Here is a 115,343-nt window from a genome sequence, read left to right on the forward strand (position 1 = left end):
GTAGTAGCGGTAGAGATACAAGAGGTATGATTAGATTACATCAGTTCGGTAAAGTTGAGCTAGTATCCATTACTACCCCTGAAGAATCAACAAATGAGCATGAATATATAACTAATGCATCAGAGACTATTTTACAAAAACTGAATCTTCCTTATCGTGTTATGTTACTTTGCACCGGAGATATGGGATTTGCGGCAAAAAAAACCTATGATATAGAAGTATGGCTTCCGGGACAAAAGCAATATCGCGAAATTGCTAGCTGTTCTAATTGTGGAGATTTTCAAGCACGTAGAATGAAAGCAAGATATAAAGAATTCGGCAGTAACGAAACTACCTTAGTTCATACTTTAAATGCTTCAGGATTACCTATCGGAAGAACTATGGTTGCAATACTTGAAAATTATCAGAATGAAGATGGATCAATAACTATACCGGATGTCTTGATAAATTACATGGGAGGATTACAAAAAATCATTGCCTATAGTGAATAATTGTTTATTAAATATAAAATATAAAGTTTCTAGTTGTTGTTAAATTGGCTTTGTTGCATGGTTCTTATGTCATTCCCGCGAAAGCGGGAATGACATCGAGTAGAGACCTACGGCTGCTCGCAATGACGCCTCTAGCATCCACGCAGGCAAAGTTCATTAGTATATACTCCTGTGAAATGAAGAGTTATTATACGAAGTTCAACTTGGAAAAGAGCAAGGAGCCTGTAAGCCGAGGGGCGGAGCGTATACTTAATACGTGAGCATCCGAGGACTTACAAAGACGACGTAGCCAATTTTTCAAGTTGAACGAGTATACAAAACGATAATTTAAATTCAGGTTATTTGTGTTTAATGGTTTACGAAAATTTGACAAAGATATATATAATTATAATGCTCCTAATTTTATACCTATAGCATGTCATTATAATGAAAATACTTTACTTACCAAAGACGGTAAATTACTACAAATTATCAAAATACACGGCATTACCTCAGAGAAAATAAGCGATAACATACAAAATTTACGTGAAATGGTTAGAGTTTCTATAAAAAAGAATATAACCGATTATGATTTTGCTTTTTGGCTACATACAATACGAGAAAAACAAAACTTAGACGATTCAACTCCTTACAAAAAATTATTACCGGCAAATATTCATACCTTATGGCAAAGAAAAAACCATTGGAATGATAAATTCGTTAATACTTTATATATATCTATAGTACATGATTCTGCTAAAGTTAACATCACAAATTTTAACTCTTTAATAAATTCTTTATCTAATAAATTAATTACTGATTTTGAAAATAACTACTTAGATTCAGCTTTTCAAAAATTAGACAATATCACTAATAATATTTTAAATGATTTAAACGAATTCAGTGCTGAAAAACTCGGTATAATATTTGAAAATGATAATGTTTTTTCTAATCCTTTATTTTTATATAATCGCATAGCTAACCTTAATAATAATGATTGTTTGGTACCTATAATAGATTTATCCGATGCAATAGGTAGAAGTATTTATACAATTAGCAGCGATAAAATGGTAGTTACGGATCATGAGAAAAATAATAAATTCGTTTCTTTACTATCTATAAAAGAATATCATGAAACTCCTTCTAATACACTGGATAAATTTTTACAGTTACCGATTGAATTAATAATAACTGAAATATTTTACTTTGTTAGCAAAAAACAAGTAATATCCAAATTGCGTGGTCAAGATTATATTCTAAAAATTACTAACGACTCAACTTTACTTAATCACAAAGGGATTAATAAGCTTGATGCAGCTAATTTAGATTTTCAATTTTGTAATCAGCAAATTTCAATTGCCGTTATAGAAGAAGATGAAAATAAACTAGATGCAGCCGTAGCTAAAGCATCAACCGAACTTTTTAAACTTGGTATTATTCATGTAAAAGAAGATATTAATATTGAGCAAATATTTTGGTCGCAATTACCTGCTAACTTTGCCTTTATACGTAGAATGTCGCCATTATCCGTAGAGCATATTGCTTCTCTTACCGCTCTTCATAATACTACACTCGGTAATCAATATAATCCTTGGGGTAAGGCTATAACTTTACTGCGAACCGAGAAAGGTACTCCATATTTCATGAATTTTCACGATAAAACGAATAAAGGTAATACTTGCATCTTTGGTACGGGGAAAACCGGCAAAACCGTATTATTGAACTTTTTAATATCAGAATCGACTAAATACGATCCAACAATAATTTATATCTCTAATAATAATGATTCTAAAATTTTTATCGAGGCAATAGAAGGCAAATGGTTAGAACCGGACAAACAAATTATCAATCCATTTTTAGTAGATGATACAGAAAAATCACAAGCATTCATTTTAGAATTTTTAAAATTAATCAGTGGTCATTATATTTCACCTCTTAGCGAAATAGAGATATCCTTTCTAGAGAAATTAAAAAATAAAATTTTATCAATTGAAAAAGAAAAACGTATTTTTTCCGATATTTTAAAATTAGAAGATTTTAAGGAGGAAGGAGGAATACAAATACTTGATAAACTTAAAGTTTTTACCGAAGAACAATTATATTCCGGATTATTTGACGGATCGTCTCTTAACATTGAAGAAGGGAAAGTTATAGGGTTTAATTTATATAAACTTTCTGATGAGCCGTTTTCTAAACAATTTTACCCGACGGAGAGAAAATTTTTAGAACAATTTAATAATAATTTAAAGAAACACCAAAGTATTAGTGCAGCAGTAATTTATGCTTTTACTTATCATTTAAGTCTAGTTGGCACAAAACCTAAAATATTTGCTGCCGATAATTTTGATAAACTTTACAGACCTGAGATTTATTATGATAATGTAAATTTAATCTATAATAATTTGTCTCAAAATAACGGTATTTTCGTCAGTAATTTCAATTTTATTTATCTTAAGTCATATCCAAAATATACTATAAAACCTTGGCTTGATTTAATTAATACTAAAATTATTCTACCGTCTGACGTTAAAATAGAAGATTTAGATAAAATTTTAGGTTTAAGCAAGCCAGAAATACGAAAATTATCACAGCTAATACTTTCTGCAAGAATGTTCTTAATTAGTAAGGATAATGAATCGATAGCTTCTGAATTAAGTATTGCCGCTTTAATAGGAGTTGTCCGTATTTTATCAAGCAGACAGGAGGAAATGGATATTTATAAAAAAATACTTGAACAACACCAAGGTCCTCCGGATAATTGGGTTAATTACCTATATAATGAGTTAAATACGGACTAATATTTCACTCTGTCATCCCGTGATTTATTATGGGATCCAAAAAAAATTAAAAAGGACTGGATCCCGCTACAAGCTCGTGGGATGACAATAATTTATTATGAACTATAAAAACAACGAGCATAAAGAATACTCAAAGTGTTAAAAAAATATTTACTATTTTTCTTATTTTCATTTTTCTCATTTAATGTATATGCATCTATTTGGGATGATATAGTCACTTGTCTTAGCGATCCATGTAATTGCGGTCAAAGTGAGAGAACGGAAATTTGGAATAAGGATGGAGGCATCAATGCAAAGCCAAGAGGACCTTTTAAACCAGGCACATTATGTCCTCCTTGGAATAAAAGCGACGGTCGTAATAATGATACTTGTTTATTAAAATTTGATTATCCAGGTATATTTATCGGTTTTTTACTCAATAGATGTGCAGAAGAAGCCCCTGATAGTAGTTACTTTACTCCAAAAATTCGTATTAGAGTTCAAAGCTGTAATGCCATAGCTTGTTGGCACCAAAACTCTACTTTAAATTGGGATGGAGAATGTGTATTATGGCCTACAGGTTACGGTATACCTCTAACTAGAGTCTGTGCTAGAGTTGCCGTACCGGATATGCCTCCACCTCCCGGGATAAATGCCCCACCTTCCCCTGCAGATCCAGGTTATACCGATGGAGTACATCTCAATAAAGTCGGTTATACAGAAACTGATAATAAGATAATCGGTATAGACGGAAAAATAATTACTTTAAAACCTCCTAAACTTTGTGCTTATAGCGATCCTGGACTTGTTAACCTTGTTTCAGATTCCGGTGCACATCTTGATCCGATGGACTGGAATCCTAATCGTCAACCTCTTCATCATACTAACGAACTTAGCCCTATTGCAAAAGTATTAAAATTTTTAGTTGAAACGATAAAAGGAGTCAGTTTACCAAGTTTATTAGGGCAGCTTCTTGGTATGATAGATCAAAATTCAGAATTTATAAAAGTACTTCAATCAGCACTTAATGCAATAGGAGAGATTTTTAATTTTTTTCCTGCTTTAATAATAAAAATTATTGAAGCACTTGGGTCATTAAACGGTTCTGTAGATAGCTATTCTTTTGGTTGTGTACAATTACCTTTAGGGCCTTTTCCACCACCATATTGTCCAAATTTAGATTATATTAGCACTAGTGCGAGTGCTCATAATGTATGTAGCATAAAAGATGCAAGCGGCCAGTTTGACCAATCTTCTACTAATCCGGCTTGTGTAGTGCCATCTAATATTAATGTTAAAAACAATATTGTTAATAATACCATACGTGTTAGCTTTAGCAATCTTGTTCCGCTTTGCACGAGTTCTCGCTCTGACCTCAAAACTTGTGTAGAACCACGTAATATAGATTTTTCTTCAGCAAAAATTACTCATACTAATACGGCTTTTAAAGATTTAATTAAATCGTGTAAGAATACTTCAGGCAACACTCCATGTATTAATACAGAAATTTCTACGCCATGTAGTGTTACGGCTAACGGTTGTAATGAGGGATTTAGAATAGTATATTCGCAGAAAATTGGAAATGTAGAAACACCCAGCGATTACTACATAAGCGATATACCGGACTGTCCAAGTTCTAATTCAACTACCTGTCAAAAAGTGTGGGGAGTTAATATCGGCGAATTTAAGGATGTAAGCGTAAAATTTCCTGAGGTACAAAAGCAAGATACAACTAGCTTAATGCCTATAAAGACAGATATCATCTTAAAAGACAACAACGGTAAAGATAGAAAGCTTTATGTCTCTATTAGTAATACCGAAGACGATAAGCAAAATCCTAATAATATTTGCTTATTTGAGTCCGGTAATTTAATAGATTGTGTACCGCGAGTAAATCATTCTTACAGCTTAGCTGCTTATGAATGTGCAAAGCAATATGCCGGAATTACCTGTACTAATAATAGCAATCCCAACGATGCTTATTATAAACCGCAATTCATTGCGTCAGTACAAGTAAGAGAAGGCGACAATATCATAGATGAAACAAGCACTCTTGTAACGCCGTTAGCATACGCCGGACCTCCACCTCCCAACCCCACTGACACAGAAAGCATAGTAATGCTTGCCGGTTATAAGTATAGTTCTTCCGTTGCATTTATACCTAAAGATCCAAAGGAAGATAAATATATTGCTATGCCGTTTTCAGGAGAGAATGTTCTAAATCAGTTGACTATTCACGGTAAATATAAAGACGATAAAGCACCTTATGATAGTAATGGAAATCCTGACTCAAGTGCGGTATATTTAAAATATTTAGAATATATAAATGGTAAATATATCCAAGGTGGAACGCATGCCTGCTTGATGCCGAAAAATTTCCAACATTGTAACCCTATGCTGCGTCCTACTTTACCTGATGGATCACCTATGCCCGGTTACAATCATGACTCAACAAATTGTGTACTTGCTAAACTCAACAACAACGATACTATAAATTGTAAAGATTTTAAAAATAAATATAACGTTAAATATCCAAATCTTGGCTTATGTAAAAAAGATATAGATCTAACGCGCTGTACTCTAGAAGAAACAGTGTCAGGTCCAGGAAGAGGTATTACAATTTATACTTGCAATATAAATAAGATTCCGAGTAAATGCTATACCAATAACGATAAGGCTAATACTCCAATATGTGTTTTAAGTAGGGATTATACAGATAGAATCGAGCCGAAACCTAACATAGGACCAATATTAGTACCGGTAGATCCTTCAAAATATTATACAGTGACATATACAAAAGGAGATAACAATACTCCTCCTGAGCCGACATATAACGCTGAGACTGAGGATGTAAGAGATAAAACTTGGCAAGAGCTAAATCTTTGTGCTCCTATATTAGTACCTACTTGTGCTAAAATTCCTAGCACAGAGAAAGCTCCTTCCGGTAACAATCACGGTAATGCAGAATGGCCTGAAAGCGATATAGGAGAACTTGCAAAAGGAAAATGCCCGACGAATTGGATACCTATTGATCCTAATAAACCTTTAGAACGCCATTGTTTATCATATTTTGATAGAAAGGTTGTCGAGTTTGAACCTTTAGGCCACAATGTCGGCTGTAGAAAATTTAAAGGATTCCCCATAAAAGTTGGTTATAACGACTTTCCATCAGACCAATTACTTGAGACCCCTTATAATCCGGTAACTAAAATAGGTGACTATATCTTCAACAAAAAACCGGTACCACATGGGAGCATTATGGCATTTCCAAAGGATGGAGCACGTATAGCTGCAGCAAATAAACCGGACAATACAATATTGCATACTGTAGAATTCAAAGTAACTTTAGATGCAATAATGGACGATATTGAGTATTTTGAAGTAAAAGATTTATGGTATGATGATTGCACATTAATATATGTCAACGGCACAAAGTTACTTAGCTTCCCTACTAACATTGATTCTCTAGATGAGAAAAGGTACTGTAACAATGGAAATGACCAAGGTCAAGCATTACAAGCTAAAAATTTACCGATTGATATAAAGCGTTATTTAAAACAAGGAGAAAATACTATAAGATTCCAGCTAAGAGTTATGTTTGATGGAGGACTATATTTCCACATGCAATATAAAATGAAGAGATAAATAAATGAGTTGGATTATTTTTTATACGGTAATCGCTGCTTTACTGATTCTCGATTTGGGAATAATACACAAAAAAAATACCATAATGAGCTTTAAAGAAAGCGTACTTTTTAGTCTTTTCTATCTTGTAATAGCTTGTTTATTCGGTATCTATGTTTACTATAATACGGGGGCAGATCATGCTCGTGAATATTATACTTGCTTTCTCATTGAGAAAGCTATGTCACTTGATAATATTTTTGTTATCTCTATTATTTTCCAATTTTTTAAAATTCCCTGGCAATATCAACATCGTGTTTTATTTTTCGGTATAATAGGCGTAATAATATTCAGAGCTGTAATGATTTACGGCGGTATTATTCTTATAAATAAATTTGCCTGGTTATTATATATTTTTGCCGTAATACTTATTGCTACAGGTATAAAAACTTTCTATGTATCACATAAAACTTTTGATATACAGAATTCTTATATTTACAAGTCAATAATAAAAAATCTAAATATTACCCCTAACCTTGAAGGGGATAAATTTGTTGTTAAACGTAATAACAAACTATATTGCACCCCCCTTTTTATATCTCTAGTACTGATAGAAGCAATAGATTTAGTCTTTGCTATAGATAGTATACCGGCAATATTCGCAATTACTAATGATGTTTATATAATTTATACTTCAAATATTTTTGCTATTTTAGGGCTTAGAGCGTTATTCTTTTGTTTAGCAGAAATTGTAGAACGTTTCAGTTATATAAAATATTCTTTGGCTTTAATTTTAATATTTATCAGCTTTAAAATATTTATTCATCATTATATAGCGATTCCGGAATATGTTGCGTTCACTGTAACTATTACTTTATTACTATTTGGTATAATTGCTTCCATAATTAGGAAAAATATGATTGACCATTAATAAAGGGGGTATATAATATTTATTTTTTAAGCAATTATAATGACTAAATTACTAAAATTATTTTTTATTACTATCATCATTTTTAATAACATTGCTTTCGCAAAAGAAACAGGGTTCTATATAGGAGTAGAAGGCGGAATAATTGAACCGGTCGTTAGTAAATTCCGACATAAACACTCAAATACCGAAATAATTTTAAAAAAATCAAGTATGTATAGTGGAAAAATAGGCTATATAATATATCCACAGATAGCTATTGAATTCTCAGCAACTTATCAACCTAAATATAGTCTGCATTACGTATTACCTCAGCAAAATTTAAGTAATGGTCTCACTATTCCTAAAACCCCAGGTAATACTACCGTATTATCAGATATATATATGCTAAATCTTATTTATGATTTAGAAAAAATAAAAACTTTCACACCTTTTGTAATACTTGGAGGTGGAATAGCACAAGTAAAAGTTAAGCCTACCTCTTCTAGGTGGAGTGTTATAAATAGCGATTATTTTAAAGTAAGAAAAACTCATAAAAATTGTGTTGCTTGGCAAGCAGGTCTTGGAATTTCACAAGATGTAACTTCAAATTTAAGTATTGATGCAACTGCAAAATTACAAACGGCATATAGAGTAAGAATTAATTATGATACGCTTGATATGAAAACGGGGCAATTCGTGCCAACAAATCCTATCAAAAAAACTATAGCCGTTGGAGAATTTGGCATAGGATTTACTTATAGATTGCCATTTTAATAATTCTGTGAAATATTTATATGAAAGCTACAATGTCATCATCCCGCGGGATGACACGAATAATTCAACTATATAAGGGAAAAATATGTCTCCAAAAGCTACTAACTCTTCTTCTACCCCTAACGGTCATGATAAGATGGCAAAAAAAACACATTCCGCACAATCCGTTGTTAACGGTGCGGTTTCAGATCATAACACTTATGATGAAATACCGTATGAAAGCTACCCATATGCTCTTACAAATCCTTATCACTTAAGTACACTTGCAACTCTTTTCGGTGTAAATGCTCCTGAAGTCGAGAATGCAAAAATATTAGAGCTTGGTTGTGCAGCAGGCGGTAATTTAATACCACATGCAGTTCTTTATCCAAAAGCTTATTTTGTTGGGGTTGATTTGTCTAAGGTACAAATTGACGAAGCAAATAAAAATGTTAAAGCACTAGGATTAAAAAATATAGAGTTCCATCATTGTTCGATAACTGATATTAACGATTCTTTCGGTAAGTTTGATTATATAATTTGCCATGGCGTAATTTCTTGGGTACCAAAAACCGTTAGAGATAAAATTTTTGAAGTTTGTAATAAAAATCTTAGTCCAAACGGAATAGCATATATTAGCTATAATACCCTCCCTGGCTGGAATATGGTCCGTACTATTAGAGATATGATGATGTATCATTCTAGCTCATTTGCAAATGTACGGGATAGAATAGCTCAATCTAGATTGTTACTAGAATTTGTTAAGGATAGCTTAGAAAACTCTAAAACTCCTTATGCAGAAGCATTAAAAACCGAAGCAGGGCTACTTGCTAAACAAACCGATCATTATTTACGTCATGATCATTTAGAAGAAGAAAATGCTCAATTCTACTTCCATGAATTTATGAATGAAGCAAGAAAGCACAATTTACAATATTTAGCCGATTGTAATCTTTCGACTATGTATCTCGGTAATATGCCGCCGAAAGTAGTAGAGCAGTTAAAAGCGGTAAACGATATAGTTAGAACCGAACAATATATGGATTTCATTACGAATCGTCGTTTTAGAACCACTTTACTATGTCATAGTGATGTGAAAATTAATAGAAATATTAACAATGATGATATAACGAAATTTAATATAATCTTTAATATAGTGCCTGAAAAACCACTCAAAGAAGTAGATCTTAATAATGCTTCCGAAAATTTAAAATTCTTCTTAAACGGCAATCAAGACTCTAACTTAACAACTAGTTCGCCTTATATGAAAGCTATTTTATACACTTTCAGCGAAAATCTAAATAATCCGTTAAGCTTTGAGAAAATAACCACTGAAGCTAATAAAAAGCTACATAATACTAAATTAAATGAAATCAAAGCTGAGCTTTTAAATAATGCAATGAAGCTAGTACTACAAGGTTATATTAGTATTACAAATCAGAAGCATCGAAATAACCCTGAGCTTGATAAGCCTAAAACAACAAAAATGGTGATACATCAAGCAACCCATACACCTTCTATGTGGGTTACAAATTTAAAACATGAACCGATCGTCGTTAATTTCTTTGAGAAGTTTGCACTTAGATATATGGATGGTAAACATGATAAAAAAGCAATCATTGAGGCTGTACTTGGTCATGTAGAAAAAGGCGAGCTAACTTTAAGTAAAGAAGGTCAAAAAGTAGAAAACAAGGAAGAAATACGCAAAGAACTAGAAAGCTTATTTATTCCGATGATCAAGAAATTTTCTTCTAATGCTTTGTTGGTGTAGCTAATTTGCACTCTGTCATACCGTGGTCTTGCCACGGTATCCATGATACTAAACAAAAATTATTTATTGATTCTCCTACGCCAATGGCGTATAATTATTATGAGTAAAAAACTGATTTCAGTTGTTGAGCTTCCAGAGTTTCAAAAATTCGCTAAGAATAATTTAAATGAAAAAGAATGCTTTGAAATAATACATTACATTGCTGCTAATCCTAACCAAGGTGATATAATAAAAGGCACTGGAGGTATAAGAAGAAAGTTACGATTTACTTTAAGTAGTAATAATAAAGGTAAAAGTGGCAGTATAAGAATAATTTATTTTTACTACAATGAAAATATGCCGGTATTTTTAATAACCGGTTTTATAAAAAGTAAGATGGAAAATATTAATCATAATAGTTGTAATGAATTAAAAAAACTAACTGAAGAATTGGAAAATTATATGTCGGACGAGGCAAAAATAAATAATAAAAATACTAATCAAACCGACAAAAGTATATTAATTGGAATGCAAGAGGCTGTTTTATACACTAAAGGAAAATTAAAAGCAAATAAACATGATATAAAATTATCTAATATAGACGTGCATGAAGCAAGAGATAAATTAAAATTAACACAACAACAATTTGCTACAACATTTGGAGTGAGTGTTGCAACTTTAAGAAACTGGGAACAAGGCAGAAGATTACCTACCGGAGCTGCAAAATTACTTCTTAAGATTATTGAGAAAGAACCTAATGTTGTAAAACGAGTTTTACGAGGATAAAATAGAGATAAGACACAACCTATATAAACACCATGCCTATATTTTTTTATTTATTTGCAACATTAATAACTATCAGTAGCGTATGCGTTGTCTTAAGCAAAAATTCCGTATATTCGGTATTATGGTTAATTTTTGCATTTATCAACGGTGCAGGGCTTATGATTTTGCTTGGAGCAGAATTTTTAGCTATGATGCTGATAGTGATTTATGTTGGAGCTGTAGCAGTATTATTCTTATTTGTGATAATGATGCTAGATATGCATTTTAATAAGACAATAACGCAGCTAACAGCAAATCTAGCTTTAAGTATTTTTATAGCTTTGATTATGTTTGCCGATTTAGTAATAATTATTTTACTTGGTACTAAAAATATTAATTTCAACTCCAATGTATCGTTTACCATAACAAATAATATCTCAAATACTAAAGCAATAGGAGGCGTACTCTACACAGACTTTATGCTACCGTTTCAAATGGCGGGCCTTATATTATTTGTCGCTATGATTGCATGTATTACGTTAACACTAAAGAAGCGTGAGGGAGTAAAACGTCAAGATATATCAAAACAACTACGTCACAATAAAGAAAATACCGTATTAATGACAAAGCCTATTCTAAATAAAGGTGTTGAGAATATTAAATATGAATGAATATATTTCGCTTAATCATTATTTAATCTTAAGCAGCTTAGTTTTTACTATCGGAATGTTTGGATTATTTATGCATCGCAAAAATATTATCAATATATTAATGTCTATTGAGTTAATGCTGCTTGCAGTTAACATAAATTTTGTTGCATTTTCCTTATATATGCAAGAATTATCGGGACAAATTTTTAGTATTATAATCTTAACCGTAGCAGCTGCCGAAACCTCAATCGGGCTTGCAATATTACTAATATATTTCCGTAATAAAGGCTCCATTGAAATTACTGACATTAATCAGATGTGGGGATAATGATGTATCAAAATATTTGCATAATGATCATCATGTTACCGCTTGCATCTAGCATAATAAACGGGTTATTCGTAAGGGTAATAGACAAAAAATTAGCGCAAGTAATTGCAACCGGCTTTTTATCTTTATCTGCCTTATTCTCATTAATAATATTTTGCGATGCAGGCTTAGACGGGAATATAATCCATATTAAATTATTACCATGGATTGAGGTTGGAAATTTTAAAGTAAATTGGTCGATTTATATCGATCAGCTAACTAGCATAATGTTTATAGCCGTAACATGGGTGTCAAGCATCGTGCATATCTACTCGCTTGGCTATATGGCCGAAGATAAGGGGATTATACGCTTCTTGTCTTTTCTTTCTTTATTCACTTTTTTTATGTTAATGCTAGTATCTAGCGATAATTTCTTACAGTTATTTTTCGGTTGGGAGGGCGTCGGCGTTTGCTCATATTTACTAATAGGTTTTTGGTATTCAAAAGAATCAGCCAATAAAGCAGCGATTAAAGCTTTTATAATAAATAGAGCCAGCGATTTTGCTTTTATCTTAGGCGTAATGACGATTATTGTTTATTGTGGCTCAGCAAATTACAAAGATGTATTGTCATCTGCAGAATTATTATCTAATATAAAAATATTTTTACATTTTTCCATTCTAGACATTATTTGTTTATTATTATTCATCGGTTGTATGGGTAAATCTGCACAGATCGGTTTACATGTATGGCTTCCTGATGCGATGGAAGGACCGACTCCGGTATCTGCACTTATTCATGCAGCAACCATGGTAACGGCAGGAGTATTCTTAGTAGCACGCTGCTCGTATTTATTTGAATATAGCCCTTTAATTCTACAATTTATTACGATTATCGGCGGTGTTACTTGTCTTTTTGCTGCAAGCATTGCTATTATGCACAGCAATATCAAGAAGATTATTGCTTACTCAACTTGCAGTCAGCTTGGTTATATGTTCATGGCGTGCGGAGTATCTGCCTATAATAGCGGAATATTTCACTTAGTAACTCATGCCTTTTTTAAGGCCTTATTATTCTTATCAGCCGGCAGCGTAATACATGCCGTTCACGAGCAGGATATTTTTAAAATGGGTGATTTAAGAAATAAAATGCCGGTAACTTATGGCAACTTCTTAATCGGCTCACTTGCACTAATAGGGATTTATCCTTTGGCAGGATTTTACTCTAAAGACTCGATTTTAGAAGCGGCTTATAGTAGCGGCTCGTTTATGTTTATTTTTGGAATAGCAGCAGCAATACTTACCGCTATTTATTCAATGAAGATTATTATGTTGGTATTTCATGGCAAAACTAAGCTAGAAAAAGATGTTTTTGAGCATGCTCACGAACCGGCTAAAGTAATGAATAATCCACTTATATTACTTGTCGCCGGGAGCTTTTTTAGCGGTATGATCGGCTATTATTTACTTGCTATGGACAAACCAAACGGTTATTTCCATGCAAGCCTATTTAATTTACATATTTATAAATTACTAATTAGCCACCCGCCTTTATATATTAAGCTACTACCTATGGCAGTCGGTATAGTGGGAATTGTTACTGGGATTTACTTATATAAGTCAAGTACTGTTATGTCATTCCCGCAAAAGCGGAAATCCAGTAAAAATATTAAAAACGCCTGGATCCTGCGGTCAAGCCGCGGGATGACACCCCTTGTATTAATTTCCAACATATTACGCAATAAATATTACTTCGATGAAATATATAATTGCTTAATTGTGAAACCTATTAACTGTTTAGCTTCTTTATTTTATCTTGGCGATCAGCAAATAATCGATCGTTTTGGACCAAACGGTTTTTCACGAGTCGTTAATTGCTTTAGCGTTCTTACCGGCAAAATACAAACAGGATATGTTTTTAATTATGCTTTGTATATAGTATCATTTATTGTTGTAACAATTAGTTATTTTGTTTGGAAAAACATAATGTACTGATGTTATTTGCGTTAAAAACTAAAACCGTCATTGCGAGCGAACGTAAAGAGCGTGGCAATCTCATGAAATAATAACAAATTCCTGAGATTGCTTTGTCAATTACTTCGTAATTTGCTTCGCCATGACGGAAAAAAACTCATAAAATCTTAAAGAATGTTAGAATTACCTATTATATCTATCAGTATTTTTCTGCCGCTAATAAGCGTGCTATATATTTTGCTGTTTATTAGTCAAAGTAAAAAAGCAGATAAACCGATATATGTAATGTATGTTGCAGTGCTTAGTTCTGTTTTAACATTCATCTCAACTATCTATATTTTAATAGAGTTTGACTCCTCAAACCCCGCTTATCAATTTGTTGAACGCTACGCTTGGCTTGATAAGATCGGGCTTGAATTCCATGTAGGCGTTGACGGTATATCAATATTTTTTGTGGTTCTAACTTCTTTTCTTACTCTTATTTGTATAATTGGAAGCTTATTTACCGTTAAAAAATATATTAAAGAATATTTGGTATGTTTTTTATTAATGGAATCTTTTTGTATAGGGGCATTTACCTCGGTAAATTTACTATTATTTTATCTGTTTTTTGAAGCAATATTAGTGCCGATGTATATTACTATCGGCGTATGGGGTGGCAAGAATAGAATATATGCGGCTCTTAAATTCTTCTTATACACGTTCTTTGGTTCTGTATTTTTCCTACTTTCATTAATTTATATTTATAGCAAAATGCATAGCTTTGATTTAACCTATATCTTTCAGCTTACCGATAATATTCCATTATTTGCTCAGCAAATTTTATGGTGGGCTATCTTTATTGCTTTTGCCGTTAAAATCCCTATTATTCCTTTTCATACTTGGCTACCCGATGCACACGTACAAGCTCCAACCAGCGGCTCGGTTATTCTTGCCGGTATTTTGCTAAAACTCGGCGGTTACGGTTTTTTAAGAGTATTACTACCTCTATGTCCGAGTGTATCACAAGAATTTGCAATTTACGTAATTTACCTTAGCGTTATTGCTATAATATATGCATCACTCGTTGCGCTTGCTCAAAAAGATATGAAGAAGATGATAGCATATTCATCTATTGCACATATGGGATATGTTACGATAGGTATTTTTAGCTTTACTAAAGCCGGAGTTAGCGGAGCAATATTTCAGATGCTTAGCCACGGTGTGATTTCTTCATGTCTATTCTTAATAGTCGGTACTTTGTACGAAAGATTACATACAAAAGAAATAGCTAAATATGGTGGTGTAGCAAGTAAAATGCCGGTGCTTGCCGCATTTTTTATGATTGCAATGCTCGGCTCTGTCGGGTTACCCGGAACTAGTGGATTTATTGGAGAATTTTTAAGCCTGCTTGGGATTTATAAGGTGAATGTAGTAGCAACCTTTATAGCAGCTCTCGGCATAATCTTCGGGGCGGTTTATATGCTGAAATTATACAAAGAAGTAATGCTCGGTGAAATTACCAATAAAGAAATTATGCATTTCAGAGATTTATATAAATACGAAATAATCTCAATAGCTCCTTTAATATTATTAATTATTTACTTTGGTCTAATGCCGAGTTCTATTTTAAATGTATTTAGCTTATCGGTGGAAAATTTGCTGGTAAAATTTTAATTGCTTACAAAAAATATAAATGCTACTCTAATTATAGAACTTAAAAGTGAGATTTATATGAAGAATAGCAAAAGAAGCTAAAAAAATAAACCATGAATTAAACAACGCAACTAAAAAACTAGGTCAAGAAGCTAATAAGGTAACAGGCATAGATATAAGTCATGTGGTAAATCCTGATGCATCAGATCATAAAGAAGCTTGAAGAGATGCTCGTGAGAAACTTGGAATTGGTCATAATAATCAACAAGATAATACAGAATTAACGGACCACACCAGAAGAGCATCATGAAAATTAAATTTATTAAAAAGCAACAGATGTCATACCGTGGCTTGACCACGATATCTAGTAAAATTATTAGTATTTTGAATTGCTTTTATATGGATACCGTGGTCAAGCTACGGTATGACAAGGACATGCTATCACTTCATCAATTACAATTTAAAAACTTATTTGATCTAAATATTACTTTTCTTCCTTCTTCTATAACATATATAAAAGGAGCTAACGGTTGTGGGAAAAGCTCGTTGCTACGAATGATAGCAGGAATTATGCAACCGAGTAGCGGTAATATCTACTATAGAAACTGTAATATTAACAATATCGCTAAACTTTACTGCACTTATATCGGTCATAATTTAGGTCTAAAATCAGAAATGACTGTTTTTGAGAATCTAAAATTTTGGTCAGAAATTTATAATTCCGCTGCAACCCTATATGCTGCTATTCATTACTTCAAATTACACGACTTATTAGATAAAAAATGCTATAGTTTGTCTAGCGGAATGCAGAAAATCGTAGCCATAGCAAGGCTTATTGCTTGCCAATCTGACTTATGGCTACTTGATGAAGTTGAAACTAACTTAAGCGAAGAAAATAGGGCTTTACTCAATAATCTAATTGTCATGAAAGCAAATAGCGGCGGTATTGTTCTTCTATCCTCTCATCTAGAAAGCTCTATAAAATCTGCACAGATATTACGGCTTGATTAATTATTATTGTTTTGCGTATTTTTATAAATCTCCCAATGTACAATAAAAAATATAAGGCTAACTATAATCCAAATTGAACAATTAATTATTGTACTTGCATGTGTTTTAGTAACTTTATATATTATTCTTATAACTAATTCTCTTGTCTTCTAGCTCTTTTGGAGGCTTTTAATTGTTCATATAAATCCTTATCATATGATTTTAGCTTTAAATATTGCTCATTAGTACTATATATTTTATGAGTTCCTCTTATTCCAGTAGGAATATAGTTTTTTAGTTTTTATAATTAAGAGAATAAAAGTCAAAAAAAGAAAAGCAATAATTAAATTACAAAGGTTTATGAAATCTCGAATGCAAGGTTCGAATTTTCATGATATATTTTTTTAATTTAACTTTTTTGAAATGAACCTATTAACAGAATCACAATAGCATAATATACGTATATATTCCGAATAAATGAAGAGTAATTAAACGAGTATATTACCTATACTCGTAATCTTTGTGTAGTTTACTAGCGAGTGCCTGTTCCCATCTATCGCCATTTTGCAGTAATCTTTCCTTATCGTAAATAAGTGCGGTATGAGTTAGACTTGCAAACTCAAAATTAGGACCTTCAACTATTGCATCTACAGGGCAAGCTTCCTGACATAATCCGCAATAAATGCATTTTGTCATATCTATATCATAACGAGTAGTACGCCTGCTGCCGTCTTCTCGTTCGTCCGCTTCAATTACTATCGCTTGTGCCGGACAAATCGCCTCACAGAGTTTGCACGCAATGCAGCGTTCTTCACCGTTTTCATAGCGACGCAGGGCATGTTCACCCTTAAATCTTGGACTAATAGGGCTTTTTTCATAAGGATAATTTATGGTAACTTTGGGCTTAAAGAAATACTTTAAAGTCAAAGCCATCCCCCTTACTATCTCATATAGAAAAAACGATTTTAAATAGTTTATCATAAAAATTATATATTAAAGATCGATGTATTTCTGCGGGGCATCACCCGCATGGATACCGAGTTGTCATTGCGAGCAGCCGTAGGCTGCGTGGCAATCTCATCAAATATCCTGAGATTGCTTCGTCAATTACTTCGTAATTTCCTCGCAATGACGGGTAAACCGATCAGGCAACAATGACAATAACACCTAAATACTCGGTAAATTATCTGTATAAACAAGCACACTTGATACTAACACTACCCAAAATAAAGTTAGAGGTAAAAATACTTTCCAGCCAAGTCGCATTAATTGATCATAGCGATATCTTGGTAAGGTCGCTCTAATCCATAAAAAACAAAACAATAAGAATCCGACCTTAAATACAAACCAACAGAACCCCGGAATACAATCTAACCACGATATATTAAAGGGCGGCAAGTAACCTCCTAAAAAGAAAGTCGTAGTCATTGCACTAACTAATATCATATTAGCATATTCACCTAGAAAAAATAAAGCAAATCCCATAGAGGAATATTCAACATTATAGCCAGCAACTAACTCCGATTCTGCTTCAGGTAAATCAAAAGGTAATCTATTTGTTTCGGCAAGCACCGAGATAAAAAACACGACACCCATAGGTAGTAGCATTAAATCAATCCACCACGGCATTGTTCTTTGTGCTTCAATGATCTCACTTAAATTGAGAGTACCGGTAGTAAGTAGCACGGTAATAATAACCAACCCCATCGACACTTCATAAGAAATCATTTGGGCAGAGGAACGTATAGCTCCTAAAAAAGCATATTTTGAGTTACTAGCCCAGCCAGCAATAATAATGCCGTAAACACTTAAAGAAGAAATAGCAAGAATATATAAAACACCTACATTAATATCTGCCAGAACTACGCCCTTTGCAAAGGGTATAACTGCCCAGCCGATTAAACTTAATATAAAAGTTATCATCGGTGCTAAAATAAATAATATTTTATCGGAATTGGTTGGAATGATCGGCTCTTTGAATAAGAGCTTAACCGCATCGGCAATAGGCTGAAGTAATCCAAACGGACCGACAACGTTAGGTCCTCGTCGAAGCTGCATTAATCCAATAACACGACGCTCTGCATATGTTAAATACGCAACGCACAATATTAAAGGGATAGTAATTGCAACTACCTTTAGAGCGATGATAATTAACGGAAAAATATATTCAAAAAAGAGTTCTAGCATGGTTGTACTCTTATTATATCATTCCCGCAAAAGTGAGAATCCAGAAAATAATTTACAAAAAAAGAGCTGGATTCCCGCTTTTGCAGGAATGACATACGGGGTGAGAATAGCATATTTTTCATCATGCCACCTCCTCGTCTCTTGCTTCCTTAGCCTCAACGCACTTAGCCATAGTGACCGAATTTTTACTAATCACGTCAGTCATATAATAATTAATAGGTTCTGCAGTTATAGGCTCTTTTGATAACTTATCTTTAGAGCTAAACTTACTAAATTTATTTTCTATAATTCTATCAATACTAGCAAATACCTTATATTCTTTAGCAAGTCTTACTCTTACTTCTTGCAAATTATCCATTCCGATATCTATTTTTAGATAACCGGCAAGCTCTTTAATAATTTCTATATCTTCTTTAGCTACCCCTACAGGCGATACTGCTTTTTCTGCTATTTGCGGTCTACCTTCTAAATTTACGTAAATTCCGCTCTGCTCGGTATAAGCAGCCGCAGGTAAAATTACATCAGCACTGCTAGCACCTGCGTCCCCGTGATGTCCTTGATATATTATAAAAGTCGATTTCAGCTTATCAAATGGTATGGCGTCCGTTCCAAGTAAATAAGCGAGTTCCAACTCTTCGAGCTTAATAGGAGTATTAAAACCAATATCAAGACCGCCAACTATAGAAGCGTGATTATGCAATATATTAAAACCTTTCCAATCATCACGCATAATATTATATTCAGTCACTATCTTATGAATAAGCGACAATATAGCATATCCGTCATCTCTTGCATATACACCGTCACCTACTATAATCATCAGATATTTTGCTGCTTTTAAGGCTTTCGTAAACTCATGAGTACCAATGGCTAGCTCCTCAATAATCTTAATATCACTTCCTAAATCCTGAATTTTATAGGTTTGGTTATGCCCCCCACCTATTCTTGCTACTTTTAGTGAGTCGGCACGTACTCGCATACCTATTCTACTATTTAATACTGGAGCTATTTGCCTTGGATTTGCTCCGATTAGCAAACATAAATCAGCCTTTTCTATCCCTGCAATAGTAGTATTAAATAAATAATTGCCTCGCTGCATGGTATCTAGTTTATAGTCAAACTGATTAACGCTGTAATTATTAGAGCCAAGCTTTTGCAATAATGTTTTTAACATAAACATTGCTTCGACAGAAGAGAGAGAACCAGCAATAGCAGCAATCTTTTCTGGTTTTACGGATTTTATTTTATCCGCTACTGTCTTTAAAGCTTCACTCCAGCTAGCTTCTACTAACTTACCGTTTTTTCTGATATAAGGACGATCCAAGCGCTGATATTTTAAACCGTCATAACTAAAACGATTCTTATCCGAAAGCCACTCTTCATTTATTTCTTCATTAACACGAGGTAATATCCTCATTACCTCATCGCCTCTACTATCAATACGAATATTAGAGCCTTCGGCATCATGCACTCCAATGCTAGCGGTATGTTTTAGCTCCCATTTACGAGCTTTAAAAGCATAAGGCTTAGAGTTCAAAGCACCGACGGGACAAATATCGATCATATTACCGGAAATTTCGGAATCTAAAGTTTGCTCTAAATATGAAGTTACTTCAATGTGTTCTCCACGGTGAATAGCTCCTATTTCCTCTATTCCCGCTATATCGCTCGCAAATCTAATACATCTTGTGCATTGTATGCATCTAGTCATCGCTGTTTTAATCAACGGTCCCATATATTTATCTTTAATAGATCTCTTATTTTCGTGGAATCTATTAGTACCTTTGCCGTATCTGAAAGCCTGATCCTGTAAATTACACTCTCCGCCCTGATCACAAATAGGACAATCTAAAGGATGGTTAATCAGTAAAAACTCCATCACCCCTTCACGTGCTTTTTTTACCATCGGCGTATCGGTATGAATAACCATACCGTTACTTACCGGCATAGCACAAGAAGCTATAGGCTTTGGTGATTTTTCCATTTCAACCAAGCACATACGGCAATTACCAGCAATTTTTAGACGCTCATGATAACAAAAATGAGGGATTTCTTTTCCTGCTTGTGTACAGGCTTGATAAACGGTGCTACCTTCTGATACTTCTATTTCAGAACCGTCTACGTTCAGCTTTATCATTTTTATTTTATCCAATAAGTCATAGGGTTTGGGTATGCTTTGTCTTCTATCATATATTTAAAACCGATGGCAACACGAAGTATATACCAAACAGCGAGTATAACGTATAGTACTACTCCAATCATGATAAACGTAAATATAAAACATACAATCCACCCAAGAACCCCAAGGCAAAAAGTACGAAATAAAAACACGTAATGACTAATTGCAAAGTTATCGCCTTTATCTTTGTTAAGATATGCAAAAAATACCCCGATTAACGGCAATATCGGAGCTACGATCCCGCATAAATATAATATATATACCACTATTAAATTTTTCTTACCGCTCTCGGTATATTCTTTAAGATGCTTGTCCATATTTTTACCTCTTTATGTCGTTCCCATGTGGCGTTGTTGCATGGCTATCTGAGTTGTCATTGCGAGCAGCCGTAGGCTGCGTGGCAATCTCATAAAATAATAACAAACTCCCAAGATTACGTACGTACAATTGCTACGCAATTTCCTCGCAATGACGATACCAGCAAACTACCCCTTCAAACTCTCTACCACAAAATGCATAATACTGCCGTGCTTTATATAATTTATCTCATTATCCGTAAATATTTGCAATATTAAATCGATTGTTCTTATTGCACCGGTTTGTTTTTTTATCACGCATTTAACAGGATGATAAGAGCTTATATTCTCGCTTAAGCCTGTAATGTCAATAGTTTCTGAACCGTCTAACTTTAAATCTAATCTTGTATTATTGCCGGTAAAAGTTAGCGGTAAAATACCCATACCTACTAAATTTGAGCGATGTATTCGCTCAAAGCTCTCGGCAATCACTGCCTTTACACCAAGCAACCCAGGTCCTTTTGCTGCCCAGTCTCTAGATGAGCCGCTGCCATATTCTTTACCTGCAAAAATCACTACCGATACATCATGAGCTTTGTAGTCCATAGCTGCATCGTAGATAGTTTGCTGCGTGCCGTTTAACTGGTTTATGGTAAACCCGCCTTCTACACCTTTACACATCTCATTTTTTATACGAATATTAGCAAATGTGCCACGCATCATTACTTCATGATTTCCTCTACGTGATCCGTAAGAGTTGAAATCTAGAGGCTCTATATGATGGTCCGTTAAATATTTAGCAGCAGGGCTGGTTTTACTAATACTACCTGCCGGCGAAATATGATCGGTAGTAATAGAATCACCGAGAATTGCTAGAATTTTTGCAGATTTTATATCTTGTATATTATTCTTGCTGCCTATATCCTTAAAATAAGGCGGATTATTAATATAGGTACTATTCTTATTCCAGTTATAAGTAGAACTATTAGTAACCTGTAAATCTTTCCACTCTTTCGTTCCGCTAAATATATCAGAATATTTTGCTATAAACATAGAGGAATTAATTGAATTTGCAATAACTTCATCTATCTCTTCTTTGCTTGGCCAAAGATCTTTTAAATAAATATTTTCTCCTATGGGCATATTTGTTAGATCTATATTAAGAGTGCCGCTAAGTGCATATGCTACGACTAAAATAGGCGAGCCGAGATAGCTTGCTTTAGTCAGCGGATTAATGCGTCCTTCAAAATTCCTATTACCAGATAAAACAGAAGCAACAACTAGCCCGTTTTTGTTAATAGTTTCCTCTATTTCTGGATTTAGAGGTCCGGAATTACCGATGCAAGTAGTGCAGCCGTAACCTACTAGATTAAACCCTAATTCATCTAAATATTTATCAAGACCACTAAGCTTCAAATATTCCGTTACGACTTTTGAACCAGGAGCAAGAGAAGTTTTAACCCAAGGTTTTACCTTTAACCCGTGTTCTAGTGCTTTTTTAGCAAGAAGTGCTGCACCAATCATAACCGAAGGATTAGAAGTATTAGTACAGCTAGTAATTGCTGCAATTACCACATCGCCGTTACCAATTTCGTAATTCTGATTTGCTACGGCATATTTTTTATCAATGTCTTTATTGTCTAAAGCAAAATTCGGTAATTCATATTTAAAATTACTTGCTACATCATTTAAGTTTACTCGATCTTGCGGACGTTTTGGACCGGCAAGTGAACTATGTACCATAGATAAATCTAGCTCTAAAACCTCAGTATATTCTACCGCATGTTCAAAATCATACCAAAGATTCTGCTCGGTTGCGTATTGCTCTACTAATCTGATTTGCGTTTTTTCTCTACCTGTTAGCTCTAGATATTTTATAGTTTCTTGATCAATCGGGAAAAAGCCGCAAGTAGCACCGTATTCAGGCGACATATTAGAAATAGTAGCACGATCGGCAATCATTAGGTTTTTAAGACCCTCACCGAAAAACTCGACAAATTTACCTACTACTTTCTTTTTCCGCAACATCTCGGTAACGGTTAAAACTAAATCGGTTGCGGTAGCTATACCTGTTAATTTTCCTGTTAGTTTTACCCCAATTACCTCCGGCAGAATCATAGTAAGAGGTTGACCTAGCATGGCAGCTTCTGCCTCTATTCCGCCGACTCCCCAACCAAGCACCGATAAACCGTTTACCATAGTTGTATGGCTATCCGTTCCAACTAAACTATCAGGATAAAGGGTGCCGTCTTTATGCCACACGACTTTTGCTAAATATTCTAAATTTACCTGATGACAAATACCCGTACCCGGCGGCACTACTTTAAAATTATTAAATGCTTGCTGCCCCCATTTAAGAAATGCATAACGCTCTATATTACGTTTCATTTCCATTTGAACATTTTTATTGAATGAATCCTTAGCTGCATAAGAATCAACGCTTACGGAATGGTCTATTACCAAATCAACAGGAATAAGCGGGTTAATTTTTAACGGATCACCTACTATTTTCTTCATCGCATCACGCATAGCCGCCAAATCTACAATAGCAGGCACACCGGTAAAGTCCTGCATCAAAACTCTTGCCGGCATAAAATCTATTTCCGCATCAGATTTTTTAGTTTTTAGCCATTCTTTAAATACAAGTAAGCTTTGCTTTGAACCATTAGAACGTAATACATTCTCAAATAATACTCTTAAACTATATGGAAGCTTTTTTAAGGGAAGATCTATATCGCTTGCAGCTTTATTTATATCGTAAATTTTGTATGAAGTATTATCGACTGATAACTCTTGTATATATTCTGAATTATGTACTTTTGACATTTGTTTCTCACTTGATTATGTGGAATAAACATCGTCATTGCGAGCAGCCGTAGAACTGCGTGGCAATCTCAGGAAGTTTGACAAGATTGCCGCGTCGCTTCTCGCTCCTCGCAATGACGGAAAAAAGCCTTGAAATGACATTAAAATAACCTTATCCCAAAACGTAGATTTTTCAAACAAATTAATGTTGATCTGATAAAGTTTTTTGAAGATCGAGAAGCTTAGTTGCTATTTCCGCTTCACTTAAATTCGTAACGTTAATAGCCGTTTCCGTAGCTATATTAATATAATTTGCCATTACTTCGGTTACACCGCCGGAAATAAGATAAGTGTTTTCGGATTTATGCATATCATCTATATAAACCTGCACTAAACCGGCTTTTAAACTAACAATCATCGGAACGTGACTCGGCAGCACTCCAAACATACCCTCCTCACCCGACATTGTTACCATTTTAGCTTGCTTTTCCAATGCAATACTTAAAGGAGTAATTATTTTGACTAGAATTGTTGCGTTCATAGAATAATATAGTAAAATTACTACGTCATTCCCGCCTACGCGGGAATGACATCAACGTCACTTCAACGTCTGCGCCTTCTCTATAGCCTCGTCTATAGTTCCGACCATATAAAAAGCAGCTTCCGGTAAATCATCGTATTTACCCTCTACAAGTCCTTTAAAGCCTGCGATAGTATCGGCTAGATTAACAAATTTGCCTGCAGCTCCGGTAAATACTTCAGCGACATGGAAAGGCTGCGATAAGAAACGCTGTATTTTTCTAGCACGTGCCACGGTTAGTTTATCTTCTTCGGATAGCTCATCCATACCTAAAATAGTGATAATATCCTGCAACGATTTATAAGTTTGTAAAACCTGCTGCACTTGTCTTGCTACACTATAATGTTCTTCACCGACAATCATCGGATCAAGTATCTGCGAATTACTATCTAACGGATCAACTGCCGGATAAATCCCAAACTCAGCTATCTGACGGCTAAGTACCGTTGTAGCATCTAAATGTGCAAAAGAAGTAGCAGGAGCAGGATCAGTTAAATCATCCGCCGGTACATATATAGCCTGCACGGAAGTTATTGAGCCGTACTTAGTAGAGGTGATACGCTCTTGTAGCTCGCCCATATCGGTTGCAAGAGTAGGCTGATACCCTACCGCTGACGGAATCCTACCGAGTAACGCCGATACTTCAGAACCTGCTTGAGTAAAACGGAAAATATTATCTACAAAAAACAAAACATCTTGCCCTTCATTCATATCTCTAAAACTCTCTGCAATGGTCAGACCGCTTAACGCAACTCTTGCCCTTGCTCCCGGCGGCTCGTTCATTTGTCCATAAACTAAAGCTACTTTTGACTTTTCAGGCTCTGCAAGGCTAATAACACCCGAGTCAATCATTTCATGGTAAAGATCATTACCTTCTCTAGTTCTCTCACCAACTCCTGCAAATACCGTATAACCGCCGTGTGCTTTAGCTACGTTATTAATAAGCTCCATTATAAGCACAGTTTTACCGACTCCTGCACCACCGAATAGTCCTATTTTACCGCCTTTAGTATAAGGAGCAAGTAAATCAATAACTTTAATACCGGTTACTAATATATTACGCTCGGTTGACTGATTGGTAAAATCAGGAGCAGGCTTATATATAGAAGAAATATTTGAGCTTTTAATGTCTCCTTTACCGTCAATCGGCTCACCTACAACATTCATAATACGCCCAAGCGTCTCAGTACCTACAGGAATACGAATAGGACTGCCTGTATCTATTACTTCTACGCCCCGCACTAACCCTTCCATAGAATCCATAGCAATACAACGCACTGTATCATCACCTATATGTTGTGCTACTTCCAGGACTATCCTTTGTTTATCGTTATAGCACTCTAGAGCATTTAAAATTTCCGGTAACTCACCGTTATTCGTAAATTTTACATCCACCACCGCTGAAATAATCTGAGTAATTTTTCCAATATTTTTTGTCATGATTTTTTCTTTTGTTAAAAAATATAATACAAATAAAATGAAGAACAGATAGACGCAGTTTAATGTGGAAAAGAGCAAGGCGTTTCATATTTTTTGACAGCGTATATACTAAGTACGTGAGGATCCAAAAATATGAAACAACAACGCCAATTTTTCAAATTAAACGAGTATATCTAAACCGCTTCTGAACCGGCTATAATCTCTATTAATTCCGTAGTAATAATAGCCTGTCTTGATCTATTTAGCTTTAAAACTAACTTGCTTATTAAATCATTAGCATTATTTGTTGCATTTTCCATAGCGGTCATTCTAGCTCCCTCCTCACTTGCTCTACTTTGTAGTAAAGCATAATTTATTTGGGAATTCACATATAAATTAATTAGATTAGAAATGAGACTTTCTCCCTCATATTCATAATTATAGTCAATTGATTTGGACTCGCCTACTATGTCACTCGTCGCTCTCCTATTATTTATAGGCTTCACTCCTCGTTCCTTGTATCCGAATCCGACTAAATTAACTATAGGATTATCTATCATAGAATCATCCTGATATTTTGCTACTGGTAAAATCTGTTGTCTAGTCATAATTTGAGTCATTGCGTTCTTAAATTTATTAAAATATATAACACAATTACTAACTTCTAGATTTTCTACTGCCGACATAATTTTTTGTTTTACTTGTAGCATCAGATTTTCATCATGAATTTTGGGTAACTCAAAATAACTATCAATATAATTTACATATTGCCTTTTTAGTGCTTCGTAACCTTTTTTTCCAATAATGATAAGTTTTATTTGTTCGCCTTTATTTTCTAACTCTTTAATATCATTCTTAACTTGCTTAATTATACTGTAATTAAACGTTCCGCATAAACCACGCTGTGATGTCATAACTATCAATAAATTTGCTTTATTCGGCACGGTATTAAAAAATTTCTGCTCTTCTATAGATAACTCATACATATCAATTGATAATATAGCAGACATCATTTTACTAACAGCCTCAATATAAAAATTTGAATTGGCTATTTGACTCTTTATTTTTGCCATTTTAGAAGCTGATACTAGTTGCATTGCTTTAGTAATCTTTTGTGTAGATTTAACGCTTTTAATTCTAGTTCTTAACTGCTTTAAATTTGACATATTTATTTAGTATTTTTATGTCATTGCGAGGAACGAAGCTTTGTTGCAATCTCGTCAAATATCCTGAGATTGCCACGCTCCTTTCAGTCACTCGCAATGACGATTTAGTATTCACACAAAAACAACATCATCTTATTTAACAAATTCCTTAACGAAGTTTTCTAAAAATGCTTTCAGTTTCTGCTCGGTTTCTTCGGTTATACGTTGCTCGTTTTTTATTGATTCCAAAATATCTTTTTTATTTAACCTTATCTCCGTAAGCATTTTATCTTCAAATTCTTTTACTTTCTGAAGCGGGACATCATTTAAATATTTCTTAGTTCCGACATAAATACTTACTATTTGTTCTTCTACCGGAAAAGGATGATATTGAGCTTGTTTTAATATCTCAACTAATCTTTTACCGTGATCGATTTGTGCTTTAGTGGCAGGGTCTAAATCTGATCCAAATTGCGAGAAAGACTCAAGCTCTCTAAATTGAGCAAGCTCTAGCTTTACCGAACCTGCTACCTGCTTCATAGCCTTTATTTGTGCTGCAGAACCAACACGGCTTACCGAAATACCGACATTAACGGCAGGTCTTACGCCTTTATAAAATAGCTCACTTTCTAAGAAAATTTGACCGTCGGTAATCGAAATAACATTTGTTGGGATATATGCGGATACGTCACCTGCCTGCGTTTCGATTATAGGAAGAGCAGTAAGTGAACCGCTGCCTTTTTCCTCTGACATTTTAGCAGCACGCTCAAGCAACCTTGAATGCAGGTAGAACACATCGCCGGGATAGGCTTCTCGCCCGGGAGGTCTTCTAAGTAATAATGAGATTTGTCTATATGCAACGGCATGCTTACTTAAATCATCATAAATAATAAGTGCGTGCATACCGTTATCACGAAAATATTCGCCCATACTACAGGCAGAATAAGGGGCAATGAATTGAAGAGCTGCAGCTTCCGAAGCAGTAGCCGAAACAATGAGTGTATAGTCCATGGCTCCGGCATCTTCTAGTTTTTTTACTATTTGTGCAACACTTGATCTTTTCTGCCCAATAGCTACATAAATACAATAAATTTTATCACTTTCATTAGTAAATGAATGAGCTTGTTTTTGATTAATAATAGTATCAACGGCTATAGCCGTTTTTCCAGTTTGCCTATCACCGATTATTAACTCTCTTTGTCCTCTACCTATTGGGATTAACGAATCTATAGCCTTTATTCCGGTTTGTACGGGTTCACTCACGCTCGTTCTTTCTATTATCCCCGGAGCCTTCATCTCGATATGTCTGTACTCTTTACTTGCAATATCACCTTTGCCGTCAATAGGATTACCTAGAGCATCAACAACACGACCAAGCAAAGCTTTTCCTACCGGTACTTCTAAAACTGCTTTAGTTCTTTTGACATTATCACCTTGCTGTACTTGGTTATCATCCCCTATAATTACAGCACCGACACTATCGTTTTCCAAGTTTAAAACAAGGCCCTTAACACCGGATTTAAATTCTACTACTTCACCGGATTTTACATTAGCAAGACCGTAAATTTGGGCTATACCGTCACCGACGGTTATTACCTGCCCTACTTCCTCAAGCTCACTTAAGCAATTAATATTAGCTATTTCCTTTTGTAATATTTCAGCTACTTCAATAGGCTTTAGTTTCATGTGGTTTATGTCTCCTAATTTTCTTGTCATTGCGAACGAGCATTGCCCGTGTGGATACCGAGTCGTCATTACGAGCAGCCGTAGGCCTCGTGGCAATCTTATAAAATATCCTGAGATTGCTTTGTCAATTACTTCGTAATTTCCTCGCAATGACTATATAAATATCTATACAGCAATATTAACTGTCTTTAAAGCTTTCTTTATTTTCTCTAAACTACCTTTTATTGAGTAATCTTGCAACATACTATCATATTTAATTACAATACCACCAATAATAGTATTATCTATATCAAATAATATTTCTGTTTTTTGATTTAATTCTTTTTCTATACGAGATTTAATCCACTCCTGCTCTTTAGGTTGTAATTTATTTGCAGAAATAACCTGAACTATCTTTATGTTTTTACTTTCATATAGTAAAGTATTATAAGCATCTACTATATTAGATAAAATAGCAGTACGAGAATTTTTTACCAATAACAATAAAAAATTTTGTACTATTGTGCTAATTTTGATATTTTTTGCTAATGAATTGACTGCGTTAATTTTGTCGTTCTTATTTACTATAGGAGAAAATAGGAACTCTCTAATATCAAAATTATCGGTAATTATACGGTTTATAGAAGTAATTTCTTCAAAGATCTTATCTTGTATATTATCAACCATAGCGTTATTAAATAACGCTACTGCATAATTCTCGATTAAATTACCTTTCTTCATTTTCTTAATTTATATCTCCGAAGTAAAATGAAACGTATATACGAAGATCAACTTCAACAAGAGCAAGGAGTCTATAAGGCGAGGAGCGGAGCATATACTTAATACGTGAGCACCACAGCTCTTATAAGACGACGTAGCCAATTTTTGAAGTTCATCGAGTATTATATATGTATTGCCCTATCATAAGCAGAGAATACTGATTCATGCATCATTTCCGATAAAGTCGGATGCGGGAAGATAGTGTTAATTAAATCCAACTCCGTTCCTTCTAAATTTTTTGAAACCACATATCCTTGTATTAATTCCGTAACTTCCGAGCCTATCATATGAGCTCCAAGCAACTCACCCGTCTTAGCATCAAATATAGTTTTAATTAAGCCATCGCTATCACCGCTTACTAAAGCCTTACCGTTAGCTATAAAAGGAAATCTGCCTATTTTAAGTTCATAACCTAAGGTTGTTGCTGCTTCTTCAGTCAAACCGACGCTTGCTATTTGCGGCGAAGAATAAGTGCAACCAGGAATATTATGTTTATTAATAGTATGCGGTTTTAAGCCCGCTATGCTTTCCGCTGCAATAATACCTTCATGGCTTGCTTTATGAGCTAAACAAGGCACTCCTGCCACATCGCCTATAGCATAAATTCCTGATGCCGCAGTTTGCATTAACCCGTTAGTAGTTATATAGCCGTTTTCTACTTTAATTTTTGTTTTCTCAAGACCTAAATTTTCCGTATTAGCTGTAATACCTACTGCCATAAGTAAAATTTCAGCTTGTAATTTTTGTGTTTTATCTGCTAACTCTAACTCAACTTCTATCTTATCTTTTGATTTTGTTTGCTTAATTAACTTAGCATTTGTAATAATTTTTATACCTTTCTTCTCAAAGTTCTTATGAGCGATTCCGCTAATTTCCATATCTTCAGCAGGCAATATTCTATTATGTGCCTCAATTACGGTAACATCCACACCAATACTATTATAAAACGAAGCGAATTCTATACCGATTGCACCTGAGCCGACAATAATCATAGATTTCGGCACATGCTGCGGTATCATAGCTTCTTTAGAAGTCCAAATTTGTTTACCGTCAGGCTTAAAGCCTTTTAAAACCCTAGATCTTGCGCCGGTAGCTATAATAATATTTCCTGCTTTTACTGTAGGTTTATCATTTATATTTATTACCTTATTTCCTGCAAGACTTGCTACTCCGTCTATCACGGTCACTTTGTTTTTTTTCAGTAGTAACTTAACACCGCCTGCAAGCTTATTTGAAATCTCTCTTGAGCGTTCGACTATTTTCTTAATGTTGATTTCAGCACCTTTAGCATCAATTCCATAATCTTTAGCATGTTTTATATATTCAAAAACCTCAGCAGATTTAAGCAGGGATTTAGTCGGTATACACCCCCAATTAAGACATACCCCACCCAAATGCTCTTTTTCTATTAATACAACTTTTTTCTTTAATTGTGCTGCTCTAATTGCTGCAACATATCCACCTGGACCACCGCCTATAACGGCTACATCATATTGTTCCATTTTATTTTTATTTTGTTAGTTTGTTTGTTATGAACATTAACGTCATTGCGAGGAGATGCACAGCATCGACGCAGCAATCTCAGGAATCATACACTATCTCCTGAGACTGCTACGCTCCTTTCAGTCGCTTGCAATGACGAAAATGGAAATGACACTAGAGTATACTACTCTTCAGCATCCATCTATTCTTTTCATGCACCTTAATTCGTCCAATAATCATATCTGCTGTACCCTCATCGCCCTCTGCTTGTGCTACTTTGAGTCCCTTATATAATGTATCTCTAATAATATCTTGATCTTTTGTTAGACTTTTAAGCATTTCATTTGCCGTTGCGTTTAGATTTGCCTCATCTATAGATGCAAGTTTTATTAAATCTGATAATGCGGGAACTTTAGCATTTAAACTTCTTATTCTTTCAGCAAGCTCATCTAAGCTTTCAGCTAAATCTTCATACTGCCCCTCAAATAATAAATGTAGACTTCTAAACTCTGCTCCTTCTACATTCTAATGATAATTTTGTGTTTTAAAATATAAAGCATAGCTATCTGCTAAAATTTGTTCTAAAGCTTTTACTACTTGCATAATACCCTTAAATTTCTATGAACTTTTTGACTTTATAACATTTCTTTAGATACTTCAAGTGATATTGAAATTTATATAATTTCACCTAATTGCAATGATTATATATTAATTATTAATTTTTGTTAATAATTTCTTGACTATCAAATAAGTACTGCTGATTATGCCCTTCAATTTTAAAAATCCACAGGAATAGCAAAATGATACATCAATTAACTTCATTTTTAACCACTGTGGCAAGAATTACTACAACAGCAAGAGCAACAATTGGAGATCAAGAATATAATATGCTTCAAATAGGATATAACGGAGAAAATTATTATATAGATCCTACTACAAAAAATTTAATTGTATCGAATTGTCCTAAAAACAATATGGCAGCGATGGAGTATAGCAAAGGAATTGAATTATTAAATAACGATATCATGAACCTAATATTTAGAGGGTTTTTCAAAATAAAGAAAGCGTTAACTAACTATAGACGAGGCTATTATTACTGCAGTTAATGATAATGGAGACGATATACGAGATTATATATTAAAAAAAAACAAGGTGATAATACTTTTATGTATGAGGAAGCATTGATGAAAATATGTCAAGAAAATTTTCGTTATTATTTTGATCCACAAAATTATACTAAAATTTAAAACCCTACTATTGAGTATATACTTAATACTGCAGCAACTAATAACCCTATTACTATAGGTTATAGTAAAGGATGCAAAATATTTGAGGTACTTAAAGGAAATAATTTGAATGGAATTTCTTCAGAAATAAAGGATTTAATATCTAATCCGATATCTAGCACTACTCAAGGTACTAACACAATAGAAAACTTATTAGAACTCATAACAAAAGACTTATCTGAAATAGCAACTAATCCGATTAATAACACAATAACAAGCTCTACTGCCGAAATTTCTGAATCAATCTTTTCCGATAACACCGAAAGTTAGACTGAAACGGGAATAAATTTAATTAATAACACCGTAGCAAACCTTACTAATACTGCTTTCAATACAACTTACAACTCTCAAGAAAATATGTTTGATGAGAGTGATAACGATAATTCATTGGTTGCTCAATATATAAGCATTGGCACAGCTGTAGTTGCCTCCATAGCTGTTATAATAGGTGTAGGGGTAACTTGGTATGTTAGAAATAAAAACGCAACAAACGCTAAATTAAAACAATATATTGATGAAATTGAAGCTGAAAAACTTGCTGCTGAAATGAATGAAGATGTTACTACTGAAAATAACACTCTACTTGATAATGATCATGCTGTGGTAGATATGACCGGAGTCTCCTATGAAGAAGAAGGTACTTTAGTATAGATAACCTAGAGTATTGCTTTTTAATCAACAACCAATAGCAAATTCACTGTTGGTTGTTCCTCGAAAATAAAAATTGAGATTTATTTCAATTCTTGATTTATCAATTCTTTTAGCTTTTCTTTCGCTGCTTCTTTAGAACGTTGCCCTGCATAAGAATCATAATTTTTATTATCTTCAATGAAATGTACAAAGAAAACTGTTCTGTCATTTTTTTGTAGCCAACCTATAAACCATCCGATTTTACGATCCTTTAACTTTACAGTTCTATCTTGGCTAAGTTTATTACCACTGCCTGTTTTACCGTAACGCTTCCAACAATCTACAAAATCTTCAATAAACAAAATATTTTTAGTCATTTCTTGGGCTTGAACACTTACAGGCAATTTATTCTCTGCTAGTTTCTGAAGAAAAGCTAATTGTTCTTACGGTGAAATTTCTAAAGAACTAGAAAGCCATGCATTAGTTAAACCGTTATTCTTTCCTTTATCTCCTCCTGAAATATCACGATTACCATAATCACATTATGTTACATAATCACGAAATTTTTCCATACCTAATTCTTTAGTAATAATCTGAGAATACCAAACACAGCTATTCTTCATCCAATCTTTAGGTGTTTGGGATTGTTTCCAAACTTCAAGATAGTCAGCATATCCTTCTTTAACAGGTAATTTTGGATGAGTTTCATCAATTAAAAACCCATCATCATAACCCATTAAACTTATAGCAATTTTAAATGTTGAGCATGGAACATAACGAGACTCACAATTACCTTCTTGTTTTATAATTTTCATTAACTAAAAAACAATCCGCTTGAATTATAAAAGTTATAGTAAGTGATATTAGGGCAGTGAGATATAAAATAATTTTTTTCATAGGTTAAAATAAAAATAGGTGGTTTTGTTGCATGACATAGAGAACAGGGAATGACATCGGCTTAAACTAATTATACAGTTTAGTAAATTTCCTGCGATTGATCTTCCTTACTCGGTACATAATCAAAAATATCATTATTATCTTGATTATCAATCATATCTTCATTCTCAAGCATCTGAACATTATTTACTTTAAATGCTTCTATAACAGTACCGCTTGGTGTAATTTTACCAGTTGCGCTATCTACGGCGATTAGCTTAATTGAATCTGGAACTTTGAAAGGCAGCGATGGCTTATCCTTATAAGCATTACTCATAAAATCAATAAAAATCGGTAATACTACGTTTGAGCCTGTTGCTCTTTTTCCAAGCTCTTTCGGTGTATCATAACCCACATAACTGCCGACTACTATTTTGGGTGTAAAACCTACAAACCATGTATCTTTACTATCGTTACTAGTACCGGTTTTTCCGCCGATAATTTTCCCTAACTTCTTCGCAGCATAACCGGTACCTCTATCTATTGCTCCGGTTAAAAACGAAGTAATTTGATAATCACTAGCTTCATCCGTAACTCTATAGATATATTCTTTCGGTATTTCTAATATTGCGGTATCTAAATTACTATCCGAAACATTACAAGCAAGACATTCTCTATCATCTCGTCTATAAATAATTTTACCGTTACGATCTTTAATTAATTCTACAAAATGAGGCTCAACTTTTTTACCGCCGTTAGCAATAATTGCATAAGCATTAGTCATTCTGCTAAGTGTGGTTTCAATTGAACCAAGTACCATAGAGTAAACTTTTTTTGGTTCATTATTAATACCGAAACGCTTAATTATATCAACGATTTTTGTAAGTCCTACGGCAGTTGCAACTCTTACGGTTATAAGATTACGAGATTTTTCAAGACCAGTACGCATAGTGATTTCACCTAAAAACTTACCCTCATAATTTTTAGGACGCCAACTAGGCATCCCTGGACCTTGCGAAATCTCAATAGGTCCATCATTAAAAATCTGATTCGGCTTAACACCGTTTTCAAGAGCTGCTAAATAAACAAAGGTTTTACTCAAAGAACCGGGTTGACGCAGTGCTTGAGTTACTCTATCAAATTTACTTGTGGAAAAATCATAACCGCCGACGCTTGCAAGTACCTGTCCGGTATTTGGGTTCATAACCATAATAGCACCGTTTACTTCAGGAATCTGACGAAGAGCATACCCCTCTTTTATAGCCTCAACCACTATCACATCACCTTTTTTAAGCAATGTCTTAACTGATTTAAAATTACTTCTTGCCCATTTCATTTCAGCAATAGGCATCTTAGATTTGCTGCCGTCTATAAGTCCAATCTCTACATGATTATCGGCTACATCTAGAACTACAGCTAATTTATACTCTAAAAGCGATGGAGGAGTCGGTAGTTTTTTTAGCTCTCCTTGCCAATTATCAAGAGAAATATTAGCTATAGGCTTTCTAAAACCACGCCTTCTATCAAACTCCCTTAGACCTTTTCTTAGAGAGTTTTCAGCTAATTGCTGCATCTTTGCATCTAAAGAAGTAATGATAGTAAGACCTCCGGTATAAAATTCTTCCTTACTATTTAACATCCTAATTACTTCTTCTCTGACCTGTGCAGCATAATAATCTGCCGTAACAGTTTCTTCCTTAGCTCGTTTACGTAAAACTATCGGGCTATCCATAGCTTCTTTCGCAGCGTCTCTTGTTATATAACCATCTTCAAACATACGTGCTATTACGTAATCACGACGAGCTTTTACTCTAGCATAGTTTCTCTCAGGATTAAGTTCGGAAGGGGCTTTAGGCAGTGCCGCAATAAAAGCTGATTCTGCAATAGTAAGTTCCTCTACGGATTTATTAAAATAATTTTGTGCAGCTACCGCAACACCGTATGCACCACGACCAAAAAATGTTTGATTAAGATATAATTCTAAAATTTGATCCTTAGTAAATACTCTTGAAATCATATAAGAAAGAATCGCTTCTTTAATCTTACGTTCAAGAGAAACTTCGTTAGTTAGCAGAAAATTTTTAACCACTTGCTGAGTAATGGTAGACGCTCCTTCCATACGCCTATGATGTAAATAATTAGATATGTTTAAAAATGCCGCTCTAACTATTCCAAACAAATCAAAGCCGGGATGGTTATAGAAATTCTTATCCTCAGCTGCAATAAAACTTTCTATTAGCGAACTCGGTACGCTATTAATCGGTACAAATACACGACGTTCAAAAGCGTACTCCTCCATTAATTTGCCGTCACGGGAATAAATACGCGTTACCGACGGCGGATAATAACGTGCAAGCTGTGAGTAATCAGGCAAATCACGTGAATAGTGGTATATTATATAAGCAGTAATCCCGCAACCTACTAAAATAAGGAAGACAAAAATTTTTAAACAAAAAAGAAGAGATTTATACATGACTTATAATATTGCGCCGGTTAAACTATTAAGTGAAGCCTTAGTAATTTTTACATCAATGATTTTACCAAGTAAAGATTTATTAGGGTTTTGGATATATACGGACTGCATGTATGGAGTTTTACCTATTATCTGGTCGTCGAATTTACCATTGCGATCAAATAGAACTTTCATAGTACTACCAACACAACTTGTATTAAAAGCTAGTTGCTGAGCCATGAGTTCTTGTTGTAATATAGTTAATCTCTCTGATTTTATATGTTCAGGTATTTGGTCGGTTCTAGTTGCACCAGGTGTGCCGGGACGTGGGCTATATTTAAACGAATAACACTGACCGTATTTTACTCTACGGACCAAATCTAATGTATCCTCAAAATCTTCATCTGTTTCACCGGGAAACCCGACAATAAAATCAGAGGATAAAACTATATCAGGCCTTGCTTCTCTTAAGCGATTAATTATATCAAAATAATATTCCCGATCATGTTTGCGGTTCATGGCTTTTAATATTTTATTTGAACCTGACTGCACCGGTAGATGTAGAAACGGCATTAATTTAGGTTCGGTGCCGTACAGCTTTATTAGATCATTATTCATATCTATCGGGTGTGAGGTGGTATAACGTAATCTCTCTAAATTGGGAATTTGTGCTAGATGTTTGAGTAAATCGGCTAGACTAAATATTTTATCTGCAGGACCTTTACCGTGATATGCATTGACATTTTGTCCAAGTAACATAATTTCTTTAGCACCGCTACTAACTACTTTTAGTGCTTCTCTGTAAACCTGCTCTACATTTCTTGAAAATTCAGCACCTCTAGTATAAGGTACTACGCAGAAAGTACAAAATTTATCGCACCCTTCCTGTACCGATATAAAGGCACTTGTTCCTTGCGGATATAATTGCTCAGGTAGCTGATCAAATTTTGCTTCTTCAACAAAATCAAGATCGATTAAGTGCTTTTCGTGTCTAACGACTTTTGAGATTAATTCCGGTAGGTTATAATAAGATTGCGGACCGACAACAATATCAACATAAGGAGTTCTTGTAAAAATCTCCTCCCCTTCCGCCTGTGCAACACAACCGGCTACAACTATTATTGCAGAACTTAAACCTTGTTTTGTTCTGGTATCTTGTAGTTTCTTAATACGACCGAGTTCAGAATAAGTTTTCTCAGCTGCTTTCTCTCTGATATGACAAGTATTTAGAATAATAACATCTGCTTCTTCAATATTTTCAGTAGGTTCATAGCCAAAGGGATAAAGCAAATCCTGCATCTTAACGGAATCATAAACATTCATCTGACATCCGTAGGTCTTAATATAAAGCTTCTTACTCATAATTTTATATATATATATCTTTAAACTAAAAGCCTAGTATACGAAGATCAAATTCAAAAAGAGCGAGGAGTTCACAAGGCAAGATGAGCTGCGTATAACGTAATACGCGAGAACCGAAGCTCTTGTAGAACGACTCAGCCAATTTTTGCAGTTCATCGAATATACTAAAGTTTTATATTATACTATATTTATATCAATCTTTAAACTAAAACCTTGATGGGCATTGCTCAATAACTATAGATATCTTTAAAAGCCCCGTCATTGCGAGGAAAAACTGCAAGTTTTGACGAAGCAATCCAGTTAAAAATGCTAATATTTAGATTTTTATTATTTTTGCTAGATTGCTACGCTCCTTGCAGTCGCTCGCAATGACGACTCGGTATCCACGCAGATAATGCTGAGTTAGGAATGAAACTCAATCCTTACGGATTAATTCTTGCTGTGCAGATTCTTGCGGTGATTTCTTTTAATTTTTCTATTCTTTCAATAAGACAAAGCAGCTGTTCTTTAGTAATTTTATAGTTTTTATCATATCTTGCATCAACATAAGCTTTTTCAAGAAACTCAAAACACTTTTTTTGTTCTTCGGTTAATTGAAGAAATACACTCCATAATTCATTGTCATAATTTCCTGCCATGCTACCTAGTTCTTGTAAATTATGTAATTTAGGTTTGTAGTTTGAGGAAACTAATAAAATAGTACTGTAAAGACTTTCCGTAGCTTGATGAAGGGCAAAGGCTGATAAAAAGCATACTACAAATCGCTTAAATAAGTAGTTGCCCCTTTTAAAAAACCTTTACCTCTACCAATCGCTCCAAGATAAATCTTTAGCCTCGCTAAGTATAAATTCACCGCTATCATATAAAAGAATACCTTCTTTTTTTATATCGGTATAAAAATAACGTCCTTTTTCTAACTGCCTACTTATTTCCTCTATTGACTCTAGAATTATCGATATTCTTGAATCATACGGAATAATTTGCTTAGGGTTTATTATTCCTGTGTTTTCTAATCTTATATATTTATATTATCTTTTAATCTTAAAGCAGTGTATCCTTTATATTTACCTTTTTTCAGAATTATCAAAATATCAGTATCGCTATGATAGCCGTAAGGTAGATCATGTACCCAATCGCCTCTAGCAAAAGAGCCGTACAAGATAATCATAGCGATTTTTCCTGTGCAATATCTAAAATCTGCTGCACTATAAAATTAAGCCTTGCTCTAATTTTAAGAGAACGTTCGGGTAAGGTGGTTTTCATTTAAATATCTATACTTTATATTTTTCTGCTTTTAGCTTTTTTATTTCTTCTATTGTAAGCTTAGTATATCGTGCTATTTTCTCTATAGGTTCATTCTCTATTAGCATTTCTTTTGCAGTTTCAATTTTCTCTTTTTCTATGCCCTTCTCCATCCCGGCATTAAACTTTTCTTCAAACTTGTCTATTTCTTGTTATATAGCCATTTCAGCTCTAAAATAATCATCATGCTCTTGTTCTGTCCATTTATATTGCTCTAAACTTGCATATGCCGATAACACAATTTCATTTTTAATCTCTTTTGGCGGTTCTTGTTCTTGCGAAGCATATTTTAATAAATGCAACCATTCATCGGTATCATCTTTAAGATCATTTTTTTAAACTTCCCTAGTTCAATAAATACATAAGTTAATGAAAACAAATATTATTTATGGATATTGCTTTCTTTTATATGATGATAGCTAATATACGGCAATTCATCAGACAAAGCTTTTGCTCCTATGATAGAAATTATTACTACCGGCAATAAATCCTTATGTTTCATACCCTTCTTAATTTGACTAACGTAGGTATAACAACCGTAAAGCTGCGTTCTATTAAGATAATCTTTCTCCATTTTACGCTGCATCTCGATTATATACCATCTACCGGTTTCATCTTTAACTTTTATATCGAACAAACTTCTTTGCCCTTCAAGAAATACAGGTAACTGTTCAGTAGTTATATAGCTTAAATCTATGATTCTATCTCCTTGCGATAACCTAAGAAGAGAGTTCAATAAATTTATTAATTTTACTTTATCGCTAAATAGTTTTTTAAATGCGACATCATTTGTACCGTCTAAATATCTTTGGATAAATAATTATATCTTTGGTAAGTTTTTATACATAGCAAATTAACTTCAGGCAGTAAATTACTTTTACAATTTATTATCGGTACTAGGCTTCTTGCATCACCTATCTTATAAAGAGGAACTTGAAGGAAACACGGAACACAGCACTACAGCGTACATAAAAGTACGTGAGGATGCGAGTACCGGATTGACGTACAAATTACCTTTAGAAGGAGGTTATGCAAGAAGCCTATTAATACCTATCATTATCATCATACACTCCCCAAATTACTTTCTTGGAAATCCAACCTGTGTAATCCTTACATGTAATTTGGCAGAATTGTTCTTTACATTTTTTTAAACTACAACGAACTTTTGGCATTAATTTTGCTATAACTCGGCTTTTATGGTCTGCGGATTTGGTAAGTTCTATTTCCTTATCAGAAGTAATAACTACTGATCTTTTACCTGATAAAACGCTTGAATGTATCCAACCGCCTTCGCCGTTAATGTCACGTACTTGTCGCCATTGCTTGTACTCTGCAGTTATTTCTACCGGTTCGCCTTTTTTAACAAAAACCCATTCTACGGCAGATTTAGTAGTTGGTCCGCTCCTTGCATTTACTTCATTAGATTTTATTGAAACAAATCTCGGAATAGGCAATTTTTTATTATCGGCATTAATTGTTGTTGATAATATTACAATAATTAAAGTAATAAGAATTTTAATCATTATCTTCCGCTTCAGATAAAGCATCCTCTTTTTTTGCTATTATATAATTACCAAGCCTAAATTGTACTTTTATTCTATTAATTTCCTGCTCACTAATACCTATATTTTTTAGGACTGTTCCACCTATTTGTAATCCAGTCTCATAACTTTCTGGAATAATAGTTGTGGCACCTAAATCATAAAACTCTCTAGCATTTTTTAAATTTTTTAACTTAACGACAACCGGTATATCCTGATAATTACCACTAATTGTTTTAAGCGATTTCTTGATAGTTACTTGATTATTCATAGTAAGTATTATAGCGAATGCTCTTTCCGTACCTAATGCCTTTAGAGTATCGGCTTGCGATACATCACCTTTAAAAACCGGCAAACCGTTTGATAGCTCTTCTTTTACTCTATCATCATCTAAATCAAGTATTACGTAACTTATACCTTCCGCTTCCAAAACTCTTGCTACCATTTTACCGGTATTACCGAGTCCGGCAATAATAATATGGTTTGTTAAATCTCTTGCCCCAAGCTCAATCATTTGAGTCGGAGTTTTACCAAGTCCTTTATCAACTTTCTCAGCAATCTTTTGCCCTAAAGCTGCGAGTAATGGAGTAAGTGCCATAGTAAAAGTAACTACGAGTAATAATATATCGGCAGTACTTTCTTCTAATACTCCACTATCTTTACCTAAACTGAATAATATAAAACCAAACTCTCCACCTTGCGATAATAATAAGCCTGAATAAAAAGCAACTCCTTTATTAAAACCGAATAAAATACAAAAAGCCGTTATGATTAAGGTTTTTATACCTATTAAAGCAATAGATAAAGTAAGAATATGAGATATTTTTTCATACATTTCTAGGGCATCGATATTCATACCCACGGTCATGAAAAACAATCCTAAAAATAAACTTTTGAAAGGATAAATACTTTCCTCTGCCTGCAATCTAAATTCAGTTTCTGCAACTAATACTCCGGCAACAAATGCTCCTAGAGCTAAAGATAAACCAAATGTTTCGGTAGCCCAAGCAGCAGAAAGTACTATTAACAAAGTCATCGAAATAGGTAACTCGCTTGCATTATTACTTTCTGATGAAATGAATGAAAATACAGGACGAAGAAAAACACGACCGACAATAAATATTGTAAGTAAGGCCGTTACGGCTTTTAAGAGTGCAATACCAAGAGCCGCTGCAAGCGAGGCTTTATTGTTACCGGCAAGTAACGGAACTATCACAAGCAATGGCACTACGGCCAAATCTTGTAGTAACAGAATAGCTAAAGAAACTCTTCCTATTTGCGTTGATTGACTACGATTTTCCTCAATCACCTGCATAACAAGTGCTGTAGATGAAAGGGCCAGACCACCGCCGGTAATAATAGCCGCACTACTATTGCCGTCTATAAGCACCATTGCACCGGCAATTACTATAGCGGTTGTTAAAACTTGCAAACTACCGAGACCAAATACATATCGTCTCATAGCTTTTAATCGCTCGAAGGATAACTCAAGTCCTATCGCAAATAATAGAAATACTACACCAAGTTCACCTAGTAACTTAGTTTGGTCATATGTTACGATTTTTAAACCGTGATCACCTATTGCAGCTCCGGCAATTAAGTAACCAAGTACCGGACTTAATCTAAGACGCTTAAGTATAGCCACGATAAAAACCGCAGTACCGAGTAAAATTATAACGTTAATAAGAATATGATCGTTCATCTTTTCCAAATTTCTTCTAACTTAAAATGCTCCCGTACTTCAGGATAAAAAATATTAATTAAAATAGTACCTGCATCTATTAGTACCCATTCTGATTTACCAAGCCCCTCAATATTACTATTTATACCAGCATTATTTTTTAATTCTAAAGCTACATATTCAGCAATTGCTCCAACATTTTTAGTCGAACGACCGCTAGCAAATATAATATAATCGGCTAATTTATGTTTTCCTGTTAAATCAATTACCTCAATATCTTCTGCTTTTTTCTCACTTAAACATTCTAAGATAAATAATTTTAATTCTTCAGTTTCTTTTTTCATAATAATTAATAGAATGACATAATAATATTAATTATTATATGCATAAGAGTCGATTTTATCAATGAATGTTTAAAATTCTATAATAAAAATTCATATAAAGCTTTACTTTAAGCAAAAAAACTTTAATTAATACTTAAATTAATATTGATAAAATAATGGCAATATCTGTAGAAGAGTTAGAAAAAATACTTAAAGAATCATTTCCGAACAGTACAATGAAAATTACTGATTTAGTAGGAGATCAAGACCATTATGCCTTAGAAATATCAGATGTTCAATTTAATGGACTTTCTTTAATTAATCAACATAAATTAGTAAAAAACGTCCTGTCTGAAATATTAAATAAAAAACTACATGCAATTACCATAAAAACTATCGCAGTTCCCGAAAAATAATTACAAATATTAATATGATAATCCTTGTATAAATTCAACTTATTATTTAATTTTATGCAAACAGCTGATTATATAGTAATCCGCTATTCGGTGTGTAATTAAGAATAAGGATTTTAAAATCCTTATTCTTAATTGATGCGGGTTTTTAGAAGTTTACTTTAAATCTTAGCGTACCGGACTGGGCATGGTATTTTTTAGCTAAGTTCAGACTGTAATGCACTCCGTGCTCCATTCTACCCTTCTTAATTACTGCACCTGCCCCTAAATCATATAGCATTTTAGTAGGTTTAGGTGCCAGTACCGGTAGAGGCTCATTAAGACCGTTAAGATCTGCAACGATTGCCGGTGTTTTACCTTTGAAATCGTAATTAATAAAGGCATGAATTTGCGGTCTAATTATGAATTCATCCTTATAGTAGGTTGTCTTAATTTCACCGCCGAGTATACCTTCAACCTTGTTATATTGACGTTTCTGAATAGTTAGGTTTTGGAAAGAAGTACCGTATTCCTGATAACCGGAATCTTTAATCTTAGTAAGCCTGATTCCTGCCATCGGTGCAAATGAAGTTTCTTTCCATAGATAATTATAACCCCCAACTACTTGACCGCTATAAGAAGTTGAATTATATTTACCGTGTGCTGTTTCATAACCGCCTATAATATTACGTAGTTCATTAGTTTTAATATCACTTCGTGCATAGGTGGTTACACCTTCTATAAATAGGTTATTTATAAAGCTATATAAACCGTATATAGAGCCCATATTAGTTCCGACCTTAGTAGTATTGCCGGCTTTAACATTTTACGTAACTTCGTATCGACTCTAATAAGCAGCACCCAGAACTATATTATCGTTTATAACGGTATCAATCCCGATTGAGCCACCGGTAGATTTAGCTTTATAAAGTCCGTTAAAGGCTTTTTGTACTGCCTTACCGTAATATAGGCTAGCCCATACCCCGTAAATGGAATTATTAGCTTTACTTTCATCAAGTTCACAATCACCGCCTCCGACAGCTACACCTCTCTTACGTGATGTAGCATCTTCTGCTGTAGGATTCGTAGCATTGTTATTTTCATCTTCAAGAGCCTTAATTCTCTCCCTTACTTTTTGATTACCGATACTAGTATTATCTTGTGCAGCATTAAAGCCGTCATTCGCTTTAGCACGACTTATTCCGCTACCTGAGCTTCCACCGCTACTTGTACCTGCAGAATTATCTCGGCTACTACCTATAGCAGACATATCGCTACCGGAACTACTTCCCATGCCGTTACTATTATTAGCGGGAGAAACACCTGTTGCTTTAGGATGATAGCTATTACCGTATGGACTACTTCCGCTGTTGGTTACACCGCCTTTAGTTGTACCTCCCAAACTAGAACTGCTCCCTTGTGCTGAAGAGTTACCGCTATTAGCAGGAGCAATACCGGTTGCAGCAGGACTATTATAACCTGAGCCACCGGCACCACTCTAACCACTAGAAGCCGTTGATGGACTGTATACATCCGAACCGAAAACTGGACTATTGTAGCTTGAGCCACCTGTTGACGGACTGTTATAACCCGTAGTACCTCCAAAGCTACCGCCTCCTCCAGTTGATAACTGGTTAGCGCCTACGTTTGAGGTTGGAGTCGTTACGACCGAAGCATTCGGACCGTAAGGATTGCCTCCGACATTAGCAGGACCGTTAGGACCAAAACCACCGGTACCAACTGATGGGCTACCGCCGCCTGTACCAATATTACCTCCTGTAGTTCCTCCTGTACCAGGTCCATTAGGACCAAATCCGCCTGTGCCTGTAACCGGAGTAGTCGGAGTATTATATCCTACCGGATTGCTAGGTGTTACGTCGTAGCCGCCCGGAGTGGTAGGCGGAACATATATATTGTTAACTACACTACCGCTAGTTGGTGGCGGCTGTAGAGGGCTAAAACCTCCAACACTCGAACCGACGGAAGGACCCCATTGGGGTAATAAGCGGAGTAGTTATTCTATGTATTTCATTTGAAGGTCTTTGAATTATAGGTAATAGATGTTCAACGACTTCTCATCTTTGCCCTACAAGGGTATTTACTATAACATTACCAACAGGAGTATTTATTAAAATTTTGATGATATTATCTATTGTTACATCTCCTGTTGGTTCTATCGTTAAAAGTACAAAGGAATTACCTGTAATTTGCCATCTGACAAAACCACCTTCATTAGCGGTTACATTAAACGGTAAGCTTACAGCATTACCAACTATGATATTACCTCCTGCCGTGGTGATGATAGGATAAGCACTACCTTGCCCAATAGCAAACGGATTATTTTGTGCAGTTAAAAATACTTTAATTGAAGAAACATTTGATAAATCAAAGGTACTACCGCTTGCGAGTACTATATTACCGCTATTAGCGTTGCCTGTTTGCCCTGCATTTATAGTATCATAGAAGACATTTATAATAAGCTCACCGGTAGGAGTAGCAGAGCCTGTATAAGTAACTTTATTATTACCAAGATCGAAAGTTATATTACTTCCTGAGATATTGCCCCCGACATTTACGCTAGTATTATCACAGGTAAACATCATTATTGCTTGATCGGCAACTTATAGTATTTGCTCCTAAATCCGATGCAATAATAAAAGCGGTTTTCTTCGGTGCAAAAGTAATAGTATTAGTACCTGTTACCGCTTTTTGTAACCATACATCATCATCGAATTTATGACTACCGCCATTAATCGGTGCTTGTACAAGTGCAGCATTAATGTATTCCGCTGAAGAGTTGCTGCTGCTCCCTTTGAAGTTCTCTGAAACGATTTTTGTTTTGTAATGAAATTTTGTTGTTGCTCTTGGCACTTTAACACCGCCGACCGTGGCTGACGAAATGTCTAAACTTCTACTGTTATAACCGGTAAATACCGCTGATTTACCGGCATCAATAGTTTTAGCATAGGTATCCCCTTTTACCGTGCCTTTATTACTACTGAACTAGTTTAAGGTTTAAATTCTCACCGCCTAAATCATCGGTCAAACCATTATTAGCGTTAAATATTGCCGTACCTTGATTATTAGTCTTGGTTGTTATACTCGAGTAAAAATCTTCGCTATCGATTGTGATTTTACTGTCTACACCGTTGAACTGAACGGTTTTAAGGTGATTTGAGTCTGAACCTACCGAACCACTACCGCTAGCTCCAGTTGTTAAATCATTTGATATTGCAAGAGTATGGATTTTATTACCTGTGGTCGTAATTGATTCATTTATTATACTTGTATTATTAAGGCTTAAAGTTGCAGACTGAGCAGTAGTAAATGAAATCGAGCCTGTTTTCACGGTACCTTGAATTGTAACATCACCCCCGTCTATTTGAACTATATCGACCATTCCTTTAGTACCTATACTACCGGAATAAGTAATAGCAGTAAATTCATCAAAAATCACCGTTTAATGCATCAAGGGCATAAACGGCTGGTCCAGCATTAACCTCACCGATATTAATTTTGGCAATCTTAGCCGAGGTAAGTGATGCATCGGCAAAAACCCCGCCAGCAGCAATATTAAGCACTGCAGTATTACTCATATCAAGTCCATTTGTACCTAACGTAGCATTAGTACCAACAACGCCGACATTACCACTAACATTTATAACAGCAAGGGGATTTGCCTTTGTGCCAAGAGTTTCATTACCCAAATTACCCTGCAAAGTTAACACATTATTATTAGGTATAGTACTAGAAGTACTACTTAAATTGACGCTACCGCCTCCAGCGGCAAAACCATCGACACTATTCATAAAGGTAACTTGTTGATTTTTGCTAGTAGTTAAACCAAATACGGATTTAGTATTATTCAAATTAATATCACTTCCTAGCGTTAAAGCCTTGTTAGATACATCTATCGTAAATGCCGCGACTGCATTCCCTGCCCGATATTAATTGTGTTTACCATACCTATACTTGAATCAGTAGCCGTTAAAGTAGTACCGGTAGTATAAACGTTTAATGTTCCTGTGTTCCCGTTTTTGATTTGGCTGTTAAGTAAATAACCTGCAGGATTTGCTCCCGAAAACTCTAAAACACCGCCATTGGTAAAATCCACGTTACCGCTTTTTGTAAGCGAGTCTTGTAAATTCGCCACAGCATTGTTACCAAGTGTTAAAGAAGTAGCGGATACACTTTTTTGCAAGATAACCGTTTTATTACCCGCTGCATTAACAGTAATTGCTCCAATATTATTTATGACTCCGGTAACGTTACCGCCTCCTAAAAATACTAAATTACTGTTAGTTGCTGCACTACTTGTCACTGCTGCTAAAGTACCGGTATCATTAACGTTAACCGTACCTGCAGACCCTTTAAAATCAGTCTGTCCTGTAATAACTGTTGTGTTAATAGTTCCGGCCCCGCCAAAAGTTGCATTACCGGTAATATTGCCTGTATATGTTCCTGTTCCGACAGTAACATTACCCGTAGTATTTGTTGTAAGTTGGCCTGCTCCGACCGCAGCATTACTGGTAAAACCACCCGCAGCTGTAGCTACCACACCTGCATTATTTATGGTAAGAGTAGTTGCACTAGATGCTCCGACTATCATAACATTCCCTGCTCCGTTAAGATTCAAAGCCGCAATACCTGTTACAGGTCCAAGCGTACCTACTCCTAAAACATTAACAATGCCGTTAACACCTCCGCTACTTGTTACTGCCGCTAAATTACCGCCCGCAGCAAGGTTTATTGTACCGGCATTATTGCCTTGAACATTTAATATATTAACCGGATTTGTAGCTCCTACATTACCGATAACCGTACTATTACCGACAAAATTTAATATATTCACACCTCCTCCTAATTTATTATCTATATTACCACCGGTAGCCCCACCAACATTCTTACCATCAGCGATTGTTACTTGTGCGGCCATACCGTTAAAATCTATATCAGAAATTACATCTTGCTGAAATCGTACTAACGAGTTCTGCGTAAATTGTACTAATCCTCCCGCGCCGGTATCCAATCCACACCATACGGCGTGTCTACTCCTATATTAATAGGCTGATACTGGTTCCCTATCTGAATAGTTTGGGCAAAGATGGTTCCTGTAATTGTAGCTGGAGTGTGATTTAGAGGAGCTCCTATCCCATCGGTTAAAAATTTGTTAAGCCTTATTGTCCCTCCTGTTCCATTACCGCTACCTGCATTAAGTGCAATTTCTCGGCTACCGGAAGCCACGTGTACTCTTAATTGACCATCTACATCATTTGCTGGAACTAGGTTGAAGCTAACCACAAATTCTGCAGCATTTGGCGATTCATTACTTACGTCATAAGTAGCATTTTGGCCGCCGAACTTGATACTATGTCTATAGGTTGTATATCCATAACTTCATTAACGTAAAGACCTGCGGCTGGTGAAGTATCAGTAGCAAAATTAAGTAGCTTATTATTTGCAATATTAAAAGTTTTTGCCTTAATCCAACTTGGATGTTTAAATTAAAAGTCAGTGTCAATCTGTAATGTAAGATCTGCCTGGCCTTGAACAGAAGTTACTATACTACCTGGACCTGAGATAAAGGCGATTCTATTATCACCAGTAGGAGGAAAAAGTGATGTAACCTGAAAAATCAAAGTACTAGCTAAATCGTTAAAATTAAAGCTGTTAAAATAGTAAGTATTCCCTGGTGCTTCTCCTGGTCCTGGAGCAAAAGGAGGAACCACTGCAAGTGCTTGTGCATTTGTAACTGGCGTACCTGTTAAAGTGATGTTTATAGAGTTAGGGACATCTACAACACGCCCGACATTTTCTTTAGTAAGATCAACAGGTATAACCGGTCCAAAATATGTTATTTGGCACAGTCATTGTTGCATTATTAAAGGTATCTAAATATATAGCAGGAATTGCTGGCACATCTGCAGTAAAATTATTTACTTCGCCAAGGGTTACAAATGAACCTGGTACATATGCTCCTCCGCCAAAAGCACTACCATCAGCTACTGAGCCACCCCCTACTGTTACGATTCGGTTAGCAATACCAAGGGCACTAACTAGTGCTAGCAAGCATCAATGCCGCAATTGATGTAAACATGCTTTTTTTATTAAATTTTTTATCGTTGACTTGACATAATATCTCCTAAATTTGGGCTTAATTTTTCTAACTTATGATTTTGTTATATAAATAACATATTACTTTTAATTAAAAAACATTAATTAATACTAAAAATATCTATAAAAAATACTTATAAATAAGGTATTTTCTATATAGAAAAGTAACTTATGGTTACTTTTTCTTGTTTAAAATAAATTAAACTTTATGTACTCTTTATAGAAATGCGGTAAATCGTATATAAAACTTAAGAAATACAAGGGTAAAACCTACCTATTTTAGCTTCTTAGTGAAAACCGCAAAACTTTATTAATTTTTGTACCTCTTATGTCATTCCTGCGAAAGCAGGAATCCAGTAATCTTTAATGTCATCCCGCAACTTGATTGCGGGATCTCAGGACACAGTCTGTTATACAAGATCGGGGTCAAGTCACAGTATAACAGCAAAAAAGACTGGATTCCCGCTTCCACGGGTATGAACATAAGGGCCATACAACAAAGCCGCAGGACTAATACAATGACGCTTAGAACCTAACAAAACCACTTTTTCTAGGTAAAATCTATAAATTTTTATATAAACAAATTGATTTGCTACGAATAATAGAGTATATAGTATAGACATAATTAATTATCGGGGCGTAGCGCAGCCTGGTAGCGCATCTGGTTTGGGACCAGAGGGTCGGGAGTTCGAATCTCTCCGCCCCGACCATAAAAACATAAATTATAATGTCAAAAGACGACCTCATTCAGTTTACAGGTACAGTACTTGAACTTTTACCTAATGCTACTTTCAGAGTAAAACTTGAGAATGATCATGTAATTATTGCTCATACTTCCGGTAAGATGCGTAAAAATCGTATCAGAATATTACTAGGAGATAAAGTTATGGTAGAAATGACTCCTTATGATTTAACTAAGGGGCGTGTGATTCATCGTCACTAGTCTTTATAAGTATGAAGCAGAACAGAAAAAACCTACCGATTATATTAGCATCAAGCTCTCCTGCAAGAATTGAGTTACTAAACAGAATCAAAATTATCCCTTCACAAATTATTCCGGCAGATATAGACAAAACACCTAATTTGCGTGAATTACCCGCTCCCTTAGCCATAAGACTTGCTTACGAAAAAGCTATAAAAATTGCATCTCAAATAGAGGAATCAGCTATAATTATAGCTGCCGATACCGTAGCGGCAGTAGGTAGAAGAATATTGCCGAAAGCTACTACTTATGAAGAAGTCAAGAATTGTATTAAGATGTTATCCGGGCGTCGTCATCGTGTCTATACCGGTTTATGTATTATCAAAAAAGAGAATGATCAGCTTACAGTTAGACAAAAAATAGTTCAGACTATTGTTAAGTTCAAAAAATTAAGTGATGAAGAGATTAATTTTTATTGTTCTTTGGATGAGGGAATAGATAAAGCCGGCGGATGTAAAATTTCCGGTTATGCAGAAGCTTTTATCTCATTTATTTCCGGCTCATATTCAAATGTTATGGGATTACCTTTATTTGAAACAGTAAATGCTCTAACTTCTTTAGGTTTTAGATGTTCAAGTATCATGCCTGCAAAAATGAATTATTGTCATTCCGCGACTTGATCGCGGAATCTAGTTAAAAATACTAAAATTATTAATATAATAATTTGTTTTTCTAGACCCCGTGGTCAAGCCACGGGGTGGCATTAAATGTTTTTGGATTCCTGCGATCCACGCACATAAATTACCTAGCTACTTAATTCCCAGGCTCATCCAAATGACTTCTCTCATAATTTTCATGACGCTCTTGAGCTTCAATACATAATGCAGCAATAGGTCGTGCTTCTAATCTTTTTATACCTATTGGGTCGCCTGTTTCTTCACAGTAACCATATTCTCCATTTTTAATACGTGATAATGCTTCTTCTATTTTACTCATTAATTTACAATATCTATTTCTACTACGAAGCTCAAAAGCTCTTTCTGTTTCATGAGTAGCACAATCGTTAAGATCGGATTCTTTTAAATTTGTTTCCTTTAAATGATTTAAAGTCTCTTAAGATTCCTTTAATAAATCCTCTTTCCATCTTAAAAGTTTTTGTCTAAAATATTCTAGGTGATTAGGACACATATATTCTTCATCTTGAGAAGGTTTATATCCCATAGGTAATTTAGGTGTTTCTAGCATATTAATATCTCAATATTAACTTTAATATATTATGTTTATAAGGTTTTTAAAAGTGTTTCTAGCATATTAATATCTCAATATTAACTTTAATATATTATGTTTATAAGGTTTTTAAAAGTGTTTCTAGCATATTAATATCTCAATATTAACTTTAATATATTATGTTTATAAGATTTTTAAAATAATATATAACTTAAAATTAATGCAAGAAGATTATGAATATTAATATATTTTATTTTTTAATTGGATATGCGGTAGTATATACAGCTTCTAAATGCTTTATACTTGTTTTAGTATAGTTTTGTGTAGTAGATAGACTTTTATGACCTAATAGTTCTTGAAGAGAGCGTAAATCTGCACCATGCTCAAGCAAATGTGAAGCAAAACTATGTCTAAATGAATGAGCAGTTAAATGCTGCGGTAAACCATAAAAATGCTTTAATTTAATTAATTCACGATTAAATACCGGTGGTTGTAATTTCTTACCCTGTTTTCCTCTAAATATGGGTTCATTATCACCTAACTTATACGGCAATATTTCTAAATATTGGGTAATTAAATTTTTAGCAATCGGTAACCACGGAATTATTCTTTCTTTACTACCTTTACCTATTATTCTTATAAATTCTAGATTTTGTAGATGAAGTTTCGTAATTGATAATGCTTCCGATATACGTAGACCTGAAGCATATATAAGGACAAGTAGGGCTTTATTTCTAAGTTCTACCCACTTAACATTCCCGTATTCTTCAATATGTTCAAGTGATATTACTACATCATCTTCCGATAAAGCTTTTGGTAACAATTTAGTCTTTTTAGGAGATTTTATAGAAAAAATTATATGACTATTTAATTGTGTTGTTTTCTCTAAAAACCTATAAAAATTTTTTACTGCAGATAAACCACGTGAAATTGAAGAAGCGGTAAAATTATCACAGTTACGTTTTGCAAGCCAACTTCGGATTAATCTGATATCTGCGGTTTTAATATGATTTATCGTTACAAGCTCTGAATTATAATAATTCATAAACTCAAGAAAATGCTTAAGGTCATTATTATAAGAAATTACTGTATGATTAGAGTAATTTCTTTGCAAAACGAGGTATTTTTGCCACTTATTTATTAATGTTTGAATTGATGTATCTAACATTTATAAAAACTTAACTATTTTTAATATTATTCTTAATGCTAACAATTATTGACTCATAATTTTATAAATGTGAGCATGAATTGAGGGTTTATGTTTACATATACGTAACCTATAAAACACAAAAAATTTTTTAGGATAATGAATAATGTGAAATAATACACAATTTTTAGATTTAATGAAATCCTATATGAATCCAGAATTTTATATGAGTTCTATGAAAAATATCCCTAGTGTAGATCTTGCATCTATCACAAATACAATGCAAAGAGCTATGAATATTCTTTTAATAACTAACCAAATTGCTACAGAAAGCATGCAATCTTTGCTTAAGAAAAATTCCGAAATTATACAAAATAATGTTAATACTATTTTGAATACTACTAAAGAAGCAGCAACTTCTAAAGATTTCAAACAAGCTAGTGAATGTCATCAAAAATGTTTAAAATCTATTTATATCTTTTAGCTACTAGATTCCTGCTTTCGCAAGAATGACATAGTGGGAATCTCCTCTCAGTTGCTCGCCTTTCTGTTTAACCAATTTTGTAAATAAGATTCTGCTAGCTCCTGATCTTCTATAATAATTACATTTTCAGCATTACGTTTATCGGCAGCAGCCGTGAAATTAAACGAACCGGTTATTACTTTCTTTTTATCAATAATTATAACTTTATTATGAGCGATTCCCGGTACTTTATCTATATCTACATCAATTTTTGCTCGTTGTAATTCATGTAATTTAGAAAATTTTTGCTTTAAATTACTACGATCAAGCAATATTCTAACCTTTACTCCTCGCGCTTGTGCATTAATAAGTGCAGTAGTAATTAACGCATCGCTCATACCGTATGCCTGCATATAAATAGATTCTTCAGCTTTATCTATCTGATTGGCTATAAACTTAGTACAACCGGCAGGCGGAGTAAAACATGTACTAACTTTACTTCTTGAAAGCTCTGAAATATTGTAATGCTTTATTTGCAGAGCAGATAAAGCTAATGATTTTTGACTTATTAGATTAGTAAAATAATCCGGATTCTGTCCATAAAGACCTAAAGCAATTCCCAAAATAAAGGCAATAGATATTTCTATAAATTTATTATTTTTTCTCTTCATGACTTATCTCTTCATGACTTATTTATATTTTAGGCATTACATAGATCGGCTTTTCCGTCATTGCGAGGAAAATTACAAAGTAATTGACGAAGCAAAATCTCATGAGATTGCCATGCAGCCTATGGCTGCTCGCAATGACGATTTAGTATCCCCACAAACAACACCTACTTCCTTACGTAACTCTGGAGCTTCTTCAATAACCTCTAGATTCTGATAATCTAAAGAATCTACTAGCTTATTATCATTATTTTTTATAAGCCAATTAAGCCAATAATTCCACCATGAGCCTTTATATTCCGTAGCTTTCATAAGCCACTCATGACTACTTAAACTTAAGTCGTCATTAAACCGATAATTATATTTAGCACTAGCGGGAGGATTAACTACAATTGCTACATGCCCTGAACCCGTGAGACAAAAAATCTTATGTCCGTTTAATAATTTTACTCCATCATATATTGAACGCCATGGAGCTATATGATCTTCTTTTGCGGCTACGAAAAAAGAGTTACAATTAACTTTTCCAAGATCTATTTTTGTTCAGAGTACCTCTAAATTATTAGACTCTTTTAGCAAGTTATTGCAATATGTATTTTGTAAATATTCCTCATACATTTTTGCCAGCAAATTAGTAGAATCCGCATTCCAATATAGCAAATCAAAAGGCATCGGTTTTTTACCGAGTAAGTAATTATTGACAAAAAACGTCCAAATTAAATCATTAGCCCTACGTGAGGATCAAAAAATATGAAACAACGACGCCAATTTTTCAAATTAAACGAGTATACCTTATATCTTTAAACTATTCCACATACTATTAACCTTGTCGATAACTTCCTGACTCATTTCTATTTTTTTACCCCATTTTCTATTTGTCTCAGGGTATATTTTATCGGTTGCATCTATTCCCATTTTACTACCAAGGCCTGACTCAGGAGATGCAAAATCCAAATAATCTATCGGGGAATTATCTATAAAGCTCGTATCACGCCTTGGGTCGCTTCTTGTTGCTATTGCCCAAATTACTTCTTGCCAATTACGAACATCAATATCATCATCTACAACTATAATAAACTTACTATACATAAAGTGCCGTAAGTAAGACCAAATCCCAAGCATTATTCTTTTAGCATGACCGGGATAGGATTTTTTAATCGATACTACCGCAACTCTATATGAACAACCTTCAGGTGGAAGCCAAAAATCGACTATTTCCGGAAATTGTTGCTGTAATATAGGAATAAAAATTTCATTTAATGCTTCACCTAAGATTGATGGCTCATCAGGCGGTTCTCCTGTATAGGTGCTTAAATATACTGGATTTTTCTTCATCGTTATTGCGGTAACCGTAAATACAGGAAATTCCTCAACATCATTATAATATCCGGTGTGATCCCCAAAAGGACCTTCAGGCAAATACTCCTCTAAACTTACATAGCCTTCCAGAACTATTTCACTATGTGCAGGTACTTTGAGGTCAATAGTTTTGCATTGTACCAACTCTACTTTTTTATTACCGAGTAAACCAGCAAAATTATACTCCGAGATATTCTCAGGTATCGGCATAACTGCTGCCAAAGTTACCGCTGGATTTGCCCCGATAACGATAGCAGTAGGAAAAGGTTCTTTTTTTGCTTCTTTCCAACGTTTATGATGCTCTGCTCCCCCCCGTAACTTTAACCAACGCATCAATAGCTTATTTTCTGAAATAACCTGCATTCTATATATGCCAAGGTTGTAATTATCGATTTTATCTTTTGTTGGACCTTTAGTAAATACTATACCCCAAGTAATTAAAGGCGCAATATCATCCGGCCAACATCTTTGGATCGGCAATATATTAATATTCGGTTTGTCAATGACGATTTCATGACAAGCTGCTTTTGATACGGTTTTAGGAGACATAGCAAATATACGCTTAGCAAGCGGTAACATTGACAATGTTTCTTTAAAAGATGCGGGTGGTTGCGGCTGTTTAAGGAATGCTAGTAAAACGCCAAGTTCTCTTAATTCTTTGGGTGACTTAAGTTTAAGCCCCATACAAATACGATTTATACTAGCATAAAGATTAGTTAGAACAGGTATGTCGGACTTAATGCCGTCGACTTTTATAACATTTTCAAAAAGTAATGCAGGTCCGCCTTGTGCTAATACTCTTCTACTAATTTCAGTAATTTCTAAGTCAGTTTTAACCTCAAGAGCAATACGCTTTAACTCACCGTTTTTTTCTAAAAATTTTAAAAACTCCGATAAATCTTTAAAGCTCATAGTTTTTTTTTGTTTATAATGTGCGGCTTATTTTATCGTCATTGCGAGCAGCCATAGGCTGCGTGGCAATCTCATTAAATATCCTGAGATTGCTTCGTCAATTACTTCGTAATTTCCTCGCAATGACGATACGGTATGACCTGATGGATTTCGCTACTTACTAAAATTAGCTTTTACCTGCATATCATTCTGAATAATTGTGTAGTTAATTAGCTGGTCAATTACAGAATTTTTAATATTATATATTATATTTTTTTCTGAATTGACATGAATATTTTTAGCTGTTAATTCATCGATACTGCTAGATTTAATATGTGCAAAATATACTTCATCACCTACTTGAAATACAGGCGTATTACTTCCTATTGTAGTATTAAAAATTGATAATAATATTTCAGGAGTTAGTGTTAGATCATTTTCCATTTCGGATCTAATATAGCTTTTTTTGCTTATTTTTATTCCGGTAGCTTTAAGCTCTTTTATGTTCTCTTGATCTGAATTATATTCCTTTGCTAAATCCTTGATAATTTTTAAGTTTATATCTGCAATATTCCGCTTTATCCAAGCTTTATTTACCTGCTCTTTAATAGCATCAAATTCAGGTATTTTTGCCGGCCGAATAGATTTTAATTCTACCAATATAAGATAGCTTTTATCCTCTGTTTCTATAGGATAAGATAATTCACCTTCCGAAAGCTCAAAAATACTATCGGCACTTTCAGCAATTATTTTATCTTCAATAAGCTCTGCATAACTGATATAGTTAACGTTTTGTATCGGTAGCTTATATTTTTCGGCAATTTCAACTAAGCTAGAACCGGCTGCCGTCTCATCTTCCAGCTTTTTAGCAAACTCCATATTAAGTATGTCGATTTTTTGAGCCTTTAATAAATCATGTAATTGTTTTTGTACCGCTTCAAAACTTTGATCACCGAATTCATCTTTATTTTCATTATAAAATTCTAACAACTCATCTTGAGTAACTGAGACTTTTAAATCCTTAATATTAGCTTTAATATAAGAAAAGCTGCGTTTCTCAGGTACCTCAAACGCGGTTTTATTATCTTGGTAAAAATCCTTTAATTGCTGACCGGTAGGAGTAGGGATTTGTAAATCTTTCGGTTTATTTTGTAAATCTATTTGTATTAATTCTACTTCTCTTTTTTCAGCCATATAATCTACTATATTGTCAGTCATAGCTTTAGGAACATAGAAACTTTCTATAAAAGTACCAACAAAAATATTTTTTAGAGCTTTTTCTTTGAAGTTTAATAAATATTTTTCTTCATCCATATAAGAATTTCTAAAATAAGTTTTAAAAATTTTTATATTGAAAACACCTTGCTCATTTTTAAAAACCGGTGATTCTTTAACTAAAATTTTAACTGTATCATCACTTAGATCTAAGTCATAATAACTCACTAAATAACCTAAGACATTATCGTAAACAAGCCTTTTTAGGATTCGGTTATCAATATTTAACTGTGCTATTTCTTCATCCGTTAAACTTGTTCCCGTTTGCTTACTTATAGCATTAATTTCTAAAGATTTTGCTCTCAAAAAATCTTCCTGGGAGATATTTTTCACATGAGAAAAAGTAACAATATCGCCGCTTCTTCTTCCATTTAATACATCTTTAATACCAAAGCCGACAAAAGCAAAAGCTATCATTGCGAATAAAACCCGCATTATAAAACTATCGGCAGTTTTTCTAATATTATCTAACATAATTTTTTATTTAAGTTTTTATCTTCATTGCAAGGAAATTACGAAGTAAGTGACGAAGCAATCTCAGGATATTTGACGAGATTACCACGTTGCTTCGCTCCTCGCAATGACGCTTCTCAAAACTACATTATAAAGCAAAAAAGCCTATATAGTCAAACTATATAGGCTTTTTTTATGATTATAGAACGGTTAATTAAAAATTAACACGAACTTTTACACTACCTTGCTGAGCGAAATACTTACTTCCGATATTGGTATCGTAGTTAATCCCGTATTCCATCATTTTATGCTTAGCAGTAACACCGACACCGACATCAAAACTTGTTTTGCTTTGCTTAAAGCTGTTGGTTGGAAGAGGAGCAGTCATACCTTGTAATCTTGCATCAATCGCCGAAACTTTATTCTTGAATGCATAATCGACCATTGCGTAAAGCTCAGGTGTTAGCACTATTTCATTGACATTGATATTACTTGATACTTTAGCACCGAGTAAACCGTCGAAAGTATTATAGTTCTTGCCTTTAACGGTAAGATTTTGGTAAGTAGTACCGGTTTCCTTATAGCCCTTATCTTTGATAGTCGAATATCTAAGCCCAGCTAACGGTGTTAAGTTAATGTTCTCAGGCATCATATAGGTATAACCAGCCATTAACTGACCTGTATAGCTTTCGGATTTATACTTACCGTTTGCAGTTTGATAACCGACATTCTCTAGTGTCGTTGCAATAACACGTCTTGATTTGCTTCTTATCTTATTATCTGAGTAAGATGCTATAGCTTCAACGAAGAGATTTTCATAAGGTACACTATATAAACCGTATAAAGAATAGATGTTGCTCTCTACCTTATTCTTATCGCCCGTTTTATTATTTTTTAGCTTAATGTCAGTATCGGCTCTTGTATATGCAAGTCCGAGTGCTAGATCATCGCTAACGAAGCCGTCAAAACCTATAGTGCCACCAGTTGTATCAGACTTATAACCACTTATACTGTTACACATCTTCTGCGTTGCATTACCGACAAACGAGCTTATCCACGCACCAAACTTAGCATCCATATCTTCATCACCAGAAGAAACAGGACCTTTATTCCCTGCTTGTACTTTATCCATTCTAGCATTTAGAGCAGTTATATTACTTGATATATTACTCGCTACAACTTGATTATTAACGGCAGCTATAGTGTCGCTAGGTTTTACAACATCTTGCATGAGATGAGTTGTAGCATCTGCTTCCTGTAGCGGTGTCATTAGACCAAAGTTATTGAAAGCTTGACGTGCATCTGAACCATTGGGAGCATCCGCCATTAACTCAAGCGATTTCTTTATATTTGCAGCATTTGGGATATTTGCAAGCGGTCCACCCGGTGCAAAATCTTCATCTATAACATCTGCAGCTATATCCTCTGCAAATAACGTTAAAGTCGATGCATCAAAAGTAAAGTCAACAAAACGGTTGTCATTATTAATAGTTATTTTAACATTCTCTTTAGGAGTAGGCTTTAAACCACCTGCTGTTTCTGCAGATATTACCGTATATTTTGTATCTGGGCTTATATTATTCATGTCGAAATTAGTAGCAGTAACAACAAGTGCTAAAGTTGAAACCCCTGATAAATCAAGAGTACTACCTGATTTAATTAAGATATTACCACCTGACTTAGCTGCTCCGTCAAAAGTAGTATTTAAGGTTAGCGTATCGGTAAAGCTACCGGTGCCAGTATATGTTACTTGATTTGCACCTAAAGTAAGTGTAGTACCGCTACCTGTTATATTACTATTAAAGGCTAGGCTATTGCCGAAATTAATAGTAGCACTGTTAGCTACAAAGCTGGTAGCCGTTACATTTTTAGCAAAACTAGTGATAGAACCTTTGGCTAAAGTAACCGCACCTGTATTAGTGAATGTATGGGCAAAACTTGTAGTACCGCCAAGTGTCGCCGTACCTTTTGCGTTAACACTGCTTGCAAAACTTGTAGCACCTGCCGTTGTGATATCACCAACCGAATTAGCCGCAGTTCCTACAACACCGCTAACACTACCGCCATTCATGAAGTTTAGCTTCAGAGCCTGACCACCGGTTTTATTTATGCTGCCTGTTAAGTTAAAGTGTGCAGGTAATGTTAAAGTATTTGTGCCTGTACCTTGGATTTCGCCGATTTTAACGTTACCGCCTTTGGCAATAGTTACATTTCCTGCACCTACTTTTAACATAGCAATCCCGTTTACTCTATTAAGATTACTTGCACCTAAAACTATTAACGTACCGTTATTAGTACCACCGGTATTTTGGACTGTTCCCGCAACATTTACATTGTTATTTAATGTTACCGTACCGTTTTTTGCATTAAAATCTAAGGAACCGCCAATATTACCGGTTTGAGTTAATTGAACAGCATCATTAAATAAAACTACATTTGCCGTAGTAGCTCCAAGTTCTAATTGACCTGTAATATTAAGCTCTATATTTGTTGTATTAAAAGTGGTACCTGCCGCGCCACAATCTCCCGCTCCTTTGAAAACTATAGTTTGTAACTTATGAGCTCCACCAAACGTCTTGCCTCCAGCTATCGTTAATTTTTTTCCTGCAGTTACAGAATTTAATATTACTATACCCTCATCGTCATTATCAGGGTCTATATTCGCACCTAGTGTGATCGTACGGTCGTTTCCTGAACTATTTTGTAATATTAATTGAGCATCCGCATGTGCAAATTGAATATTTCCTGCCGGTATATTTAAATTACCATTATTTGCATCAATCGTATAAGTAGCATCGTTTATTTGTATAGCACCAGCATTAAATGCTGTACTACTAGTAAAATCTGCATTATTGTTAATAAGCACGTTCTGTATACCTTCTAAATTTACATCGTCAGTTATTGTAACGGCATTATAAATAAGTAAAGTGTTAAATTTATTACCGCCTCCATCACCGATATTTCTAGCGGTACCTGCTACATTACTCCCAATATTCAGGCCATTAACCCCACCATTAAAGACTACCGTACCTTCATCAGCACCGGGAGCTACTAAATCAGCTGCTAATAATATATTATTTACTCCGACTCCGGTTAAGTTAGAAAGTACTAAAGCAGAATCTAGAGCTCTAAAATGAATATCTTGAGCATTTAATATAGTAACATCACCAGCACTTGCATCAATTGCAAAAAGATTACCGGCTCCAATATTGATTTCTGCAACTGTTCCTATAGTTAAATGATATGCCGTAAGTAACTTTGTATTAACATTTAATATAGCATTATTGCCGTTTGCTATAGCTCCTTTAAAATAATAAGGGATTGCGTTACCACCACCATCAAGAGGTCCGTTAAACTCTAAAGTACTCCTGGCTCCAAAATCTATATTATTCGCATCTAGACTTCCTCCAGCTTGTAATGTTATACCTGCTCCTACATTCACTGTTGCTAATGCATTTGTATTACCTATATTGCCAGTTACTGTACTATTACCGGTAAACGTTACTATACCATTATTTGCATTACCGGTATTATCTATCGCTCCGGTCACCACTACAGGATTCGTAAATGTCACTGCTGACGCATTATCCGTTAAGTTTATTGTATTCGATTTTACCACTCCGCCTTGTACTTGTAGCAAACCTGCTCCTACATTCACTGTTGCTAATGCATTTGTATTACCTATATTCCCAGTTACTGTACTATTACCGGTAAACGTTACTATACCATTATTTGCATTACCGGTATTATCTATCGCTCCGGTTACCACTACAGGATTCGTAAATGTCACTGCTGACGCATTATCCGTTAAGTTTATTGTATTCGATTTTACCACTCCGCCTTGTACTTGTAGCAAACCTGCTCCTACATTCACTGTTGCTAATGCATTTGTATTACCTATATTCCCAGTTACTGTACTATTACCGGTAAACGTCGCTATACCATTATTTGCATTACCGGTATTATCTATCGCTCCGGTTACCACTACAGGATTCGTAAATGTCACTGCTGACGCATTATCCGTTAAGTTTATTGTATTCGATTTTACCACTCCGCCTTGTACTTGTAGCAAACCTGCTCCTACATTCACTGTTGCTAATGCATTTGTATTACCTATATTGCCAGTTACTGTACTATCACCGGTAAACGTTACTATACCATTATTTGCATTACCGGTATTATCTATCGCTCCGGTCACCACTACAGGATTCGTAAATGTCACTGCTGACGCATTATCCGTTAAGTTTATTGTATTCGATTTTACCACTCCGCCTTGTACTTGTAGCAAACCTGCTCCTACATTCACTGTTGCTAATGCATTTGTATTACCTATATTCCCAGTTACTGTACTATTACCGGTAAACGTTACTATACCATTATTTGCATTACCGGTATTATCTATCGCTCCGGTTACCACTACAGGATTCGTAAATGTCACTGCTGACGCATTATCCGTTAAGTTTATTGTATTCGATTTTACCACTCCGCCTTGTACTTGTAGCAAACCAGTTATTGCGTTTAATGAATTTGTATTACCTATATTCCCGGTTACTTGACTTAATGCACCATTTAAATTTAAGACACCTACATTATCAACGCCTGTGGTGTTATCAATCGCACCTGTTAATACTGCATTTGCATTTGTAAGGGTTAATACCGACGCAGCATTCGTTAATTTAGTTGTAGTAGCTTTAATAACCGCTCCCTCTAACGTGGCTATACCTGCTCCTACATTCACTGTTGCTAATGCATTTGTATTACCTATATTGCCAGTTACTGTACTATCACCGGTAAACGTTACTATACCATTATTTGCATTACCGGTATTATCTATCGCTCCGGTTACCACTACAGGATTCGTAAATGTCACTGCTGACGCAGCATCTGTTAACTTAGTCGTAGTAGCTTTAATAACCGCTCCCCCTAACGTGGCTTTACCTGCTCCTACACTTATCGTGGCTAATGAATTTGTATTACCTATATTCCCGGTTACTTGACTTAATGCACCATTTAAATTTAAGACACCTACATTATCAACGCCTGTGGTGTTATCAATCGCACCTGTTAATACTGCATTTGCATTTGTAAGGGTTAATACCGACGCAGCATTCGTTAATTTAGTCGTAGTAGCTTTAATAACCGCTCCCTCTAACGTGGCTATACCTGCTCCTACATTCACTGTTGCTAATGCATTTGTATTACCTATATTGCCAGTTACTGTACTATTACCGGTAAACGTTACTATACCATTATTTGCATTACCGGTATTATCTATCGCTCCGGTCACCACTACAGGATTCGTAAATGTCACTGCTGACGCATTATCCGTTAAGTTTATTGTATTCGATTTTACCACTCCGCCTTGTACTTGTAGCAAACCTGCTCCTACATTCACTGTTGCTAATGCATTTGTATTACCTATATTCCCAGTTACTGTACTATTACCGGTAAACGTCGCTATACCATTATTTGCATTACCGGTATTATCTATCGCTCCGGTTACCACTACAGGATTCGTAAATGTCACTGCTGACGCATTATCCGTTAAGTTTATTGTATTCGATTTTACCACTCCGCCTTGTACTTGTAGCAAACCTGCTCCTACATTCACTATTGCTAATGCATTTGTATTACCTATATTGCCAGTTACTGTACTATTACCGGTAAACGTCGCTATACCATTATTTGCATTACCGGTATTATCTATCGCTCCGGTTACCACTACAGGATTCGTAAATGTCACTGCTGACGCATTATCCGTTAAGTTTATTGTATTCGATTTTACCACTCCGCCTTGTACTTGTAGCAAACCTGCTCCTACATTCACTGTTGCTAATGCATTTGTATTACCTATATTCCCAGTTACTTGACTTAATGCACCATTTAAATTTAAGACACCTACATTATCAACGCCTGTGGTGTTATCAATCGCACCTGTTAATACTGCATTTGCATTTGTAAGGGTTAATACCGATGCAGCATTCGTTAATTTAGTCGTAGTAGCTTTAATAACCGCTCCCCCTAACGTGGCTTTACCTGCTCCTACATTCACTGTTGCTAATGCATTTGTATTACCTATTGTTCCGTTAATGGCAGCATCTGTCTTGACAGTTATTATACCTCCTCCATTTATATTTCCTGCAAGTGTTATCTTTGCCGGGGCTGCAGATTGTATAATTAGTGCAGCATTCGCTCCCCCTAAAGCTATATTTCCTAAACCTGTATAATTATCGGCAGGAGAATCAAAACCATGATTTGCAGCAACAGCATTATTACCGTTTAAAGTTAAGCTTTTGCCGGCATTAATAGTAACAGGCAACAAGTTACCTCTCGTTATAATCGAACCAACGACGGTATTTTGAGCAATATTTAGACCTACGGGAGTAGTACCCGCAACATTTATAGCCGTAATAATACGATCGGCTGCATCTGCAGTGATAGTATAATCACCACCGTAAGTAAATGCCCAATTGTTTTGAGGACTGCCAGCAGGAGTACCATTAGCTACCCCTCCAGCCGTTATCTCATTCCAATTATTATTGCCAACATTATCACTAAATGCTGCATTATTATTAGTAGCAATAACACCTGCAGCAACACCGAGTGCCCCGCTACTACTCAGCATTATCGCTGCGGTTGAGGTGGTGAATAAAGCGGCTTTAAGACCTTGTTGTATTGCTTTTTGAAATAATTTTGGAGAAATATTCGCCATATATGTAAACCTTAATAAAAATTAAATCACTTAAAAAGTGTTATAACGCAACTTTTTTAGTATGTCTATTATAATTAATAACATAGATGATATTTTTATGTATAGATTATATGTCATTCCGTAGCGACGCTGGCCTTGTTGCATGGCTCTTATGTCATTCCTGCAAAAGCAGAAATCCAGCATAAAGCGAGCTTTAAATTTCAAAAATTTGCTGTATCTATAATTTTTTCTTGGATTCCTGCTTTCGCAGGAATGACATAAGAGCCATGCAACAACGCCTACGGCTGCGTAGCGCATGACGAAAAAATACCCTACCTCTCAGGCAATAATATCTCTCTTTTACCTGTATGATTCGGTGGTGAGACTATTCCCTCTTTCTCCATCTTCTCAACTAAGTTGGCAGCTTTGTTATAGCCAATTCTAAGCGACCTTTGGATATAGCTAATGGAAGATTTGCGTTCGTCACGCACTATCTGCACAGCTTTTTTGTAAAGCACTTCATCAGAGGTGCCGTCACCGATATCAATGCTACTATCGTCTTCTTCAGGTTGCTCGGTAACGGCAGAAATATATTCAGGCGTACCGCTCTCTTTCAAATATTCCGTAATTTGCTCAATTTCGGCTTCATTAACAAACGGTCCGTGTACCCTACTTATCTTGGAAGTACTCCCCATAAATAACATATCACCCATACCGAGTAACTGCTCGGAGCCTTGCTCTCCTAAAATCGTTCGGCTATCGATTTTAGAGGTAACTTTAAAACTAATACGACTTGGAAAATTGGCTTTAATGACACCAGTAATAACGTCTACAGAAGGTCTTTGCGTTGCCATAATAATATGGATGCCTGCCGCTCTTGCCATCTGAGCAAGCCTTTGAATCAGCATTTCAATATCCTTACCGGCAACTAGCATTAAATCAGCCATCTCATCAACAATAACCACTATGTAAGGCAGTTTTTCCATGTTCATTGTAACGGTTTCGTAAATAGGCTTACCTGTTTCAGGGTCAAAACCAGTTTGAATCGAACGCTCAATTACCCTATTCTCTTTAACCGCTTCTAAGATTTTTGCATTATAACCTGCGATATTCTTAACACCGATATTGCTCATCATTCTATAACGGTTTTCCATTTCCTTAACTGCCCATTTAAGAGCAACTACCGCTTTAGAAGGCTCGGTTACCACAGGAGTTAGCAAATGCGGTATTCCATCATAAGCCGATAATTCAAGCATTTTCGGATCAATCATGATAAAGCGACATTCTTCGGGAGTATAGCGGTATAAGAGCGACACAATCATCACATTAATACCGACGGATTTACCTGAGCCGGTGGTTCCTGCTACTAATAAATGAGGCATTTTAGCAAGATCGGCAATCAGCGGCTTACCTGCTAAATCTTTACCCAAGACTAACGGCAATAAAGTTGATTTGTCTTGGTATTCTGGGGTCTCTATAAGTTCTTTTAGGCAAAAGAATTCACGCTGCTTATTAGGAAGCTCAATACCAAGTACATTTTTGCCGGGTATGACTGCTATCCTTGTTGATAAAGCAGATAGTGAGCGTGCTATATCGTCAGATAATCCTACTACCCTTGATGTTTTCGTACCTGCTGCCGGCTCAAATTCATATTGAGTTACCACCGGTCCTTGATTGATATTAATTATCTGCCCTTTAACTCCAAAATCATTCAGCACGGTTAATAACTCTTCAGCCTTTTGTTTAAGCTCTGAGGACGAAGCTCCTTTTACATGATGTTTTTCAGGATCACGTAATAACGAAATAGGCGGCAATTCTGCTATTTCGCTTTGAGATATTTTAGGGCTAACAGGTTTGCTAAAGAATTTTATAGGATTTGCAGGTACGGATCGCGCTTCTTCAGGAAATTTTACTTTTTCACTTACAGGCTTTTGGTAAGAAGAAGTTATATTTATCTTATCATTGTTTTTAGCAGGGAATAATCTTATCGACGGCAATCGTGAAAATACATTATGTAAAAAAGATTGTATCCGATAGATTAAAAATTTCCCTAGCTTAATAATAAAATTACTTAAAGAAGTAAATTTAATTTCAAATAAAACAACTAATATAATAAAGGTAAAAAATATTAATAATAAGTATAGTTGATTTGTAAATCGCTCAAAAAAATTAGAAGCTATTATTCCGATAGCTCCACCTGCATTTGCCGGTATGAATTCTAGCTTAATCTTAGATAATAATGTGCTACTGCTAACGAGAGCAAGCAACATTACAAACATACGGATAAATGAGCCGCGATATCTTCCATACCAACAATTTCTCCCCCAAACAAAGCAAGCAAGCGGTATGATAAAAGCAGCCAACCCAAAAAATTGATATAAACAATCCGATAAATAAGAGCCAAAAATTCCTACTAAATTACTATGGTACTCTGTTGTGACCGAGTTAAACGACGGATCGTCTATATTATATGACGTGAGAACAGTAACAATCCCAAGCCCGATTATCCCTAAGATAACGACTTGTACCTTATTGTTTGAAAGAATTTTATTTATGTAATATAGCATAGTTTTAAATATTAAGCTAAATTATGAGTTTTATATCTTTTTCTATAATACTCTATAGGCTTTTCAATAAAGAAATAATTATTACTGTTATAAAAGTAACCAACGTATTAAGAAATGTCCCATTATCAGCCCAATATGAAATAGCAGGTAATATATTATACAAGACAATTAAATGACAACAATATATTGGGTAGAGAGTAAAGCAATTAATTTGTCTAACTTATTATCTTTGGTTAAGTCAAATATTTTTCCTAAAGATAGAGCAAATAAACAATAAAAAAGTAATTTTTTTAGTTGAGGCTCTATTGGGATAAACGGAAAAGTAATAATTATTAATATAATATATAAATAGAGTAATTGACTAAGCCAAGACTTTTTTTCGTTTATTTCTTGATTAGTATAAATATAAAATGCTTGACTACCAATTAAGAAAACTGCAAGTTCAGAAGGAAAGAATCTATAAGACCAAGAATCTCCTATAAATCCATTAAACTGAAGAATAATTCTAGTAATTAAAGATATACAAATTATGGATAAAATATAGATATTTTTCTTTTTTAGAATCCAAGGTGCCATTAAATAAAAAGAAATTTCTAGCCCAATTGACCAACCAGGAGGTATCAACAAAAATTGATAAAGAGGAGGCGTGGAGTCAATAAAGTATTTTGTAAAATGTACTGTATTATTATTAATTCCAATAAACATTGTTACATCTTGCAACAACATTGTTAGGTTTGCAAAAATTAAAAAAACCAGCCGGAAATGGAAGATTACACAATTGCTTAAAAAAGAAAATTTTTGCTGCAAGAAGCAAGTAACTAAAATACAAAAGATATAAGTAGGATAAAGCCTTAAATATCTACGTTTCCAAAATTTTATTTTGCTTGTATAATTGCTCTGAATCATAGCCATATAAAAGCCGGAAATTATGAAAAAAGATTGTACTGCAATTGTTGTACCTATAAATTTAAGCAATGGATGAGAAGTTGAATGTGCAGCCACAACAGAAAGAGCAAATAATAACCTCACTACACCCATTATGTTAAATAATAATTATATTAGCAATTATATAATATCCAAAACCTACATCAAGTAACATAGCAGCACTTCTCACAAGAATAGCATAAGTTATTTACATTAAAAGAACCATTTTGTATTATGAAAATATATTTTTTTGAGGGAAAGGTAACCAAAATTCATGACCATAAAAATCCACACGGGAAAAGATTTCATAAAGATGCGGGCAGCAGGAAAATTAGCTGCAGAGACGCTCGATTTTATTACTGATCACGTAAAACCGAATGTCACTACTAATAGTTTAAATGGCCTTTGTCATAATTTTATTACTTCTCATAATGCCGTTCCTGCACCGTTAAATTACAAAGGCTTTCCGAAATCGATTTGTACTTCTATAAATCATGTGGTTTGTCACGGCATTCCCAACGATAAACCGTTAAAAAACGGTGATATAGTAAATATTGATGTTACGGTAATTTTAGACGGTTGGTACGGTGATACTAGCCGTATGTATTATGTCGGTGACGTAGCAATTAAGCCAAAGCGTCTTATTCAAGTAACTTATGATGCAATGATGAAAGGGATTGAAGTAGTTAGACCCGGTGCTAAACTCGGTGATATCGGACATGCTATTCAAAGCTATGCCGAGAAACATAATTATTCTGTGGTTAGAGATTATACGGGTCACGGTATCGGAAGAGTTTTTCATGACGAACCGTCAATATTAAATTACGGTCGCAGCGGCACGGGTCTAACGTTAGAAGAAGGGATGTTTTTCACCGTTGAACCTATGATAAATGCCGGTAATTATGACACTATATTAAGTAAACTAGATGGATGGACAGTTACTACACGTGATAAATCATTATCGGCTCAATTTGAGCATACTATAGGCGTGACTAAAGACGGTTTTGAAATATTTACGTTATCACCTAAAAAACTTGATTATCCTCCATACTAAACTGTAGGGTAAAAATTGATTTTGTTGTATGGCTATCTATGTCATTCCCGCGGGACATTGTTGCGTGGATCAAAAAACGTACTCAGTGTCATCCCGTGGCTTGACCACGGGATCCAAAAAGCATTTAAAAAGACTAGATCCCGCGATCAAGTTAGCTAGGATGACATTAAAGATTACTGGATTCCCGCTTTTAGCTAGGAATGACATCAGCAACATTTTACTTATTTATAATTTGAATAAACATAAAAAATGTTAGAAAATAATTTGTTAGAATTTAGTAATGATGAAATAATAGATACGCCTCATTATATAGGTCACCGTAAAAGAGTAAAAGAACGCTTCGTTGCCGCTGGAGCAGAACATTTTTCTGATTACGAATTACTTGAAGTAATGTTATTTTCGGCTATCCCTCGTAAAGACATAAAACCTCTTGCTAAAAAATTACTTGATCATTTTGATATTACGGATTTAATTAACCTTGATAAGGAAAGGCTACTTAGTATTAAAGGCACCAATGAAAATTTATATATCAATTTTGCTCTACGTGAACTGATAAATTAGAGTATTGAAACAAAAAATAATAAATAAAAATATTAATGCTTCTTGGAGTTCTTGGATTGATTATTTAAAAGTTAATATGGGCAATATGCGACTCGAGCAATTTCGTATATTATTTTTGAATAAGAAAAATATTTTAATTGCTGATGAGGTTTTAAGTCAAGGAACTATAGACCAAGCTGCGGTATATCCACGTGAGATAATTAAACGAGCTTTATTTAACGAAGCAAGCAGCCTTATACTTGTGCATCATCATCCAAGCGGTAGCCCTGAACCTTCAAAAGCCAACATTCATATGACAAATAAGATAGTAGAGACATGCCAAACCGTAAATATTATAGTTTTAAATCTAATATGTTCCTATGAATATAAATAGCTACAGCACATTATTTATTTTTTCTTTTATATCCACCGTTATATTAACATATATATTAACTAAATATCTTCCTACTATCGGTTTAGTTGATATACCAAGTAACCGTCGTTCTCATGATAAGATAACACCGCGCGGCGGCGGTCTTGCTATTGTAGTTGTTGTAATGATTGCTTTGAGCGGGTTTGAATATATAACGAGCAATAACTTTGTTAATTCAATAAAAATATTACCGTTATTATTGGCAATTGCTTCGATTTCCTTTTTAGATGACTTAAAAGCCGTACCTATTCTAATTCGTTTAATAGTCCACTTAATTTGTGCAGCTTTTGCTATTTTTCTTTTTTCGCAGCTAAACTCTGTACATATACTAATATATTCTATTTTAGTTATAGCTTTAAGCGGTTTTATTAATATATATAATTTTATGGACGGTATAGACGGTATGAGTTGTGTGGAATCTATCCATCTATCTAGCACTATGCTTATATTATGTTTTTTACAATTTCCGACTATTAATAATCCATATTTTATAGCTAGTGTAAATGTTATTATTCTTGGTGGTTCTTGTGGTTTTTTAATATTTAATTGGCATCCGGCAAAAATATTTTTAGGAGACGTGGGAAGTATTAGTCTTGGATTCTTAACGGGTCTTTGTTTGCTCCTGCTGGCTCTTACAAGCACTAATTTATTTATAGCTTGTGCTATTGCTAGCTTATATTACATCACTGATGCAGTGCTAACCATATTAATTCGGCTACTCAATAAAGAAAAAATTTGGCAGCCTCATTTAAAACATTTTTTTCAAAAAGCAGTACAAAAAGGTAAATCTCATAAACAAGTAGTATCGATTATAGCAGTTTGTAATATATTTTTAATGATCATATCGGTTACATCTTTACATTTTCCCGTAATATCTATAATGCTTGCTTTAGCAGTCATAACTTTAACAGTGCAGAGTTTATTAAAATGAAGCTAATTAAAGAGGATATCGATAAAATAGTTAGACGTATATTTGCTAAACAACATCCATTGCTGCCTGAAATCATGATTAACTGGAATAAAATAGTCGGGTTTAACTTCAGCACTAAAGCATTACCTTTAAAAATCACCACCTATACTTATAAAAAACAAAAGATTAATACGCTGTTTATACAAGCTGAAGATAATGCTACTGCAGCAGAATTACCTTATTATCAAGATATTATTCTAGAACGTATTAAAATTTATTTAGGCTTTGCAGCAATACATCAAATGAACGTAACGTTTTATAAAGGCAAAAAGAGTCTTTAGATTAAGAGTTTGTTGGCATGAATATCAATGCCATCTCTACTATAACTCCGCAAGCTTGTAGGTGTTGTTGCCTGGCTCAGTTTATGTCATTCCCGCAGAAGCGGGAATCTAGTAAAACATCAAAAAACAAGTTTTTTATATGTTTAGTTTACCAAATATGTAACTTCTATATCAATATTGAAGTTATTTTTCTGGATTCCCGCTTCCGCGGGAATGACATCGTACGGGCTAACCATACAACAACTCTGCAGCCGTAGGATCTAGGAAAAATAATAAAAATGCTGTAAATCAGAATTTTTTACTGGATTGCTTCGTCAATTACTTCGTAATTTTCCTCGCAATGACAAAAAAGCTGAATCATGCGATAATACCTTGCAGTCGCTTAGCTCATGACGTCTCAGTATCCACGTAGGCAATACCAAGACATACAAACAAAAAAAGGAGTCTTTATTAAAGACTCCTTTTTCGTGTTAATAGCTTGTAAAAAGATTTAAGACTAATTACATATCAAATCTTAATCCTGCCATTAAGTTATGACCTTTATAACGGGTTCCACCAAATTTAACTTTATCCCCGTCAATAGTTTTGGTGGTATTTTTTGTTTTACCGTAATCTCTCCAGCTATAAACTAGTTCAGCTTTTACACCTTGTGCAACTTCAAATGAAGTTCCTAAAGATAATTGATAAGCAAAGTTAGTTTTGTTTTTAGTAGTACCGTTGAAAGTGTCAGTTACACCACCTTTAATATCTTTAGAGTTAATTTTTTCCTTTACAAAAGCAGCACCAACACCTGCACCTGCAAATACTTTAAACATGCTTAAATCGACGAAATCAACATAACCGTTAAGTAATACACTTACAATAGTAGGTTTATTTTTTACTGAGAAAGAATTACCGTCTGGATAAGTTTTTGATTTCTTTAAATGACTACTTGCTACCGTTCCAATTGTTAAATCGGTTCTTAGATTATCCATGATATAGTAACCCGCACCGATCTCACCTGTAAATCCTGTATTAGACTTTATATTATTTAACTTAAAATCTGCTCCTTTAGGTTTTGTTTTGTTAAAAATCACACCGCCGGCATTAAGTTTTAAATACCATTGATTTTCCACAGATGATGACATCGATGAATTAGTAGATGAATCTACAGAAGAATTCATATCGCAATCAGCAAATGAAAGACCAGAAGTTAAAAGTGCTGTGCTTGCAGCTGCTATTAAAAGTAATTTTTTCATATTGTTAAATTTTTCCTTTAAATTTTATTAGTTGTTAGTAAAAACGATATTAGATAATAATTTTACAATTTTTACCTAAATTCGATAAAAAATAGCTTTAAGTGACATTTCTGAGTTGTTGTCTAATATCACTCCGTGGCTTAACCACCAGAATCCAGTCTTTTTTTTTGTATTTCTAGATACCGTGGTTAAGCCACGGTATGATATTAGGTTATTACCTAAAACTATTAATATATTCTTGTTAATTATATATCAAATCTTATACCGGCTGTTAAGTTATGGCTTTGATAATGCATACCACCGGTTGGTACACTTGTTCCTTGGTAAATTACATTCTTACTTTTTGTTCTACCATCATCTATCCAGCTATAAGCTAGTTCTACTTTAATACCGTCGGCAATTTGTGCAGAAGTACCTAAAGTTAGCTTGTAAGAAATATTAGTTCTGTTTTTAGTGTTAGATGAAAGACCGGTTATCCCATTATATGTAATTTTTTCTTTAACTAATGCAGGACCAACACCGGCACCAGCAAAAACATCGAACATATCAAAATTAGTTAAATCTACATAACTGTTAATAAGTAAACGTGTAATAGTAGGTTTATGGCTTGCTGAAACATTAGTACGGGTAAAAGGTGCATTAGTCGCAGCTCCGGATTTCTTTAACTTACCACCGATTATAGTACCTAAAGTTAAATCGGCTCTAAAGTTTTCGGAAATATAATAACCGATACCTAAAGCAACTGGAACAGTTGTATTAGATTTTAATTTAACACCGGTTGCCTTATCTTTTTCTTCATTAAACATTGCTGCACCGGTATCTATTCTTAAATACCACTCATAACCCATGCCCTCAGCAAATGATAGGCTAGAAGACAAAATTGTTGCACTTGTAGCAGCTATTAAAAGTAACTTTTTCATGATTAGCACCTCAAATTAAATAATTAAACATTATCTTAATGGTATATATAACATATTATATTTTTTAGTTCTATATTTAATCGGCAATTAGATTCATATAATAAAGCTTTTATTAAGTTTTGTGACAAAATAAACACATATAGTTAATTCATGTTATTTTACAGAACCTATGTATTTATTAAACTTATCTTTCTCATCTTTAAATTTATCGGCATCAGGCAAAGCAGTTTTTTTTTTGGTAATATTTTTCCATCCTTTATTTTCTATAAAATCTTTTGCACGTTCTACCCATTCTATTAACCCCGGTGATTCAGGTTTAATAGCACCTATAGGACAATCAGGAACACAAACGCCGCAATCTATACATTCATCGGGGTTAATGACTAACATAAAATCATCTTCCCTTTCACCTTCATAAAAACAATCTACAGGACATACTTCAACACAATCGGTATATTTACATTTTACGCATTCATCGGTTACAACATAAGTCATTTTATTATCTGTTTTTGATTTTGTCGATTAATATAGCAGTTCTTAAAAGTAATACTAATAGAAAATATAATATAAAACTAATAAACATGATAATTAAAGGCTTTAGCATTGAAGAGTGAATAGTTGGACTCCCTAGCCTTAAAACACTAGCAGGCTGATGCAGACTATACCAAATATTTACCGAGAATTTTACTATCGGTATGTTAATCAGTCCGATAAGAGCAATAATAGAAGAAGGATTTTGTGCCTTTCTTATATTATCCGCACTATTCACTATAATAATATAGCTTAAATATAATAAAAATAATATGAGCATGGAAGTAAGTCTTGCATCCCAAACCCACCATGTCCCCCATATAGGTTTTCCCCATAAAGAACCTGTTACTAAACTAATCAAAGTAAAAGTAGCCCCAACGTAACTAGAAGCTACGGCTAGCAAATAGCTAATAGTAGTTTTCCATACTAAATAGCTAAAGCTGCATACTGCCATGAAAACATAAACACCAAGAGCCATCCAAGAGGCAGGGACATGAACATACATAATGCGTACAAAATTACCTTGCTGATAATCTACCGGCGAAACTATGAGGGCTAAATAAAGACCTATAATCATCATTACGCAAGTAGATATAGCTAATATAGGTATTATAACCTTTGATAATTTATTAAAATAATAGGGGATTAATAGTTTTAGCATGTTTTCTTACTTCTTTATGTCATTCTGTGGCTAGAAATAACAGTTCTTATCCTCTTAAAAAACTCTTTCATTAATAGCCCCGAATCTTCGGCAAGAATTCCGCTATATATTTCCGGTCTATGAAAACAAGCACTACTGTTAAAATATCGCAAATTACTTTCGACTGCTCCGTGCTTGGAATCAGAAGCCCCATAAAATAAACGTTTTAACCTGCTATGAGCTATAGCTGCCGCACACATAGCACAAGGTTCTAAAGTAACGTAAATATCATAATCATTTAAATTTTTAGAAGATATAAGATTACATGCTTCATTAATAGCAATAATTTCAGCATGATAAAGAGCGTTATTTTTTTCTTCCGTATTGTTATGGGTACTAGCAATAATTTTCTGATTTAACCTATCTACAACTACCGCTCCGACCGGGACTTCATTTTTATCAAAAGCAATCTTTGCTTGTTTTAAAGCTTGCTCCATGAAAAAATTATTAAAATTAGCTTCTTTATCTAACAATATATTCACGGTACTTTACGTGTTCTTCGATTCCAAAAGGATCTTGGTGGATAATTATTTCAGCCTCCGGAAATTCCTGCAATATTTCAAAAGCAATCTCATCGCTAATTTTATGAGCATTATAAAGCGACATATTGCCGTCCATTTCCAGATGGCACTGGATAAAAGCTTTTTGACCGGCATATCTAGTTTTCATTTCGTGCATACCTTTTGCCCCTAAATGGTTATTAACTATCGAGATAATTTTTTGTCTGTCTTGTTCGGGTAATTCATGATCTACTAAATTTTTAAATGCCTTTTTAAATAAAGAATAAGAAGAGTGAAATATATATAACGAAATAACTACACCAAATAATGGGTCAACAAACCAAAAATAATCACTTAAATTTATAGAGATAATTACTATAACATTAGTTAGTAAGTCCGTGAAATAATGAAGCTTATCGGCTTTTACTATTTCCGATCCTGTTTTTTTAATTACATAAGTTTGGTAAAACACTAAAATAATTGTTAAGAATATACATACATACATTACAGTAGTACCGTCGCTAATATTCTCCGGTTTTATTTTTTCAAATAAAGATTTAACCGAAGAAAAGCCTACAAAAAAAGCTGAAGCAAAGAAAAATATCGATTGAGAAAAAATTGTTAAATCCTGCAGTTTTTCATACCCGAATCGATGATGATGATCCGGCGGTTGCAGGGCAAATCTTAAAGCTATTAGATTAATAAAGGAGGAAGTTATATCAAGCATTGAATCAATTAAAGAAGCAAGGATTGATTGCGAATCGGTAACAACCCAAGCATATAATTTTATACTTAAAATAATTAATGCCGTAGTAACCGATAAATAAGATGCCGATTTTATTAACCGATTACGGCTATTAGTATCCATGACAAATCTTTCCAATTTATTTATTTGTAGTTTAACAAAGAAAATATAAAATTCAATTATAATGAGGTTCTGTGAACAAAATTAAAAATAATATTTTAAAATACAAATAATTTAAATTTTGTTTACAGAATCTAGTTTTAGCTTTACAAAATTCTAAAAACCATATACTTATTAATTATATATTAATTTAGAGAGAATTATATGAAACTATTATCTAAAATTATGATTATAGCTCTTGCAACTTCTATGTTACAAGCCTGTAACGGTCCGGGCGGTATGAATAAACAAGGTACAGGAACACTTCTTGGCGGTGCTGGCGGCGCATTACTTGGTTCTCAATTCGGTAAGGGCAAAGGACAGCTTGTTGGAGTAGGTGTAGGTGCATTACTTGGAGCAGTTCTTGGTGGACAAATCGGTACAGGTATGGATGAACAGGATAGAAGACTTGCAGAGCTTACCTCACAGAGAGCTTTAGAAACAGCTCCTAGTGGTAGTAACGTAGAATGGCGTAATCCGGATAACGGCAATTACGGTTACGTAACACCTAATAAAACTTATAGAAATAGCACTGGTCAATATTGCCGTGAGTACACTCAAACAGTTGTAATAGGCGGAAAACAACAAAAAGCATACGGTAATGCATGCCGCCAACCTGACGGACAATGGCAAGTTGTGAATTGATAGACAAAACGTCATTGCGAGGAAAATTACGAAGTAATTGCCGAAGCAATCTCAGGAATTTTATTATTTCATGAGATTGCCACGCAGCTTATGGCTGCTCGCAATGACGTTATAACAAAAGGAGCAACCTATGACTTTCATAATAACAAGTACGGCATTTAAATATAATGATCGCATTCCTGATAAATTTACTTGTAAAGGACAAAATGTTTCACCGCATCTAGAATGGAGTAATGCTCTTTCAGATACTAAATCTTTTGCACTTATAATGGATGATCCGGATGCACCGGTAGAAATAGCACCGCCACACGGTATATGGGATCATTGGGTAATATATAATATTTCTGCTTCTATTACTAAGCTTTCAGAAGGACAAATAGATAGTAGTATTAAACTTTTAAACAATAGCTGGCAAGAAAAAAAATACGGCGGTCCTTGTCCACCTGCCGGCAAACCTCATCGTTATTTTTTTAAACTATATGCCCTAAATGATTATCTTGAGCTTGATGAGAATGCTAGCAAGCCAGATTTAGTATTAGCCCTGCAAAAACATTTACTTGCCGAGGCAGCACTAATCGGCATTTATTCTATTTAATGAATGCTATTTATTGCCCACTGTGTCATCCCGTGGCTTAACCACGGGATCTAGAAAAATAACTTAAAAACATTAATAACTTTAGTATTTATTACTGGATCCCGTGGTCAAGCTACGGGATGACAGAAGTGAACTGACACATGCAAAAACCTATAATCGAGTTTCGTAACGTATCTAAAAAATTCGGTAATAAATTGCCGATAAATAACGTTAGTTTCACTGTCAAAAAAAATAATATCACTACTTTAATCGGACCTAACGGTGCAGGTAAAACTACCATAGTACGCTTAATGCTTGGACTTGAAAAACCTACAAGCGGCGAGATTATAATTGATCCCAAACTAAAAATTGGATATGTACCGCAGAAGTTCGGATTAACCCCTGATTTACCTATTACAGTAAAAAATTTTTTAGAGTTGTTAGCACCGAGTAATTTTAATAACAATATTAAAGAGATTAACTCATTTATTGATTTGGAACATATAAAAGATCAAGAAATTTCTAAGCTCTCAGGAGGGCAGTTTCAAAAGGTAGTTCTTGCATGTTCAATAGTTAATAATCCCGACTTAATTATTTTAGATGAACCGTTACAGTCTTTAGACGTAACAAGCCAACAAGAATTTTATCAGCTTATTAATTTGATTCGTAAAAAGCTCAATATTACGGTTTTTATGATTTCTCATGATTTATTTACCGTAATAAAAAACTCCGATCAAGTGATATGCTTAAACAGTCACATATGTTGCAGCGGAATACCAAATGAAATAACTCCTAACTCTGAATTCTCAAATGCACTTTCTGCTCTAGGCTTCTATACCCACCACCATGACCATAAGCATTAGAATTCTTGCATAACTTATTTGTCTCCAAAAGGATCTCTCCTTATTAGCTATGTTATGCAAGAATTCTATTATACTTGAATTGTATTCCACGCTCACCTAAGCTTGTTCTGTAGCATCACCTATCAACTCTACTTTTAATGCATTGTGATCGGTATTATCGAACTGAGTTAAATCATTTTCATTTGTATTACCTGATTCTTGTTGGCCTGTTATCACATTAAACAATTCTTTCGTAATGAGCCTGGCCTTAGATAAGCTTTTTACCTTATAACTATTTTCAATAAAGAGTTTCTGCTGACTTGGTTCCATTGCAAGTAATTCTTTCACACTAACACCGGCGTCAATCAAACTTTTTATATTATCGTCATTTTCAACAAAGAATTCTTGTTTATTGTTTTCTATATTCGAAATTTGTGCAAAAGTAAAACCTATGTTAAGCAACGATATTTCCTCTTCTGTTAAATCTCGGTTAATTTGCTTACTTATTATAATTTGTTGTAGTAATTTACTATCAGTTTTTAGCTCTTCAATAGTAGAATATTGATTAACCTGGTTATTAGCATTTTTTCCTAAGTTTAATTCTATTGTTGGTACTTCTCTTGTAATAGGATAAACATTTGTTGCATCGCCATATATAAATCTTGCTCCATTGGTTTTGGATGAAGTATAGTGTTTATATCAAGTTTAGGAGTTTGTCCGCCACATCCTACATATAAATTTAATGCTTGTTTTTGTAATGCTTCTCTCAATTTATTTATTATAGGTACAAATAATAATTTATCTTCTTTCCCTAAATGCTCAAATGAATCTAGTACCATACATAGAAGTGGCTTTTTCATTCTTTTTTCCCTCTCCAGCAAGCCAAGCATATGACTGAGCTCTTATATTTCCTTCATCATCCGTAATTATATAAAAACCGGCATTTGCTTTACTCATACCGTCTAAAATACATCTTTCGGAATCATGTCCTATAGATTGGCAAGAATTACTAAATTTACCAAGCATAAAACCTTTCATATCATCGGCAGGTAATTTAGGAAAATTATACTTTTTGCCTGTTACCTCTATATCAAAATTAATATCAGGCATATAATATTCTTTTATAAAGTTCAATGCTTTTTGAAAACTATTATTATCTAGTTTTCCTTTTAAAGAAAAATTAGCTAAATTTTTTGCATGTAATTTATTTTCTTCTGATAATTCTTCTTCGTTGTACTTATAAGATTCTTTAATTACTATTTCAGTTACTTGATTTACTAATTCTTTAAATCATTTTTAGTTATCTGCTGAAAATCATTTAATTTATTTTCTTTAAGAATTTTTTGAAATTTTTCAGTTTTTTCCAGTAAGTGTGCATTACTGAAAATATATAATGAGTCTCTTCCAGATTTATTTAAAATTTGAAAAAATTCTAATGTTTTGGAAGACAATGTTTGTGGTAAATTAAATTGAAAACTCAATTCTATTGTTTCTTTTGTATCATAATTAACAGTTTTTAAGTAACTTTTTATATCTTCTAAATTTCCAAAGTAAGTAGATACTTTTTTAGCCATTTCTAAAGAATTTAAACCGCCATTCTCCGTATATAAGTCAGCGATTTTTGACAATATGGCAATATTCCTTACATAGTCTTTACTAATAAGATTTTTTTAAGGTGTGTATTTGTACTTAAATATTGCTTATGTATTTTTTCAAAAACATCATTAGTATTTAATTGATCAAAATTATTTTCTAATAATTCTTTTAATGTATCACTAGACTTTTTATTAAAACCCTCTTTATATAATATATTTCAGCATCGTCTTGGTTTATTCCAGCTTTTTTTAAAGTCATGGGATTACTTTTAGCATTTTCTTCTAAGGTTGTTATGGCCTTTTCTAAATTAATTTTTTCTTTTGGATCACTAGCTTTCGCTAGTTTTTTGTTTAATTGTTCCAAGCGTTGCTTTGGATCTTGTTTATCTATCCATTCTTCGGTAGTTAATAAATTATAAATTTTTTCAATACTATTAAATGTAACTTTCATTAATTTCTTCTTTTATAATTATTCTACAGAACACCATAAAACATGGTAATAACCACAAAATATGATAATTTTTAGAAAATAGCAAGGATTAGATTAATTTTTCTTAACGAAATCAAGGGATGAGTGTTAAGGATAATTTAGAAATACATCAAATAGCAAATTATATAGAGTAACTTGCTATTTATATTAGATCACACCAAATATTGCTTTAAATATCTACCGGTATGGCTTTCCTCACAGGCAGCGATGTCGGCAGGGGTGCCACATACAACTATCTTACCGCCTTTGTCGCCACCTTCAGGACCGACGTCAATAATATAATCTGCAGTTTTTATAACATCTAAATTATGCTCGATAACTAAAACGGTATTGCCCATATCAACAAGTTTATGTAACACTTTTAACAATTTATTAATATCGTCGATATGTAATCCCGTAGTCGGTTCATCAAGTATATAAAGCGTTTTACCGGTTGAACGTCTTGATAATTCTTTAGCAAGCTTAACGCGTTGTGCTTCACCACCTGAAAGAGTAGTAGCAGACTGACCGATTTTAATATAGCCTAGACCCACTTCATTTAAGGTAATTAATTTTTCATAGATTAACGGTATTTTTTCAAAAAACTGCATCACATCTTCTACAGTCATCATCAAAATATCGGCAATAGATTTACCTTTATATTTTATTTCAAGCGTTTCTCTATTATATCTGTGACCGTTACAAATATCACACTTTACATATACGTCAGGTAGGAAATGCATCTCTATTTTTATTAGCCCATCACCTTGGCATGCTTCACATCTACCACCTTTAACGTTAAACGAAAATCTGCCTACTTTATACCCTCTAGCTTTTGATTCAGGTAACTCCACAAACCAATCCCTAATATGGGTAAAGGCACCTGTATAAGTCGCAGGGTTTGAACGAGGAGTTCTACCTATCGGAGATTGATTAATATCGATAATTTTATCAATATATTCAAGTCCTTTTAACTCTCTATATTTGCCAGGAAATACTTTGCTAGTTGGCTCTAAATGCTTTAGAGCCGCTTTATATAGAGTATGAATCATCAAGCTTGATTTACCGCTTCCCGATACTCCCGTTATAGCGGTAAAAGTACCAAGCGGAATTTTGATATCAACATTATCTAAATTGTTGGAAACCGCCCCAAGTAATTCAATTGCCCTATTATCATGCCCTACTCTTGTTTCAGACGGCACTTTGATTGTTTGACGACCACTTAGATACCTACCTGTGATACTTTCTTCAAAATTCTTTATTTCTTCAGCATTTCCTTCCGCAATAACACGACCGCCGTGAATACCGGCTCCCGGTCCTATATCAATAATATGGTCTGCTTCATATATTGTTTCTTCATCATGCTCGACTACCAAAACGGTATTACCCAAATCTCTAAGCCTTTTTAGTGTCTCAATTAATCTTGTATTATCTCGTTGATGAAGACCAATAGACGGCTCATCAAGTACATATAAAACACCGCTCAGTCCTGAACCTATTTGAGATGCAAGACGAATACGCTGACTTTCCCCCCCCGATAAAGTACCTGCTTCTCGTGATAACGTTAGATAATCAAGCCCGACATTCATAAGAAATTTTAATCTCTCGGTAATTTCTTTGAGTATACGCTCAGCAATAAATAATTGCTTTTTATTTAATTTTTCTTCTAAGTAACTAAACCATTTTTGCAAGGCTGCAATACTCATACCTGCTACTTCGCCTATATGAAAATTTGCTATTTTAACACATAATGCTTCGTCTTTTAATCTAAACCCTGAACAAGCAGTACATTTATGCTCTGACTTAAATTTAGCTAGTTCTTCTTTAATTAAAACCGATTCTATAGTACGGTCCTTTTCTTGCAAACTTGGTATTATACCGGCAAAAGGTTGTTTTATTATTTGCGTTTTAGAACCATCGTGAAATTCAAACTTTATTGCCTCTTCTCCTGAACCTTCAAATAAAATATCCTTAATATTTTGTGATAAACTTACAAAAGGTACTTCAATAGAAAATTTATAATGATCGGCAAGAGCCTTTAATGTCTCTAGGATAAATTTAGAAGCTGTACTACCCCAAGGCACTATTGCACCGTCTTTAATAGCAATTCTTTGATCCGGAACTATTAAATCTCTATCAAAGAAAAACTCCTTACCTATCCCTTCACATTTAGGACATGCTCCAAAAGGGCTATTAAAAGAAAAGATTCGAGGCTCTATTTCAGTAAGCTGAAAACCCGATACCGGACAAGAATATTGCTCGGAAAAAATAATACGCTGATTTTTTTCAAACTCGCTCTTAACTGCCGGCGGTAATTCTACAATTTCCAAATAAGTAATACCCTCGGCAAGATTTAACGAACTCTCTAAGCTATCTGCAAGTCTATTACCTAAACTTTCGTCTAGAACTATTCTATCAACGATCACTTCTATATTATGCTTCTTATTTTTATCAAGTTTCGGTAAATCATCAATTTCGCAAACTTCCCCGTTAACTATTAATTTCTGAAAGCCTTGCTTTTTCAAATTCATAATTTCACGCTTGAACTCACCCTTATGTCCTCTAACAATAGGAGCGAGTAAATATATTTTCGTACCCTTAGGTAGTTCGTTAATTATATCTACCATCTCGGAAACTGTTTGGCTATGTATCGGAAGACCGGTTGCCGGAGAGTAAGGAATACCCACCCTTGCATATAATAACCTAAGATAATCGTAAATTTCCGTTATAGTTCCAACCGTAGAACGTGGATTTTTAGAAGTAGTTTTTTGGTCAATTGCAATAGCAGGCGATAATCCGGAAATAGATTCTACATTAGGTTTATTTTGTAAATGTAAGAATTGCCTTGCATATGAAGATAAACTTTCAACATATCGCCTTTGACCTTCTGCATAAATAGTATCAAACGCTAAAGAAGACTTGCCTGAACCGCTAAGACCGGTGATAACAACAAATTTATTCCTTGGAATATTAACATTTATATTTTTTAGATTATGCTCTTTAGCACCGCGTACCTTAATATATTCTTGGTTCATAATCACTTCACTACAAAATTTTTGAGATATTTTTTAAAAAACCTGTAGTATTATAGGCTCTTTTATTTTATTATTGCAATAATAATATTTTAAAGTAGGTAGTAATCTATGGCAGGTAGTTTAAATAAAGTAATATTAATAGGTAATGTAGGGCGTGATCCGGAAATGAGAACTACGGGCGAAGGAAAAAAAATCATTAATCTTTCCTTAGCAACAACCGAAACTTGGAAAGATCGCATTACCAGCGAACGAAAAGAACGAACTGAATGGCATAGAGTAGTGATATTTAGTGAAGGGTTAGTATCTGTTGTAGAACGCTATGTCACAAAAGGTAGCAAATTATATATTGAAGGTTCATTGCAAACCCGTAAGTGGAATGATAATTCAGGTCAAGAAAAATATACCACGGAAGTTGTGTTACAAAACTTTAATTCACAATTAATATTATTAGATAGTAAAAACTCTAATAATCATAATCAAGATTCAGGGCATAGCGAATATAAACATCCTGAAACTAAAAATCATTCCTTTGACCATAGCGACTTAGACGACGAAATACCGTTTTAATCAAAATTGTTATGAAAAATTTTATTTGGGCAATAATATTTTTAATACCAATATTTCTTTCAGGGTGTTCTACTACTCATGATGTAGCTAGAAGGGTAAAGCATTCGCAAGATATAGCAACTCAAAATAACTTTCAGATGGGTCTAGTAAACGGTGGTGATTTTACTCTTACGACTTATCAGCGTATTACCGACCGTAACCTACCTTTTGTATTCTATATTGAGGGAGATGGACATCTTGCGGATGGATCTGCTAATTCCGACAACCCTACTCCCGTTAATCCGATGCTCTTAAAGCTTGCTACAATGGATAAAAGACCGAATATTGTTTATATAGCAAGACCTTGCCAATATACTCCTTTAGAAATGAACTCAAAATGCATTAGCGATTATTGGTTAGATAAAAGAATGGGGCAGGAAGTCGTAGATTCAATTAACAATGTCATAAATATTATCAATAACGGACAAAAATTTAGCTTAGTCGGCTTCTCCGGTGGCGGCGGGCTTACAATATTAATTGCCGCTCAAAATAGTAATGTTAAAGATATTATAACGATTGCCGGTAATTTAGATACTAAAAAGTTTGATAAATATCATAATTATCGTGGTTACTTAGTTAAATCCTTAAACCCGATAAATTATGCAAAACAGGTTAATAATATCCCTCAATTACATCTCTCCGGCATGGATGACAAAAGAGTCCCGCCTTTCATAGCAGCACTTTACGTAAAAACAAGTAACTCACCGTGTGTAAAAAAGCAAACTTTTCCTAATATTTCTCATGCAAAAGGTTGGGATAAAGTTTGGTCTAATATATTAGATATTCCTCTGATTTGTAATTAGGCATTAGGAAATATTATTAATTTATATTCAAGCACTTATCATGGCTTTTGCCCTTAATGTTATGCCGGCTGTACCAAATTGTTTTAGACATTTTCCAATCTTTAAACGCTTTACTTCCGTAACATTTACATATGCTGTATCAGCTGCTTGTATGTATGTTATTAGCTCTTTTGGCTTTCCTCATTTAATAAAAACCTTTAGAAACTGGAAAGTATTAATTATTATGATTCCAACAAGTATTGGATTTGGTATACTTCATTTTGAAAAATTGGAGAAAGAAAGTGGAAATTATCCGACAAAATCTTTTGCTCCTTCTCCGGTGATGTCTGCTTAATTGATAAATAATTATAATCTATAATATTGCCGACGTTTCACTAAGCCTTGCAGCTTAAGACCGCCTTTAGCACACATCCATCGCAGTAACTCGTTAGCAGCGTTTGCATATTCACCTCGGTTTAGCTTTTGCTGCAATGTTGATGCTTGAAATGCCCCAGCCCCACAGTTGAAAATAAACGAGATTAAGGCGGCTGTTGGTTTTCGGTTAATGGCACACCCTAGTGGACGATTATCGATACATTTACCAGCTTCGAGTAATTATTATTTATCTTTTTACAGATCCTCGCTTGCTTTTTTGCGATATATTCTTGGGAGTAGTAATAAGAAATGAGGAAGGGGAGATTTATGTTTGTTAATAGTAGCCCTTATGCGTTCTAGTGTTTGTTTAGTATTTTTATTAGCATGTGTTATAGCATCCATATAAAATACCTACTTCTTTCTGTTCTTTTTTGAAAGCTTCTTTATTTCCTATGTTAGCCAAAGCTTTAAAACTATGTTTTATAACTTATCCAATATTTTTAAAAACATGCGAATTATCTTTTTTAGCTGTTTCTTTGCACCATATATCTAGATTCTCTAATTCTTTTTTGAGTTCTTGAGAAATTGCTTTTTTGTTTTCAGGATTTTCCTTCCATTTTTCATAAGTATTAATAATCTTTTCTAATTTTTCTTTAAACTCTTTTTCGTTATTACTCGGTTTTAAATTAAGCATTACACCAGAATGGTCTGATGATAGTTCTGTGAGGGTATTAATAATCATTTCTTCTTTTAATCCATTATTAGCTCCATTAAGCAAATTTTCATATTTATGTCTACATATGGAGCGATACTTGTGATATCATGATTATTAAATATTAGTTAACACAAAAGAAATTAAAGCTTTAATTAATAAACTTGAGAAATATTTTTAATATTTCGTTTTATAAGGTGATAAATTTACTATTTAGAAGAAAGAGAAAAGCTGCTTAGTTTAGAGACTTGGTGAAAGACAATTAATATTCAGTTAAACGGTCAAAAGCTTGATTTTATGCTGCATCTGCGGTTTGATACGTTTGTAGAAATACCGAGAAATGCAGAATGGCGCACCCTAAAGGATTCGAACCTCTGACCCACAGATTAGAAATCTGTTGCTCTATCCAGCTGAGCTAAGGGTGCTAAACATTTATGGTAAACATTATATCAGTTTAAGCAAAGTTTTTCAAGGATTCTTTTTTTATTAAAAATAATAAGCAAATATGATAAAAAATATTCATGGATAAATTCTACAATTACAATTCTTCTTCACATCAGGCTTTACTTAGTTTTAAAGTAAAGCCTAATTCTAAACAAAATCTAATTAGCAATTTTGTAATTATTAATAATATCCCATATCTAAAATTATCTATAAAAGCAATACCGGAACAAGGTAAAGCGAATGAAGAAATCATAAATTATTTAGCAAAAGAATGGAAATTATCACGTAGTAATATCGAAATTATTAAAGGTCATACTCATAGCTTAAAAACGATATTGATAAAAAATATTAATGAAGACTATTTAAATTTGATTATTAATTCCTATATTAAATAAGGTGCAGTTGTTGCTAGACTTCCAATGTCATTCCCGCATAGGCGGGAATCCAGTTTATATTTATTATTTTCTAGATTCCTGCTTCCGCAGGAATGACATAAGCAGTCATATGACGAAAAAATAATTTATTAACTGGAATAATTATGATACAAGAAAAAAAGAAATTTGATGCCGAGGTTGGCAAGATTTTAAATTTAATGATTCACTCTCTTTATAGTAATAAAGAGATTTTTATGAGGGAGTTAATTTCCAATGCTTCGGATGCTTGTGATAAATTACGTTATTTATCTCAAAGTAATAGTGAATTAGTAGCTGGCGATAGCAATTTTAAAATTACGGTTAAAGTCGATAAAGATAACAGACAAATCATTATCCGTGATAATGGCATCGGCATGAATAAAGACGATTTAATTGAAAATCTCGGTACTATTGCAAGATCGGGTACGGCAAATTTTCTTAAAAGCCTATCCGGTGATTCTAAAAAAGACAATATGCTAATCGGTCAATTTGGTGTTGGATTTTATTCAAGCTTTATGGTAGCCGATAAAGTGACTGTAACCTCAAGAAAAGCTGGGGAAGATAAAGTCCATATTTGGGAATCAGACGGGCTTGGTGAATATACTGTCTCAGATTCAGATAAAGAGTTCACAAGAGGCACGGAAATCGTTTTACATATCAAAAAGGAAGAAGATACATTCCTTGATCATTTTAGATTAAAACACATCGTTAAAAGCTATTCCGATCACATAGCAGTACCAATATATTTCTTTGATGAAGCTGGTAATAATGAAATCCAGCTTAATTCAGCTTCTGCATTATGGACAAGACCGAAATCGGAAATTACGGAAGAACAATATAAAGAATTCTACAAAAGTCTATCTTATGCCATTGATGACCCTTGGATAACTATGCATAATAAAAACGAGGGAGCTATAGAATTTACTAACCTACTTTTCATTCCATCAAGCAAAACATTTGATTTATTCCACCCTGATCGCAAAAGGCGAGTAAAATTATATATAAAAAGAGTATTTATATCTGATGAGAATATAGATTTAATCCCGTCATATTTAAGATTTTTACGAGGCGTGGTTGATTCAGAAGATTTACCACTAAATATTAGCCGTGAATCACTGCAGCATAATAGCGTGCTTGAGAAAATCAAAAATGCTATTACAAAAAGAGTGCTTGGCGAGCTTAGAAAAAAGAAAGAGGAATCACCTGAAGAATATAATAAGTTTTGGGCTAATTTCGGCGGTGCTTTAAAAGAGGGTTTATGTGAGGCTACTACCAACCATGAAAAATTATTAGAGGTATGCATATTCAGAAGTGCCTTGCATAATAAAATGATCAGCCTTGACGAATATATAGCGAATTTTAAAGAAGGGCAGAGTACTATATATTATTTAAGCGGTGATAACCCCGATAAATTACTTTCAAGCCCACAAATCGAAGGGTTGTTAAGTAAAAAAATCGATGTATTACTTTTTACCGATACAGTGGATGATTTTTGGGTAAATGTTAATAGCAAATATAAAGAACATGCTATTAAATCAGCGACAAGAAGCGATATCGATGTAGAGCAAACTACTTCACAATCTGAGGAGAAAAATACAGATAGTAAAAAATCCGATGATGAATATAAATTGCTAACAGATTATTTTAAAGAGACACTAGGGGAGTTGGTAAAAGAAGTTAAGATCTCTAAAAAACTTACTTCAAGTCCTGCTTGTCTTGCCGTTAGCGACACTGCCATGGATATTCGTATGGAGAGATTTTTGATTGAACAGAAACAAATAGCTAATGCCTCAGCTAAAAATCTAGAGTTAAACCCTAAAAATAAAATCATAGAGAAAATCTTTAACGACTTAAAAGCAAATAATAAAAATAATGAAGAATTGGTTAATCTAATATTTGATCAAGCCTGTATTTTAGAGGGTGAACCGGTTGCTGATACAGGTGCATTTTCAAAGAGATTAAACGATATTGTACAAAAAGCCATATTATAACTTTAAACTTTTTTAATTTTAATGTAGAATAGTTGCAAACGTGAGTTTGGAAGTATTGTTCTGTTCGATGTCATTCCCGCGTAGGCGGGAATCTAGAAAGAACATTCAAAATATCTGATTATAGAATTTTATAATTAATAAAATGGATTCCCGCCTACGCGGGAATGACATCGAGAAAATGTCTTATTACGATATTATATTTAGCAAACATATAGATAAGATCAAAAGCGAAGGAAGATATCGAGAATTTAAGGCCTTAAAAAGACAAGCCGATAATTTTCCTTTTGCAGAACACGCTAATAAACAAATAGTTATGTGGTGCATTAATGACTATTTGGGTATGAGTAAACATGCAAAAGTAATGCACGCTTCTATAAATGCCTTGCTAAAATACGGTGTTGGATCAGGTGGAACTCGCAATATCGGCGGTAATAATATTGCCATTCTTGAGCTTGAAAAAGAACTTGCAAATTTACACAAAAAGCAAGCAGCTTTAGTTTTTACATCCGGTTTTGTTGCAAATGATACAACGCTTGCAAGTCTTGCTAAAATCATGCCGGATATAGTATTTTTCTCCGATGAGCTAAATCATGCATCAATAATTGCAGGGATTACAAGTTCAAGAGCCGAGAAATATATATATAGACATTTAGACGTTAAGCATCTAGAAGAGCTTTTACAATCAGTCGATATTAATAGACCGAAAATTGTTGTTTTTGAATCGGCTTACTCTATGGACGGTTTTTTCTCACCTATCAAAGATATAATCAACTTAGCAAAAAAATATAATGCTTTAACCTTTATCGATGAAGTTCATACGGTCGGTTTATACGGTAAACAGGGTGGCGGTATTGCCGAGCTTCTTAATTGTAGTGATCAAATCGATATTATTCAAGGGACACTTGCCAAAGCATATGGTACTATCGGCGGTTATATCACTAGCAACCATAATTTAGTCGATGCTATAAGACTAACCGCTCCAGGGTTTATTTTCACTACTTCATTGCCGCCGGTAATTTCTACCGCTGCAACGCATAGTATTAGATATCTTAAAGAATCGAATGAAGAACGAATAAAACATCAAGAAGTAGTTACAAAACTTAAAAATTCTTTTGAACGTTTTAATATACCTTATTTGAAAAATGAAAGTCATATAGTGCCGATAATTATTGGTGATCCGATTAAAACGGCGAAAGCCTCAAATATGCTCCTTAATGAATACGGTATTTACGTTCAACATATCAATTTTCCAACCGTACCGAGAGGTACGGAACGCCTCCGCATCATCCCAACCCCTGCCCATACCGACAAAATGATCAATGATTTATCTGTAGCTTTAGTGCAGATATTTGCCGAACTTGATATAGAATTATCTTCTGCTAAAGAACTGAACGAAGAAGTACGCTTAAATCTTATTGCTTAACGCCATTGTGAGGAAAATTACTAAGTAATTGACTAAGCAGTCTAATAAAAAATGCTCTTAATGTCATTCCTGCGTGGCATTGTTGCGTGGATTGGTTTTCCGTCATTGCGAAAAGAATTACGTAGTAATTCGACGAAGCAATTCAGTAAAAAATTCTGTAAATCAGAATTTTTTTAATTATTTTTTTTGGATTGCCACGTCGCTTCGCGCCTAGCAATGACGATTTGGCCTCCACGCAACAACACTTTCAGTTATTTAGCTCATAACGATATCTATCTTTGGTTAACAATGCTACAAATCTTATACCCAATTTATTTACTTGCTTTTGCTCCTAAATCATCTAGTTTATTGCAATATACTCTAAAAAAGTAAGATATAACCCTTTAAATTCTTTTTAAAAAATAAAGGGTTACCCCATAAATACCTTATCTTTATATAATTTAAAAAATAGTTGTATTTTTATACCACTATAATATTAATTTTTTATTTCTATATAATTAATTTGTTTACTTTGAAGAATTTATAATTTATTTTTTCTGCAAAATTTCAATACAAAGCTGTAATTATTGAGCTTTTAAAGTTAACTCAGATAAAGAACAAAAGAGCAATAACAAAAAAGAAAAAAGTACTTCTACAAAATCGACTACGGCTAGTCGCTTAGCTCATGACAATATCCATCTTTAATTTAGCAATGTCTAAAAAATAAAGTAATATGAATTTTAACTTAATATAATTACCGAATATGTCTTTTTTTGACCGCAAAACTGCAATTATTAAACTCTTAAAACTCATGCCGGCAAAGAGTTTACTGCTTCTAAAATAGCAACCTAGCTAGTTGATACTTATCCTGAAGAAGCAAAGAAAAAAGAGGAAGCAAGCAATGATAAACGATTACTTAATGCTAAAAGCAAAGTAAGAAAGAGAAAAATTATTATCATGATTTATAGAAATGAATTGAATAAGCTATTGAACGCTATACAAAAAATAGAACCGAATATTAAGATAATAAAAAAAGGGCTTTTGACTAAATATTGTTATATTAATAATACCGATAAGATATTTGATATATCCAAAATTATTAAAGCCCTTGAAAATTATAAGAAGCAGGAGCTTACTGCTATGGAAATGGCTCAATTGCTGTTAAGTGCTAACGCGAAATAGTTAGTGATTGCAAAAATAGACGACTATATGCCAGCAAAGGTGAGTTCTGCGAAACTCACAGTTAGCAATGCCTAATCCTAATGGGATTTTACAAAAACTATTGCATATTGCAGCTCTTTAGTTTATTTTGATTAGCAAACTATATACAGAATTAATGGATTATTAAAATGGGAATTACCATATTAAAAAACGAAGGATTGGATTTTCATGCAAGAATTTCTACTCCTTTAAGTGAGATAGATGACGATATTCAAAAAGAATTACTTGATTTAACCAAAAAAGTTAAAATAGCAGGTTTTAGAGCCGGTAAAGTACCGGTTTCAATTGTTAAGAAAAAATACGGTACTTCCGTCAGGAATGATATAATAGAAAGAAGAATTAACCATTCAGTAAATCACGTTATTAAAGAGCATAATCTAAATATAATCGGTAGACCCAAAATTGAAGAATTACAAAACGAATCCGATAAAGCTTTAGAATTTACCGTAAAAATAGAGCTATTACCTAAAATTACTATTCCGGATTTAAAAAAAATCTCACTAGATCGTCCAAAATTAGAAGTAAACTCTAAAGATGTTGAAGAACAACTAGAAAAACTTGCTGCATTAACAAAAAATTATACTAAAGAAAGTAAAGCAAAAATAAAAGACGGAGATCAGGTTACTATTGATACAATCGGGTACATCAAGGAGAAAGCTTTTGAGGACGGTAAATTAAATGATTTTAAGGTAATAATAGGTAGTAATGCACTTATTCCCGGTTTTGAGAAACAATTAATAGGTTCTAAAACAGGTAGTGAAGTAGATGTTAATGTTACTTTTCCTGAAAATTACCATGCTAAAGATTTAGCAGGTAAGGATGCTCGTTTTGTAGTACAAATTAAAGCAGTACATACTGCAGAACCTACCGTTATCGATGACGAATTTGCTAAAAAATTCCAAAGTAATAGCCTTGAAGAATTGCGTACACATTTTACTAAACAAATAGAAAATGAGTCGGAAGAAGCTATTAATACTATAATGAAAATGAACTTATTTGATAAGTTAGAAAAATTGTTAGATTTTGATGTACCGGAATCTTTATTAGAGCAAGAAAAAAATATTCTAAAGTCCGGAACCGATAAAAATGAACAAGATGAATCATTATTGAAAGATAAATCCTCTAAAGAAATAACAGCATATTATAATAAATTAGCCCTACGCCGTGTGCGAATAGGCTTATTACTTGCTGAATATGCCAAATCTAAAAATTTGCAATTAGAGCCTGATGATTTAAGAAAAGTTATTATGCAACAAGCACGTAATTTTCCTGGGCAGGAAAATATGATATTTGATTTTTATAAAAATAATCCTAGAGCAATTGAAGGACTTAAAGGTCCTGCCTTAGAAGATAAAGCTGTACAATATATATTTAATCACGAAATAAAGCTTAAAGAAAAGAAATATACTAAGGAAGAGCTAGAGAAATATCTAGAAGCAGAAGAGCAACGTATTACTTTAATTTAAAGCTTATTCATTGTCATTGCGAGCGAACTTTAGTGAACTTGGCAATCTCAGGAATCCTCGTAATGACAATCCTCAGTATCCACGCAGGCAATACCTAGTAGTATTACTCCTGATTTTTTATAGTCTCTAAAGCAAGTTTAACTATTTTATTTACTCCAGCATTAGTGCAGGTAGAGATAGGAAAAACTTCTTTATTAGTAACTTTCTGCAGCTTATTTATTTTTTCCTGTATTTCCTCATCTGTGAGAACATCGCATTTATTAAGACATATGGTTTCGATTTTATTTTTTAGATAATCGGAATATGATTCAAGCTCAAGACGTACCGTATTATAATCTGCAACTACATCATTACTAGAGCCATCTATTAAATGTATTAATACATTACATCTTTCTATATGCTTTAAGAATTTATCGCCAAGTCCGTGACCTTGATGAGCCCCCTCAATTAAACCAGGAATATCGGCTATGACAAACTCTTCGTCATCAACATATACCACTCCAAGATTTGGCACTAAAGTAGTAAAGGGATAATCGGCAATTTTAGGCTTGGCTGCCGTTACAACGGATAAAAAAGTAGATTTACCGGCATTTGGAAGCCCCACAAGCCCAACATCAGAGAGAAGTTTTAAACTTAAATGAATCCACATTTCTTCGGCAATTTCTCCTTCCGTACGCTTTCTTGGAGCTTGATTAACCGACGATTTGAAATGGCTGTTACCAAGACCACCACTTCCTCCTTTAATTATTTCAAATCTTTGATCATCCACAGTGAAATCATAAAATAATATATTGCCGTCCTCGGAAAAGATTTGAGTACCGATCGGAACATCAAGAACTAATGATTTTCCTGATTTACCGCTTCTATTTGAATCTTTACCGTTTTCGCCGTTTTCTGCGGTAAAATGCTGTTTATATCGATAATTTACTAGCGTATTAAGATGGTGATTACTCCTGAAAATAACACTACCGCCACGTCCACCATCACCACCGTCCGGTCCGCCTCTGTCAATAAATTTCTCACGATGGAAACTAACACAACCATTGCCGCCGTTCCCACCTTTTATATATATTTTAACTTCATCAATAAAATGCATATGATTTATATTTTCAACGTCATTACGAGGCGCGAAGCGACGTGGCAATCTCATCAAATCTCTTGAGATTGCTACGCTCCTTGCAGTCGCTCGCAATGACGAAAATGTTTACCTCTCCCGAATACCCTTATACTCTCTATGTACATAACCGGTGTAAAGCTGTCTAGGTCTGCTGATTTTTTGTTCAGGGTCTTCGTGCATTTCTTTCCATTGTGCCATCCAGCCTACGGTTCTTGCTATTGCAAAAAGTACCGTGAACATTTGCGACGGTATACCCATAGCTTTATAGATAATACCCGAATAAAAATCAACATTTGGATATAATTTTCTCTCAATAAAATATTCATCTTTAAGAGCAATAGCTTCAAGTTCTATTGCTATTTGTAAGAGCGGATTGTTGTCTAGCTGCCCGAGTTCCTTTAATACTTCTTTGCACGTTTCTTTAAGTACTGCGGCACGCGGGTCATAGTTTTTATATACACGATGACCAAAACCCATTAATCTAAATGGATCATTTTTATCCTTAGCTTTAGCTATATATTTAGGAATATACTCAGAACTACCGATTTCTTTAAGCATATTTATTACCGCTTCATTAGCCCCGCCGTGAGCAGGTCCCCAAAGTGAGGCAATACCCGTGCTAATACAAGCAAAAGGGTTAGCTCCGGATGAGCCGGCAATTCGGACTGTTGAAGTAGAAGCATTCTGCTCATGATCGGCATGTAGGATAAATATCTTATTAAGAGCATTTTTTATTATTGGATTTACTGTATATTTCGTACAAGGCGTTGCAAACATCATATGCAGAAAATTTTCGGTAAAATCTAACGAATTATCAGGATAAATAAACGGTTGTCCTATAGAATATTTATAAGACATTGCAGCGATGGTAGGTATCTTAGCAATCATTCTAATAGCGGTAAGTTCGTAATCTGCTTCCTTAAAATTCAATAAATCAGGATAAAATGCCGAAAGAGAACCGACAGCCGCAAGCATAATAGCCATAGGATGAGAAGAGCTACAAAAGGTTTGAAATAAATAGTGTAATCTTTCATTCACTAATGAATGATGAGCAACCTGTTTAGTGAAATTATTATACTGCTCACCACTTGGTAGTTCCCCATAAATCAGTAAATATGCCACTTCTAAAAAATCACTTTTCTCAGCTAAGTCTTTAATATCATATCCTCGATGCCGCAAGATTCCTTTATCACCGTCTATATAGGTGATAGTAGACTGACAAGAAGCAGTAGACATAAAACCCGGGTCGTAAGTAAAGCAATCGGCTTCCGCAGATACCCTACTTATATCGATTACATCCTCACCGATACTTGCTTTAAGTATAGGTAATTTAAATATTTTTCCTCTGATTTTTAATTCAGCAAATTCTGAATCATTATTATTTTCATTGGTCATATGGATATACCTTATTTTTATACATCAGTAAGTATAACCCTAATTTAATGAAATTAGAAATGAATTATGATTTATTAGGATTTAAAAATTTTCTTTGATATCTTGCTCAACTTGCAAGGTTAATGAAAATTTAAAACGCACATGCTTCTACTTTCCACTGCAAGCCTAAAGCGTTTAATAAAGATCCTATATTGTCGACACTTGGATTACCTTTGCTAGATAATATTATATATATATGTTGCCTATTTATATGAGCTTCTTTAGAGATTTTTGCTATACCTCCTCTTGCTATAATGGCTTCTTTTAAAATAGCCATTATAGCTCATTATTATGATCCACGAAATATTGCTCTAACGCTTCATTAATATACCCTACTAATATTTCCTCATGTTGTAATTTTTCTTTTAAATAATCTGTAAACTTTCCATATAACACCCTCAATTTCTTCTATTATTTCTAAGGCTTTTTTAATATCTTTGCCTTGAGTATCTTTATTACCTGCATTTAATAGCAGAATATCTGTTATAAAAATTGTATTTGTTTAGTGTTTTGCATATTAAGCTTAACTAGAGATGATTACACTGTCGCATATATACGACTAATTGTCCAGTAGAAAATTATTTTGAAAAGTACGTGAAGCTGTTAGTACTAGATTAATGTACAAGTTATGCAAGAAGTCTATTATTGACTAAATACTCCTTAATCTTGAGTAAATCATACCAAGAGGTGCGTTTTTGCATAGGTTGGCGGAGTAAATAGGCAGGGTGGAAGATTGCCGTAGTTTGAATAGGAGCGGATAGATATTTATTGGTATAAAAATAATATTCTTGTCTAATTTTAGTAATACCCGAATTTTTTCCAAGTAAGCTAGTTGCAGCCGTGCTACCGACTAGAATAATTAGCTGCGGGTTAATAAGAGCAATATGCTTCTCGACAAAAGGTCTACAAATATCGACTTCTTCGAACGTCGGCTGTCTATTAGCAGGAGGACGCCAAAATACCGTATTAGTAATATAAGCGTTATTTTTTCGTGAAATTCCGATAGCATGTAGCATATTATCAAGTAAATTGCCACTTTCGCCGTAAAAAGGTATTCCTTTCAAATCTTCAGTACTTCCCGGGGCTTCGCCTATTAACATAATTTTAGCTTCCAAATTACCGTCACCGAAAACCGTATTAGTAGCAAATTTCTTAAGTTCACAACCATTAAAATTTAGTAGAGATTCTTTTAGTTCTTCGATATTATTAGCTTTATCGGCAAGAGATCTTGCTAGGGTTATATTATCATGAACTTTATCATTCATATTGAATGCAGTTTCTTTTGTAGACATAAGTTTTACTTGTGGCTTTTCAGTTAGTTCAGTATTATTACGTACCTTTAATTGCGGTGGATGTTCATGGCAATAATATTCAACACCAATTGCACTTAACCATTTAAGCGTATTATTCATTATCTTAAAATAAAATATGTTAAAATATTCCGTACCACACGAACTAAATGGCATAAGGCTTGATAAAGCTCTATCATCGCTTCTTGAAAATGTTTCAAGGAATCAAATCCAAAAAGCTATTAAAGATTCGCAAGTACTAGTTAATGATGTAATTATTTCTGATCCTGATGTTTTGGTCAAGGAGAATGATATTATATTATTTTCTTTTAAAGAACCTGAAGAGCTAAAAATTGCAGCAGCAAATGTAGCACTTGATATAATATATGAAGACGATGATTTGATAGTAATTAACAAAGCTGCAGGTATGACGGTACACCCAGGAGCAGGGCATCATGACGATACGCTTGTTAATGCTTTATTACATCATACAAAAAACTTATCGGATATCGGCTCATCAGAAAGACCCGGGATAGTACATCGTTTAGATAAAGACACTACAGGCTTGATGGTAGTTGCTAAAAATAATAAAGCACATATGCTACTTGCAAATCAGATAAAACAAAGGCAGGTAATACGGAAATATAAAGTGTTAGTGTGGGGAGTAATAAATCCGCTAGAAGGAGTCATTAAGAATAATATAGGTCGCAGCCGAAGCGATCGCCAAAAAATGACCATATTAAAATATGGCGGCAAAGAAGCCGTTACACATTATAAGACTCTAGAATTATTTTATAAAGGTAGTATTAGTATGTTGGAGTGCAAGCTTAGTACGGGTAGAACTCACCAAATTAGAGTACAGCTAAGCCATTTAAAGCATTCGGTAGTCGGCGACCAAACTTACGGCAATAACGACCGAAAAATTGCTCATTCTCCCCCTGAACTAAAAGCAAAATTAATTGATTTTAAACGTCAAGCCCTGCATTCTTGGTATTTAAGTTTTACTCATCCGACTAGTAATGAGATTATGGAATTTTCTTGTGAGTTGCCAAGGGATATGGAAGAGATAATTAGTTTATAATTGACAAAATATTAATCCTTAATATTATATTAAAAATTAATATTTATTTATAAAATGAAAAAAGCTAATGCTAAATTAGAAGAAGCCTTATATTCTATGGAAGAGGGTATTTTAAACCTTAAAAACAAAAAGCGAGCTTAGAAAAGATTTTTACTTTTCTGCAAGATTTAAGTACCGCCACAGACAAAATTATTTCCTTAGATATATCAAATTATAGAGATTGGCCAGAAGTAAAAGATTTTATTTTAAAATTAGGTAATAATTTATCTTTTAAACCGCAATCTATAAAAATTGCTAGCTCTTCCCAATATAGTACAGAACATGAAATTAAAATTTCTGAATTCGTCAATGAAATTCTTTCTCTAAGATTAAAAACAGGCATAGATATTAATAATAGTACGTATATTGATGATGCAAATTATAGGAAAGAACTTTTATTAAAAAAATTTTTAGAAGAATTTAAAAAAAATGATTTTAATGAGCAAGAAGAACAATTAAATAAATTTATAAAAGTTGCATGCAAAGAAGCAAAAGCACCTGATAATATAGACATGCAATATATGCAAGCTCTGCGGATTTTCTCTGAATTTGATTTCAGTAAAATAGATGAAAAATATTCTAATTTACAACATCTTTTTACAAAGCTATATAAAGCACAAGAAGTAAAATCAGAAATTTATCATTATGAAGTAGAAGATGATTTACATTTTTATATGGTAAAAGTTAATGGAGTAAATGTAACTACTTGGCAAAATTTCTCAAAGAAACAGGGGGAGTTTATAAACCAGTCCGGGAAAAAGAATATAGAAAAGCTTTTATGGGCCTAGATGCTTTTGACTCTAGCATAGAATATCATGACCAAGATTTAACAGATGTATATGTAGTTTTTACCTATAATAAAGCATGGGAACAGAAAAGTAGTATTGATATACCATCGGTAGAAATGATCATAACTATGGCAACTTCCAGAACACAAATTTTATTTAAAGCTCCAATATATGACTATAATAATACTAAAAAACATTCTAGTCTTTTGCTTAAACTTCATAATTTTATTGCTAAATGTGCAGAGATTATTTATCCTAACAAAAAAGAATATATGATTACTGTTCCAACAAAAAATATAACTCATATTATTATTAAAAATATGAGAAAAAACAAATTTTAGGTGAGAAGAAAGCTCCCATAAAATTTACCGAAGCAGTATATGGTGTTTTTTCTGACTTGATTTTGTATGGGAAAAATGGTGAAGTACTAAATAAACTAACTGCTGACCAGATAAAAGGAGAGTTCGCTTGGTTTTGTACTAGTCCTTATTTATTAAAAAATCAACACGAACAAAAACCTTTAATCACTTGTGATTTAGAAACATTAGCAAATCTTAGCTTTAAAAATAGCTATATAGATATTATTCAGAAATAATTGGTGATATAATAACATAAAACGGTTTATGAAAATAATTAAAATACCTAAAACCAAAAATTATCTTAAAATAGATATTATAACTCTGGAACCCGAATATTATAAGAATAAATTTGGTAATAATATATTTCGTGAATTTACTGAACTTAAAAAACGAGCACCGCTAGGTAGTGAGATGAGATTTTAGAAATGAAAAATTTTGGCAGAAAATAAAACTTTCCATGCAATGTTCTATAAAGCAAATTCTTAGTGACGCTACAGATAAATTAAATAAAATAGGTATTAGTTCGCCGCAATTAGAAGCACGAATTTTACTACAGCATGTTATAAATAAACCTATTGAGTATTTACTTATTAATCTTGATGAACAGTTAAATGAAGCCAAGATAGAAGCTTTTGAAAAACTGTTAGCGAGAAGATTAAAGCATGAACCGATAGTATATATTACAGGTGTTAAAGAATTTTACTCACGTGAATTTATTGTTAATAAACATGTATTAATTCCAAGAAGCGATACTGAAGTTTTGGTGGATGTTGTATTTCAATGTCATTCCCGCGAAAGCGGGAATCCAGAAAAAAAGCAACCGGATCCCTGCTTTCGCGGGAATGACATAAGCGAAAACTGCAATGACAAATTCTTAAATATCCTAGAACTTGGCACAGGTAGCGGCTGCATTGCTATCAGTCTATTATGTGAGTTACCGAATGCTAATGTAATTGCAACCGATATAAGTCTTGATGCTATAGACATTATCAAAAGTAATGCGGCAAAATATGAGGTAACGGATCGCATTCAGATTATTCACAGTAATTGGTTTGAGAATATTGAAACTCAGAAATTTGATTTTATCGTTAGCAACCCGCCATATATAGCTCACAGCGAAAAATCAGAGATGGCAATTGAAACAATCAATTATGAACCGTCTATTGCTTTATTTGCTGAAAAAGACGGACTGCAAGCTTACTTTCTCATCGCCGAAAATGCCAAACAATTCTTAAAACCAAACGGTAAGATTATATTAGAAATAGGGTTTAAACAGGAAGAAGCGGTAACCCAAATTTTCTTAGATCATGGTTATAATATTGAAAGCGTTTATAAGGATCTACAAGGTCACAGTAGGGTAATATTATTTTCTCCTATTAATCTCAATCGGTCATATGCAAGACGTATCGGTAAAAGCTTATCAGGAGTGCAAAAGAATTTATTAGATAACAAACTACCAAAATATTTATTTTCTAAAGAAAAGCTTGTAAATGAAAAACGTAAAGTATTTCTTGAGATAGGCTTTGGTATGGGTGAGCATTTCATTAATCAAGCTAAAATGAATCCTAATGCACTTTTTATTGGGATAGAGGTATATTTAAACGGAGTTGCAAATGTTTTAAAGCTTGCAGGCGAACAAAATATCACGAATTTTTTATTATTCCCTAATAATTTGGATTTAATATTAAATGAGATACCAAGTAATAGCCTTGATGGAATTTATATTTTATTTCCCGATCCATGGATAAAAAATAAGCAAAAAAAGAAACGTATTTTCAATAAAGAACGACTTAAGCTTTTACAAGATAAGCTAAAAGACAATGGTAATTTAGTATTTGCTTCCGATATCGAAAATTATTTTTATGAAGCAATAGAGTTAATACAGCAGAACGGTAATTTTGAAATTATAAATAAAAATGATTATTTAAAACCGCACGATAACTATGTAATTACCAAATATCATCAAAAAGCTATTAAGGCGAATAGAACGCCGAAATTTATGATTTTGCGGCACGTTTTAGGCGATCATTAATTGCAGCCCCTATATTCACTTGAGGTATAGGGCTAACTGCTATACCTCTTACATCATGAGATGCAGCATAATCGTCAAGTATTCTTAAATAAGCATAAAGATTTGCAGCGGCTTCTATAAAGTCACCTTTTACACTTAAGTTTAATGAAAATCTTCCTGTAAGATTGCTATTGCTAAAATTTAATCCGATTTCTTTATCCTCTAAATTTATAGCATTTAGCCTAACCGGTACTTTTGGTGAATAGTGTTTTGCAAGCATTCCCGAAGCTTTTATAGTACTTGTCTCTGATGCTTTTAACACTTCTATCCCTAGTATTTCTCCTAAAATTTCAGCAGTTATAAACCCTTCTCTAAGAATAGTAGGAGTAACAGTTGTTGTATCAATTATTGTTGACTCTAGCCCATATTTAGATTGATAGATTTCAGGTGCTAAAATAAAAATTTCCTGATTATCCTTAAAATGTTTTGTGACATGCTCAGCGTTAGTCGGACTAATATAGTTTGAAGGGTTAGCACTTGGGGCAGCTATAGGTATGCCTGATTGTCTGATAAGCTCTAACGCTACAGGATAAGATGGTATCCGAAGTGCTATGGTATTTAGTCCTGCTGTTACGCTAGGGGCAATATTTGCATTCTCTTTTAAAGGGACAACTATAGATAATGGTCCAGACCAAAATTTTTCTGCTATTTTTGTAGCTAAATCGTCAAACTCCCCTATTTCCTTTGCTTGCTCTATGGAGGAGACATGCACGATAAGCGGATTGATAGCAGGGCGCTCTTTGAACTGAAAAATCTTTAAACACGCCTCATTATTTGTGGCATCCGCACCAATCCCATAGACTGTTTCAGTCGGAAAAACAACCACTTTACCTGATTTTATAAATTGAACTGCTTTGTTTATCATAAGCGGTTAAACTTAGCTACTTTATCAAATAATTCACAAATATTCTGTAATAACGACAAACGATTTTGAGCGATCTTTGGATCAGAGTCATTAACGAGTACATTATCAAAAAAGCTAGTAATGGAAGTTAATAGAGACGATAATAAATTTAATGCTTTCTTATAATCTTTATCAGCTATACTATCTATAATTTGCGGAGAAATTTTTTGGATTACTTCAAATAATTCTTTTTCAGGTTGTGTACTAAAGAGACTCGCATCAACTAAGCCGGTAATTTTCTGATCACCAATTATATTGCTAGCTCGTTTGTAAGCATTTAATAATTGCTTGCCTGCGTCTTCTATTAAAAATTCTTTTAACGCATCAAGCTTAAAGTTTGTATCTACTAAATTTAAGTCAAGAACTGCATTAATTAACGCAATATCATAGTCATTTTTAAAGTAAAATTTTGCTCTTTCTTCAAAAAAAGATATTATTAAATTCTTATTTTCGTCAGATGAATCTTTATATAAGTTTATAGAAAAATTAATTAAATCATTAAAATTTAGCTCTAATTTATTTTCAAGTATTATTCTTATTATACCAAGAGCTTGACGTCTTAAGGCATATGGATCACCTGAGCCTGTTGGTGTTTCCCCTGCTATCATCAAACCTACTAAACTATCTAGCTTATCGGCTAAAGCAAGTAAAGCCGCATTTCCACTTGGTAAATTGTCGCTCAAACCTTGCGGTTTATAATGGTCTCTAATTGCAGCGGCTATTTCTGCATTTAGCCCTTCATGTTTTGCATAATAATAACCCATAATCCCCTGTAAATCAGGAAATTCCCCGACCATCTCAGAAACAAGATCACTTTTGCAAAGTCTAGCTGCTGTAATCAAATCCTTATTATTTGGAGCTATATAATTACAAATATCGGTTATGCGTTCAATTTTTTCTCTTAAATTACCAAGCTTTGCATGAAATGTTACAGCTTCTAATTGGCCTAATCTTGATTCTAAAGTTTTAGCTATATCCTGCTTACAAAAATATAAAGCATCCGAAAGACGTGCCGATAGAACTTTCTCGTTACCTTGAATAACTAGTTCAGCATTTGTAAATCTGCCATTACTGACAAAGAGAAAATACGGTGTGAAATTTCCTGTTTTATCAAATAAACAAAAATATTTCTGATGCGTACGCATCGAAGAAATAAGTACTTCTTTAGGTAACTCTAAAAATTTTTGCGGTATTTTTCCAAGCAGCACAACAGGAAATTCGCTAAGCCCTACTACTTCTTCTACTAAACGATTATCTTCTTTTATAATTAACTCATGAGAATTTGCTAGTTCCAGTAAACCGGTTTTAATTATTGCCTCTCTCTTTGCTCTTTCTAAAATAACATGATTTTCTAAAAGCTTATTTCTATAATCTTCAAAATCTGTTACTTCTAATTTTTTATTATCAGTAAGACGATGCCCATACGTAATATTATTAGCGGTTAAATGCCCAAATTGTATCGGTAATATTTCGCCGTCAAATATGCATAAAATATTTCGCAGAGGTCTAATCCATTTTATTTTGTAATCACCCCAAAACATCGATTTTGCCCAGCTATATTTATTAATAGCCTCTATAATAATCTCCGGCAAAATCTCTTTTATTTCTCTTTCTTCTGTTTTTTTGACAAAGAAATAATATAGCTGATTACTAATTAATTTAGTAGGAAGTTCTAATTTACTAACATTATGAGCTTTACAAAAGCCGTTAATAGCGGCTTCCGGAGCTTCTATGCTTGGTCCTTTAATTTCTTCCTCTTTTGGCAAAGTTATCTTTGGCAAATGGGTAGCATGCAGCGTTATCCTGCGAGGTCCCGCGAATACTTGTACTTTTGCAAATATTTCGTTTTCTTCAAAAATTTTCGTGAATATATTTAAATAACCCTCTTCAGCATTTTTTTGCATAAAAGCCGGAATTTCTTCGCTAAATAGTTCTAATAATAACTCGCTCACTTGTTCATCTCCAACCATTTTGTACAACAAATTCTAGCTAAATGACGCACTCTTAAAACATAAGAAGCACGCTCAGTGACGCTGATTACTCCAAGTGCATTTAGTTGATTAAATGCATGACTTGCCTTAAGGCATTCATCATAAGCCGGCATAGGTAAATTAGCTTTGATTAATCTCTCACACTGGTCTTCGCTATCCTTGAAATGTCGCAGTAACATTTCACTATCGGCAAGCTCTAAATTATATTTTGAAAATTGCCATTCAGCTTCGAAATCCACTTCACCGTATTTTAAAGCTTTTTCGCCTACTTGCCCGCTCCAATCAAGCTCTCTTACTTCATCAACACCTTGAATATATAAAGCAAGCCTCTCGAGTCCATAAGTGATTTCACCGGCAACGGGACGGCATTCAATACCACCGATTTGCTGCATATAAGTAAATTGCGATACTTCCATACCGTTACACCATACTTCCCAGCCAAGCCCGGCAGCACCTAAGGTTGGCGACTCCCAATCATCTTCAACAAATCTGATATCATGAATTTTTAAATCTATGCCTAAACATTCTAAGCTTTTAAGATATAACTCTTGAATATTATCCGGAGACGGCTTTAAGATAACTTGAAACTGATAATAATGCTGCATTCTATTAGGATGCATGCCATACCTGCTATCCCCTGGTCTTCTTGATGGCTGAACATATGCAACAGACCAAGGTTTAGTACCAAGGCAGCGAAGTACAGTTGCAGGGTGAAACGTACCGGCTCCAACATGGGCATCGTAAGGTTGCAATATTGCACAGCCATAATCCTGCCAATAATTTTGTAATGTCAGAATAATTTGCTGAAATGATAGTTTTTTCATAGGGTATTATTATTGGGAAAGAAAATTTTGATCAGTTAAAAGGATCAAATATTTTTATATTAAACATATTATAATGTTTAATATTTCTAGTAACTAGTATCATATTACTTTGTTTTGCCTGTGCAGCTATTAAAGCATCGATTGCATTCGTACTATCAATACTCATTAATTCACCCCACTCCTCACATATTTCTTTGTCAATATTAAGAATTCTTTCATTATAATCTATTATTATTCTTTCTAACCATTTTTCTAATTTCAAACTTGCTATTTTATCTTTCTTTGCTAATTTTGATATTCCCTTTCTTATTTCGCCGATAGTAATACCACTTAAGTATAACTGGCTAGAATGAATAATTGAAAACCATGCTGCTACTTGAGAATTGGATTTTTTCTTTTGAATTTCAGATACAACATTAGTATCTAATAAATATTTCATAATTCAAAATCTCTAGCATATCCTTTTGCTCTCTGAATATCCAAATTATCTGTCTTAGGTATGCTCAATAAATATTCTTTGAAATCAGGTTTTTGTTTAGTAAGTTGTTTATAGTCTTTTATACTAATAATTACAACTGCTTCTTCACCCCTTTTTGTAATACATTGAGGGGTACCATGCATTGCAATATCAATAATATTACTTAACTTATTCTTTGCTTCGTGTAACTGCCATTTATTCATATAAAATCCTCATATAGCTAGATTGTCTAGATTATTATAATATAAAGATGCAAAAAAATAAAATATTTTTTTATTAATTTGAGGTCTTAATAATACTCCTTGCCGATCTCGATTTTAGGACGATTGTTTGCTACTCGCCAATCGTTAGTATCACGGAAAGAATAAACACAGCCGCAAAATTCTTGTTTATAAAAGTGCTCTTCTTTTGCAATTTCGTACATTCTGCTAGCACCGCCATCTTTACGCCAATTATAAGTCCAATAGGTCACCCCTTCATAATGAGATGCCGCCCTAGTTCCTGATTCATTAATTTGGTTCATATCTTTCCATCTAGAAATACCAAGCGAGCTAGTTATAACTTTAAAGCCGTTCTCATAAGCATATAAAGCCGTACGCTCGAAACGCATATCAAAACACATTGTACAGCGTATACCTCTCTCAGGCTCAAGCTCCATCCCTTTAGCACGCCTAAACCAATTTTGTGGATCATAATCTGCATCGATAAATTCTATATTATGTTTCTCGGCAAATTTAATATTTTCGTTTTTACGAAGCTCATATTCTTTTTTAGGATGAATATTAGGATTATAGAAAAAAAGCATAAACTTAATGCCGGTATCGATCATTTTTTCCATTAAAGGGCCAACACAAGGAGCACAACAACAATGGAGTAAAACCTTGCTTTCACCGTTTGGTATTTCAAAAACTTCGCTCATATTAATTTACTAGATTCTTTTTATAGGTTTCTTTATAGAATTTTAGAATTATAGAAGATAACAAGGCAAGTGCAATTAAATAATATGCAATAGCATAATTGTCTCCGGTAACTTTCGTTAATATCATTGCTAACATTGGAGCAGTACCGCCAAATATAGCAGCTGCAAGGTTGTATGAAAGTGCAACACCGGTAAATCTTATGCTAGTCGGAAATATCTCTACTAAAACCGTTGGAATAGGCCCCATATAGATGCTAATAACTCCAGCAAATATTACTTGAGATATTATAGCTAAAGTAAAATTCATCGACCCTAAGGCTACAAAAATAGGATAGACTGATAAAATTAACAAGATAATCCCCCATATTAGTACAGGACGTCGCCCCACCTTATCCGAAACATACGCAGATATAGGAAATACTATCATCATTACGATTAATATTATACTACTAACAATTGTGCTTTGCTGATTAGTATAACCGAGTGTTTGCATAAAATTACCAATAAAAACCGTAGAAGTATAAAAAGGAGCAGTTACGGTAATATACAGACCAAGTGCGATAATTAGTTCTTTTGGGTATTTTGTTAATGTTTCTCGTAAAGGAAAACGTGCTAAACGCCTTGTTCCCTTAGCTTTTTTATAAATAGGACTTTCTGCTAGGTTTTTTCTAATATATAAACCTACGGAGCTAATAAATAAACCGGCAATAAAAGGTATCCTCCAACCCCATTCAAATAGCATATCGGCAGGCATAAAATAAGAAAAACCGGCTGCTGTACCAAGTCCAAGCAGCATACCGCCGCACATACTAACAAATGAGCTACTCCCCGCAAGTCCTCGCTGCTCGAACGAAGCATGTTCTACAATATACGAAATACAACCGCTAAATTCCCCTCCTAAAGAAAAACCTTGTATGAGTCTGATAATAGTTAAAATAATAGGAGCGGCAATTCCAATAGTTTTATAACTTGGTAAGAGCCCTATCCCGGCAGTCGGTATTGCCATAGCTATAATACCCATCACCAAAGCAGTACGTCTACCGAATCTATCACCTATATTACCGAAAATAATACCGCCGAGCGGTCGTACTACAAAGCCTGCAGCAAATACCGCAAAAGTTAACGTCTCTTGCATTTCTGAATCCGGAAAAAAATGCTGCCCTATAATATAAGCAAATTGCGCATATAATGCATAATCATACCATTCTAAAGCATTGCCGATCATGCCGGATATTACTACTTTTCTCATTAAGTTATTTTATTGATTTAAAAAAAGATAATAAGAGTAATATTTTATATTCTCAAGTAAAAATAGCTTTATTTCATGCGAATAGCTTTGCTTGCGTTGATACCGTAGTCGTCATTGCGAGGAGCGTAGAGATGTGGCAATCTAGAAAAATAATTAAAAAAATTCTAATTTACAGAATTTTTACTGGATTGCTTCGTCGAATTACTGCGTAATTCTTCTCGCAATGACTATACCCTATCTATGTTTTTCATTAACCACTTTCTTAGTTAATTTAACATTGATTTGAGAAGGAGAAACTTTAATATTTTGTTTGATGTTTTTTGTTTTTTCTTGAGATAGAAGACTTTCTTTATCATTTTGTAATGTTTTCATAAACTTATCTATATTGCTTTGTTCTAGTTTTATTGCATTATCATTATTCAAAATTAATCCTCCAATTTTTTCACCAAGTTCAGGTGCATATCTGACGGCAAAAATTGATGCCGGTACAACTATGATAGAAAAAGCCGCTCCTGCAGTCGCAACACTGATTGCTCCGACTAATAAAGCACACACAGCACCGGCGATTTTTCCAGTTGCTTGTTTAAATATATTACTTTTTTGTGTAAATACTAAAGACATCTCTAATATTTTATTAAATTCTTTCTTTATATAGATGGTTGCTTCATCAATATTATTATATTTCTTCATAGCATACATTACAGAAGCCTTAAATAATTTTTTGTGAGACTCCGCATAATTTATTATTTTATCAAAATTCTTCTCTTTTAAAAGAGTTTTAAATATATTTTTAATTTTTTCTTTTGCGGTACTATTTATTTCATCTCCAAAATAAACTTCTACAAGATTTTCTGCTATTATATCTTGTGATTGCTCTAAAATATTATTCTTATTTTGCTCATTTTCGTCTTCAGAAGTAATCATTATTGCAAATAACTCTAATGCTACGGAAAAATTATCATCGTTAATAACCCGCATACCTAAATAATTTTTGAGTCTAGAAATACATTTATTAATATATTTTTCAGCCTCTGGTTTAGAATTAAGCCTTAGCGTATAATCTATAGCAAGCATATTTGCAATAGTAGCGCAAGTAGATTTCATAAGATTATTGACAAAATTATTAACAATATCTTTTTTAAATAAATTAGTATTTACGTTATTAAGTACTATTGCATTATTCATTTTGGTAATTTATTTTGAGGCTAATTCTCTGATATATAATATCAATTTAGCATAAATAAGATTAGGAGCATGATTTACTGAAAGTTTATATATATTCTTAGGTGTTAACACTTCTTCTTTACGTACTCGTACAAAAGATATAAGAGTATTAGGAGGCATATAAGAATAAATTTCAGAGAATATTTTTAGAAAAGTCAAAAAATCTGCACATGCATATTTTATATTTATGCTATAATTATTTAAATGAATCGATTCACCTTCTCCTTCAATCGCCTGAACATTATTTTTAAAAAATACTGAATTTATAAATACATCTATAGGTTCTACTAAATCATATTTATTGCTTAAGCTTTTTATTTTAGGAATTAGTTCTTGATAATTTAAACAACTCACACTACTTGGCACGCTTAAATCTACATATTTTTTGTACGATTCTAATATTTCTTCTTTAGAGTTCATGACAGAATAAAGCTTTAAAACTTCCTCCGTTAGATTTTCTTGTAAAACTTGTTTATCAAGAATAGATTTACTGTATTCTTGCTGGAAAATTTTTATTATCCAAATAGTTAAGGAAATAAAGAAGAAATATATAATAAATTGAAAAAATATAAGATTCTTTAAATACATAATATATTTTTCAAACATTATTTTTACCTTGGGTTATTTAGTAACCGTTGCATGGTTTATGTCATTCCCGCCTACGCGGGAATGACATGGAATATTACGTTTTATTATCAACTATATTAACCGATAAAGGAATTACTACCTTACCGAATATATCAAGTATTTTATCCTTATATATAACATAATCTATCTGCAAATTAGATAATTTATTTTTTGCGTTTGTCATATGATCATCTAGCATCTTTAGAGATTCATCTACCGATAGATTATTAGTATGATATTTAAGTATTAACTTGATTATTAATTGTCTCTTAGAAACTAACAAAATATTATCTATATTTGTTAATTCCCATTTAATTTCTTCTAATTTAAAAGCCGGATTTAAAGTAATTATTAGCCTTTTAAGTAAATCAAACGGCAGTGGTACCGGTGCTTCTAGTAATTTTTCTATTACATATAAATCAGCTAGGCTAGTAGTATTTTTAATATAAGGATATTTATATTTGATATCATCATATTCTTGATTTGTTGCATAATATTTTTCATTAATAGAGTTTATGTCTTTGTAATTTTGTTTTGTATTATATTTGATAATACCGACCACTAATATTAATATTATAAGTAATGCACTATATAATTTAAATGTCAGATCCTTTATAGTAACTAGTTTTTTTATTGATTTTAAATTATTATTATAAGCGGGAAAACTCTTATATTCTAGAAACAGTCTACTAATATTCGTATCTATAAATCTTTCTTTTTCTAGAGTTTGCTTATTTAGTATATTATCAACCGGTATAAAGATTACAGGGCGTTCTTCAAAGTTTGTTGATTCTAATAAAGATTTTAACTCTTCATCTACTATAAGAATTATACAGGCTCTTTGGTCAAGATTACTTATATAGTTTTTAAATAATATCAAACAATCATTAATTTCTTGTTCTATAATACCTTGAACATAGCCGGTTGTTTTATCAAATGGATACTCAAGATTTCTAATTGTTATTATATTATTTTTATGTTTGATAATAAATTTTATACCGCTAGCTTGTGATGCATATACACAAATTTGAAAATAATCGTTATATTTATCATTTTCTATATTCTGCACTATTTTATTTATAATAACTTTTAGCTCTAACGTTAAAAAGTAAATTCCTTTTAAATCAAGAGATCTGTTATCTATAATGCATGAAATTATATCACTTAAAGGTGTTTCAAATGGACACGACATAATTAAAGTCGACCAAATTTCACTTGGGGTAGTAGTAATTTCGTAAACACAATGTGCTATAATGTCTTCTTTATTAAAATAACCTTCAATAAATTGTTCAATAGGATCAAGTTTAACTATTGACTGTAATATAGGTATTTGATCGTGCCGTGTTTTACATTCACTGCCGTCAAGTAAAAAATAAATATCGCTTTTTGGAAATTTACTAAAAAAGTTTTTATAAGGATTTAAGTCTATCTGTTCCCGAGTAGGGATAAATAATTTATCTAATAATTTATTATCGAGAAAAGTACTAAGAAATACACCTTTATTACCTAGTAACACCACAATCTTTTTTCTTTTGAAAGAAAATATTTTTAATTTTGTAGCAAATTGAACAAAATGTAATTTGATCGAATCAAAAATATTTTTCATAAATAAATTTATTTTAATCATAATTCAGTGTATTTTACTATACTGGACGTCATTTCTGCGTGGATACCCGAACCGTCATTGCGAACGACTGATAAGGAGCGTGGCAATCTCAGGACTTTGGCACGAGATTGCGTACGTACAATTACTACGTAATTTTCCTCGCCATGACGAAAAATGATCCTCTCCGGAATGACATAACATTAAATAATATATCTTACCATGACTAAATTTACCACCGAAGAAGTTAGAAGTAAATTTATAACTTACTTTAAAGCAAATAATCATACACATGTACCGGCCAGCTCGTTAATTCCACACAATGACCCTAGCTTAATGTTTGTTAATTCCGGAATGGTACAATTTAAAAATGTTTTTACCGGACAAGGAAAAAGACCTTATAACAAAGCGGTAACTAGTCAAAAGTCTCTTAGAGCCGGCGGCAAGCATAATGACCTTGAGAATGTCGGTTATACGGCAAGACATCATACCTTTTTTGAAATGCTAGGTAATTTTTCATTCGGTGACTATTTTAAAGAACAAGCCATATATTACGCTTGGAATTTATTAACTAAAGAATTTGAACTCCCAAAAGACAAGCTTTATGCAACAATTTATCATACTGATGACGAAGCAGCTGCTTATTGGAAAAAAATAGCAGGTTTTGGGGATGATCACATCATAAAGATCAAAACAAACGATAATTTTTGGTCAATGGGTGATACTGGCCCTTGCGGTCCTTGTTCCGAAATTTTTTACGACCACGGTGAACAAATATATGGCGGACTTCCTGGTACTAAAGATGAAGACGGTGATAGATTTATCGAGATTTGGAATATGGTATTTATGCAATATGAACAAATCGATAAAGATACTAGCATAGAATTATCGCAAAAATCTATCGATACCGGTATGGGTCTTGAGCGTATGACGGCAGTATTACAGCATGTTAACAACAATTATGATATAGATTTATTTCAGGAAATAATTAATTTTACCGAAAATATAGTAAAAGTGAAAGTAGAGGGAGAAGCTAAATTTTCTTACCGAGTTATTGCCGACCACTTACGAGCAAGTAGCTTTTTAATAGCTGACGGCGTTATTCCTTCAAATGAGGGGCGTGGTTACGTACTTCGCCGCATTATGCGAAGATCCATGAGGCATGCTCATATGCTTGGGTCAAAAGAACCGTTAATGTATAAATTACTGCCAAAACTTGTTGATTTAATGGGGAATGTTTATCCTGAACTTAAAAGAGCAGAAAGCTTTATAAGCAGTATCTTAGAACAAGAAGAAATTAGATTTAAAGCCACATTAGAACGTGGTCTCAAACTTCTTACCGAAGAAACAGAAACACTAACAAAAGGTAATGAATTATCAGGAGAAGTAGCATTTAAACTATACGATACTTACGGATTTCCGCTTGATTTAACCGAAGATATTCTAAAAAACCGTGATATTGCCGTTGATCACAAAGGGTTTGAAGAGCAAATGCTTATGCAAAAAGAACGTGCTAGAAAATCTTGGCTTGGCTCCGGTGAATCAAAAACCGATCAGTTGTGGTTTGATATCAAAGAGCAACATGGTAGCACGGAGTTTTTAGGATATACACTTAATGAAGCAAAATGTAAAATAATTGCATTAATCAAAAATAATAATTTAGTTAATGATATAAAAGAAATAGATACACAATTCCTACTAATCAGCAACCAAACTCCTTTCTACGGTGAATCAGGCGGTCAAATAGGTGACATCGGAACGATATTTGCAAAAGATTCTGAAGTAGAAGTAATAGATACTTTAAAATATTTAGGTTCTATTATAGTCCACAAATGTATTTTGAAAAAGGGGCAGATTAACGTAGGCGAGAATGCTAATTTTAGTATAGACATAAGATATAGGCAAAATTTAAGAATTCATCACTCGGCAACGCATATATTACATGCAATACTGCATGAGGTACTTGGGAAACATGTTACTCAAAAAGGTTCGTTAGTCACTCCGACTTATTTACGCTTTGATATTAGCCATTCTAAAGCTGTGACTAATGAAGAAATCACTTTAATCGAAGATAAGGTAAATGAGATTATTAGAGATAATCATGAAGTAACTACTACATTAATGGCAACTGAAGATGCAGTTAAACAAGGAGCTATGGCACTGTTTGGCGAGAAATACGACTCTGAAGTAAGAATAGTTAAGATGGGTGAGACTTCTTTAGAATTATGCGGCGGTACGCATGTCAGACGTACCGGTGACATCGGTTGCTTTAAAATCACAAGCGAAAGTGCTATAGCAGCAGGTGTTCGTAGAATTGAAGCAGTTTGCGGTGAATTCGTAATTACATTAATGAGAGAAAAGGATAGTTTACTTAAATCGATAGAAAGCAGTTTCAAAACTAATAAAAATGAACTTATTACTAAGGTTAATAATATCTTAGAGCGTAACAAGGAAGTTGAAAAAGAGTTAGAAAAAACTCTTTTAGCTAGTTTAGATTTAAGTATAGAGCAAATTGAAAAGCAAGCTGCACAAATAACAGGAATAAAACTATTATATAAAAAAGTAGGAAATATAGACAATAAAATATTACGTCAAGCTGCCGAAAATTTAACAAAAAAAGTAGAAGATTTGATAATGGTATATATTGCCGAGGGAATTGGTAAATTATCTATTACGGTTGCGGTGAGTAAAGCTATAACAGACAAATACAATGCAGATATAATTGCAAAAAAACTTTCTTTATTCTTAGGTGGCAGCGGCGGAGGTGGACAAGCAAGCCTTGCTCAAGCCGGTGGAAATGATATAGGTAAGCTAACTAACATCCATGAAAAATTATACAGTTTATTGACAGTGTCGTAGTGTACTAATTTAGGACGTCATTACGAGTGTGCTTTGTAGATGATACCCGGTTGTCATTGTGAGCAACCGTAGTACTTGCGTGGCAATCTCGTCAAATATCCTGAGATTGCTTCGTCAATTACTTCGTAATTTCCTCGCAATGACAAGGTGGTATCCACATAACAATGACAAAATTTATGGTTGTTAATACGCTGCTTTCACAAAATAAAGACCGGAGGCGGGAGCAGTAGGACCAGCGGCTTTTCTATCTTTGGCTTCTAAAACATCTTTAATTTGTTCTGCCTGCCAAATATTTTTACCAACAAGTACTAAACTGCCGACAATATTACGTACCATATGATGCAAAAATGACGGGGCTGAAAGATATAATTTTATTTCTTCGTCTTCTTTAATAATATTAAGTTCAGTTAAAGTTTTAATCGGTGATTTTGATTGACATGAGCTAGCCCTAAATGAAGTAAAATCATGTTTGCCTAATAGATAGGCGGCAGCTTGTTGCATAGCCGGAACATCTAAAGGTGAACTAATCCACCATGCTCTATTTAAATCAATTACCGATGGATAAGGTCTATTAATAATTCTATATATATAATAACGAGAAGTAGCCGAAAACCTAGCATGAAAATTATTGGGGACTAATTCACAATTCCATACTCCTACGGCATACGGTCTTGCAAAATAGTTGATAGCTGTAATAATTTTGTGAGGTTCTAAATATTTTGAAAGATCAAAATGTGCTACTTGACCTATAGCATGAACACCGGCATCTGTCCTTCCTGACCCAAACAATATCACCTGTTCACCGGAAAATTTATAAATCGCTTCTTCTAATATCTGCTGTACCGACATTACTCCTGCTTGTCTTTGCCAACCTGCAAGATCCGTGCCTAAATATTCAATGGTAATTTTATATCGATACATAATAGCCCACTGTCATCCCGTGGCTTGACCACGGGATCTTGTATCGTGTCCTGAGATCCCAAATCACGGGATGACAGTATAAGTATTATCATGCTTCTAGTAAATCCGATGGATTACCGTCACCACGCTTTCCTCCGCTTCTAAAGCTATTAAGTTTTTTGGATCTAATAGGATGTTGTAACTTTCTTAAAGCTTTTGACTCGATTTGTCTTATACGTTCTCTAGTTACTTTAAATTGCTGCCCTACTTCTTCTAATGTATGGTCAGTATTCATACCTATACCGAAACGCATTCTAAGCACTCTTTCTTCACGAGGCGTCAGGGTTGCAAGTACTCTAGTGGTAACTTCTCGTAAATTTGACTGAATTGCCGCATCAATCGGTGCTACTGCATTCTTATCTTCGATAAAATCGCCTAATTGACCGCCGTCACTATCATCACCTACGGGATTCTCAAGACTTATAGGTTCTTTAGCTATTTTCATGACTTTACGCACTTTATCAAGCGGCATTGAAAGACGGTTAGCGATTTCCGTTGCTGTTGGTTCGTATCCGAGTTCATTAAGCATTTGTCTTGAAGTACGTAGTATCTTATTAATTGTTTCAATCATATGCACAGGAATACGTATAGTCCTTGCTTGATCGGCAATAGCTCTTGTTATAGCTTGTCTAATCCACCACGTAGCATAGGTAGAGAATTTATAACCACGGCGATATTCAAATTTATCCACCGCTTTCATAAGTCCTATATTACCTTCTTGAATTAAATCTAAAAACTGCAATCCTCTATTAGCGTATTTTTTAGCAATAGATATAACTAAACGTAAATTCGCTTCTATCATATCTTTTTTTGCTTGTAGCGTTTGTCTCTCGCTTTTTTGTATAGTATTCACTAGTTTTTTAAAATCATTAACTAAAAGACCGGTTTTAGATTCTATAACCGATAATTCAGCAATCATTTGATCTATATAATCCGATTCTTTAGTCATTAACTCTTTCCAAGCGACTTTTTTATTTTTCAGCATTTTTTCTTTCCATGCTGCATTGATAACCGATCCTATATATTCATCAAGGAAATTTTGGCGAGTTACTCCATATTTTTCAGCAAGTTTTAAAAAAGCTGTTTCTTTATTAATTAAATCACGATTTATTCCATACATCTTACCTAAAATTTCTTCCGTTCTTTTAGAATTAAAATGTATTTCCGAAACTTCATTTATTAATAATTCCAAATTA

The 115,343-nt window shown here is 33.8% G+C and carries 112 protein-coding genes, 2 tRNA genes and 6 pseudogenes (2 of these 120 running past the window's edge); 45 read left to right on the plus strand and 75 right to left on the minus strand.

From position 1 onward, the window contains the following. The 13 genes from serS to ccmA form a co-directional block, all read left to right on the plus strand. Window positions 1-491: the end of a serine--tRNA ligase gene (serS, locus tag RSL_RS06200; protein ID WP_014273802.1), read on the plus strand. The gene continues 787 nt to the left of window position 1, outside the view; 491 of the gene's 1,278 nt are visible here — the last part of the coding sequence; its start codon lies off the left edge, out of view; its stop codon occupies window positions 489-491. Window positions 492-535: 44 nt separating this feature from the next. Beyond that, window positions 536-751, plus strand: coding sequence for a palindromic element RPE5 domain-containing protein (locus RSL_RS10745; protein WP_014362565.1), 216 nt, complete (start codon window positions 536-538; stop codon window positions 749-751). 84 nt (window positions 752-835) lie between these two features. Next, window positions 836-3,268 carry a VirB4 family type IV secretion/conjugal transfer ATPase gene (locus RSL_RS06205; protein WP_014273803.1) on the plus strand — a complete coding sequence of 811 codons (2,433 nt, stop codon included), beginning with the start codon at window positions 836-838 and terminating at the stop codon, window positions 3,266-3,268. 135 nt (window positions 3,269-3,403) lie between these two features. Then, entirely contained in the window at window positions 3,404-6,892 is a 3,489-nt protein-coding gene (locus tag RSL_RS06210) for a hypothetical protein (RefSeq protein ID WP_014273804.1), read from the plus strand. A 4-nt stretch (window positions 6,893-6,896) separates the two neighbouring features. Beyond that, window positions 6,897-7,802: a TerC/Alx family metal homeostasis membrane protein gene (locus tag RSL_RS06215; RefSeq protein WP_014273805.1), complete on the plus strand. Its 906-nt coding sequence runs from the start codon at window positions 6,897-6,899 to the stop codon at window positions 7,800-7,802. A gap of 39 nt (window positions 7,803-7,841) precedes the next feature. Next, on the plus strand, window positions 7,842-8,555 hold the full coding sequence (locus RSL_RS06220) for an outer membrane protein (protein WP_014273806.1): 714 nt from the start codon (window positions 7,842-7,844) through the stop codon (window positions 8,553-8,555). An 85-nt stretch (window positions 8,556-8,640) separates the two neighbouring features. Next, a complete protein-coding gene (locus RSL_RS06225) occupies window positions 8,641-10,305 on the plus strand; it encodes a methyltransferase regulatory domain-containing protein (RefSeq protein ID WP_014273807.1) in 1,665 nt (554 codons plus the stop codon). Between the two features lie 99 nt (window positions 10,306-10,404). Beyond that, window positions 10,405-11,070, plus strand: coding sequence for a type II toxin-antitoxin system RelE/ParE family toxin (locus tag RSL_RS10255; protein ID WP_014273808.1), 666 nt, complete (start codon window positions 10,405-10,407; stop codon window positions 11,068-11,070). 32 nt (window positions 11,071-11,102) lie between these two features. Beyond that, window positions 11,103-11,720: an NADH-quinone oxidoreductase subunit J gene (locus tag RSL_RS06240; RefSeq protein ID WP_014273809.1), complete on the plus strand. Its 618-nt coding sequence runs from the start codon at window positions 11,103-11,105 to the stop codon at window positions 11,718-11,720. Continuing rightward, window positions 11,713-12,027: an NADH-quinone oxidoreductase subunit NuoK gene (gene nuoK, locus RSL_RS06245; RefSeq protein ID WP_014273810.1), complete on the plus strand. Its 315-nt coding sequence runs from the start codon at window positions 11,713-11,715 to the stop codon at window positions 12,025-12,027. Before RSL_RS06240 ends, nuoK begins: the two co-directional genes overlap by 8 nt. After that, window positions 12,027-14,000: an NADH-quinone oxidoreductase subunit L gene (gene nuoL / locus RSL_RS06250; protein WP_014419949.1), complete on the plus strand. Its 1,974-nt coding sequence runs from the start codon at window positions 12,027-12,029 to the stop codon at window positions 13,998-14,000. The genes nuoK and nuoL overlap by 1 nt, the downstream gene beginning before the upstream one ends. A 153-nt stretch (window positions 14,001-14,153) precedes the next feature. Next, the gene (locus tag RSL_RS06255; protein ID WP_014273812.1) at window positions 14,154-15,635 is read left to right on the plus strand and encodes an NADH-quinone oxidoreductase subunit M; all 1,482 of its coding nucleotides are present in this window, start codon (window positions 14,154-14,156) and stop codon (window positions 15,633-15,635) included. A gap of 414 nt (window positions 15,636-16,049) precedes the next feature. Then, entirely contained in the window at window positions 16,050-16,625 is a 576-nt protein-coding gene (gene ccmA / locus RSL_RS06260; RefSeq protein WP_014273813.1) for a heme ABC exporter ATP-binding protein CcmA, read from the plus strand. 480 nt (window positions 16,626-17,105) lie between these two features. Here the strand turns inward: ccmA and nuoI are convergent, their stop codons facing one another. The 12 genes and pseudogenes from nuoI to RSL_RS06320 form a co-directional block, all read right to left on the minus strand. Further along, entirely contained in the window at window positions 17,106-17,585 is a 480-nt protein-coding gene (nuoI, locus tag RSL_RS06265; protein ID WP_012736832.1) for an NADH-quinone oxidoreductase subunit NuoI, read from the minus strand. Window positions 17,586-17,771: 186 nt separating this feature from the next. After that, the gene (gene nuoH / locus RSL_RS06270; protein WP_014273815.1) at window positions 17,772-18,791 is read right to left on the minus strand and encodes an NADH-quinone oxidoreductase subunit NuoH; all 1,020 of its coding nucleotides are present in this window, start codon (window positions 18,789-18,791) and stop codon (window positions 17,772-17,774) included. A 121-nt stretch (window positions 18,792-18,912) separates the two neighbouring features. Then, window positions 18,913-20,928: an NADH-quinone oxidoreductase subunit NuoG gene (gene nuoG, locus RSL_RS06275; RefSeq protein WP_014273816.1), complete on the minus strand. Its 2,016-nt coding sequence runs from the start codon at window positions 20,926-20,928 to the stop codon at window positions 18,913-18,915. 2 nt (window positions 20,929-20,930) lie between these two features. After that, window positions 20,931-21,287: a DUF4870 family protein gene (locus RSL_RS06280; protein ID WP_004997331.1), complete on the minus strand. Its 357-nt coding sequence runs from the start codon at window positions 21,285-21,287 to the stop codon at window positions 20,931-20,933. Between the two features lie 168 nt (window positions 21,288-21,455). Beyond that, window positions 21,456-24,092, minus strand: a complete 2,637-nt coding sequence (gene acnA / locus RSL_RS06285; protein WP_014273818.1) for an aconitate hydratase AcnA — start codon at window positions 24,090-24,092, stop codon at window positions 21,456-21,458. A 181-nt stretch (window positions 24,093-24,273) separates the two neighbouring features. Next, the gene (locus RSL_RS06290; protein WP_014273820.1) at window positions 24,274-24,612 is read right to left on the minus strand and encodes a F0F1 ATP synthase subunit epsilon; all 339 of its coding nucleotides are present in this window, start codon (window positions 24,610-24,612) and stop codon (window positions 24,274-24,276) included. A 57-nt stretch (window positions 24,613-24,669) separates the two neighbouring features. Then, window positions 24,670-26,091, minus strand: a complete 1,422-nt coding sequence (gene atpD / locus RSL_RS06295) for a F0F1 ATP synthase subunit beta (protein ID WP_014273821.1) — start codon at window positions 26,089-26,091, stop codon at window positions 24,670-24,672. 173 nt (window positions 26,092-26,264) lie between these two features. Next, the gene (gene atpG / locus RSL_RS06300) at window positions 26,265-27,236 is read right to left on the minus strand and encodes an ATP synthase F1 subunit gamma (RefSeq protein WP_014273822.1); all 972 of its coding nucleotides are present in this window, start codon (window positions 27,234-27,236) and stop codon (window positions 26,265-26,267) included. 132 nt (window positions 27,237-27,368) lie between these two features. Then, entirely contained in the window at window positions 27,369-28,901 is a 1,533-nt protein-coding gene (gene atpA, locus RSL_RS06305) for a F0F1 ATP synthase subunit alpha (protein WP_014273824.1), read from the minus strand. A gap of 165 nt (window positions 28,902-29,066) precedes the next feature. Further along, window positions 29,067-29,621, minus strand: coding sequence for an ATP synthase F1 subunit delta (gene atpH / locus RSL_RS06310; RefSeq protein ID WP_014273825.1), 555 nt, complete (start codon window positions 29,619-29,621; stop codon window positions 29,067-29,069). Between the two features lie 161 nt (window positions 29,622-29,782). Continuing rightward, window positions 29,783-31,162, minus strand: a complete 1,380-nt coding sequence (gene lpdA / locus RSL_RS06315; protein ID WP_012736841.1) for a dihydrolipoyl dehydrogenase — start codon at window positions 31,160-31,162, stop codon at window positions 29,783-29,785. A 154-nt stretch (window positions 31,163-31,316) separates the two neighbouring features. Next, window positions 31,317-31,745: pseudogene (locus RSL_RS06320) on the minus strand (Dps family protein). A gap of 197 nt (window positions 31,746-31,942) precedes the next feature. Between RSL_RS06320 and RSL_RS06325 the strand changes: the two are divergent. From RSL_RS06325 to RSL_RS06335, 3 genes are all read left to right on the plus strand, one after another. Beyond that, complete coding sequence (locus RSL_RS06325; RefSeq protein WP_041472119.1) at window positions 31,943-32,248, plus strand: hypothetical protein; 306 nt, start codon at window positions 31,943-31,945, stop codon at window positions 32,246-32,248. 246 nt (window positions 32,249-32,494) lie between these two features. Next, on the plus strand, window positions 32,495-32,698 hold the full coding sequence (locus RSL_RS06330) for a hypothetical protein (RefSeq protein ID WP_041472120.1): 204 nt from the start codon (window positions 32,495-32,497) through the stop codon (window positions 32,696-32,698). A gap of 87 nt (window positions 32,699-32,785) precedes the next feature. Then, window positions 32,786-33,079 (plus strand): hypothetical protein, encoded by a 294-nt coding sequence (locus RSL_RS06335; protein WP_041472121.1) that lies wholly within the window; start codon window positions 32,786-32,788, stop codon window positions 33,077-33,079. 80 nt (window positions 33,080-33,159) lie between these two features. On the opposite strand, the gene RSL_RS10265 is transcribed toward RSL_RS06335, so the two are convergent. From RSL_RS10265 to rsfS, 12 genes are all read right to left on the minus strand, one after another. Further along, the gene (locus RSL_RS10265) at window positions 33,160-33,435 is read right to left on the minus strand and encodes a penicillin-binding transpeptidase domain-containing protein (protein WP_233417486.1); all 276 of its coding nucleotides are present in this window, start codon (window positions 33,433-33,435) and stop codon (window positions 33,160-33,162) included. Window positions 33,436-33,600: 165 nt separating this feature from the next. Continuing rightward, window positions 33,601-33,795: a penicillin-binding transpeptidase domain-containing protein gene (locus tag RSL_RS10270; RefSeq protein ID WP_407635695.1), complete on the minus strand. Its 195-nt coding sequence runs from the start codon at window positions 33,793-33,795 to the stop codon at window positions 33,601-33,603. A gap of 239 nt (window positions 33,796-34,034) precedes the next feature. After that, window positions 34,035-36,407, minus strand: a complete 2,373-nt coding sequence (locus tag RSL_RS06350; RefSeq protein WP_014273826.1) for a penicillin-binding protein 1A — start codon at window positions 36,405-36,407, stop codon at window positions 34,035-34,037. A gap of 3 nt (window positions 36,408-36,410) precedes the next feature. Beyond that, window positions 36,411-37,748 carry a tRNA (N6-isopentenyl adenosine(37)-C2)-methylthiotransferase MiaB gene (miaB, locus tag RSL_RS06355; RefSeq protein ID WP_014419952.1) on the minus strand — a complete coding sequence of 446 codons (1,338 nt, stop codon included), beginning with the start codon at window positions 37,746-37,748 and terminating at the stop codon, window positions 36,411-36,413. Between the two features lie 422 nt (window positions 37,749-38,170). Next, window positions 38,171-38,446 (minus strand): HEPN domain-containing protein, encoded by a 276-nt coding sequence (locus tag RSL_RS09005; protein ID WP_100217526.1) that lies wholly within the window; start codon window positions 38,444-38,446, stop codon window positions 38,171-38,173. A 317-nt stretch (window positions 38,447-38,763) separates the two neighbouring features. Then, window positions 38,764-38,916 carry a nucleotidyltransferase domain-containing protein gene (locus RSL_RS09395; RefSeq protein ID WP_004997297.1) on the minus strand — a complete coding sequence of 51 codons (153 nt, stop codon included), beginning with the start codon at window positions 38,914-38,916 and terminating at the stop codon, window positions 38,764-38,766. Window positions 38,917-39,019: 103 nt separating this feature from the next. Then, complete coding sequence (locus tag RSL_RS10275; protein ID WP_014014833.1) at window positions 39,020-39,163, minus strand: hypothetical protein; 144 nt, start codon at window positions 39,161-39,163, stop codon at window positions 39,020-39,022. A 39-nt stretch (window positions 39,164-39,202) separates the two neighbouring features. After that, complete coding sequence (locus tag RSL_RS10280) at window positions 39,203-39,352, minus strand: hypothetical protein (protein ID WP_012151358.1); 150 nt, start codon at window positions 39,350-39,352, stop codon at window positions 39,203-39,205. An 80-nt stretch (window positions 39,353-39,432) separates the two neighbouring features. Next, complete coding sequence (locus RSL_RS10285; RefSeq protein WP_014419953.1) at window positions 39,433-39,786, minus strand: PD-(D/E)XK nuclease family transposase; 354 nt, start codon at window positions 39,784-39,786, stop codon at window positions 39,433-39,435. Window positions 39,787-40,093: 307 nt separating this feature from the next. Then, window positions 40,094-40,573 carry an SH3 domain-containing protein gene (locus RSL_RS06375; protein ID WP_004997294.1) on the minus strand — a complete coding sequence of 160 codons (480 nt, stop codon included), beginning with the start codon at window positions 40,571-40,573 and terminating at the stop codon, window positions 40,094-40,096. Then, window positions 40,566-42,293: a monovalent cation:proton antiporter-2 (CPA2) family protein gene (locus RSL_RS06380; protein ID WP_012736865.1), complete on the minus strand. Its 1,728-nt coding sequence runs from the start codon at window positions 42,291-42,293 to the stop codon at window positions 40,566-40,568. The genes RSL_RS06375 and RSL_RS06380 overlap by 8 nt, the downstream gene beginning before the upstream one ends. Then, window positions 42,290-42,616 carry a ribosome silencing factor gene (gene rsfS / locus RSL_RS06385; RefSeq protein ID WP_004997291.1) on the minus strand — a complete coding sequence of 109 codons (327 nt, stop codon included), beginning with the start codon at window positions 42,614-42,616 and terminating at the stop codon, window positions 42,290-42,292. The genes RSL_RS06380 and rsfS overlap by 4 nt, the downstream gene beginning before the upstream one ends. Before the next feature lie 155 nt (window positions 42,617-42,771). Between rsfS and RSL_RS06390 the strand changes: the two genes are divergently transcribed. Continuing rightward, on the plus strand, window positions 42,772-43,011 hold the full coding sequence (locus RSL_RS06390) for a BolA/IbaG family iron-sulfur metabolism protein (RefSeq protein ID WP_004997285.1): 240 nt from the start codon (window positions 42,772-42,774) through the stop codon (window positions 43,009-43,011). A 145-nt stretch (window positions 43,012-43,156) separates the two neighbouring features. Here the strand turns inward: RSL_RS06390 and RSL_RS06395 are convergent. After that, window positions 43,157-43,795, minus strand: a pseudogene (locus tag RSL_RS06395) (autotransporter outer membrane beta-barrel domain-containing protein); the annotation flags it as partial. A gap of 39 nt (window positions 43,796-43,834) precedes the next feature. Continuing rightward, window positions 43,835-44,389, minus strand: coding sequence for a hypothetical protein (locus RSL_RS06400; protein ID WP_041472124.1), 555 nt, complete (start codon window positions 44,387-44,389; stop codon window positions 43,835-43,837). Window positions 44,390-44,678: 289 nt separating this feature from the next. On the opposite strand from RSL_RS06400, the gene RSL_RS06410 reads away from it, so the two are divergent. Next, entirely contained in the window at window positions 44,679-44,870 is a 192-nt protein-coding gene (locus tag RSL_RS06410) for a hypothetical protein (RefSeq protein ID WP_014419955.1), read from the plus strand. A gap of 192 nt (window positions 44,871-45,062) precedes the next feature. Here the strand turns inward: RSL_RS06410 and RSL_RS06415 are convergent, their stop codons facing one another. The 7 genes from RSL_RS06415 to RSL_RS06450 form a co-directional block, all read right to left on the minus strand. Then, on the minus strand, window positions 45,063-45,587 hold the full coding sequence (locus RSL_RS06415) for a hypothetical protein (RefSeq protein ID WP_187145813.1): 525 nt from the start codon (window positions 45,585-45,587) through the stop codon (window positions 45,063-45,065). After that, a complete protein-coding gene (locus tag RSL_RS06420) occupies window positions 45,574-45,858 on the minus strand; it encodes a hypothetical protein (protein ID WP_041472126.1) in 285 nt (94 codons plus the stop codon). Before RSL_RS06420 ends, RSL_RS06415 begins: the two co-directional genes overlap by 14 nt. Before the next feature lie 124 nt (window positions 45,859-45,982). Then, window positions 45,983-46,444 carry a hypothetical protein gene (locus RSL_RS10290; RefSeq protein WP_014419956.1) on the minus strand — a complete coding sequence of 154 codons (462 nt, stop codon included), beginning with the start codon at window positions 46,442-46,444 and terminating at the stop codon, window positions 45,983-45,985. Beyond that, window positions 46,434-46,856: a hypothetical protein gene (locus RSL_RS09020; protein WP_231287699.1), complete on the minus strand. Its 423-nt coding sequence runs from the start codon at window positions 46,854-46,856 to the stop codon at window positions 46,434-46,436. The genes RSL_RS10290 and RSL_RS09020 overlap by 11 nt, the downstream gene beginning before the upstream one ends. A 41-nt stretch (window positions 46,857-46,897) precedes the next feature. Next, complete coding sequence (locus RSL_RS10295) at window positions 46,898-48,016, minus strand: hypothetical protein (protein WP_231287701.1); 1,119 nt, start codon at window positions 48,014-48,016, stop codon at window positions 46,898-46,900. After that, window positions 47,992-48,231, minus strand: a complete 240-nt coding sequence (locus tag RSL_RS06440) for a hypothetical protein (protein WP_231287704.1) — start codon at window positions 48,229-48,231, stop codon at window positions 47,992-47,994. Before RSL_RS06440 ends, RSL_RS10295 begins: the two co-directional genes overlap by 25 nt. 582 nt (window positions 48,232-48,813) lie before the next feature. After that, window positions 48,814-49,056 (minus strand): hypothetical protein, encoded by a 243-nt coding sequence (locus tag RSL_RS06450; protein WP_014419959.1) that lies wholly within the window; start codon window positions 49,054-49,056, stop codon window positions 48,814-48,816. A 678-nt stretch (window positions 49,057-49,734) separates the two neighbouring features. On the opposite strand from RSL_RS06450, the gene RSL_RS06455 reads away from it, so the two are divergent. The 3 genes from RSL_RS06455 to RSL_RS06465 all read left to right on the plus strand — a co-directional run bounded on the left by RSL_RS06455 (window position 49,735) and on the right by RSL_RS06465 (window position 50,703). Continuing rightward, window positions 49,735-49,811 (plus strand) — tRNA-Pro (locus RSL_RS06455). A gap of 17 nt (window positions 49,812-49,828) precedes the next feature. After that, a complete protein-coding gene (gene infA / locus RSL_RS06460; protein ID WP_014273828.1) occupies window positions 49,829-50,044 on the plus strand; it encodes a translation initiation factor IF-1 in 216 nt (71 codons plus the stop codon). Window positions 50,045-50,055: 11 nt separating this feature from the next. Then, window positions 50,056-50,703 (plus strand): Maf family protein, encoded by a 648-nt coding sequence (locus RSL_RS06465; RefSeq protein ID WP_014273829.1) that lies wholly within the window; start codon window positions 50,056-50,058, stop codon window positions 50,701-50,703. Between the two features lie 133 nt (window positions 50,704-50,836). Here RSL_RS06465 and dksA read toward each other — a convergent pair. Both dksA and RSL_RS06475 read right to left on the minus strand, forming a co-directional pair. Then, a pseudogene (gene dksA / locus RSL_RS06470) lies at window positions 50,837-51,268 on the minus strand (RNA polymerase-binding protein DksA). Window positions 51,269-51,500: 232 nt separating this feature from the next. Further along, window positions 51,501-52,418, minus strand: a complete 918-nt coding sequence (locus RSL_RS06475) for a tyrosine recombinase XerC (RefSeq protein ID WP_014419961.1) — start codon at window positions 52,416-52,418, stop codon at window positions 51,501-51,503. A gap of 187 nt (window positions 52,419-52,605) precedes the next feature. Between RSL_RS06475 and RSL_RS06480 the strand changes: the two genes are divergently transcribed. Next, the gene (locus RSL_RS06480; protein WP_014411110.1) at window positions 52,606-52,881 is read left to right on the plus strand and encodes a phasin family protein; all 276 of its coding nucleotides are present in this window, start codon (window positions 52,606-52,608) and stop codon (window positions 52,879-52,881) included. Between the two features lie 47 nt (window positions 52,882-52,928). Here RSL_RS06480 and pld read toward each other — a convergent pair whose 3' ends face one another. The 7 genes from pld to RSL_RS06520 all read right to left on the minus strand — a co-directional run bounded on the left by pld (window position 52,929) and on the right by RSL_RS06520 (window position 67,802). Beyond that, complete coding sequence (gene pld, locus RSL_RS06485) at window positions 52,929-53,531, minus strand: phospholipase D (RefSeq protein ID WP_010977832.1); 603 nt, start codon at window positions 53,529-53,531, stop codon at window positions 52,929-52,931. 99 nt (window positions 53,532-53,630) lie between these two features. Beyond that, window positions 53,631-53,840 carry a hypothetical protein gene (locus RSL_RS06490; protein WP_014419963.1) on the minus strand — a complete coding sequence of 70 codons (210 nt, stop codon included), beginning with the start codon at window positions 53,838-53,840 and terminating at the stop codon, window positions 53,631-53,633. Window positions 53,841-54,320: 480 nt separating this feature from the next. After that, window positions 54,321-55,799, minus strand: coding sequence for a UbiD family decarboxylase (locus RSL_RS06500; protein WP_014273831.1), 1,479 nt, complete (start codon window positions 55,797-55,799; stop codon window positions 54,321-54,323). Between the two features lie 153 nt (window positions 55,800-55,952). Next, on the minus strand, window positions 55,953-57,527 hold the full coding sequence (locus RSL_RS06505) for a SurA N-terminal domain-containing protein (RefSeq protein ID WP_014273832.1): 1,575 nt from the start codon (window positions 57,525-57,527) through the stop codon (window positions 55,953-55,955). A gap of 193 nt (window positions 57,528-57,720) precedes the next feature. Further along, window positions 57,721-64,218 (minus strand): autotransporter outer membrane beta-barrel domain-containing protein, encoded by a 6,498-nt coding sequence (locus RSL_RS06510; RefSeq protein WP_014273834.1) that lies wholly within the window; start codon window positions 64,216-64,218, stop codon window positions 57,721-57,723. Between the two features lie 311 nt (window positions 64,219-64,529). Next, window positions 64,530-66,764 (minus strand): DNA translocase FtsK, encoded by a 2,235-nt coding sequence (locus tag RSL_RS06515; RefSeq protein WP_041472127.1) that lies wholly within the window; start codon window positions 66,762-66,764, stop codon window positions 64,530-64,532. A 168-nt stretch (window positions 66,765-66,932) separates the two neighbouring features. Then, the gene (locus RSL_RS06520; RefSeq protein ID WP_014273836.1) at window positions 66,933-67,802 is read right to left on the minus strand and encodes an acyltransferase family protein; all 870 of its coding nucleotides are present in this window, start codon (window positions 67,800-67,802) and stop codon (window positions 66,933-66,935) included. Window positions 67,803-67,962: 160 nt separating this feature from the next. Here RSL_RS06520 and map point away from each other — a divergent pair, with 160 nt between their 5' ends. The 5 genes from map (at window position 67,963) to RSL_RS06545 (ending at window position 70,966) form a co-directional block, all read left to right on the plus strand. Continuing rightward, window positions 67,963-68,742 (plus strand): type I methionyl aminopeptidase, encoded by a 780-nt coding sequence (gene map / locus RSL_RS06525; protein WP_010977838.1) that lies wholly within the window; start codon window positions 67,963-67,965, stop codon window positions 68,740-68,742. 249 nt (window positions 68,743-68,991) lie between these two features. Continuing rightward, window positions 68,992-69,303, plus strand: a complete 312-nt coding sequence (locus RSL_RS06530; protein WP_014411118.1) for a UPF0758 domain-containing protein — start codon at window positions 68,992-68,994, stop codon at window positions 69,301-69,303. A 4-nt stretch (window positions 69,304-69,307) separates the two neighbouring features. Continuing rightward, window positions 69,308-69,676, plus strand: coding sequence for a JAB domain-containing protein (locus tag RSL_RS06535; RefSeq protein WP_014411119.1), 369 nt, complete (start codon window positions 69,308-69,310; stop codon window positions 69,674-69,676). Further along, complete coding sequence (locus RSL_RS06540; protein WP_014273837.1) at window positions 69,663-70,646, plus strand: MraY family glycosyltransferase; 984 nt, start codon at window positions 69,663-69,665, stop codon at window positions 70,644-70,646. Before RSL_RS06535 ends, RSL_RS06540 begins: the two co-directional genes overlap by 14 nt. After that, entirely contained in the window at window positions 70,643-70,966 is a 324-nt protein-coding gene (locus RSL_RS06545; RefSeq protein WP_004997222.1) for a DciA family protein, read from the plus strand. The genes RSL_RS06540 and RSL_RS06545 overlap by 4 nt, the downstream gene beginning before the upstream one ends. Before the next feature lie 500 nt (window positions 70,967-71,466). Here RSL_RS06545 and RSL_RS06550 read toward each other — a convergent pair whose 3' ends face one another. From RSL_RS06550 to RSL_RS06575, 6 genes are all read right to left on the minus strand, one after another. Then, a complete protein-coding gene (locus tag RSL_RS06550; protein ID WP_014273838.1) occupies window positions 71,467-72,204 on the minus strand; it encodes an outer membrane protein in 738 nt (245 codons plus the stop codon). A gap of 245 nt (window positions 72,205-72,449) precedes the next feature. Continuing rightward, complete coding sequence (locus RSL_RS06555; RefSeq protein ID WP_014273839.1) at window positions 72,450-73,124, minus strand: adhesin Adr; 675 nt, start codon at window positions 73,122-73,124, stop codon at window positions 72,450-72,452. Window positions 73,125-73,277: 153 nt separating this feature from the next. Next, on the minus strand, window positions 73,278-73,619 hold the full coding sequence (locus RSL_RS06560) for a ferredoxin family protein (RefSeq protein WP_014273840.1): 342 nt from the start codon (window positions 73,617-73,619) through the stop codon (window positions 73,278-73,280). A 4-nt stretch (window positions 73,620-73,623) separates the two neighbouring features. After that, window positions 73,624-74,316: a heme ABC transporter permease gene (locus RSL_RS06565; RefSeq protein WP_014273841.1), complete on the minus strand. Its 693-nt coding sequence runs from the start codon at window positions 74,314-74,316 to the stop codon at window positions 73,624-73,626. Between the two features lie 14 nt (window positions 74,317-74,330). Next, window positions 74,331-74,837 carry a nucleoside deaminase gene (locus RSL_RS06570; RefSeq protein ID WP_004997207.1) on the minus strand — a complete coding sequence of 169 codons (507 nt, stop codon included), beginning with the start codon at window positions 74,835-74,837 and terminating at the stop codon, window positions 74,331-74,333. Then, window positions 74,818-75,723, minus strand: coding sequence for a cation diffusion facilitator family transporter (locus RSL_RS06575; RefSeq protein WP_014273843.1), 906 nt, complete (start codon window positions 75,721-75,723; stop codon window positions 74,818-74,820). The genes RSL_RS06570 and RSL_RS06575 overlap by 20 nt, the downstream gene beginning before the upstream one ends. A 201-nt stretch (window positions 75,724-75,924) precedes the next feature. Between RSL_RS06575 and RSL_RS06580 the strand changes: the two genes are divergently transcribed. Continuing rightward, the gene (locus tag RSL_RS06580) at window positions 75,925-76,404 is read left to right on the plus strand and encodes an RT0821/Lpp0805 family surface protein (RefSeq protein WP_014273844.1); all 480 of its coding nucleotides are present in this window, start codon (window positions 75,925-75,927) and stop codon (window positions 76,402-76,404) included. Here the strand turns inward: RSL_RS06580 and RSL_RS10955 are convergent. Beyond that, window positions 76,403-76,489, minus strand: a pseudogene (locus RSL_RS10955) (lytic transglycosylase domain-containing protein); the annotation flags it as partial. The gene RSL_RS06580 and the pseudogene RSL_RS10955 overlap by 2 nt on opposite strands. Before the next feature lie 45 nt (window positions 76,490-76,534). On the opposite strand from RSL_RS10955, the gene RSL_RS06585 reads away from it, so the two are divergent. Together RSL_RS06585 and RSL_RS06590 are read left to right on the plus strand one after the other, a co-directional pair. Next, window positions 76,535-76,999, plus strand: coding sequence for a YbhB/YbcL family Raf kinase inhibitor-like protein (locus tag RSL_RS06585; RefSeq protein WP_014273845.1), 465 nt, complete (start codon window positions 76,535-76,537; stop codon window positions 76,997-76,999). A 140-nt stretch (window positions 77,000-77,139) separates the two neighbouring features. Then, the gene (locus tag RSL_RS06590; protein WP_014273846.1) at window positions 77,140-77,841 is read left to right on the plus strand and encodes an ATP-binding cassette domain-containing protein; all 702 of its coding nucleotides are present in this window, start codon (window positions 77,140-77,142) and stop codon (window positions 77,839-77,841) included. 96 nt (window positions 77,842-77,937) lie between these two features. On the opposite strand, the gene RSL_RS06595 is transcribed toward RSL_RS06590, so the two are convergent. The 6 genes from RSL_RS06595 to uvrA all read right to left on the minus strand — a co-directional run bounded on the left by RSL_RS06595 (window position 77,938) and on the right by uvrA (window position 82,919). After that, entirely contained in the window at window positions 77,938-78,282 is a 345-nt protein-coding gene (locus RSL_RS06595) for a hypothetical protein (protein WP_041472128.1), read from the minus strand. A 140-nt stretch (window positions 78,283-78,422) separates the two neighbouring features. Then, window positions 78,423-78,659 carry a hypothetical protein gene (locus tag RSL_RS06600; protein WP_016830557.1) on the minus strand — a complete coding sequence of 79 codons (237 nt, stop codon included), beginning with the start codon at window positions 78,657-78,659 and terminating at the stop codon, window positions 78,423-78,425. Next, on the minus strand, window positions 78,640-78,930 hold the full coding sequence (locus tag RSL_RS06605) for a hypothetical protein (protein WP_014411128.1): 291 nt from the start codon (window positions 78,928-78,930) through the stop codon (window positions 78,640-78,642). The genes RSL_RS06600 and RSL_RS06605 overlap by 20 nt, the downstream gene beginning before the upstream one ends. A gap of 167 nt (window positions 78,931-79,097) precedes the next feature. Then, window positions 79,098-79,448: a hypothetical protein gene (locus tag RSL_RS06610; protein WP_014273847.1), complete on the minus strand. Its 351-nt coding sequence runs from the start codon at window positions 79,446-79,448 to the stop codon at window positions 79,098-79,100. 136 nt (window positions 79,449-79,584) lie between these two features. Beyond that, on the minus strand, window positions 79,585-79,866 hold the full coding sequence (locus tag RSL_RS06615) for a hypothetical protein (RefSeq protein ID WP_014273848.1): 282 nt from the start codon (window positions 79,864-79,866) through the stop codon (window positions 79,585-79,587). Between the two features lie 191 nt (window positions 79,867-80,057). Further along, on the minus strand, window positions 80,058-82,919 hold the full coding sequence (uvrA, locus tag RSL_RS06620; RefSeq protein WP_014273849.1) for an excinuclease ABC subunit UvrA: 2,862 nt from the start codon (window positions 82,917-82,919) through the stop codon (window positions 80,058-80,060). A 108-nt stretch (window positions 82,920-83,027) separates the two neighbouring features. Here uvrA and RSL_RS06625 point away from each other — a divergent pair, with 108 nt between their 5' ends. The 3 genes from RSL_RS06625 to RSL_RS06635 are packed head-to-tail and all read left to right on the plus strand — an operon-like array spanning window position 83,028 to window position 84,662. Beyond that, window positions 83,028-83,486 (plus strand): single-stranded DNA-binding protein, encoded by a 459-nt coding sequence (locus tag RSL_RS06625; RefSeq protein WP_010977855.1) that lies wholly within the window; start codon window positions 83,028-83,030, stop codon window positions 83,484-83,486. An 11-nt stretch (window positions 83,487-83,497) separates the two neighbouring features. Continuing rightward, window positions 83,498-84,328: an alpha/beta hydrolase family protein gene (locus RSL_RS06630; RefSeq protein ID WP_014273850.1), complete on the plus strand. Its 831-nt coding sequence runs from the start codon at window positions 83,498-83,500 to the stop codon at window positions 84,326-84,328. A 40-nt stretch (window positions 84,329-84,368) separates the two neighbouring features. Beyond that, on the plus strand, window positions 84,369-84,662 hold the full coding sequence (locus RSL_RS06635; RefSeq protein WP_014273851.1) for a hypothetical protein: 294 nt from the start codon (window positions 84,369-84,371) through the stop codon (window positions 84,660-84,662). A gap of 11 nt (window positions 84,663-84,673) precedes the next feature. Here the strand turns inward: RSL_RS06635 and RSL_RS08370 are convergent. The 3 genes and pseudogenes from RSL_RS08370 to RSL_RS06650 all read right to left on the minus strand — a co-directional run bounded on the left by RSL_RS08370 (window position 84,674) and on the right by RSL_RS06650 (window position 85,819). Then, window positions 84,674-84,879 (minus strand): annotated as a pseudogene (locus tag RSL_RS08370) (lysozyme). A gap of 290 nt (window positions 84,880-85,169) precedes the next feature. Beyond that, window positions 85,170-85,460: a hypothetical protein gene (locus RSL_RS06645; protein WP_014419966.1), complete on the minus strand. Its 291-nt coding sequence runs from the start codon at window positions 85,458-85,460 to the stop codon at window positions 85,170-85,172. 282 nt (window positions 85,461-85,742) lie between these two features. Further along, window positions 85,743-85,819, minus strand: a tRNA-Arg gene (locus RSL_RS06650). A 96-nt stretch (window positions 85,820-85,915) separates the two neighbouring features. Between RSL_RS06650 and RSL_RS06655 the strand changes: the two genes are divergently transcribed. From RSL_RS06655 to tig, 5 genes are all read left to right on the plus strand, one after another. Then, window positions 85,916-86,233 (plus strand): A1G_07140 family DUF167 domain protein, encoded by a 318-nt coding sequence (locus RSL_RS06655; protein ID WP_004997180.1) that lies wholly within the window; start codon window positions 85,916-85,918, stop codon window positions 86,231-86,233. Between the two features lie 143 nt (window positions 86,234-86,376). Beyond that, on the plus strand, window positions 86,377-88,242 hold the full coding sequence (htpG, locus tag RSL_RS06660; RefSeq protein ID WP_014273853.1) for a molecular chaperone HtpG: 1,866 nt from the start codon (window positions 86,377-86,379) through the stop codon (window positions 88,240-88,242). 178 nt (window positions 88,243-88,420) lie between these two features. After that, the gene (gene hemA / locus RSL_RS06665) at window positions 88,421-89,665 is read left to right on the plus strand and encodes a 5-aminolevulinate synthase (protein WP_014419967.1); all 1,245 of its coding nucleotides are present in this window, start codon (window positions 88,421-88,423) and stop codon (window positions 89,663-89,665) included. A 936-nt stretch (window positions 89,666-90,601) separates the two neighbouring features. After that, window positions 90,602-90,826: a hypothetical protein gene (locus tag RSL_RS09640; RefSeq protein WP_014419968.1), complete on the plus strand. Its 225-nt coding sequence runs from the start codon at window positions 90,602-90,604 to the stop codon at window positions 90,824-90,826. Between the two features lie 167 nt (window positions 90,827-90,993). Then, on the plus strand, window positions 90,994-92,331 hold the full coding sequence (gene tig / locus RSL_RS06675) for a trigger factor (RefSeq protein WP_014273856.1): 1,338 nt from the start codon (window positions 90,994-90,996) through the stop codon (window positions 92,329-92,331). A gap of 103 nt (window positions 92,332-92,434) precedes the next feature. Here tig and obgE read toward each other — a convergent pair whose 3' ends face one another. The 4 genes from obgE to RSL_RS06700 form a co-directional block, all read right to left on the minus strand. After that, entirely contained in the window at window positions 92,435-93,427 is a 993-nt protein-coding gene (gene obgE, locus RSL_RS06680) for a GTPase ObgE (protein WP_014419969.1), read from the minus strand. Between the two features lie 108 nt (window positions 93,428-93,535). Further along, window positions 93,536-94,843 carry a citrate synthase gene (locus RSL_RS06685; protein ID WP_004997172.1) on the minus strand — a complete coding sequence of 436 codons (1,308 nt, stop codon included), beginning with the start codon at window positions 94,841-94,843 and terminating at the stop codon, window positions 93,536-93,538. Window positions 94,844-94,973: 130 nt separating this feature from the next. Further along, complete coding sequence (locus tag RSL_RS08380; protein WP_081463641.1) at window positions 94,974-95,159, minus strand: helix-turn-helix domain-containing transcriptional regulator; 186 nt, start codon at window positions 95,157-95,159, stop codon at window positions 94,974-94,976. 349 nt (window positions 95,160-95,508) lie between these two features. Beyond that, complete coding sequence (locus RSL_RS06700; protein WP_004997170.1) at window positions 95,509-96,294, minus strand: uracil-DNA glycosylase; 786 nt, start codon at window positions 96,292-96,294, stop codon at window positions 95,509-95,511. A 16-nt stretch (window positions 96,295-96,310) separates the two neighbouring features. On the opposite strand from RSL_RS06700, the gene RSL_RS06705 reads away from it, so the two are divergent. After that, the gene (locus RSL_RS06705) at window positions 96,311-97,252 is read left to right on the plus strand and encodes an RluA family pseudouridine synthase (RefSeq protein ID WP_014273858.1); all 942 of its coding nucleotides are present in this window, start codon (window positions 96,311-96,313) and stop codon (window positions 97,250-97,252) included. Between the two features lie 211 nt (window positions 97,253-97,463). On the opposite strand, the gene RSL_RS09170 is transcribed toward RSL_RS06705, so the two are convergent. Beyond that, on the minus strand, window positions 97,464-97,601 hold the full coding sequence (locus tag RSL_RS09170) for a hypothetical protein (protein ID WP_156468955.1): 138 nt from the start codon (window positions 97,599-97,601) through the stop codon (window positions 97,464-97,466). A gap of 202 nt (window positions 97,602-97,803) precedes the next feature. Here RSL_RS09170 and RSL_RS06710 point away from each other — a divergent pair, with 202 nt between their 5' ends. The 5 genes and pseudogenes from RSL_RS06710 (at window position 97,804) to trmB (ending at window position 100,470) form a co-directional block, all read left to right on the plus strand. Next, window positions 97,804-98,079 carry a hypothetical protein gene (locus RSL_RS06710; protein WP_010977869.1) on the plus strand — a complete coding sequence of 92 codons (276 nt, stop codon included), beginning with the start codon at window positions 97,804-97,806 and terminating at the stop codon, window positions 98,077-98,079. Next, entirely contained in the window at window positions 98,070-98,420 is a 351-nt protein-coding gene (locus tag RSL_RS10300; protein WP_231287707.1) for a hypothetical protein, read from the plus strand. Before RSL_RS06710 ends, RSL_RS10300 begins: the two co-directional genes overlap by 10 nt. A 62-nt stretch (window positions 98,421-98,482) precedes the next feature. After that, window positions 98,483-98,674, plus strand: a complete 192-nt coding sequence (locus RSL_RS10305; protein ID WP_231287709.1) for a hypothetical protein — start codon at window positions 98,483-98,485, stop codon at window positions 98,672-98,674. 28 nt (window positions 98,675-98,702) lie between these two features. Continuing rightward, window positions 98,703-98,887, plus strand: a pseudogene (locus tag RSL_RS10310) (hypothetical protein). Between the two features lie 8 nt (window positions 98,888-98,895). Next, complete coding sequence (gene trmB, locus RSL_RS06725) at window positions 98,896-100,470, plus strand: bifunctional peptide chain release factor N(5)-glutamine methyltransferase PrmC/tRNA (guanosine(46)-N7)-methyltransferase TrmB (RefSeq protein ID WP_014273859.1); 1,575 nt, start codon at window positions 98,896-98,898, stop codon at window positions 100,468-100,470. Here the strand turns inward: trmB and RSL_RS06730 are convergent. From RSL_RS06730 to RSL_RS06775, 10 genes are all read right to left on the minus strand, one after another. Continuing rightward, the gene (locus RSL_RS06730) at window positions 100,436-101,374 is read right to left on the minus strand and encodes an L-threonylcarbamoyladenylate synthase (protein ID WP_010977872.1); all 939 of its coding nucleotides are present in this window, start codon (window positions 101,372-101,374) and stop codon (window positions 100,436-100,438) included. The genes trmB and RSL_RS06730 overlap by 35 nt on opposite strands. Beyond that, window positions 101,371-103,365 (minus strand): glycine--tRNA ligase subunit beta, encoded by a 1,995-nt coding sequence (gene glyS, locus RSL_RS06735; RefSeq protein WP_014273860.1) that lies wholly within the window; start codon window positions 103,363-103,365, stop codon window positions 101,371-101,373. The genes RSL_RS06730 and glyS overlap by 4 nt, the downstream gene beginning before the upstream one ends. Beyond that, a complete protein-coding gene (locus RSL_RS06740; protein ID WP_014273861.1) occupies window positions 103,362-104,228 on the minus strand; it encodes a glycine--tRNA ligase subunit alpha in 867 nt (288 codons plus the stop codon). Before RSL_RS06740 ends, glyS begins: the two co-directional genes overlap by 4 nt. Window positions 104,229-104,259: 31 nt before the next feature. Further along, the gene (locus RSL_RS06745; RefSeq protein ID WP_014273862.1) at window positions 104,260-104,667 is read right to left on the minus strand and encodes a type II toxin-antitoxin system VapC family toxin; all 408 of its coding nucleotides are present in this window, start codon (window positions 104,665-104,667) and stop codon (window positions 104,260-104,262) included. Beyond that, window positions 104,664-104,909: a type II toxin-antitoxin system Phd/YefM family antitoxin gene (locus RSL_RS06750; protein WP_004997145.1), complete on the minus strand. Its 246-nt coding sequence runs from the start codon at window positions 104,907-104,909 to the stop codon at window positions 104,664-104,666. The genes RSL_RS06745 and RSL_RS06750 overlap by 4 nt, the downstream gene beginning before the upstream one ends. Window positions 104,910-104,995: 86 nt before the next feature. After that, on the minus strand, window positions 104,996-105,625 hold the full coding sequence (locus RSL_RS06755) for an epoxyqueuosine reductase QueH (RefSeq protein ID WP_004997144.1): 630 nt from the start codon (window positions 105,623-105,625) through the stop codon (window positions 104,996-104,998). Between the two features lies 1 nt (window position 105,626). After that, window positions 105,627-106,874, minus strand: a complete 1,248-nt coding sequence (locus tag RSL_RS06760; RefSeq protein ID WP_014273863.1) for a metabolite/H+ symporter — start codon at window positions 106,872-106,874, stop codon at window positions 105,627-105,629. Between the two features lie 234 nt (window positions 106,875-107,108). Continuing rightward, the gene (locus tag RSL_RS06765) at window positions 107,109-108,059 is read right to left on the minus strand and encodes an RP853 family protein (RefSeq protein ID WP_014273864.1); all 951 of its coding nucleotides are present in this window, start codon (window positions 108,057-108,059) and stop codon (window positions 107,109-107,111) included. Window positions 108,060-108,068: 9 nt separating this feature from the next. Continuing rightward, entirely contained in the window at window positions 108,069-108,704 is a 636-nt protein-coding gene (locus RSL_RS06770) for a hypothetical protein (protein ID WP_014273865.1), read from the minus strand. A 76-nt stretch (window positions 108,705-108,780) separates the two neighbouring features. Further along, on the minus strand, window positions 108,781-110,352 hold the full coding sequence (locus tag RSL_RS06775; protein WP_014273866.1) for a hypothetical protein: 1,572 nt from the start codon (window positions 110,350-110,352) through the stop codon (window positions 108,781-108,783). A 198-nt stretch (window positions 110,353-110,550) separates the two neighbouring features. Between RSL_RS06775 and alaS the strand changes: the two genes are divergently transcribed. Further along, window positions 110,551-113,187, plus strand: coding sequence for an alanine--tRNA ligase (alaS, locus tag RSL_RS06780; RefSeq protein ID WP_014273867.1), 2,637 nt, complete (start codon window positions 110,551-110,553; stop codon window positions 113,185-113,187). A 183-nt stretch (window positions 113,188-113,370) separates the two neighbouring features. Here the strand turns inward: alaS and truA are convergent, their stop codons facing one another. Together truA and rpoD are read right to left on the minus strand one after the other, a co-directional pair. After that, the gene (gene truA, locus RSL_RS06785) at window positions 113,371-114,108 is read right to left on the minus strand and encodes a tRNA pseudouridine(38-40) synthase TruA (protein ID WP_014273868.1); all 738 of its coding nucleotides are present in this window, start codon (window positions 114,106-114,108) and stop codon (window positions 113,371-113,373) included. An 88-nt stretch (window positions 114,109-114,196) separates the two neighbouring features. Beyond that, a protein-coding gene (rpoD, locus tag RSL_RS06790) for an RNA polymerase sigma factor RpoD (RefSeq protein ID WP_014273869.1) crosses the window boundary here: on the minus strand, window positions 114,197-115,343 show its 3' portion. 758 nt of this gene lie beyond the right edge of the window; only the last 1,147 of its 1,905 coding nucleotides appear in the window; its start codon lies off the right edge, out of view; it ends in the stop codon at window positions 114,197-114,199.

This window comes from Rickettsia slovaca 13-B (assembly GCF_000237845.1).
GTDB lineage: Bacteria > Pseudomonadota > Alphaproteobacteria > Rickettsiales > Rickettsiaceae > Rickettsia > Rickettsia rickettsii.

Excerpts from the sequence above, each read along its gene's own strand:
- RSL_RS06215 (WP_014273805.1), top strand. The coding sequence starts at position 6,897 with ATGAGTTGGATTATTTTTTATACGGTAATCGCTGCTTTACTGATTCTC.
- RSL_RS06220 (WP_014273806.1), top strand. The coding sequence starts at position 7,842 with ATGACTAAATTACTAAAATTATTTTTTATTACTATCATCATTTTTAAT.
- RSL_RS06225 (WP_014273807.1), top strand. The coding sequence starts at position 8,641 with ATGTCTCCAAAAGCTACTAACTCTTCTTCTACCCCTAACGGTCATGAT.
- RSL_RS10255 (WP_014273808.1), top strand. The coding sequence starts at position 10,405 with ATGAGTAAAAAACTGATTTCAGTTGTTGAGCTTCCAGAGTTTCAAAAA.
- RSL_RS06240 (WP_014273809.1), top strand. The coding sequence starts at position 11,103 with ATGCCTATATTTTTTTATTTATTTGCAACATTAATAACTATCAGTAGC.
- nuoK (WP_014273810.1), top strand. The coding sequence starts at position 11,713 with ATGAATGAATATATTTCGCTTAATCATTATTTAATCTTAAGCAGCTTA.
- nuoL (WP_014419949.1), top strand. The coding sequence starts at position 12,027 with ATGATGTATCAAAATATTTGCATAATGATCATCATGTTACCGCTTGCA.
- RSL_RS06255 (WP_014273812.1), top strand. The coding sequence starts at position 14,154 with ATGTTAGAATTACCTATTATATCTATCAGTATTTTTCTGCCGCTAATA.
- ccmA (WP_014273813.1), top strand. The coding sequence starts at position 16,050 with ATGCTATCACTTCATCAATTACAATTTAAAAACTTATTTGATCTAAAT.
- nuoI (WP_012736832.1), bottom strand. The coding sequence starts at position 17,585 with ATGATAAACTATTTAAAATCGTTTTTTCTATATGAGATAGTAAGGGGG.
- nuoH (WP_014273815.1), bottom strand. The coding sequence starts at position 18,791 with ATGCTAGAACTCTTTTTTGAATATATTTTTCCGTTAATTATCATCGCT.
- nuoG (WP_014273816.1), bottom strand. The coding sequence starts at position 20,928 with ATGATAAAGCTGAACGTAGACGGTTCTGAAATAGAAGTATCAGAAGGT.
- RSL_RS06280 (WP_004997331.1), bottom strand. The coding sequence starts at position 21,287 with ATGGACAAGCATCTTAAAGAATATACCGAGAGCGGTAAGAAAAATTTA.
- acnA (WP_014273818.1), bottom strand. The coding sequence starts at position 24,092 with ATGTCAAAAGTACATAATTCAGAATATATACAAGAGTTATCAGTCGAT.
- RSL_RS06290 (WP_014273820.1), bottom strand. The coding sequence starts at position 24,612 with ATGAACGCAACAATTCTAGTCAAAATAATTACTCCTTTAAGTATTGCA.
- atpD (WP_014273821.1), bottom strand. The coding sequence starts at position 26,091 with ATGACAAAAAATATTGGAAAAATTACTCAGATTATTTCAGCGGTGGTG.
- atpG (WP_014273822.1), bottom strand. The coding sequence starts at position 27,236 with ATGTCAAATTTAAAGCAGTTAAGAACTAGAATTAAAAGCGTTAAATCT.
- atpA (WP_014273824.1), bottom strand. The coding sequence starts at position 28,901 with ATGAAACTAAAGCCTATTGAAGTAGCTGAAATATTACAAAAGGAAATA.
- atpH (WP_014273825.1), bottom strand. The coding sequence starts at position 29,621 with ATGAAGAAAGGTAATTTAATCGAGAATTATGCAGTAGCGTTATTTAAT.
- lpdA (WP_012736841.1), bottom strand. The coding sequence starts at position 31,162 with ATGGAACAATATGATGTAGCCGTTATAGGCGGTGGTCCAGGTGGATAT.
- RSL_RS06325 (WP_041472119.1), top strand. The coding sequence starts at position 31,943 with ATGATACATCAATTAACTTCATTTTTAACCACTGTGGCAAGAATTACT.
- RSL_RS06335 (WP_041472121.1), top strand. The coding sequence starts at position 32,786 with ATGTTTGATGAGAGTGATAACGATAATTCATTGGTTGCTCAATATATA.
- RSL_RS10265 (WP_233417486.1), bottom strand. The coding sequence starts at position 33,435 with ATGACTAAAAATATTTTGTTTATTGAAGATTTTGTAGATTGTTGGAAG.
- RSL_RS10270 (WP_407635695.1), bottom strand. The coding sequence starts at position 33,795 with ATGGGTTATGATGATGGGTTTTTAATTGATGAAACTCATCCAAAATTA.
- RSL_RS06350 (WP_014273826.1), bottom strand. The coding sequence starts at position 36,407 with ATGTATAAATCTCTTCTTTTTTGTTTAAAAATTTTTGTCTTCCTTATT.
- miaB (WP_014419952.1), bottom strand. The coding sequence starts at position 37,748 with ATGAGTAAGAAGCTTTATATTAAGACCTACGGATGTCAGATGAATGTT.
- RSL_RS09395 (WP_004997297.1), bottom strand. The coding sequence starts at position 38,916 with ATGATTATCTTGTACGGCTCTTTTGCTAGAGGCGATTGGGTACATGAT.
- RSL_RS10275 (WP_014014833.1), bottom strand. The coding sequence starts at position 39,163 with ATGGAGAAGGGCATAGAAAAAGAGAAAATTGAAACTGCAAAAGAAATG.
- RSL_RS06375 (WP_004997294.1), bottom strand. The coding sequence starts at position 40,573 with ATGATTAAAATTCTTATTACTTTAATTATTGTAATATTATCAACAACA.
- RSL_RS06380 (WP_012736865.1), bottom strand. The coding sequence starts at position 42,293 with ATGAACGATCATATTCTTATTAACGTTATAATTTTACTCGGTACTGCG.
- rsfS (WP_004997291.1), bottom strand. The coding sequence starts at position 42,616 with ATGAAAAAAGAAACTGAAGAATTAAAATTATTTATCTTAGAATGTTTA.
- RSL_RS06390 (WP_004997285.1), top strand. The coding sequence starts at position 42,772 with ATGGCAATATCTGTAGAAGAGTTAGAAAAAATACTTAAAGAATCATTT.
- RSL_RS06415 (WP_187145813.1), bottom strand. The coding sequence starts at position 45,587 with ATGTTTACCTGTGATAATACTAGCGTAAATGTCGGGGGCAATATCTCA.
- infA (WP_014273828.1), top strand. The coding sequence starts at position 49,829 with ATGTCAAAAGACGACCTCATTCAGTTTACAGGTACAGTACTTGAACTT.
- RSL_RS06465 (WP_014273829.1), top strand. The coding sequence starts at position 50,056 with ATGAAGCAGAACAGAAAAAACCTACCGATTATATTAGCATCAAGCTCT.
- RSL_RS06475 (WP_014419961.1), bottom strand. The coding sequence starts at position 52,418 with ATGTTAGATACATCAATTCAAACATTAATAAATAAGTGGCAAAAATAC.
- RSL_RS06480 (WP_014411110.1), top strand. The coding sequence starts at position 52,606 with ATGAATCCAGAATTTTATATGAGTTCTATGAAAAATATCCCTAGTGTA.
- pld (WP_010977832.1), bottom strand. The coding sequence starts at position 53,531 with ATGAAGAGAAAAAATAATAAATTTATAGAAATATCTATTGCCTTTATT.
- RSL_RS06490 (WP_014419963.1), bottom strand. The coding sequence starts at position 53,840 with ATGAAAGCTACGGAATATAAAGGCTCATGGTGGAATTATTGGCTTAAT.
- RSL_RS06500 (WP_014273831.1), bottom strand. The coding sequence starts at position 55,799 with ATGAGCTTTAAAGATTTATCGGAGTTTTTAAAATTTTTAGAAAAAAAC.
- RSL_RS06505 (WP_014273832.1), bottom strand. The coding sequence starts at position 57,527 with ATGTTAGATAATATTAGAAAAACTGCCGATAGTTTTATAATGCGGGTT.
- RSL_RS06510 (WP_014273834.1), bottom strand. The coding sequence starts at position 64,218 with ATGGCGAATATTTCTCCAAAATTATTTCAAAAAGCAATACAACAAGGT.
- RSL_RS06515 (WP_041472127.1), bottom strand. The coding sequence starts at position 66,764 with ATGCTATATTACATAAATAAAATTCTTTCAAACAATAAGGTACAAGTC.
- RSL_RS06520 (WP_014273836.1), bottom strand. The coding sequence starts at position 67,802 with ATGGGTGTAGTGAGGTTATTATTTGCTCTTTCTGTTGTGGCTGCACAT.
- map (WP_010977838.1), top strand. The coding sequence starts at position 67,963 with ATGACCATAAAAATCCACACGGGAAAAGATTTCATAAAGATGCGGGCA.
- RSL_RS06530 (WP_014411118.1), top strand. The coding sequence starts at position 68,992 with ATGTTAGAAAATAATTTGTTAGAATTTAGTAATGATGAAATAATAGAT.
- RSL_RS06540 (WP_014273837.1), top strand. The coding sequence starts at position 69,663 with ATGAATATAAATAGCTACAGCACATTATTTATTTTTTCTTTTATATCC.
- RSL_RS06545 (WP_004997222.1), top strand. The coding sequence starts at position 70,643 with ATGAAGCTAATTAAAGAGGATATCGATAAAATAGTTAGACGTATATTT.
- RSL_RS06550 (WP_014273838.1), bottom strand. The coding sequence starts at position 72,204 with ATGAAAAAATTACTTTTAATAGCAGCTGCAAGCACAGCACTTTTAACT.
- RSL_RS06555 (WP_014273839.1), bottom strand. The coding sequence starts at position 73,124 with ATGAAAAAGTTACTTTTAATAGCTGCTACAAGTGCAACAATTTTGTCT.
- RSL_RS06560 (WP_014273840.1), bottom strand. The coding sequence starts at position 73,619 with ATGACTTATGTTGTAACCGATGAATGCGTAAAATGTAAATATACCGAT.
- RSL_RS06565 (WP_014273841.1), bottom strand. The coding sequence starts at position 74,316 with ATGCTAAAACTATTAATCCCCTATTATTTTAATAAATTATCAAAGGTT.
- RSL_RS06575 (WP_014273843.1), bottom strand. The coding sequence starts at position 75,723 with ATGGATACTAATAGCCGTAATCGGTTAATAAAATCGGCATCTTATTTA.
- RSL_RS06580 (WP_014273844.1), top strand. The coding sequence starts at position 75,925 with ATGAAACTATTATCTAAAATTATGATTATAGCTCTTGCAACTTCTATG.
- RSL_RS06585 (WP_014273845.1), top strand. The coding sequence starts at position 76,535 with ATGACTTTCATAATAACAAGTACGGCATTTAAATATAATGATCGCATT.
- RSL_RS06590 (WP_014273846.1), top strand. The coding sequence starts at position 77,140 with ATGCAAAAACCTATAATCGAGTTTCGTAACGTATCTAAAAAATTCGGT.
- RSL_RS06600 (WP_016830557.1), bottom strand. The coding sequence starts at position 78,659 with ATGGTACTAGATTCATTTGAGCATTTAGGGAAAGAAGATAAATTATTA.
- RSL_RS06605 (WP_014411128.1), bottom strand. The coding sequence starts at position 78,930 with ATGCCTGATATTAATTTTGATATAGAGGTAACAGGCAAAAAGTATAAT.
- RSL_RS06615 (WP_014273848.1), bottom strand. The coding sequence starts at position 79,866 with ATGAAAGTTACATTTAATAGTATTGAAAAAATTTATAATTTATTAACT.
- uvrA (WP_014273849.1), bottom strand. The coding sequence starts at position 82,919 with ATGAACCAAGAATATATTAAGGTACGCGGTGCTAAAGAGCATAATCTA.
- RSL_RS06625 (WP_010977855.1), top strand. The coding sequence starts at position 83,028 with ATGGCAGGTAGTTTAAATAAAGTAATATTAATAGGTAATGTAGGGCGT.
- RSL_RS06630 (WP_014273850.1), top strand. The coding sequence starts at position 83,498 with ATGAAAAATTTTATTTGGGCAATAATATTTTTAATACCAATATTTCTT.
- RSL_RS06635 (WP_014273851.1), top strand. The coding sequence starts at position 84,369 with ATGGCTTTTGCCCTTAATGTTATGCCGGCTGTACCAAATTGTTTTAGA.
- RSL_RS06655 (WP_004997180.1), top strand. The coding sequence starts at position 85,916 with ATGGATAAATTCTACAATTACAATTCTTCTTCACATCAGGCTTTACTT.
- htpG (WP_014273853.1), top strand. The coding sequence starts at position 86,377 with ATGATACAAGAAAAAAAGAAATTTGATGCCGAGGTTGGCAAGATTTTA.
- hemA (WP_014419967.1), top strand. The coding sequence starts at position 88,421 with ATGTCTTATTACGATATTATATTTAGCAAACATATAGATAAGATCAAA.
- RSL_RS09640 (WP_014419968.1), top strand. The coding sequence starts at position 90,602 with ATGATTTATAGAAATGAATTGAATAAGCTATTGAACGCTATACAAAAA.
- tig (WP_014273856.1), top strand. The coding sequence starts at position 90,994 with ATGGGAATTACCATATTAAAAAACGAAGGATTGGATTTTCATGCAAGA.
- obgE (WP_014419969.1), bottom strand. The coding sequence starts at position 93,427 with ATGCATTTTATTGATGAAGTTAAAATATATATAAAAGGTGGGAACGGC.
- RSL_RS06685 (WP_004997172.1), bottom strand. The coding sequence starts at position 94,843 with ATGACCAATGAAAATAATAATGATTCAGAATTTGCTGAATTAAAAATC.
- RSL_RS08380 (WP_081463641.1), bottom strand. The coding sequence starts at position 95,159 with ATGGCTATTTTAAAAGAAGCCATTATAGCAAGAGGAGGTATAGCAAAA.
- RSL_RS06700 (WP_004997170.1), bottom strand. The coding sequence starts at position 96,294 with ATGAATAATACGCTTAAATGGTTAAGTGCAATTGGTGTTGAATATTAT.
- RSL_RS06705 (WP_014273858.1), top strand. The coding sequence starts at position 96,311 with ATGTTAAAATATTCCGTACCACACGAACTAAATGGCATAAGGCTTGAT.
- RSL_RS06710 (WP_010977869.1), top strand. The coding sequence starts at position 97,804 with ATGCAATATATGCAAGCTCTGCGGATTTTCTCTGAATTTGATTTCAGT.
- RSL_RS10300 (WP_231287707.1), top strand. The coding sequence starts at position 98,070 with ATGGGCCTAGATGCTTTTGACTCTAGCATAGAATATCATGACCAAGAT.
- trmB (WP_014273859.1), top strand. The coding sequence starts at position 98,896 with ATGCAATGTTCTATAAAGCAAATTCTTAGTGACGCTACAGATAAATTA.
- RSL_RS06730 (WP_010977872.1), bottom strand. The coding sequence starts at position 101,374 with ATGATAAACAAAGCAGTTCAATTTATAAAATCAGGTAAAGTGGTTGTT.
- RSL_RS06740 (WP_014273861.1), bottom strand. The coding sequence starts at position 104,228 with ATGAAAAAACTATCATTTCAGCAAATTATTCTGACATTACAAAATTAT.
- RSL_RS06745 (WP_014273862.1), bottom strand. The coding sequence starts at position 104,667 with ATGAAATATTTATTAGATACTAATGTTGTATCTGAAATTCAAAAGAAA.
- RSL_RS06750 (WP_004997145.1), bottom strand. The coding sequence starts at position 104,909 with ATGAATAAATGGCAGTTACACGAAGCAAAGAATAAGTTAAGTAATATT.
- RSL_RS06755 (WP_004997144.1), bottom strand. The coding sequence starts at position 105,625 with ATGAGCGAAGTTTTTGAAATACCAAACGGTGAAAGCAAGGTTTTACTC.
- RSL_RS06760 (WP_014273863.1), bottom strand. The coding sequence starts at position 106,874 with ATGAGAAAAGTAGTAATATCCGGCATGATCGGCAATGCTTTAGAATGG.
- RSL_RS06765 (WP_014273864.1), bottom strand. The coding sequence starts at position 108,059 with ATGAATAATGCAATAGTACTTAATAACGTAAATACTAATTTATTTAAA.
- RSL_RS06770 (WP_014273865.1), bottom strand. The coding sequence starts at position 108,704 with ATGTTTGAAAAATATATTATGTATTTAAAGAATCTTATATTTTTTCAA.
- RSL_RS06775 (WP_014273866.1), bottom strand. The coding sequence starts at position 110,352 with ATGATTAAAATAAATTTATTTATGAAAAATATTTTTGATTCGATCAAA.
- alaS (WP_014273867.1), top strand. The coding sequence starts at position 110,551 with ATGACTAAATTTACCACCGAAGAAGTTAGAAGTAAATTTATAACTTAC.
- truA (WP_014273868.1), bottom strand. The coding sequence starts at position 114,108 with ATGTATCGATATAAAATTACCATTGAATATTTAGGCACGGATCTTGCA.